102 protein-coding genes and 3 pseudogenes (1 of these 105 running past the window's edge) are annotated in these 115,343 nt (G+C 60.7%); 42 read left to right on the forward strand and 63 right to left on the reverse strand.

Annotated features, from left to right (window positions below):
• Positions 1 to 115: 115 nt before the first annotated feature.
• The 4 genes from HX899_RS16215 (at position 116) to fba (ending at position 4,435) form a co-directional block, all read left to right on the forward strand.
• Positions 116 to 1,144: an ABC transporter permease gene (locus HX899_RS16215; RefSeq protein WP_181292832.1), complete on the forward strand. Its 1,029-nt coding sequence runs from the start codon at positions 116 to 118 to the stop codon at positions 1,142 to 1,144.
• On the forward strand, positions 1,144 to 2,130 hold the full coding sequence (locus HX899_RS16220) for an ABC transporter permease (protein ID WP_180195449.1): 987 nt from the start codon (positions 1,144 to 1,146) through the stop codon (positions 2,128 to 2,130). The genes HX899_RS16215 and HX899_RS16220 overlap by 1 nt, the downstream gene beginning before the upstream one ends.
• Positions 2,131 to 2,141: 11 nt before the next feature.
• Complete coding sequence (locus tag HX899_RS16225) at positions 2,142 to 2,990, forward strand: sugar phosphate isomerase/epimerase (protein WP_180195448.1); 849 nt, start codon at positions 2,142 to 2,144, stop codon at positions 2,988 to 2,990.
• Between the two features lie 380 nt (positions 2,991 to 3,370).
• Positions 3,371 to 4,435, forward strand: coding sequence for a class II fructose-bisphosphate aldolase (gene fba, locus HX899_RS16230; protein WP_018245682.1), 1,065 nt, complete (start codon positions 3,371 to 3,373; stop codon positions 4,433 to 4,435).
• A gap of 6 nt (positions 4,436 to 4,441) precedes the next feature.
• Here the strand turns inward: fba and HX899_RS16235 are convergent, their stop codons facing one another.
• The 7 genes from HX899_RS16235 to HX899_RS16265 all read right to left on the reverse strand — a co-directional run bounded on the left by HX899_RS16235 (position 4,442) and on the right by HX899_RS16265 (position 13,122).
• On the reverse strand, positions 4,442 to 6,187 hold the full coding sequence (locus HX899_RS16235) for a glycerol-3-phosphate dehydrogenase/oxidase (RefSeq protein WP_181292833.1): 1,746 nt from the start codon (positions 6,185 to 6,187) through the stop codon (positions 4,442 to 4,444).
• A 43-nt stretch (positions 6,188 to 6,230) separates the two neighbouring features.
• Positions 6,231 to 7,760, reverse strand: a complete 1,530-nt coding sequence (locus HX899_RS16240) for an FGGY-family carbohydrate kinase (protein ID WP_171597945.1) — start codon at positions 7,758 to 7,760, stop codon at positions 6,231 to 6,233.
• 38 nt (positions 7,761 to 7,798) lie between these two features.
• Positions 7,799 to 8,641, reverse strand: a complete 843-nt coding sequence (locus HX899_RS16245) for a DeoR/GlpR family DNA-binding transcription regulator (protein ID WP_138332981.1) — start codon at positions 8,639 to 8,641, stop codon at positions 7,799 to 7,801.
• 148 nt (positions 8,642 to 8,789) lie between these two features.
• Positions 8,790 to 9,737, reverse strand: coding sequence for a D-ribose ABC transporter substrate-binding protein (locus HX899_RS16250; RefSeq protein WP_003550839.1), 948 nt, complete (start codon positions 9,735 to 9,737; stop codon positions 8,790 to 8,792).
• A 112-nt stretch (positions 9,738 to 9,849) separates the two neighbouring features.
• Positions 9,850 to 10,902, reverse strand: coding sequence for an ABC transporter permease (locus HX899_RS16255; protein WP_138388934.1), 1,053 nt, complete (start codon positions 10,900 to 10,902; stop codon positions 9,850 to 9,852).
• Positions 10,903 to 10,924: 22 nt separating this feature from the next.
• The gene (locus tag HX899_RS16260; protein ID WP_171597944.1) at positions 10,925 to 12,469 is read right to left on the reverse strand and encodes a sugar ABC transporter ATP-binding protein; all 1,545 of its coding nucleotides are present in this window, start codon (positions 12,467 to 12,469) and stop codon (positions 10,925 to 10,927) included.
• Complete coding sequence (locus HX899_RS16265; RefSeq protein WP_138332986.1) at positions 12,466 to 13,122, reverse strand: DUF2291 domain-containing protein; 657 nt, start codon at positions 13,120 to 13,122, stop codon at positions 12,466 to 12,468. The genes HX899_RS16260 and HX899_RS16265 overlap by 4 nt, the downstream gene beginning before the upstream one ends.
• A gap of 756 nt (positions 13,123 to 13,878) precedes the next feature.
• Between HX899_RS16265 and HX899_RS16270 the strand changes: the two genes are divergently transcribed.
• The 8 genes from HX899_RS16270 to ligD (HX899_RS16305) all read left to right on the forward strand — a co-directional run bounded on the left by HX899_RS16270 (position 13,879) and on the right by ligD (HX899_RS16305) (position 22,471).
• Positions 13,879 to 15,453 (forward strand): FGGY-family carbohydrate kinase, encoded by a 1,575-nt coding sequence (locus HX899_RS16270; RefSeq protein ID WP_246413284.1) that lies wholly within the window; start codon positions 13,879 to 13,881, stop codon positions 15,451 to 15,453.
• Positions 15,454 to 15,485: 32 nt separating this feature from the next.
• Positions 15,486 to 16,997 carry a glycerol-3-phosphate dehydrogenase gene (locus tag HX899_RS16275; RefSeq protein ID WP_181292834.1) on the forward strand — a complete coding sequence of 504 codons (1,512 nt, stop codon included), beginning with the start codon at positions 15,486 to 15,488 and terminating at the stop codon, positions 16,995 to 16,997.
• 11 nt (positions 16,998 to 17,008) lie between these two features.
• Positions 17,009 to 17,941, forward strand: coding sequence for a sugar phosphate isomerase/epimerase (locus HX899_RS16280; protein ID WP_138332991.1), 933 nt, complete (start codon positions 17,009 to 17,011; stop codon positions 17,939 to 17,941).
• A gap of 69 nt (positions 17,942 to 18,010) precedes the next feature.
• Positions 18,011 to 18,946 (forward strand): sugar-binding transcriptional regulator, encoded by a 936-nt coding sequence (locus HX899_RS16285; protein WP_018480514.1) that lies wholly within the window; start codon positions 18,011 to 18,013, stop codon positions 18,944 to 18,946.
• 99 nt (positions 18,947 to 19,045) lie between these two features.
• A complete protein-coding gene (locus HX899_RS16290; RefSeq protein WP_017991649.1) occupies positions 19,046 to 19,822 on the forward strand; it encodes a DeoR/GlpR family DNA-binding transcription regulator in 777 nt (258 codons plus the stop codon).
• Complete coding sequence (locus HX899_RS16295; protein WP_181292835.1) at positions 19,819 to 20,589, forward strand: triose-phosphate isomerase; 771 nt, start codon at positions 19,819 to 19,821, stop codon at positions 20,587 to 20,589. Before HX899_RS16290 ends, HX899_RS16295 begins: the two co-directional genes overlap by 4 nt.
• 11 nt (positions 20,590 to 20,600) lie before the next feature.
• The gene (locus HX899_RS16300; RefSeq protein ID WP_017996196.1) at positions 20,601 to 21,056 is read left to right on the forward strand and encodes an RpiB/LacA/LacB family sugar-phosphate isomerase; all 456 of its coding nucleotides are present in this window, start codon (positions 20,601 to 20,603) and stop codon (positions 21,054 to 21,056) included.
• Positions 21,057 to 21,424: 368 nt separating this feature from the next.
• A complete protein-coding gene (gene ligD / locus HX899_RS16305) occupies positions 21,425 to 22,471 on the forward strand; it encodes a non-homologous end-joining DNA ligase (protein ID WP_181292836.1) in 1,047 nt (348 codons plus the stop codon).
• Between the two features lie 26 nt (positions 22,472 to 22,497).
• Here ligD (HX899_RS16305) and HX899_RS16310 read toward each other — a convergent pair whose 3' ends face one another.
• The 6 genes from HX899_RS16310 to HX899_RS16335 are packed head-to-tail and all read right to left on the reverse strand — an operon-like array spanning position 22,498 to position 27,529.
• On the reverse strand, positions 22,498 to 22,794 hold the full coding sequence (locus HX899_RS16310; protein WP_181292837.1) for a YciI family protein: 297 nt from the start codon (positions 22,792 to 22,794) through the stop codon (positions 22,498 to 22,500).
• Positions 22,791 to 23,639: an intradiol ring-cleavage dioxygenase gene (locus HX899_RS16315; RefSeq protein ID WP_181292838.1), complete on the reverse strand. Its 849-nt coding sequence runs from the start codon at positions 23,637 to 23,639 to the stop codon at positions 22,791 to 22,793. Before HX899_RS16315 ends, HX899_RS16310 begins: the two co-directional genes overlap by 4 nt.
• Positions 23,640 to 23,658: 19 nt before the next feature.
• Positions 23,659 to 24,717, reverse strand: coding sequence for a maleylacetate reductase (locus HX899_RS16320; RefSeq protein WP_181292839.1), 1,059 nt, complete (start codon positions 24,715 to 24,717; stop codon positions 23,659 to 23,661).
• A 1-nt stretch (position 24,718) separates the two neighbouring features.
• Entirely contained in the window at positions 24,719 to 25,699 is a 981-nt protein-coding gene (gene tsdA / locus HX899_RS16325) for a gamma-resorcylate decarboxylase (protein ID WP_181292840.1), read from the reverse strand.
• A gap of 47 nt (positions 25,700 to 25,746) precedes the next feature.
• The gene (locus HX899_RS16330) at positions 25,747 to 26,979 is read right to left on the reverse strand and encodes a flavin-dependent monooxygenase (protein ID WP_181292841.1); all 1,233 of its coding nucleotides are present in this window, start codon (positions 26,977 to 26,979) and stop codon (positions 25,747 to 25,749) included.
• Positions 26,980 to 26,989: 10 nt separating this feature from the next.
• Positions 26,990 to 27,529, reverse strand: coding sequence for a flavin reductase family protein (locus HX899_RS16335; protein WP_138333008.1), 540 nt, complete (start codon positions 27,527 to 27,529; stop codon positions 26,990 to 26,992).
• A gap of 201 nt (positions 27,530 to 27,730) precedes the next feature.
• On the opposite strand from HX899_RS16335, the gene HX899_RS16340 reads away from it, so the two are divergent.
• From HX899_RS16340 to HX899_RS16355, 4 genes are all read left to right on the forward strand, one after another.
• On the forward strand, positions 27,731 to 28,183 hold the full coding sequence (locus HX899_RS16340) for a MarR family winged helix-turn-helix transcriptional regulator (RefSeq protein ID WP_003562469.1): 453 nt from the start codon (positions 27,731 to 27,733) through the stop codon (positions 28,181 to 28,183).
• 182 nt (positions 28,184 to 28,365) lie between these two features.
• Positions 28,366 to 29,667 (forward strand): aromatic acid/H+ symport family MFS transporter, encoded by a 1,302-nt coding sequence (locus HX899_RS16345; protein ID WP_171597935.1) that lies wholly within the window; start codon positions 28,366 to 28,368, stop codon positions 29,665 to 29,667.
• A 268-nt stretch (positions 29,668 to 29,935) separates the two neighbouring features.
• Complete coding sequence (locus HX899_RS16350; protein ID WP_029871604.1) at positions 29,936 to 30,169, forward strand: BrnA antitoxin family protein; 234 nt, start codon at positions 29,936 to 29,938, stop codon at positions 30,167 to 30,169.
• A 27-nt stretch (positions 30,170 to 30,196) separates the two neighbouring features.
• A complete protein-coding gene (locus tag HX899_RS16355; protein ID WP_171597933.1) occupies positions 30,197 to 30,604 on the forward strand; it encodes a hypothetical protein in 408 nt (135 codons plus the stop codon).
• A gap of 102 nt (positions 30,605 to 30,706) precedes the next feature.
• Here the strand turns inward: HX899_RS16355 and HX899_RS16360 are convergent, their stop codons facing one another.
• The 6 genes from HX899_RS16360 to HX899_RS16385 form a co-directional block, all read right to left on the reverse strand.
• On the reverse strand, positions 30,707 to 31,606 hold the full coding sequence (locus HX899_RS16360; RefSeq protein ID WP_003550790.1) for a carbohydrate ABC transporter permease: 900 nt from the start codon (positions 31,604 to 31,606) through the stop codon (positions 30,707 to 30,709).
• Between the two features lie 40 nt (positions 31,607 to 31,646).
• On the reverse strand, positions 31,647 to 32,579 hold the full coding sequence (locus HX899_RS16365) for a carbohydrate ABC transporter permease (protein WP_003550789.1): 933 nt from the start codon (positions 32,577 to 32,579) through the stop codon (positions 31,647 to 31,649).
• Between the two features lie 83 nt (positions 32,580 to 32,662).
• A complete protein-coding gene (locus HX899_RS16370; protein WP_138333012.1) occupies positions 32,663 to 33,967 on the reverse strand; it encodes an ABC transporter substrate-binding protein in 1,305 nt (434 codons plus the stop codon).
• Positions 33,968 to 34,115: 148 nt separating this feature from the next.
• Positions 34,116 to 35,183: an ABC transporter ATP-binding protein gene (locus HX899_RS16375; protein WP_138333013.1), complete on the reverse strand. Its 1,068-nt coding sequence runs from the start codon at positions 35,181 to 35,183 to the stop codon at positions 34,116 to 34,118.
• A gap of 166 nt (positions 35,184 to 35,349) precedes the next feature.
• On the reverse strand, positions 35,350 to 36,336 hold the full coding sequence (gene denD / locus HX899_RS16380) for a D-erythronate dehydrogenase (protein WP_138388947.1): 987 nt from the start codon (positions 36,334 to 36,336) through the stop codon (positions 35,350 to 35,352).
• Positions 36,337 to 36,357: 21 nt separating this feature from the next.
• Complete coding sequence (locus HX899_RS16385) at positions 36,358 to 37,086, reverse strand: FadR/GntR family transcriptional regulator (protein ID WP_138333017.1); 729 nt, start codon at positions 37,084 to 37,086, stop codon at positions 36,358 to 36,360.
• A gap of 309 nt (positions 37,087 to 37,395) precedes the next feature.
• On the opposite strand from HX899_RS16385, the pseudogene HX899_RS35110 reads away from it, so the two are divergent.
• Both HX899_RS35110 and HX899_RS16390 read left to right on the forward strand, forming a co-directional pair.
• Positions 37,396 to 37,569 (forward strand): annotated as a pseudogene (locus HX899_RS35110) (PRC-barrel domain containing protein); the annotation flags it as partial.
• Between the two features lie 73 nt (positions 37,570 to 37,642).
• Positions 37,643 to 38,278: a hypothetical protein gene (locus HX899_RS16390; RefSeq protein WP_138389001.1), complete on the forward strand. Its 636-nt coding sequence runs from the start codon at positions 37,643 to 37,645 to the stop codon at positions 38,276 to 38,278.
• A 183-nt stretch (positions 38,279 to 38,461) separates the two neighbouring features.
• On the opposite strand, the gene HX899_RS16395 is transcribed toward HX899_RS16390, so the two are convergent.
• Both HX899_RS16395 and HX899_RS16400 read right to left on the reverse strand, forming a co-directional pair.
• Positions 38,462 to 38,941, reverse strand: a complete 480-nt coding sequence (locus tag HX899_RS16395) for a hypothetical protein (RefSeq protein ID WP_181292842.1) — start codon at positions 38,939 to 38,941, stop codon at positions 38,462 to 38,464.
• A gap of 321 nt (positions 38,942 to 39,262) precedes the next feature.
• Positions 39,263 to 40,141: an alpha/beta fold hydrolase gene (locus HX899_RS16400; RefSeq protein WP_181292843.1), complete on the reverse strand. Its 879-nt coding sequence runs from the start codon at positions 40,139 to 40,141 to the stop codon at positions 39,263 to 39,265.
• 213 nt (positions 40,142 to 40,354) lie between these two features.
• Between HX899_RS16400 and HX899_RS16405 the strand changes: the two genes are divergently transcribed.
• The gene (locus tag HX899_RS16405) at positions 40,355 to 40,909 is read left to right on the forward strand and encodes an isoprenylcysteine carboxylmethyltransferase family protein (RefSeq protein ID WP_138333022.1); all 555 of its coding nucleotides are present in this window, start codon (positions 40,355 to 40,357) and stop codon (positions 40,907 to 40,909) included.
• Positions 40,910 to 41,254: 345 nt separating this feature from the next.
• Here the strand turns inward: HX899_RS16405 and ligD (HX899_RS16410) are convergent, their stop codons facing one another.
• Positions 41,255 to 43,900 (reverse strand): DNA ligase D, encoded by a 2,646-nt coding sequence (gene ligD / locus HX899_RS16410; RefSeq protein ID WP_181292844.1) that lies wholly within the window; start codon positions 43,898 to 43,900, stop codon positions 41,255 to 41,257.
• Positions 43,901 to 44,077: 177 nt separating this feature from the next.
• Between ligD (HX899_RS16410) and HX899_RS16415 the strand changes: the two genes are divergently transcribed.
• Positions 44,078 to 45,844: an SLC13 family permease gene (locus HX899_RS16415; protein ID WP_028742472.1), complete on the forward strand. Its 1,767-nt coding sequence runs from the start codon at positions 44,078 to 44,080 to the stop codon at positions 45,842 to 45,844.
• Between the two features lie 59 nt (positions 45,845 to 45,903).
• On the opposite strand, the gene HX899_RS16420 is transcribed toward HX899_RS16415, so the two are convergent.
• The 7 genes from HX899_RS16420 to araD all read right to left on the reverse strand — a co-directional run bounded on the left by HX899_RS16420 (position 45,904) and on the right by araD (position 54,911).
• Positions 45,904 to 46,965: an Ldh family oxidoreductase gene (locus tag HX899_RS16420; protein WP_138333027.1), complete on the reverse strand. Its 1,062-nt coding sequence runs from the start codon at positions 46,963 to 46,965 to the stop codon at positions 45,904 to 45,906.
• A gap of 70 nt (positions 46,966 to 47,035) precedes the next feature.
• A complete protein-coding gene (locus HX899_RS16425) occupies positions 47,036 to 48,556 on the reverse strand; it encodes an ABC transporter substrate-binding protein (RefSeq protein ID WP_012755645.1) in 1,521 nt (506 codons plus the stop codon).
• A 186-nt stretch (positions 48,557 to 48,742) separates the two neighbouring features.
• Positions 48,743 to 49,648, reverse strand: a complete 906-nt coding sequence (locus HX899_RS16430; RefSeq protein ID WP_024321445.1) for a 5-dehydro-4-deoxyglucarate dehydratase — start codon at positions 49,646 to 49,648, stop codon at positions 48,743 to 48,745.
• Positions 49,649 to 49,665: 17 nt separating this feature from the next.
• On the reverse strand, positions 49,666 to 51,183 hold the full coding sequence (locus tag HX899_RS16435; RefSeq protein ID WP_181292845.1) for an aldehyde dehydrogenase (NADP(+)): 1,518 nt from the start codon (positions 51,181 to 51,183) through the stop codon (positions 49,666 to 49,668).
• 60 nt (positions 51,184 to 51,243) lie between these two features.
• Entirely contained in the window at positions 51,244 to 51,954 is a 711-nt protein-coding gene (locus tag HX899_RS16440) for a ribonuclease activity regulator RraA (protein ID WP_138333031.1), read from the reverse strand.
• Between the two features lie 20 nt (positions 51,955 to 51,974).
• The gene (locus tag HX899_RS16445; RefSeq protein ID WP_138388953.1) at positions 51,975 to 53,165 is read right to left on the reverse strand and encodes an L-talarate/galactarate dehydratase; all 1,191 of its coding nucleotides are present in this window, start codon (positions 53,163 to 53,165) and stop codon (positions 51,975 to 51,977) included.
• 9 nt (positions 53,166 to 53,174) lie between these two features.
• On the reverse strand, positions 53,175 to 54,911 hold the full coding sequence (araD, locus tag HX899_RS16450) for an L-arabinonate dehydratase (RefSeq protein WP_138333034.1): 1,737 nt from the start codon (positions 54,909 to 54,911) through the stop codon (positions 53,175 to 53,177).
• Positions 54,912 to 55,054: 143 nt separating this feature from the next.
• Here araD and HX899_RS16455 point away from each other — a divergent pair, with 143 nt between their 5' ends.
• Positions 55,055 to 55,774 (forward strand): GntR family transcriptional regulator, encoded by a 720-nt coding sequence (locus HX899_RS16455; protein WP_138388954.1) that lies wholly within the window; start codon positions 55,055 to 55,057, stop codon positions 55,772 to 55,774.
• 29 nt (positions 55,775 to 55,803) lie between these two features.
• Here HX899_RS16455 and HX899_RS16460 read toward each other — a convergent pair whose 3' ends face one another.
• The 8 genes from HX899_RS16460 to HX899_RS16495 form a co-directional block, all read right to left on the reverse strand.
• Positions 55,804 to 56,751: a 2-hydroxyacid dehydrogenase gene (locus HX899_RS16460; RefSeq protein WP_181292846.1), complete on the reverse strand. Its 948-nt coding sequence runs from the start codon at positions 56,749 to 56,751 to the stop codon at positions 55,804 to 55,806.
• Positions 56,748 to 58,382 carry an ABC transporter ATP-binding protein gene (locus HX899_RS16465; protein WP_181292847.1) on the reverse strand — a complete coding sequence of 545 codons (1,635 nt, stop codon included), beginning with the start codon at positions 58,380 to 58,382 and terminating at the stop codon, positions 56,748 to 56,750. The genes HX899_RS16460 and HX899_RS16465 overlap by 4 nt, the downstream gene beginning before the upstream one ends.
• Positions 58,375 to 59,301 (reverse strand): ABC transporter permease, encoded by a 927-nt coding sequence (locus tag HX899_RS16470; RefSeq protein WP_171597921.1) that lies wholly within the window; start codon positions 59,299 to 59,301, stop codon positions 58,375 to 58,377. The genes HX899_RS16465 and HX899_RS16470 overlap by 8 nt, the downstream gene beginning before the upstream one ends.
• Positions 59,302 to 59,304: 3 nt before the next feature.
• On the reverse strand, positions 59,305 to 60,219 hold the full coding sequence (locus HX899_RS16475) for an ABC transporter permease (protein ID WP_129417459.1): 915 nt from the start codon (positions 60,217 to 60,219) through the stop codon (positions 59,305 to 59,307).
• Between the two features lie 159 nt (positions 60,220 to 60,378).
• On the reverse strand, positions 60,379 to 61,254 hold the full coding sequence (locus tag HX899_RS16480) for a DMT family transporter (protein WP_181292952.1): 876 nt from the start codon (positions 61,252 to 61,254) through the stop codon (positions 60,379 to 60,381).
• A 271-nt stretch (positions 61,255 to 61,525) separates the two neighbouring features.
• Positions 61,526 to 61,807, reverse strand: coding sequence for a hypothetical protein (locus HX899_RS35670; RefSeq protein WP_020487077.1), 282 nt, complete (start codon positions 61,805 to 61,807; stop codon positions 61,526 to 61,528).
• A 173-nt stretch (positions 61,808 to 61,980) separates the two neighbouring features.
• Complete coding sequence (locus HX899_RS16490; protein WP_180195431.1) at positions 61,981 to 62,445, reverse strand: NUDIX domain-containing protein; 465 nt, start codon at positions 62,443 to 62,445, stop codon at positions 61,981 to 61,983.
• 24 nt (positions 62,446 to 62,469) lie between these two features.
• A complete protein-coding gene (locus HX899_RS16495) occupies positions 62,470 to 62,637 on the reverse strand; it encodes a hypothetical protein (RefSeq protein ID WP_171597916.1) in 168 nt (55 codons plus the stop codon).
• A gap of 199 nt (positions 62,638 to 62,836) precedes the next feature.
• On the opposite strand from HX899_RS16495, the gene HX899_RS16500 reads away from it, so the two are divergent.
• Positions 62,837 to 63,517 (forward strand): redoxin domain-containing protein, encoded by a 681-nt coding sequence (locus HX899_RS16500; protein WP_138333046.1) that lies wholly within the window; start codon positions 62,837 to 62,839, stop codon positions 63,515 to 63,517.
• Positions 63,518 to 63,570: 53 nt separating this feature from the next.
• Here HX899_RS16500 and HX899_RS16505 read toward each other — a convergent pair whose 3' ends face one another.
• From HX899_RS16505 to HX899_RS16545, 9 genes are all read right to left on the reverse strand, one after another.
• Positions 63,571 to 64,641 carry an ABC transporter ATP-binding protein gene (locus HX899_RS16505; protein ID WP_138333125.1) on the reverse strand — a complete coding sequence of 357 codons (1,071 nt, stop codon included), beginning with the start codon at positions 64,639 to 64,641 and terminating at the stop codon, positions 63,571 to 63,573.
• A gap of 67 nt (positions 64,642 to 64,708) precedes the next feature.
• The gene (locus HX899_RS16510; protein ID WP_180195430.1) at positions 64,709 to 66,007 is read right to left on the reverse strand and encodes a D-tagatose-bisphosphate aldolase, class II, non-catalytic subunit; all 1,299 of its coding nucleotides are present in this window, start codon (positions 66,005 to 66,007) and stop codon (positions 64,709 to 64,711) included.
• Entirely contained in the window at positions 66,004 to 66,957 is a 954-nt protein-coding gene (locus tag HX899_RS16515) for an SIS domain-containing protein (protein ID WP_138333050.1), read from the reverse strand. The genes HX899_RS16510 and HX899_RS16515 overlap by 4 nt, the downstream gene beginning before the upstream one ends.
• Before the next feature lie 11 nt (positions 66,958 to 66,968).
• Positions 66,969 to 67,802, reverse strand: coding sequence for a carbohydrate ABC transporter permease (locus HX899_RS16520; RefSeq protein ID WP_020486869.1), 834 nt, complete (start codon positions 67,800 to 67,802; stop codon positions 66,969 to 66,971).
• 23 nt (positions 67,803 to 67,825) lie between these two features.
• Positions 67,826 to 68,743: a carbohydrate ABC transporter permease gene (locus tag HX899_RS16525; RefSeq protein ID WP_180195429.1), complete on the reverse strand. Its 918-nt coding sequence runs from the start codon at positions 68,741 to 68,743 to the stop codon at positions 67,826 to 67,828.
• Positions 68,740 to 69,996, reverse strand: a complete 1,257-nt coding sequence (locus tag HX899_RS16530) for a sugar ABC transporter substrate-binding protein (RefSeq protein WP_128459253.1) — start codon at positions 69,994 to 69,996, stop codon at positions 68,740 to 68,742. The genes HX899_RS16525 and HX899_RS16530 overlap by 4 nt, the downstream gene beginning before the upstream one ends.
• A 31-nt stretch (positions 69,997 to 70,027) precedes the next feature.
• Entirely contained in the window at positions 70,028 to 70,987 is a 960-nt protein-coding gene (locus tag HX899_RS16535) for an N-acetylglucosamine kinase (RefSeq protein ID WP_138388962.1), read from the reverse strand.
• Positions 70,984 to 71,778 (reverse strand): DeoR/GlpR family DNA-binding transcription regulator, encoded by a 795-nt coding sequence (locus tag HX899_RS16540; RefSeq protein WP_138388963.1) that lies wholly within the window; start codon positions 71,776 to 71,778, stop codon positions 70,984 to 70,986. The genes HX899_RS16535 and HX899_RS16540 overlap by 4 nt, the downstream gene beginning before the upstream one ends.
• A 200-nt stretch (positions 71,779 to 71,978) precedes the next feature.
• Complete coding sequence (locus tag HX899_RS16545; RefSeq protein ID WP_181292848.1) at positions 71,979 to 73,295, reverse strand: alpha-glucosidase/alpha-galactosidase; 1,317 nt, start codon at positions 73,293 to 73,295, stop codon at positions 71,979 to 71,981.
• 99 nt (positions 73,296 to 73,394) lie between these two features.
• On the opposite strand from HX899_RS16545, the gene HX899_RS16550 reads away from it, so the two are divergent.
• Entirely contained in the window at positions 73,395 to 74,261 is an 867-nt protein-coding gene (locus HX899_RS16550) for a helix-turn-helix domain-containing protein (protein ID WP_181292849.1), read from the forward strand.
• Positions 74,262 to 74,399: 138 nt separating this feature from the next.
• On the opposite strand, the gene HX899_RS16555 is transcribed toward HX899_RS16550, so the two are convergent.
• The 9 genes from HX899_RS16555 to HX899_RS16595 form a co-directional block, all read right to left on the reverse strand.
• Entirely contained in the window at positions 74,400 to 75,410 is a 1,011-nt protein-coding gene (locus tag HX899_RS16555) for a DUF4105 domain-containing protein (RefSeq protein ID WP_181292953.1), read from the reverse strand.
• Positions 75,411 to 75,808: 398 nt separating this feature from the next.
• The gene (locus tag HX899_RS16560) at positions 75,809 to 76,855 is read right to left on the reverse strand and encodes an ABC transporter ATP-binding protein (protein WP_181292850.1); all 1,047 of its coding nucleotides are present in this window, start codon (positions 76,853 to 76,855) and stop codon (positions 75,809 to 75,811) included.
• A 13-nt stretch (positions 76,856 to 76,868) separates the two neighbouring features.
• Positions 76,869 to 78,569 carry a glycoside hydrolase family 32 protein gene (locus tag HX899_RS16565; RefSeq protein ID WP_171597911.1) on the reverse strand — a complete coding sequence of 567 codons (1,701 nt, stop codon included), beginning with the start codon at positions 78,567 to 78,569 and terminating at the stop codon, positions 76,869 to 76,871.
• 2 nt (positions 78,570 to 78,571) lie between these two features.
• Positions 78,572 to 79,465, reverse strand: a complete 894-nt coding sequence (locus tag HX899_RS16570; protein WP_138333065.1) for a carbohydrate ABC transporter permease — start codon at positions 79,463 to 79,465, stop codon at positions 78,572 to 78,574.
• Positions 79,458 to 80,390, reverse strand: a complete 933-nt coding sequence (locus HX899_RS16575; RefSeq protein WP_180195408.1) for a carbohydrate ABC transporter permease — start codon at positions 80,388 to 80,390, stop codon at positions 79,458 to 79,460. The genes HX899_RS16570 and HX899_RS16575 overlap by 8 nt, the downstream gene beginning before the upstream one ends.
• A 71-nt stretch (positions 80,391 to 80,461) precedes the next feature.
• Entirely contained in the window at positions 80,462 to 81,751 is a 1,290-nt protein-coding gene (locus tag HX899_RS16580) for a sugar ABC transporter substrate-binding protein (protein WP_181292851.1), read from the reverse strand.
• 47 nt (positions 81,752 to 81,798) lie between these two features.
• Positions 81,799 to 82,809: a LacI family DNA-binding transcriptional regulator gene (locus HX899_RS16585; protein WP_138388968.1), complete on the reverse strand. Its 1,011-nt coding sequence runs from the start codon at positions 82,807 to 82,809 to the stop codon at positions 81,799 to 81,801.
• Between the two features lie 273 nt (positions 82,810 to 83,082).
• Entirely contained in the window at positions 83,083 to 84,042 is a 960-nt protein-coding gene (locus tag HX899_RS16590) for an HD-GYP domain-containing protein (protein ID WP_171597976.1), read from the reverse strand.
• Between the two features lie 84 nt (positions 84,043 to 84,126).
• Positions 84,127 to 85,941 (reverse strand): bifunctional diguanylate cyclase/phosphodiesterase, encoded by a 1,815-nt coding sequence (locus HX899_RS16595; RefSeq protein WP_138388969.1) that lies wholly within the window; start codon positions 85,939 to 85,941, stop codon positions 84,127 to 84,129.
• Between the two features lie 366 nt (positions 85,942 to 86,307).
• Here HX899_RS16595 and HX899_RS16600 point away from each other — a divergent pair, with 366 nt between their 5' ends.
• From HX899_RS16600 to HX899_RS16640, 9 genes are all read left to right on the forward strand, one after another.
• Positions 86,308 to 86,631 (forward strand): antibiotic biosynthesis monooxygenase, encoded by a 324-nt coding sequence (locus HX899_RS16600; RefSeq protein WP_138333073.1) that lies wholly within the window; start codon positions 86,308 to 86,310, stop codon positions 86,629 to 86,631.
• A gap of 146 nt (positions 86,632 to 86,777) precedes the next feature.
• The gene (locus HX899_RS16605) at positions 86,778 to 87,788 is read left to right on the forward strand and encodes a LacI family DNA-binding transcriptional regulator (protein ID WP_181292852.1); all 1,011 of its coding nucleotides are present in this window, start codon (positions 86,778 to 86,780) and stop codon (positions 87,786 to 87,788) included.
• A gap of 42 nt (positions 87,789 to 87,830) precedes the next feature.
• Positions 87,831 to 89,105 (forward strand): ABC transporter substrate-binding protein, encoded by a 1,275-nt coding sequence (locus HX899_RS16610; RefSeq protein ID WP_181292853.1) that lies wholly within the window; start codon positions 87,831 to 87,833, stop codon positions 89,103 to 89,105.
• A gap of 72 nt (positions 89,106 to 89,177) precedes the next feature.
• Positions 89,178 to 90,029 (forward strand): carbohydrate ABC transporter permease, encoded by an 852-nt coding sequence (locus tag HX899_RS16615; RefSeq protein ID WP_138333078.1) that lies wholly within the window; start codon positions 89,178 to 89,180, stop codon positions 90,027 to 90,029.
• Positions 90,026 to 90,883 (forward strand): carbohydrate ABC transporter permease, encoded by an 858-nt coding sequence (locus HX899_RS16620; RefSeq protein ID WP_138333080.1) that lies wholly within the window; start codon positions 90,026 to 90,028, stop codon positions 90,881 to 90,883. The genes HX899_RS16615 and HX899_RS16620 overlap by 4 nt, the downstream gene beginning before the upstream one ends.
• Before the next feature lie 13 nt (positions 90,884 to 90,896).
• On the forward strand, positions 90,897 to 91,955 hold the full coding sequence (locus HX899_RS16625) for an ABC transporter ATP-binding protein (RefSeq protein WP_181292854.1): 1,059 nt from the start codon (positions 90,897 to 90,899) through the stop codon (positions 91,953 to 91,955).
• Positions 91,956 to 91,974: 19 nt separating this feature from the next.
• Positions 91,975 to 93,243, forward strand: coding sequence for an MGH1-like glycoside hydrolase domain-containing protein (locus HX899_RS16630; protein WP_181292855.1), 1,269 nt, complete (start codon positions 91,975 to 91,977; stop codon positions 93,241 to 93,243).
• Positions 93,244 to 93,360: 117 nt separating this feature from the next.
• Positions 93,361 to 93,636: a type II toxin-antitoxin system ParD family antitoxin gene (locus HX899_RS16635; RefSeq protein ID WP_138333086.1), complete on the forward strand. Its 276-nt coding sequence runs from the start codon at positions 93,361 to 93,363 to the stop codon at positions 93,634 to 93,636.
• A gap of 60 nt (positions 93,637 to 93,696) precedes the next feature.
• Entirely contained in the window at positions 93,697 to 93,939 is a 243-nt protein-coding gene (locus HX899_RS16640; RefSeq protein WP_348647916.1) for a type II toxin-antitoxin system RelE/ParE family toxin, read from the forward strand.
• A 39-nt stretch (positions 93,940 to 93,978) separates the two neighbouring features.
• On the opposite strand, the gene HX899_RS16645 is transcribed toward HX899_RS16640, so the two are convergent.
• The 5 genes from HX899_RS16645 to dctA form a co-directional block, all read right to left on the reverse strand.
• The gene (locus HX899_RS16645) at positions 93,979 to 96,606 is read right to left on the reverse strand and encodes an AAA family ATPase (protein ID WP_181292856.1); all 2,628 of its coding nucleotides are present in this window, start codon (positions 96,604 to 96,606) and stop codon (positions 93,979 to 93,981) included.
• Entirely contained in the window at positions 96,603 to 97,727 is a 1,125-nt protein-coding gene (locus tag HX899_RS16650; protein WP_181292857.1) for a DNA repair exonuclease, read from the reverse strand. The genes HX899_RS16645 and HX899_RS16650 overlap by 4 nt, the downstream gene beginning before the upstream one ends.
• A 300-nt stretch (positions 97,728 to 98,027) precedes the next feature.
• Complete coding sequence (locus tag HX899_RS16655) at positions 98,028 to 99,674, reverse strand: acetolactate synthase large subunit (protein ID WP_181292858.1); 1,647 nt, start codon at positions 99,672 to 99,674, stop codon at positions 98,028 to 98,030.
• A 115-nt stretch (positions 99,675 to 99,789) separates the two neighbouring features.
• Entirely contained in the window at positions 99,790 to 100,668 is an 879-nt protein-coding gene (locus HX899_RS16660) for a DUF6030 family protein (RefSeq protein ID WP_181292859.1), read from the reverse strand.
• A 476-nt stretch (positions 100,669 to 101,144) separates the two neighbouring features.
• On the reverse strand, positions 101,145 to 102,470 hold the full coding sequence (gene dctA / locus HX899_RS16665; RefSeq protein WP_138388979.1) for a C4-dicarboxylate transporter DctA: 1,326 nt from the start codon (positions 102,468 to 102,470) through the stop codon (positions 101,145 to 101,147).
• 25 nt (positions 102,471 to 102,495) lie between these two features.
• Here dctA and HX899_RS16670 point away from each other — a divergent pair, with 25 nt between their 5' ends.
• The 5 genes and pseudogenes from HX899_RS16670 (at position 102,496) to HX899_RS16690 (ending at position 107,428) form a co-directional block, all read left to right on the forward strand.
• Positions 102,496 to 102,870 carry a hypothetical protein gene (locus HX899_RS16670; RefSeq protein WP_181292860.1) on the forward strand — a complete coding sequence of 125 codons (375 nt, stop codon included), beginning with the start codon at positions 102,496 to 102,498 and terminating at the stop codon, positions 102,868 to 102,870.
• A gap of 2 nt (positions 102,871 to 102,872) precedes the next feature.
• Positions 102,873 to 104,123 (forward strand): LysR family transcriptional regulator, encoded by a 1,251-nt coding sequence (locus HX899_RS16675; protein ID WP_181292861.1) that lies wholly within the window; start codon positions 102,873 to 102,875, stop codon positions 104,121 to 104,123.
• A gap of 242 nt (positions 104,124 to 104,365) precedes the next feature.
• Complete coding sequence (locus tag HX899_RS16680) at positions 104,366 to 105,388, forward strand: amidohydrolase family protein (RefSeq protein ID WP_138333097.1); 1,023 nt, start codon at positions 104,366 to 104,368, stop codon at positions 105,386 to 105,388.
• Positions 105,388 to 106,275 (forward strand): amidohydrolase family protein, encoded by an 888-nt coding sequence (locus HX899_RS16685; RefSeq protein WP_181292862.1) that lies wholly within the window; start codon positions 105,388 to 105,390, stop codon positions 106,273 to 106,275. Before HX899_RS16680 ends, HX899_RS16685 begins: the two co-directional genes overlap by 1 nt.
• Positions 106,276 to 106,502: 227 nt before the next feature.
• Positions 106,503 to 107,428: pseudogene (locus tag HX899_RS16690) on the forward strand (Bug family tripartite tricarboxylate transporter substrate binding protein).
• A gap of 172 nt (positions 107,429 to 107,600) precedes the next feature.
• Here the strand turns inward: HX899_RS16690 and HX899_RS16695 are convergent.
• Both HX899_RS16695 and HX899_RS16700 read right to left on the reverse strand, forming a co-directional pair.
• Positions 107,601 to 108,338, reverse strand: coding sequence for a ribonuclease activity regulator RraA (locus HX899_RS16695; protein WP_181292863.1), 738 nt, complete (start codon positions 108,336 to 108,338; stop codon positions 107,601 to 107,603).
• 70 nt (positions 108,339 to 108,408) lie between these two features.
• The gene (locus tag HX899_RS16700; RefSeq protein WP_181292864.1) at positions 108,409 to 109,194 is read right to left on the reverse strand and encodes an IclR family transcriptional regulator; all 786 of its coding nucleotides are present in this window, start codon (positions 109,192 to 109,194) and stop codon (positions 108,409 to 108,411) included.
• A gap of 215 nt (positions 109,195 to 109,409) precedes the next feature.
• On the opposite strand from HX899_RS16700, the gene HX899_RS16705 reads away from it, so the two are divergent.
• The 5 genes and pseudogenes from HX899_RS16705 to HX899_RS16725 all read left to right on the forward strand — a co-directional run bounded on the left by HX899_RS16705 (position 109,410) and on the right by HX899_RS16725 (position 114,767).
• Positions 109,410 to 110,930, forward strand: a complete 1,521-nt coding sequence (locus tag HX899_RS16705) for an ABC transporter substrate-binding protein (RefSeq protein ID WP_181292865.1) — start codon at positions 109,410 to 109,412, stop codon at positions 110,928 to 110,930.
• A 40-nt stretch (positions 110,931 to 110,970) separates the two neighbouring features.
• A pseudogene (locus tag HX899_RS16710) lies at positions 110,971 to 111,884 on the forward strand (ABC transporter permease).
• Positions 111,881 to 112,798, forward strand: a complete 918-nt coding sequence (locus HX899_RS16715; RefSeq protein WP_181292866.1) for an ABC transporter permease — start codon at positions 111,881 to 111,883, stop codon at positions 112,796 to 112,798. Before HX899_RS16710 ends, HX899_RS16715 begins: the two are co-directional and overlap by 4 nt.
• A complete protein-coding gene (locus HX899_RS16720; protein WP_181292867.1) occupies positions 112,798 to 113,769 on the forward strand; it encodes an ABC transporter ATP-binding protein in 972 nt (323 codons plus the stop codon). Before HX899_RS16715 ends, HX899_RS16720 begins: the two co-directional genes overlap by 1 nt.
• Positions 113,766 to 114,767, forward strand: coding sequence for an ABC transporter ATP-binding protein (locus HX899_RS16725; RefSeq protein ID WP_181292868.1), 1,002 nt, complete (start codon positions 113,766 to 113,768; stop codon positions 114,765 to 114,767). Before HX899_RS16720 ends, HX899_RS16725 begins: the two co-directional genes overlap by 4 nt.
• 64 nt (positions 114,768 to 114,831) lie before the next feature.
• On the opposite strand, the gene HX899_RS16730 is transcribed toward HX899_RS16725, so the two are convergent.
• Positions 114,832 to 115,343, reverse strand: partial view of a carboxy terminal-processing peptidase gene (locus HX899_RS16730; protein WP_181292869.1) — the final stretch only. Its footprint extends 1,603 nt past the window's final position; only the last 512 of its 2,115 coding nucleotides appear in the window; the start codon falls outside the window, past its right edge; it ends in the stop codon at positions 114,832 to 114,834.

Consider the following 115,343-nt stretch of genomic DNA (forward strand, 5'->3'; position numbering starts at 1 on the left):
GAGGTGCCGGAGATCTATTTCAACGCCGACCGGATCATCCATATGGAAAAGGGCCGCATCGCCGGCTGGCACGATCCCCGCGCGACCACACTGAAGGACCTGGAGGCGGCGGTCTATGCGTAAGCTGTTCCTGTCCCATACGACGGAATTTGTGCTGTTTGCCGTCATCATCACGATGAGTATTGTCCTGGCTTTTACGACCGACCGTTTCTTCACACTCGGCAATGGGTTCGACCTGCTCAATATCAGCGCGGTCAACATCATCTTTGCCGTCGGCCTGCTCGTGGTGCTGATATCAGGCGGGATCGACATCTCCTTCGCCGTCGCAGCCTCGATCGTGCAATATGTCACTGCAATTGCGCTCGAGAGGATCGGCGGCGGCGGATGGGTATCCGGTCTCCTGATTGCGGCCTGCATCGGCATCGTGCTCGGCATGATCAACGCCTTCCTGATCCACCGCTTCCGCATCATCTCGATCGTCGCGACGATCGCGACCTTCAACGTCTATTTCGGCCTGCTGATGTTCTTCACCAAGGGCGTGTCGATTTACAATCTGCCCGACTGGCTGACGAGCCGTGTCATCATCTACGAGCGCGAAATGGCCGATGGGAGCTGGGCTGAGATCACGTTGCCGGTTGTCGTCATGGTCGTCTGCACGCTCGCTACCTGGCTCTTCATTACCCGCACGACGACCGGCCGGCAGCTCTATGCCTTCGGCGACAATCCGGAAGGCGCGCGCCGCTTCGGCATCAATATCGGCGCCATGCAGTTCATCGCCTTCGGCTGGCTTGGACTGATGGCAGGCATCGCCGGTCTCATGCAGGCGCATTATGCGCAGGAGGTCGTGCCGAACGCACTCTATGGCCGCGAGCTCGATGTCCTGGCCGCCGTAGTGCTCGGCGGCGCGCGGCTGGGCGGCGGCAAGGGCTCCGTGCTCGGTTGCGTGCTGGGCGTGCTGCTCGTCTCGATCACCCAGAACGGCCTCAACCTGATGGGCGTCTCGCCCTTCGCCTTCAAGATGATCGTCGGCGCAATCATCCTCGTTGCGATCACCTTGTCGAGCGCCCGCATCGGCAATCTGGTGCCGGTGTTTGCGACCCGCAAATCGACCGATGCCAGGCCTGCAGACAGGGGAGAGAGCTGATGAACGCGCTCGCCGCCCGCTTCAACGCCATCTTCGGGGCTGACATGGCCGGTCCCCTCGCCGCGCTGGCGGCCGTGCTTGTCGTCTTCGGTTTCGCCTCGCCGCATTTCCTGACGAGCGCGACCTTCGGATCGGTTGCCTTTCAGCTTCCCGAGCTTGGCGTCCTGACGCTTGCCATGCTGATGCCGATCCTCACCGGCGGCCTCAACCTTGCGATCACCTTCACCGCCAACATCGCCGGCCTGACGCTCGCCTGGACGCTGCAGGCCAATGGCGGCATCGATGCCGGCCCGGGTGCCTTCCTGCTCGGCTCGGCTCTGGCGCTTGCCGTCGGCGCGGCAAGCGGCCTGGTCATGGGCCTCGTCATCGCCTTTACCCGCGCCCATCCGATCCTCGTTTCGCTGTCGATGATGATCTTCCTGCGCGGCCTCGGCGAATTCCTGACACGCGGCGGCGATATCTCGGGCTTCCCCACCTTCATCGCGCCGATCGGCCACGGCAGCATCCTCGGTATCCCGGTCCCGTTGCTGATCCTGATCGCCTGTGTGATCGCCAGCCACATTCTGCTCTCGCGCTCCAAGCTCGGTTTTTCCACCTATATGATCGGCTCCAATATCGAGTCTGCCCACTATTCCGGCATCAACACCCGCAAGGTCCTGGTGCTGGTCTACATGCTCTCCGGCGTGATGGCTGCGGTTGCCGGCATCATCATGCTTGCGCGTTTCAATTCGGTGCGCGTCGGCCACGGCGAATCCTATCTGCTGATCACCGTGCTCGCCTGCTTCCTCGGCGGCATCAATCCCTTCGGCGGCTTCGGCCGCGTCCTGCCCGTCTTCGTGGCGCTGATCGTGCTGCAGCTTCTCTCTTCGGGGCTCAACCTGCTCGGCGCCAACCAGCATCTCACCACTGCCGTCTGGGGCATCCTGCTCATCGTCGTGATGGCGCTGCGGTGGCTCTCGGCCAAGTTCATCAGAATCGTGAAATAGGAGATACGACCATGGAAGGTTTCGGCGTTCACACCAGCATGTGGACCATGAACTGGGATCGCGCAGGCGCCGACAAGGCGATTGCCGGAGCCGTGCACTACAAGATGGATTTCATCGAGATCGCGCTGCTCAATGCGCCGGCCGTCGATGCCAAACACACCCGCGACCTGCTTGAAAAGCACAGGCTGCGTGCTGTCTGCTCGCTCGGCTTGCCGGAACATGCCTGGGCTTCCGTCCGCCCGGATGCGGCGATCGAGCACCTGAAGGTTGCGATCGAAAAGACTGCGGAAATGAACGCCGAGGCGCTCTCCGGAGTCATCTTCGGCGGCATTGGCGAGCGCACCGGCCTGCCACCGACGCAAGGCGAATACGACAACATCGCCAAGGTGCTCGACGCAGCAGCAAAACATGCTAGGAAGTACAGCATCCAACTCGGCGTCGAGGCCGTGAACCGCTATGAGAACCACCTCATCAACTCGGCGCAGCAGGCCGTCGACATGGTGGAGCGTGTCGGCGCGGAAAACGTCTTCGTTCACCTCGACACCTACCATATGAATATCGAGGAGAAGGGTGCGGCAAACGGCATCCTGATCGCCCGCGACCACCTCAAATACATCCATCTTTCCGAAAGCGACCGCGGCACGCCGGGCTACGGCAATATTCCATGGGATGCGATCTACGCCGCCCTCGCCGCAATCGGCTTCAAGGGCGGACTTGCGATGGAGAGCTTCATCAATATGCCGCCCGAGGTCGCCTATGGCCTGGCCGTGTGGCGCCCCGTCGCACGCGATATGGAAGAGGTCATGGACAAGGGCCTGCCATTCCTGCGCAACAAGGCGGAACAATACGGTCTCATCTGACCCCAGTTGCCGGATGTCGCCCATTCGGTTGCATCAGCTTTAGATCGAGGCTGATGCTGGCCGTCTGCCATTGGTCACAAGCCGCAACCGTAGCGTCCACATGGGGTGTTTGGCTGAAGAGATCTCGCCATCGCTGGCAGAGGACCGTGTCGGCGGTCCGCCTCTTCAGCACATCCCCTGAATATCATTTGGCCTCGGGCAGGCGAAATGACTGTCAGGAAATATCACACTCGTTGTGATATTGTTATTATTGCTTGTTACATTCCTCCTCCTATGCCATTTTGCCTATTAAAATAAGAGGCTTGAACGGCTCGCGCCCGGGCTCTAGTTTCGAGGAGATGGCGGCATTTCGTTCGACCATCGATATGGGGGAATCTTGGATGGCACGCATTACGCTGAGGCAACTGCTCGACCATGCTGCGGAGGAAGGCTACGGCGTTCCAGCTTTCAACATCAACAACATGGAGCAGGCGCTCGCCATCATGGAGGCCGCCGACGCGTGTCAGGCGCCGGTTATCATGCAGGCGTCGCGCGGAGCCCGCGCCTATGCCAATGACATCATGCTGAAGCACATGATGGATGCCGTCGTTGAAATCTATCCGCATATTCCGGTCTGCGTGCATCTCGATCACGGCAACGATCCCTCAAACTGCATGACGGCGATCCAGGCGGGCTTCACCTCGGTGATGATGGACGGTTCATTGAAGGCGGATGCCAAGACGCCCGCCGACTGGGCCTATAATGTCGGCGTCACCAAAATGGTGACTGATATGGCGCATTTCGGCGGCATCTCGGTGGAAGGCGAACTCGGCGTTCTCGGTTCTCTTGAGACCGGCATGGGCGAGGCCGAGGACGGCCACGGCGCCGAGGGCAAGCTTTCGCATGACCAGTTGCTGACCGATCCGGACGAGGCCGTGAAGTTCGTGCGCGAAACCAAGGTCGATGCGCTCGCCATCGCGATGGGCACATCGCATGGCGCCTACAAGTTCACCCGCAAGCCGGACGGTTCGGTGCTGGCGATGAATGTCATCGAAGAAATTCACCGTAAGCTCCCGAACACGCATCTCGTCATGCATGGCTCGTCCTCGGTCCCGATCGAGCTGCAGGAGATCATCAACAAATATGGCGGCCAGATGAAGCCGACATGGGGAGTGCCGGTCGAGGAAATCCAGCGCGGCATCAAGAACGGCGTGCGTAAGGTCAACATCGACACCGATGGCAGAATGGCGATGACCGGTCAGATCCGCCGCGTGCTGCAGGAGGACCCAAGCGAGTTCGACCCGCGCAAATATCTGAAGCCGGCAATGACGGCGCTGACCAAGCTCTGCAAGGAGCGCTTCGAACAGTTCGGCACTGCCGGCATGGCCGGCCGCATCACGCCCCTTCCCGTTTCGGAAATGGCGAAGCGTTACAAGTCCGGTTCCCTCGATCCGGCTTTCTCCTGAAACGCTCTAGCCCAACGCCGGGCGGGGTGCCTTTTCCGGCTCGGCGGCGGCAGGCTTGCCCGTCAGCGTTTGGCCGTGGAAACGGCTCAGCTGGCTGACAACCCCCTGGATTTCGCTGGTCGTTCGTTCGCCACTCCAGCCGAGCGCCGCCTCGGCAACGCCGGCGATTTCCCGCAAGCCTGCGAGCGTCAACCGACCCTCGATCGCAAGCGTCGTGCGACGCATCACGATGTCCGACAGGTGGACGACGAGCTCGTTCCGGGCGATCCAGTCGATCTCCCGGAGACTGTAACGTGCAGCACCCGTCAGGCGCTGTTCGTCGGAATAGCTTGAAGGGGAGGAAAGCAGGGCCACAGCCGTCGTGCCGTATCGGCCGAGCAGTTCGTCGGCACGTTCGGCGGCAACGCCGCTGCGCGCCGCGGCATCGCTGATCCAGGCGTTACGCTGCTTAGCATCCGCCGGAAAGGCCTTGCCGCCGCCGATCGCCAGATAGCGTGTCGACTGGCTGCGGCGGCGTTGCAGCCGGGAGAGAACGGTGTCGGCGACCTCTTCCGCAAAGCCGCGGAACGTCGTCCACTTGCCTCCGACCAGCGAAATGACCGGAAAAGGTCTGCCGTCCTCGGGTTCCTTCACCGGCGCGGAGTGGTCGCGGCTGATCAGCCCCGGCGCGGTCGCATCCGATGCCGGCAGCGGGCGGATGCCGCTATAGCTGTAAACGATCTGATCACGATCGAAGCGAAGCGTCGGCAGCAGCGAGCGGATGCTTTCGAGGAAATACTCCGTTTCCGGCTCCTCGCACAAGACATTGTCCGGATTACCTGCCGGAATGTCGGTCGACCCGACCAGTGCCAGCCCGAGATAGTCGTAGACCAGGCAGATGCGGCCGTCGTCGGCCTCGAAATAGATCATGTGGCCGTTGAGGCTTCGCACCAATTCGGGATGGTCGAGCAGGATATGGGAACCCTTGGTGCCGCCGATCAGGTGCGATGGAGCGCCGAGCAAAGTGTTGACCTGATCGATCCAAGGACCTGTCGCATTGACGACCAGCTTGGGAGCAACGGTGACATCGTGGCCATCGGGCTGGCGGAAGGTCAAACGCCCGTCTGAAACGGCAGCCAGTGTCGCGAAATTTGCCGCGAGGCTCCCCGCATTCGCATCGAGACCATCGCTCACGAGCTCATAGACGAGCCGCTCCGGCCTGCTGATCTTGGCATCGTAATAGATGCCGCCGGCGACGATGGCGGGGGTAATATGCGGCATCTCCTTGCGCGCCTGTTTCTTCAGAATCAGCCGGTGGCGCGGCATGACCTGGTCGCGCGAACCGAAAAAGTCGTAGAGCCGAAGCCCGATCTTGATGAGAACCGCGCCACGGCTGCGTGGCGCCGTCTTCGACCCGAAGAGCGTCCGGATCGCTGCCCAGATGCCGCGCGTCCAGGAAAAGACCGGAATGAAGGTCGGCAGCGGTTCGACGCAATGCGGCGCATTCTTGAGCAGGAGGTTGCGCTCAAGCGTCGACTGCGCAACCAGTCCGAACTCGCCCGTTTCCAGATATTTCAGGCCGCCGTGAATGAGCCGCGATGGTGCGGCGCTCGTGCCGGAGCCAAAGTCGGCCTTGTCGACGATCAGGCAGTTGACACCCTGTAGCGAGAGGTCGCGGAACAGGCCGGCGCCGTTGATGCCCGCCCCGATGATCAAAACGTCGATATCGTTCTCGCCGAGGTTCGAGAAGCGCTGCTGCAAATCGGGGGTCATGCTCGTCGTCCTAAATCGCCCGCCGCAGCAGGCATCTGTCTTTTCAGTTTGCCGGTTGCTCCGGCGCAAGCGCGGAAATCTTCGGCCAAAGGGGGATCATCACGTCGGCAATGTCGCGGAACACCTGGTAACGCTTTTCATAATCCGTGCTGCGCGCCGCATCCGGCCGGAAAGTCTTCGCGATGGAAGCGGTGTCGCGCGGATCGCTCTGCGGATCGGCGAAGATACCGGCGCCCGACCCGGCACAAAGCGCAGCACCCCAGGCGGCCGCCTCATCCGTCTCTGTTACCGTGACCGGCATGCCAAGCACATCGGCAAACATCTGCACGACGGCAGGATTGCGCGAGACGCCACCGGCGAGCCGCGCCTGATCGAAGGCAAAGCCGTCGCGAAGCGCGTCGACATGGATGCGATGATTGAAAGCGATACCCTCTAGCACGGCGCGCAGCATGTCACCGCGGTCGTGCCATCCACCGAGCCCGAAGAAGCCGGCGCTCGCCGTCGCGCCATAAGGCGAGCCGAACAGATAGGGATGGAAGAGCGCGGTCGAGGGGCGCTCGAAGGCGGCCGCGATCTCGGGCGCCAGCAGGGCGTGGATCGAGTTACCTTGCACGTCGCCATTCTTCCGTTCGGCAGCGCAGAGCGTGTCCAGAAACCAGTCATAATTCGCTGTCGATGCCGGGGAGATCGACATGCTGTTCCAGATGCCGGGTGCGATCCCGTTGCGGCAGAACCAGCGCCGGTCGACACGCGGTTCCGACGAAAGCGTCTCGTTGATCGAATAGGTCCCGGCAATGACCGCGACAACGCCTTTGGCATAACCCCCTGCCCCGAGCGCCGAGGCCGTGACGTCGTGCAGACCGGCAACGACAGGCGTTCCTTCGGTAAGGCCCGTCAGCTGCGCGGCTTCACGAGTCACGCGTCCGACGATCTGGTCGGAGCGCGAGGCCGGCGGCAGGGCGTGGACGAGATCCTGCAAGCCAAATAGCTGCAGGGCATCCTCACTGTAGTTCTGCGTTTTGACATTGGTGAAGGAGGTGCTGGCTTCGGTGTGGTCCGTACCGATGATCCCGGTCAGGCAGAACCGCAGCCAGTCCTTGCAGCTGCAGAAATGGCCAATGCGCTTGTAGCGCTCAGGCTCCACTTCGCGGATCCAGGCAAGCAATGCCGATGGCGCGGAGACGTGCGGGATCTGCCCCGTCAGTTCGATCGCCAGGTCGGCGACATCGCTCTCCATCCACCGGTCGACGATTGCCCCTGCCCGGCTGTCCAGCGAGAGAATGGCCCGGCCGAGCGGCTTTTGGGTGTGATCGAGCAGGTAGATGCCGTCTCCATGCGCGGTAGCGGCAATGCCCTCTATGTCGCTTGCCGGCCGTCCGCTGAGTGAAATCGCTTCGCGGATGGCATCGGCCGTCGCGTTCCACAATTCATCCATGTCGCGCTCGATATGGCGGGCCTTCGGAATGAACTGCGTGACACGGCGACGCGCGGCTGCAAGCGGCGTGCCGTCGATATCGAAGATGACCGCCTTGGTGACTGTCAAACCACTATCGATCCCGAGCAGTGTCGGCATTTTAAATTTACCTCACGAGGAGCAACGGGCCGGCGCCGTCAGGAGCGCCCTCCGGCGCCCTTGGCGATGACCACGTTGATATCTCTGGACCGCATGCGGTCGATGTGCACCGGCTGGGTCTTGTCGTCGACGATGACGACGTCGAACTCATCCAGTGCTGCGAAACTGTGGAGCGCACGCCGTTCGAACTTGGTATGATCGGCAAGCAGGATGCGTTTTACGGAACAATCGAACATGGCGCGCTTGGTATCGACTGTCTCAGGAGACTGGTGCAGCACCGTGCCCTCGCTGATCGCCGACATCGAGATGAACGCGACATCGGCCCTGAGAGCCTTGATCTCGTTGATGGTCATGCGACCCATGAAGGCATTGCACCAATTGTAATACTGGCCGCCGAGGGCGAGTAGCGTCACGTCGTGCAGGCCCGTCAGCGCATTCATCAGGGTCAGGGAATTGGTAATTGCGGTGACCGGCGCCTTCGAAGGCAGATGTGCCGCCATCTGAAGGACCGTGGTCGAGTCGTCGAAAAAAATTGCCTGCCCCGGTTCGACGAATTGCATTGCCGCCTCGGCGATCAGCTTCTTTTCGGTTGACTGACGGTTCGAGCGGTAGACGTCGCTGGATTCGATGAGATTGGTCGCCGCCGCAGTGACGATACCGCGCGTCTTCCTGAAGAGGCCGCGGCTGACGAGTTCATCGACATCGCGGTGAGCCGTCATCAGGCTGATCCCAAAGCGGTCCGTCAGGTCTTCAATCCGCATCGAGCCTTCACCCATCACGGCCTCTGCAATCATGCGGCGGCGCGCGATCTGGCGCGTCTGCCGGCTGTCGCTGGTGAGCTGGTCCAACAGATCGTCGTCCCGGCTGGTCTTCTGTGTCACGGGTCACCCCTGTCGCTGAATTATGGATCCCAGCTTCGTACAGTGATTGCCGCGCCAAGGCAAAAAGGGGAGGCGCAACCGGCGGTTGATCGTCGGCCATCGCTTCCAGCATGAAAATGAGGGCGCTCTTGCGAGCGCCCTTTACCGTTTACTGCGCCAGAACGAACGGGCCGGTGTACTTGTCGATGTTGTCCTTGGTGATCAACAGGCAATCGAAGAGCTGTTTTTCGCTCTTGGCGCCTGTGTTACCCGTCTTGATCAGGTTGTCGGCCTGCTTGACGGCTTCTTCGGAGAAGACGGCAACCGGTTGGAGGACGGTGTATTGGAGTTCGCCCGCCTTGATGGCGGCAACGGCATCCGGCGAACCGTCGAAGCCGCCGACCTTCACATTGGCGAGCTTGCCGGCTTCCTTGAGCGCGGCGATCGCACCGAGCGCCATTTCGTCATTGCCCGAGATGACGCCGACGATATCCGGGTTGGCCTGCAGCATGGACTGCATCTTGTTGTGGCCCTGGGTGCGGTCCCAGTTGGCAACTTCCTTGGCGACCTTCTTCAGATCCGGATACTGCGAAAGGACAGTCTCGTAGCCATTCGACCGCGTTGCCGCGTTGTTGTCGGACGGAGCGCCGAAGAGTTCGGCATAGTTGCCCTTGTCGCCGATCGCTTCGACCCATTGTTGCGCGCCGAGGGCGGCACCCTGTGCGTTGTTGGAAACAAGCTGCGCCTTGGCCAGGCCTTCCTGGTTGATTTCGGCATTGACGAGGATGACCGGGATGCCGGCAGCAACGGCCTTCTTGACCGCACCGACGGAACCGTCGGCGTTTGCCGGGTCGAGGATGATCGCCACCGACTTGTTGGTGATCGCCGTGTCGATCAGGTTGCTTTCGGTATTGGTGTCACCCTTGTGGGCGTTGACCGAGGCCGTGTAGCCCAGCTTTTCGGCGGTTGCCTTTGCGACATTGCCTTCCGTCAGCCAGTATGGATTCGACGGATCGTTGACGATGATCGTCATCATGCCCGCTGCCCAAGCCGAGCTTGCAAGAAGCGGTGCTACGGCCGCGGCGGCCAGAAGTATGCGCATGCCTTTCTTAAACATAGTCTCTCTCCCATTCGTGAGCTCAGTTATTGCCGGTGATCCGGCGTTGCTTTCCCCAATCGGCTTTCCTGGAGTCCAGCCTGCCGTCGTGGATAAGTTTCGGTCGTAGCCGTCAGGACGATTTGACCCGGCGGCCGTATTGGATGCTGTTCATGAGGACGGCGAGAACGATCACAGCGCCGGTGAATACGGTCTGCCAGTAGGCCGAGACGCCGATGATCACGAGGCCGTCCGAAAGGAAGCCGATAACGAAGGCGCCGAGCATGGTGCCGCGGACCGTCCCGCGGCCGCCGGTCAGCGCCGCACCGCCGATGACCACGGCTGCGATCGCCGTCAGTTCGTAGGTTGTGCCTGCCGTCGGACCGGCTGAGGTCAGCTGCGAGGAGAGGACCAGGCCGGCAATCGCAGCGCAGACGCCCGAAAGCACATAGACGATGATCTTCACGCGCTTGACCGGGACGCCGGAGAGGTCGGCAGCTCGCTCGTTACCGCCTGAGGCGTAGAGCCAGCGGCCGAAGGCGGTGCGGCTCAGCACGATGCCGCAAATGATCGCGAGAACCGCAAGCACGATGACGCCGATCGGAATGCCTGCGAGCCGGTTGAAGCCGAGCCAGTCGAAGCCGGTATTGCCGAGTTCCGGACGGCCACCAAGATTGTTGTAGGTCAGGCCGTTGGTCATCAAGAGCGCGATACCGCGGGCCACGTAGAGCACGCCGAGCGAGGCGACGAAGGCCGGCACCTTGAGATAGGCGATCAGCACGCCATTGACCGCACCGACCAGCGCACCGAGCGCACATGTGATGACGACGACGGCCCAGACCGGCGGATAGAGGATGACGCCGAAATAAGTGAGCGTGACGCCCTGCATCAGGAAACCGGCGATGCAGCCTGCAAGCCCAAGCGTCGAGCCGACCGACAGATCGATGCCGCCATTCAGGATGACGAGCAGCATGCCGATCGCCAGAATGCCGAAGATCGCGACGTGCGACGCCATGATCAGGAAGTTGTTCAGGGTGAAGTAATAGGGCGACAGGAACGAGAAGACCGCGATGATGACGATCAGCGCGAAGAAGGCCCGGCCCTCCAGAATGAGACGCACGATATTGGTATTGCGCTTCTGCCCACTGGAAACTGATTTCTTTTCGGTGATGTTCGTGACTGACATAATCAGTGCTCCATAATCCAGGCTAGTGCGCGACCACGGCTTCGCCGGAGGCGGCCATGATCTTTTCCTTGGTGACATCCGAGCCGAACTCGGCCGATATCCTGCCGCGATGCATGACGATGATGCGGTGCGCGATGCTCAGGCATTCATTGACTTCGGACGTCGAATAGATGACCGCCAATCCCTGCTTGGCGCGCTCCGCGAGCAATTTGAAAACTTCCGCCTTGGCGCCGATGTCGATGCCGCGGCTTGGCTCATCGAGCAGGATGACCTTCGGCTGGGTTGCCAGCATCTTGCCGATGACGACCTTCTGCTGGTTGCCGCCGGAGAGCGAGCCGATCGAAGCTGCACCGCCATCGGTTTTCACATGCACCCGCCGGATCGCGTCATTGACGAGATCGCGCTCGCGATGGCCGGAGGTGAAAAGCCCTTTGGTGAAGGCGCGGATACTCGCAAGCGACAGATTGGAGCCGACCGTCATCGTCTGGACGAGACCGTCGCGCTGGCGATCTTCGGGCACGAGCACGAGACCGCTGGCAATGCGCCCGGCGATGCTGAGCCCACTGACGTCCTGTCCTTCGAGCAGAACCTGTCCGCCACTTGCGCGCAGACGTCCGGCAATACACTCGAGCAGTTCCGTGCGCCCGGCGCCCATCAGACCGTAGATGCAGACGATCTCGCCGGCACGCACCTTGAGAGACAGACGATCGACTGCATTATAGGCAGCGCCGGAGGGACCCGGGACACTGAGATTTTCGATGGAAAGCGAGACGTTTCCGAACTGGTGAGCTTGCGGCGGGCTGCCGAGGTCGAAATTCTCGCCGACCATGTTGCGGACGATCCACTCGAGATCGATATCCTTGCGCTCGGCATAGGCTGTCATGTTTCCGTCGCGCAGAACGACGGCGTGATTGGTGATCTGCAGCGCCTCTTCCAGATGATGCGAGATGTAGACGATCGACACGCCGCGACTCGTCAGATCGTGGATGACCTTGAAGAGCACTTCCACCTCGGTCGCGCTCAGCGCCGAGGTCGGCTCGTCCATGATCAGGATGCGCGAATTGACGGAGAGCGCCCGGGCAATTTCGACGATCTGCTGCTGGCCGAGGCGAAGATCCTCGACGCGCGTCAGTGGATCGATGTCTTCCTCGAGCTCCTCCATCAGCGCGCGGGTCTGACGCGCCTCTTCCGCGAAATCGACAACACCGCCCTTGATGATCTCCCGGCCCATGAAAATATTGTCGCGCACACTGAGATTGGGCGCGAGGCTGAGCTCCTGGTGAATGATGGAGATCCCGCACTCGCGGGCATGGGTCGACGAGGTAAAGCTGATCGGCGAGCCATCGAGAATGATCTCGCCGGAGCTTGGCTGCGCGACACCGGAAAGGATCTTCATCAAGGTCGACTTGCCCGCGCCATTCTCCCCGAATAGCGTTGTGACTTGGCCCCGATGGATGTCGAAGTTCACTCCCTTGAGGGCGTGAACGCTGCCGTAGGATTTTGCGATATTGCGGGCAGCGAGGACGACCTCGCCTATCGCCCCGTTGCTGCGTTGCGGCTGGTTCATTTGAGCTCGACCTTCACCGGCGTGACCAGCCAGTTCTTCGGGTTGATGAGCTTGAAAACGCCGACGACGGTCGCCTGCTTTCCGTCCAGGGCATCAGCATCCAGGCCCGCGAAAACCGCCTTCTTCATCTCGTTATTGATGGCCGAGCCGGCATCCTGATACTGGATCTGGTTGGTAAACTGGCCGAATTCGATGGTGCCGGTTGCATCGCGGAGGTCCGTGCCGTTGACCGCAGGGCCGGTCTGGACACGGACCACCGTCTCGGGAGGCAACCCATCGATCTTCATTTCGTTGGTGTTCGACTTGCGGGCGCCGAAAACGCCGGTCAGCGTGACGGGAATAACCGGGCCGGTGCTCGTTGCGGTGCCGTATTTCTCGGCCGCCGCCTTCTTATCGGCGGCAATGGCGGCCGCGAGATCGGCGGCCGCAACGGCCCGCTCTTCGACATTCGCCTTGATCTTCGGGAACTGCTCGGCGCCGAAGGTTTCCGGAGAGAATACCTGCTGCCGGACATCGTTTTCGGAGCCGATCCTGACGACCGTCGTATCGAACGCGATCGCTGCAACGACGATGACCGCCAACGCCGCGCTGACAAGGAGCGTGCGATTGCCGCTGCTCGGCTTTGATGCTGGATAATCGGGCGAAGTACTCATGTCCGGACGGCCTTGGCTTGGAATGGCGAGATGGAGAGGGTTAGCGCGATGATGATCGCTGGTGTGCTGAAGCATTGCGTCGCACCGGAACAGATGCCGGCGGGCCGCCCGCAAGAGCGCAACTCTGGACGAAAATTCGCATCGGAAGCCTCCTCAACAAGACCGGCGCTTGTCTCCTCCAACCGCCTGGATCTGTAAATTCTCCATCAGGAAGAGCGCTTCCGTGATAGAAGTATGTTATTTATGCCGCAAATGATGTTATAAATTTTATGAGCTGTCAACGGCGCTTCCGCGGTATCTCGATTAAAATGCACGATCTCACATCTTGTTTATCATGCTGCGCTGCAGCAGAAAGGGGCGGCAAATGCTAACATCTTCACGCACGTCATTCGATTGCGTTACGGCTGTATATAGCTGATTTTAAATCAATAGTTTGCACGTTGAGCATCGCGGGCGCTGCCGTTTCCAATGCCGCACGGCAATCGCTGGGCGGCACAAGCTTAACTTCCGTACCCTTCTATTTTAGATGAAAAAAATTACATCGCTAGAAAAATCTTACTGGCATTATGGTATCTTTATGTTATATTTTCAAGCGAGCTTAGGAGGTTCGGCTGCGCGCTCGATCTGGGTTAAAAACCGAAGTTGGCAGCCGGATGCGTCATGCCAGACGAGTTGAGGGATCGGGAGGACTGCAGATGAATTTGATGCGCGTATTGCCCGCCGTGACACTTGCTAGGATGGCGAGATAAGCCTGCAATGACATCGACCGAGAAGATCATCATTGGGATAGATGCCGGCACCTCGGTCATCAAGGCGGTCGCCTTCGATCTGTCCGGCCGCCAGCTCGCCACGGCCTCCGTTCGCAACCGATACGCGACCGGAGACGATGGTTCGGCAACGCAGTCGCTGGATCGGACCTGGCTCGATTGCGCCAGCGCGTTGCGTGGCCTTGGCGAAAAAGTCCCCGACCTCGCATCACGCACCGCAGCCATCGCCGTCACCGGACAGGGCGACGGCACATGGCTCGTCGGCCGCGGCAACAGGCCGGTTGCCGATGCTTGGCTGTGGCTCGACGCGCGCGCCGCGCCGACAGTGACGTCGCTGGCCGGCGGGGCGCAGAACCGTGCCCGCTTCGAGGCAACGGGCACCGGCCTCAACACGTGCCAGCAGGGCGCGCAACTCGCCCATATGGACCGCTTCACGCCGGACCTTCTCGATCGAGCGGAGACGGCGCTGCACTGCAAGGACTGGCTCTATCTCAACCTCACAGGCGTGCGGGCAACCGATCCATCGGAGGCGAGTTTCACCTTCGGCAATTTCAGAACGCGCCAGTATGATGCGGTCGTGATCGACGCGCTCGGCCTTGACCACCGACGGGGGCTTCTGCCCGAAATCATCGACGGCAGCGAGATCAGCCACCCGCTGACATCGGAGGCGGCGAAGGCCTGCGGGCTTCTTGCCGGAACGCCGGTCTGCCTCGGCTATGTCGACATGGTGATGACGGCGCTTGGTGCAGGCGTGCGCAGCGGCGCTCGCAACGCCGCCTGCTCGACGATCGGCTCGACCGGCGTGCATTTGCGCGCCAAGTCCGTTGCCGACGTTCAGCTCAATCGGGAGGGCACCGGCTATGTGATCGCCCTGCCCATTCCCGGCATCGTCACTCAGGTCCAGACGAATATGGGCGCCACGATCAACATCGACTGGATCCTCGATGTCGCCGCCTATCTCATGGCCGAGGCGGGCAAGCCTGCTTCGCATGCAGACCTCATTGCGCGCATCGACGGCTGGTTTGCAGAAAGCCGACCGGGGTCGGTGCTTTACCATCCCTACATTTCCGAAGCGGGCGAACGTGGTCCTTTCGTCAACGCCAATGCGCGCGCGGGCTTCACCGGGCTTTCGATGCGTCACGGCTTCCCCGACCTGCTGCGCAGCGTGATCGAAGGGTTGGGGCTTGCCACCCGCGACTGCTACTCGGCGATGGGCGCGATGCCCGAAGAGCTGCGGGTCACCGGCGGGGCAACACGCTCCGTCGCCCTTCGCCACTCACTTTCGGCCGCCGTCAACGCACCGATCCGCCAGTCGCGCCGCGAGGAGACAGGGGCGGCCGGCGTGGCGATGATGGCCGCGGTGGCTGTCGGCGTCTATTCCAGCATGGACGATTGCATTGACGACTGGGTGACGCCGCTGCTCGGCGATCCGGAGATACCGGATGCCAGCGAGGCCCACCGGTTCGACCGGCTTTTTTCTGCCTACACCGATGTACGCCAGGCAATGGCGCCCGCCTGGGACAAGCTTGCCGAAGCCGCAACGACGTCGCCGGTGGGCGCGTAATTCTGATGCAGCAGGCATCGAAGGAGCATGACATGACCGAACCCGAACTCCTGGATCTCTTCGTCATCGGCGGAGGCATCAACGGCGCGGGGATAGCACGCGATGCTGCCGGCCGCGGCCTGAAGGTCGTGCTGTGCGAAAAGGACGACCTGGCCCAGGGAACCTCGTCGCGCTCGGGCAAGCTGGTGCATGGAGGTCTGCGTTACCTCGAATATTACGAATTCCGCCTGGTGCGTGAGGCGCTGATCGAGCGTGAAGTGCTGCTCAACGCCGCGCCGCATATCATCTGGCCGATGCGCTTCGTCCTGCCGCACAGCCCTGAGGATCGCCCCGCATGGCTCGTGCGGCTCGGCCTCTTCCTCTACGATCATCTCGGCGGCCGCAAGAAGCTGCCCGGGACCCGAACGCTCAATCTGCTCCGCGACCCGGAAGGCACGCCGATCCTCGATCAATACACACGCGGCTTTGAATATTCCGATTGCTGGGTCGACGACGCCCGCCTCGTGACCTTGAATGCGGTCAGCGCAGCGGAAAACGGCGCTCTGGTGCTGACCCGCTCGCCGGCCGTGTCGGCCCGTCGCGAGAACGGCGGTTGGACCGTAGTCACGAAAAGCAACACCACGGGAGAGACGCGAACCTTCCGCGCCAAATGTCTGGTGAACTGCGCCGGCCCCTGGGTGATGGACATCATCAATCGCGTCGCCGGATCGAACTCCGGCCGCAACGTCCGCCTCGTCAAGGGCAGCCACATCATCGTGCCGAAGTTCTGGGCAGGCGCCAATGCCTATCTGGTGCAGAACCACGACAAACGCGTCATTTTCATCAATCCCTACGAGGGCGACAAGGCGCTGATCGGGACGACCGATATCGCTTACGAAGGCCGGGCCGAGGATGTTGCCGCCGACGAGACGGAGATCGAGTATCTGCTCCAGGCGGTCAATCGCTATTTCAAGGAAAAGCTGCGTCGCCACGACGTGCTGCACAGCTTCTCCGGCGTGCGCCCGCTGTTTGACGATGGAAAGGGCAACCCGTCCGCCGTTACCCGCGACTATGTCTTCGATCTCGACGAGACAGGCGGCGCTCCGCTGCTCAACGTCTTCGGCGGCAAGATCACCACATTCCGCGAGCTCGCCGAACGCGGCATGCAGCGCCTGAAGCATATCTTCCCGAACATGGGAGGCGACTGGACGGAGAAGGCGCCACTGCCCGGCGGCGAAATTCCGAATGCCGATTACGAGACCTTCGCCAACAGCCTGCGCGATATCTATCCCTGGATGCCGTGCAAACTCGTGCATCACTACGGCCGTCTCTATGGCGCCCGCGCCAGGAACGTGGTTGCCGGCGCGACAGGTATGGAAGGGCTTGGGCGGCATTTCGGCGGTCAGCTCTATGAGGCCGAGGCCCGCTATCTCGTCGCCACGGAATGGGCCGAAACGGCCGAGGACATCCTCTATCGCCGCACCAAACACTACCTCCATCTGAACGAAGCGGAGCGCGCGGCCTTTGGCGAGTGGTTTGCTTCCACCCGCCTTGCCGCCGCCTGAAGGATGCCGCCATGCCGCTGACCCTTTCGCTCAATACCAATCCGCTGGTGAACCGCTTCGCCGACCCAGACGATCTGATCGACACGGTTGCGCATGACTTGCGGATCCGCGACCTCCAACTGACCCACGAGTTCATCAATCCGAGCTGGCAAGCGCCGGTGATCCGCCGCCTGACGCGCACGATGAGCGCTGCGCTGAAGCGCACGGGGGTGCGGGTTACCTCGGGAATGACGGGCCCCTATGGGCGCCTCAACCATTTCGGACATCCGGATGCCGATGTGCGCCGCTACTACGTCGACTGGTTCAAGACCTTTGCCGACATCACCGCCGATCTCGGCGGCCATTCGGTCGGCACGCAATTTGCGATCTTCACCTATAAGGACTTCGACGATCCGGCCAGACGCGAGGAACTGATCAAGACCGCCATCGATTGTTGGGCCGATGTCGCCGAGCATGCGCGCGCCGCAGGCCTCTCCTACATGTTCTGGGAGCCGATGAGCATCGGCCGCGAGTTCGGCGAGACGATCGGCGCCTGCCTGTCGCTGCAGGAGCGGCTGACAGCCGCCGGAATGGCCATCCCGATGTGGATGATGGCCGACATCGATCATGGCGATATCACCTCTGCCAACCCCGACGACTACGACCCCTATGCCTGGGCGCGCGCCGTCCCACCGGTATCGCCGATCATCCACATCAAACAGAGCCTGATGGACAAGGGCGGGCACCGGCCCTTTACCGCCGAATTCAACGCCAAGGGCCGCATCCAGCCGGCACCTCTGCTCCAGGCGCTGGCCGAAGGTGGGGCGAAGGACAATGAAATCTGCCTGGAACTCTCCTTCAAGGAACGCGAGCCGAATGATCGCCAGGTCATTCCGCAGATTGCCGAAAGCGTCGCCTTCTGGGCGCCGCATATCGACACCGGCGCCGCCGACTTGAACATCTGAGGCGGAGATCTTTAAAAGGCAGCACTGCATACGGCGGAATCGCCGCATGACCTTCGAAAAGGAGCCGTGATGACGGACGCCGATGATACGCTTGCCGTGCGTGCTGCCTGGCTTCATTATGCCGGTGGCCTGACGCAGTCCGACGTTGCGCGCCGCCTCGGCGTGCCGTCGGTAAAGGCCCATCGCCTGATCGCCAGAGCGGTTGCCGATGGCGTCGTCAAAGTTACCATCGACGGGGATATCGTCGAATGCGTCGAACTGGAGATGCGGCTTTCGGAACGGTTCGGGCTTCAATATTGCGAGGTCGCCCCCGATCTCGGCGAGGAAGGCTTGCCGCTCCGCGCACTCGGCCATGCCGGCGCCGGCTATCTCAAGCGCGAGATCGAGCGCGGCGACAATACGGTCATCGGCCTTGGTCATGGCCGCACGCTTTCCGCTGCCGTGCAATATATGCCGAGGGTGAGTGCGAAGAACCTGCGCTTCGTCTCTTTGCTTGGCGGGCTGACACGAAACTACGGCGCCAATCCCTATGACGTGATGCATCGCATTGCCGAAAAGACCGGCGCCCATGCCTATGTCATGCCGGTTCCCTTTTTCGCCAATACCGGCGAGGATCGCGAAGTGCTGAAGGCGCAGCGTGCCGTCAAGGAAGTCTTCGATCTTGCCAATAATGCCGATCTGAAGCTCGTCGGCCTGGGAACTGTCGATGCCGAGGCGCAGCTGGTTTTGTCCGGCATGGTCGAACCCGGTGAAATCGACGACATCGCTGCCGCGGGCGGCGTCGGCGAAATCCTCGGTCATTTTTTCGACGCCGACGGCCATATCCTCGACACCGCGCTGACGGCGCGCACGCTCTCCGCGTCTTTTCCCAAGACCAAGAAAGAGCGGCTCGTGGCGCTGGCGGGCGGACAGTCGAAAGTGGCGGCCATCCGGGCAATTCTGAATAGCCGCCGTCTTTTCGGGCTGATCACCGACGAACGAACCGCGCAGGCGCTGCTGAAGTAGCTATGGAAACACAACAATATTTTATCGCAAAATAACATAATAAATGTTGATTATCACGCATACTCCGTTATCTTAACATCAAATGAGGTGGAGACCGGGATGAGGCGGGAAGAGCGGCAGCAGTTGATCGTCAACCTGCTCGTCGAAAACAAGACCGTCGATCTCGACGATCTTGCCGATCGCTTCACCGTGTCAAAGATGACGATCCATCGCGATCTCGACGATCTCGAGCAGGCGGGCGTCCTGCGCAAGGTTCGCGGTGGCGCGACCATTGATGCCGGAACGCAGTTCGAAAGCGACTTCCGCATTCGCGAGCGCCAAGGCAGCGAGGCAAAGCTGGCAATGGCTGAGACCGCGCTGGAACTGGTCGAGCCGGGAATGACGGTGATGGTAAACGACGGCTCGATGGCCGCCGTGCTCGGCGAAATGCTGCTGCAGAAGCGGCCGCTGACGTTGATCACCAACAATGCGGCGATCATGGAGCGGCTGAAAGGCGAAACAGGCATCACGCTGATCGCGCTCGGCGGCATCTACTCGGCCAAATTCAACGCCTATCTCGGGGTTGTTACCGAGGAGGCACTGTCGCGGCTGAGAGCCGACATCGCCTTCATTTCGACGCCGGCCGTCAGCGGCGGGCGCGCCTATCACATGGACGATAACGTCGTGCGCGCCAAACGGGCGATGATCGCGTCATCGACCAGGACTTGCCTTCTGGTCAACCATCAGCGCATCGGCCACACCGCCTTGCATGTCATGGCGGATCTAGCCGACTTCGACGCGATTATCACCGACAGCGCACCGGATGCCGCTGTCCTGGAGGAATTCGAGCAGGCGGGCATTACGCTCACCATTGCATCAACGCAGGATCCGACATGACCGAAAAGCCGCGCTTCTGGATTGGCACCAGCTGGAAGATGAACAAGACGCTTGCTGAAGCCGAGCATTTCGCCCGCGGTCTCGAAGCTGCCGATGCCGCGTGCGACCCGCGTATTCAGCGCTTCGTCATTCCGTCTTTTACGGCGGTGCGCGAGGTCAAGGCGATGCTTGCCAAGACCTCGGTGAAGGTCGGCGCGCAGAACATGCATTGGGCCGACCAGGGTGCCTGGACCGGCGAAGTCTCACCGGTGATGCTGAAGGACTGCAATCTCGATCTCGTCGAGCTCGGTCATTCCGAACGGCGCGAACACTTTGGAGAGACCGACGAGACTGTGGGTCTGAAGACCGAAGCGGCCGTTCGCCACGGTCTTATTCCATTGATCTGCATTGGCGAGACGCTTTCCGACCGCGAAAGTGGAAAGGCCGCCGACATCCTCGCAACCCAGGTGCGCGGCGCGCTTTCGAAACTTTCTGGCGCCCAGAAAAGCGCCGAAATCCTGCTTGCTTACGAGCCCGTCTGGGCGATCGGCGAGAAAGGCATCCCGGCGACTGCGGATTATGCGGATGCCCGCCAGTCTGAAATCATCGCCGTTGCCGAAACTGTGCTGGGCCGGAAGATCCCCTGCCTCTACGGCGGGTCGGTCAACCCGCAGAACTGCGAAGAACTGATTTCGAGCCCGCATATCGACGGGCTCTTCATCGGCCGTTCGGCCTGGAATGTCGAAGGCTACCTCGACATCCTGGCCAGATGCGCCGCCAAACTCTGAGGAGAAAGACAATGAAGCTTGCCATTGCAGGAGACAGCGCCGGCGAAGGCCTCGCCAAGATCCTGGCCGACCATCTGAAGGAGCGCTTTGACGTCTACGAAGTCTCGCGCACCAGCGCCGGTGCCGATCCTTTCTACGCCAACCTCTCGGACCGCGTTGCCTCAGGCGTCATCGACGGCACCTACGACAAGGCGATCCTCGTTTGCGGCACCGGCATCGGCGTCTGCATCTCAGCCAACAAGGTTCCGGGCATCCGCGCAGCCTTGACGCACGACACCTATTCCGCCGAGCGTGCCGCGCTGTCCAACAATGCGCAGATCATCACCATGGGAGCCCGCGTCATCGGAACGGAGCTTGCAAAGTCGATCGCTGACGCGTTTCTTGCCCAGACCTTCGACGAGAACGGCCGCTCTGCCGGTAACGTCAAGGCCATGGATGATCTTGACGCAAAGTACAGCGCCCGTTGAAGAATGCTGATGACAATGCCGGGCCGGAGTGTGTTCGATGTCACTTAGGCCGCACCGGGACGACCAACGCGACGACTGCTCGGCCCGATCCAAATCCGGCGGCGAATTCGGGACTAGGAATGCGGGAGGCATCTCCGCGTTAAGTCGTTGAATTGAGATTCGTTTCGACTCGGAACAATCGGCCGGGTGATTCGGTTGAGTCGCGTTGTTGCCATCGACGCGAAGAAGAAGCAGATGAAGCTGAGCAGGGCAGAGTCCAAGGCTAGGGAAAAGCAAGAGCCGGCACCGGGCAATGTCATCAGAATCATGAGTGCTCGGCGCAAGCCGGTCGAAGTGGAAAACCGCTCAGGGAGGCGTTAGACTTAATCATGAAACGCCCGCGCCGCCCACAGCCCTTGCTCGACGAATCTCACTCAACGCTGCAGTCTCGTCCGATCCGCAAGCGCGATCCTGACCAGCCCAGTCTGCCCTTCGATCCAATGCCGTCGCGCGTCGAGCCCTGCCTCGCCCTGCTGAAGCCGACCGTGCCAGTCGGGCCGGATTGGCTCTATGAGGTGAAGTTGGATGGCTATCGATTGGCAATCCACATCGAGCCGAAGGGTGTGCGAGTCATCACCCGCGGCGGCCATGACTGGACACATCGCTTCCCCAGCATCGCCGCGGCAGCGAAAGAGCTTGGCGTAACGACCGCTATTCTCGATGGCGAGGCCGTTGTGCTCGATGATCATGGCCGATCGGATTTTGGCGCCCTGCAACGTTCGCTCGGCGGGCGGGGCGGTAAGCGAGTATCGACCGAGTCGATCCTCGTCGCCTTCGACCTTCTCTATCTTGATGGACACGATCTGACCGGCACCGAGCTTGACGTACGCCGGCACCTGCTTGAAGACCTGATACCGGAAGGCGACGATCAGACGATCCGCATCTCCGAGGAGATAGAGCTGCCGGCCGAAGAACTCCTCGAGCACGCCTGCCATCATCATCTGGAAGGCATCATCGCCAAGCATCGCGACCGGCCCTACGGCAGTGGGCGCACGGGCGACTGGCTGAAGATCAAATGTGTCCAGAGCGAGAGCTTCATGATCGTTGGTTATGAGCAATCCGCATCCGCCCGCGGTGGCATCGGCAGGCTGCTGCTGGCCGGGAGACAAGGGCTCGACTGGATTTACGTTGGCTCCGTCGGAACCGGTTTCGGTGCCAGCGATGCTGAATACCTGAGAAAGACGCTGGACCGATTGAAGACGAGCCGGCCGGTTGTTCCCCTGAAGGGCAAGCGCCTCGTCCTCGTGCAGCCGACGCTGATCGCCGAGATCGAGTTTCGCGGCTGGACGGATGACGGCAATCTCCGCCATGCCTCGTACAAGGGGCTGCGCGAGGTTCAAGACAACGCCGCTGTCTTCGATATGACCTACATCTGATCGCGTTCAGCAGGCCAAAATGCCGATCAGAGACTTTCCAGAAGAAGCCCAAAACTGGGCCGCCATTCGAATATATCGACGCTCCCGTAAACACCGGAGCGGACGAAGGGATCTCCTGCGCTGAACGCCTCGAACTCGGCGAGCGTTTCGACTTGCGCCATCACGATTGCGGTGGAACCCTTGCCCTCCGCCGGCGGTGCGGAAGGTCCGGACAGCAGGATGCGTATCGCCCCGCCATGCAGATAGGCTTTGTGTTCATCGAGCAATCGGGCGCGTTCGGCAGCCTTGCCGGGGTCGGATACTGCATAGCGGGCAACGATCATCGTCTATTCTCCACCGGCGTCAGCACGAAATCGAAATCGGAGCGCCAGATCGTCCGACGATCGACACGCTCGAAAGGCGCGACCAGGCTGTTTTTGACGCCAAACACGGTATCGGATTCCAGATAAGGATCGTCGCCGACAAAAGTGTGGGTTACCAGCTTCTGATAACCTGAAGCGGTGATCAGGTAATGGGTATGGGCAGGACGGTAGGGATGGCGGCCGAGGGACGTCAACATCTGGCCGACCGGGCCATCATCGGGGATCGGATAGGAAACCGGCTTTATGCCGGCGAAGCTATAGGCTCCATCTGCGCCGGTGACGAAAATGCCCCGGTTGTTCCACTTCGGCTGGATATCCGGCTGCTGGACGTCATAGAAGCCATCGGAATTATCCGACCATACATCGATCCGAGCTCCCTCGATCGGATTGCCGTCAAGATCCAGCACTCGCCCGATGAAGAGACAGCTCTCTCCCTTGCCGTCGAGCGAGATGTTTTCACCCATCTGCCGGATGGGCGCCCCTTCGACATGGAATGGTCCAAACACGGTATTTTCCGTGGCGCCTGGCGGACGCCGGTTGTTGATTGCATCCACCAGCATCGACAGACCCAGCGTATCGCTGAGCAGGATGAACTCCTGCCGCTCGTCATGACAGAGATGGCCGGTGCGGGTCAGGAAGCCGATGGCCAGCTCCCATTCCTCCTGGGTCAGGCTGATGTCCTTGGCAAAGGCATGCAGGTGCTTGACCAGCGACGCCATGACTTCGGCAAGGCGCGGATCAACGCCCCGCCCCATCCGCGAGTTGACGGCTTCCACGGATCTCTCTTCGGTGAAATATTCAGGCACGTGGCCATCCTCCTAAACATTAACGCGGCCGCGAGCCTTCCCAGGCGCTCTGCAACAAAGCCCGGATCGCTTCCCGTTCGATCGGGCGCGGGTTCCAGTAGGGGTTCTGGGCGGCGAGTTCCGCCGCACGGTCCAGATCGGCTTCCTTCATACCCAGATCGCGCAGCGCCAAGGGCGCGCCGATCGAAGCGGCAAAATCATAAAGACCGCTGCCCAGCGAGCCGCCGAAAAGATCGGCAGCCGGTTTTAGCGCATCCGCTGCGGCTACGGCGTTATAGGCAGCAGAATGGGGAAGAATGACAGCATGGGTTTCCGCATGCGGCAGATCGAAGCTACCGCCCAGCGTATGGCAGAGCTTGTGATGCAGCGCCATGCCAACTGCTCCGAGCACCGTGCCGCACAGCCAGGAACCGTAAAGCGCTTCGCTTCGTGATTCGATGTCCCCAGGTCCATTGACAATTTGAGGTAAAGCCTGCTTCAGCGCGCGCAGGCCCTCGACCGCCATCATTGATGAAATGGGATTGCGATCCTGCGCATAGAGACCTTCGAGCGCATGCGCCATTGCATTGAGCCCGCTGCTGACGCTGATGTTGACCGGCAATCCCAATGTCAATTCAGGGTCGTAGATCACCACTTCGGGCAGGATGCCGGGTCCGCGGACCGTCGTCTTCTGCCCATTTTCTGTCTGGCCGAGGATCGGTGTAACCTCCGATCCCGCATAGGTCGTCGCCACCACAATTTGTGGCGCGTCGTTGCGATAGGCGATCGCCTTGCCGAGACCGATCGTCGATCCACCGCCGATGGCGACGACGCAATCGGCGCCGGCTGCGTTGTATGCCGCCATCGCGCGCTCGGTCACATCGACCGGCGTATGCATCGTCGCATCGTGGAATAGTCCCGCCGCAAGCGGACCGAGGGAAGCAGCGATCCGTTCCACCTCCGCTTTCTGGTGCGGGGTCGAAAGGATCAGGGCGCGTTTGCCGCCCTGTCCTGCAATCGCCTCGGCGAGACGGTTCAACGAGCCACTCCCGAAGAAGACCTGGGCCGCGCTGGCCGTGTATCTGAAAGGTGTAACCATGCTATCGATCGAGTTTGAAGAGTGAAACCGCGTTGGTGCGACCGATCTTCAGACGGTCGGCTTCGGAGATGGTCGTGCTGTCGAACCAGTTTGCAGCATGATCGATGTTCTCGAATGGCCAGTCCGTCGAGAACAGAATTCGGTCCGCGCCGATTTCCAGCATAGCATCGATAAGCGATTGCGTGCGGAAGTTCCCCGACGTCGTGATGTAGAAATTCTCGTTGAAATAATCGGCAATCGGGCGTTTGGCCGGATAGCTCTTTTCCACCTTGACCCACGCATTCCGGTTGTCGATGCGCCACATCATGTATGGCAGTCCCTCGCCCATGTGGCCAACGATGATCCGCAAGGCCGGATGTTCGTCAAACAGGCCGGATCCCATCAAGCGTAGCGCATGAACGGCGGTCTCCTGCGCGAACGCCCATGTCGGACCCATCAGCCAGGAATGGCCAGCATAGATCCGGCTGTCCTGCGGCAGCGGGTTGCGCGGATGCAGATAGAAGGGAACGTTGAGTTTTTCGACTTCGGCCCAGAACGGACGGTATTGCGGCAGGTCGTAGTAGAGCGGCGTCGTTCCGTCGCCTTCCTGCGAGAAACCATTAACCAGTGCGCCGACGAAACCCAGCGTCGTCACGCAGCGCTGCAATTCCTGTGTTGCGGCATCCGGATCCTGTAGCGGCAATGCTGCAAATCCCAGGAAGCGGTTCGGGTTCTTAACGCATTGCTCCGCCAGAAAGTCGTTGGCGCGTCGGGAAATCTCCAGGGCCTTTGCCTTATCCGGGATCGCCTGCACGGCCGGAGCGTTGAGCGACAGGATCATTTTCTCGATGCCGTGGGCATCCATCAGCCGCAAACGCTTGTCCTGGATATCCAGAAGACGGGCGGACAGTTCCGTCCAGTAGTCGCCCGGCACGAATCCAGCCGAATCCTGCAGCGTCTCGGGAATGGCGAAATGTTCTTCAAGCGCGATCTTGCCTTGCACGATATGCTCTCTTTCCTGTCTTGAATCGAAATGCTGAGGATGGCGGATCAGAATTGTCCCTTGGGCGGAAGACCGAGCAGTTGCTGGCCGGCCATGGTGCCGACTGCATCCCAGTTCATGGAAATGTGGCGTCCGACGGCATTTGCATCGCGCCAAGCCCGCTGGACGGGGTTGGACATCTGGAGGCCGAGGCCGCCTGTCGATGCATTGAGTGCTTCGACGGCCCGAAGCGCCAGGCTGACCGCAAAGGACTGGCTCCGACGGGCGAGAATCCGATCGTCCTCGGTGATCTCGCCGGTGCCATCCTCGCGGGCCTGGGCCAGTTGCTGTGCCCGGGCAATATCGCGCAGAATGATTTCGCGGGCGGCATCCACGGATGCGGAGGCTTCCGCCACGCGAAGCTGGATCGTCGGAAACTCCGCGATCTTGTTGTTGCCACCGGCAACTGCACCACGTGTCACACGTGTCCCGATCTGGTCGATATAGCTATCCAGTGCGCCCTTCGCCGCACCGACGGCTGCGCTGCCGAGGCAGAACGGAACGCCCATGAGAAGCGGAATGTTGAAAAGCCCGATACCCTTGTAGCCACGTCCCCCCGGCGTTCTGCCGGAGGTCGCATCCGGAAAGCTCAACATGCGGTATTCCGGAACGAAGACATCCTCGAGGATCAGGCTTTTTGAGCCGGTGCCCGCGAGGCCGACCACGTCCCAGGTCTCGGCAATGGCATAATCGCTGGCGGGAACCAGAAGGAACGCCGGCACAGGACGCTCCCCCTCGCCGTTTGGCGGAATGATCGCCGCACAGAGCGCCCATTGGGCATTTTCGCATCCGCTCGCAAAGGCCCAATCGCCGGATAGCCGGAAGCCACCCTCGACGCGTTCCGCCATGCGGACCGGCGCATAGGAACCGCAGAGCAGCGCATCCGGATTGCTGCCCCACACCTCCTGCTGAACCCTTTCATCGAACATGGCAAGGAGCCATTGATGCGCGGAAAGGAGGCCGGCAACCCAGCCGGTGGAGGCGCAGGCCGACGACAGCTCGATATTTGCATCGACAAGCTCGGCAAAGGATCCTTCGTCGCCGCCAAAGCGGGCCGGCTTGACGATATCGAAATAGCCGGCGGAGCGCAGCAGATCGATAGAGCGCGCCGGCACACGGCCGGATTTTTCGGTGTCGCGCGCGCCGGCACGGACTTCGTCCAGCACCGGGGCGATGCGATCTGCAAGACATGCGGTCTTGACCCGCGCCGAGGCGGGAAACAGGGCGGCTGTATTGTTCATGGAACTACCTTCAGTTCTGGGATGCAGGAAGCGCGTGCTGTGGCGCGCAATATTTCGAATTCTCGTACATCAGCGCGATCGTGTCGTCGGAATGGCGTGTATCCACCACCTGCCCGATGAAGATCGTGTGCGTACCATAGGGAACTGCGCCCATGCGGCGGCAGACAACCGAGGCATGAGCGGAATTCAGCACCATCATGCCGCGCTCATGGCGAACCCAATCGGCAGCGTCGAACCGACGCTCAGGCGCAATCTTGCCGCTGAAACCTTCCGATACGGCTGCCTGCCTGTCGGTCAGAATGCTGACTGCGAATTCCGGCACCTCAAGCAGCATGTCATGCAGGTAGGTGCGATTGTTCAGGCAGATGATAAGAGATGGCGGATCCATCGAAAGTGATGTGACGGCGGTGGCCGTCATTCCATGATCCGAACCGTTGCGACAAGCAGAAATGACCGTCACCGTCGCCGGGAAACGGCGCATGGTCGATCGAAACGCATCGCTGATGGGTGCGGGGGCCGGCGCTATATCGAGGGCAGCAGTGGCAGACATGATTTCCTCCCGTGTCTCCTTGGCATCTAGATTATTGCATTTGCAACTATTGTCAATGCAAGTTTATAAATTGGGCGGGAAAATGCTTGCCTTACTCAGCCTTTCTCGACGGCTGAAAGCCAATCGTGTTGTCATTCCGGTAATTTAGGTGCATGTCGGAGAGAGCCCTCAGCAAGCGAAATCCCGCCAGCAGACAGAGACATGTACAAACTTACCGATTCCGTTCCGTATCTTCTCAATCGCGCCGGCGTGCGGATAGCCGAGGTATTCGCGCAGAGAATCGCTGAAGACAATCTCAGCGTGGCGATGTACCGGGTTCTGGCCATGCTCAAGGAGCGCCGGGAAAGCACCCTTGGAGATCTCGCCGACGTTGTCTCTGTCGAGATTTCGACGCTTTCGCGCCTCGTCGGCACACTGGCCAAGCGCAAGCTGGTGTCGAGAACACGTCCGGAAGATAATGGCCGTATCGTCATCGTAAGGCTGACCCCGCAGGGAGAGGCGCTGACGGAAAGGCTCATGCCGCTTGCCGTCGAGCTTGAACGCACCGCGGTTCAGGACATGTCGGACGAGGAGGTCGCAGCACTGAAGAAGGCGCTGCGCCGCATGCACAGCAACCTGCCGGCAATGTCCGGAAAGGGAAAAGTTGCGAGCTGAAAAGTTTGCAGTTGCAAATATTTTATTCGCAAGTATTTAATAGCGTGTCATCGTTGTCTTGACATAGCCCGTTTGCGGGTGAGTCTGGCGCTGGGAGGAACCACGCCGGCAACGATCCAGGAGGGTTTGTACACGGATCGACGCGGACCTGCCGCTGGCAGGAGCGTACTTCCTGTACGCAAATGTATGGGGAGGGAAAATTGGCCATACAAGATCTCGCTATTATCAACGAACGCGTTCGCAGCCCGAATATCATCATCGCCCTTTGCGGTCTGCTGATCCTGTTCGACGGCTACGACCTGATCGTTTACGGCGCAGTCGCGCCGGCGTTGCTCGGTGAAGCCAGTTGGGGCCTGACTCCGGGCATGGTCGGACGGGCTGCCTCCATCACCCTGTTCGGTATGCTGCTGGGCGCTCTCGTTGCCGGAACACTTGCTGACAGGATAGGTCGTCGCAAGGTCATCATCGGCAGTCTGCTGAGCTTTTCCGTGATGATGATCGGCAGCGGTCTTGCGCCGAACTTTCTCGCTTTCGAGGGAACACGCTTTCTCGCCGGCCTGGGGCTTGGAGCTCTTTTTCCGACGGTAACCGCTTTGATCATCGAGTTTTCTCCGCCGAAGCGGAAGGCAATGGCCTATTCGATTGCTCTTCTCGGTTACCTGGCCGGCGGCATCATCTCGGGTATCCTCGGAATGCTGCTGATACAGAAATACGGATGGCGCCCACTGATGATTATTGGCGGTGCACCGATCCTGCTTCTGCCTTTCTTCATCCGCCTCATCCCCGAGTCTCCCGAATGGCTGGCAACAAAGAACCGCCAGACCGAAGCCAACCAGATCGCAAACCAGTACGGGCTGCCCAATCCCGTAGCCAGGCCCGTTGCGTCACGCCAGGTGGGCATCCGCTCGCTGTTTTCCGAAGGTCGCCTGCTGCCGACGTTGAACGCATGGGGCATTCACTTCTGTTCGCTTCTGCTCACATTCGGCATGGTCAATTGGCTTCCGACCATCATGAACAAGATGGGCTATGACCTCGGTTCTGCCCTCCTTTTCTCCGTAACGCTCAATCTCGGAGCGGCCGTCGGCCTCCTGATCGGCGCAAGGATTGCCGACCGCGGAAACGTCAAAATAGTCGTGGCAGGCATGTTTCTTCTCGGAGCCTGCTCGATCTGGTTGCTGACGCAAGTGGATCAGGGCCTCCAGGTTTATGGTCTCGTCGCACTTGCCGGTACGGGAACGATCGGCACGCAGATCCTCGCCAACGTTCTCGTTGGAAACCTCTATCCGGTCGAAATCCGTGGAACCGGCCTTGGCTTCTCGCTCGGCATCGGCCGTATCGGCGGCATGATAGGACCGGCCATCGGCGGTGCGGTTCTGGGTGCGGGCCTGGCTCCGCAGTGGAACTTCTACATCTTCGCATCGGTCGGAGTCTTGGGATGTGTCCTCGCGCTCATGACGTTGCTGTATCGCAAAAAGGCTGATTGACGGCCAGATTGTCGGCAGGTCTTACATCCAGAACCTGCCGGCAATGCAAACCTTGTGAAGCTGATTCCCGATCATAGCCGACGGCTTTACGCGGTCACCGAGGCGAAAGACCGGAAGCGCAAGGACAAGTGGTTTCTGCCGCCGGCACGCTGGCGATCGAGCAGGTCGGCTAAATCGCCTTGGAAAACAAGCTAAATAGTCGACGAAGCAGCCGAGATCCCGTATGCCGCTCATATGTCGATCCGACAGGCAATAGAAAGTCATAACGATGGCAAACTCGCCCCGCAGACCTGTCAATCCAATGGATGCTGCCGAAGCGTTGTTCAAACCCGCGAAGAAGAAGGCGGAGCCAGCGGTTGAGCGGCCGACGCTGCCGAATACAAAGGAGCTTGTTTCGCTCAAGATCGACAGCGATGTCCTTTCCTTTTTCCAGGAAGATGGCCCCGGCTGGCAGGATCGGATCAACGATATATTGCGCGCCGCGATGAAGAACAGGCTCTGACCTGTTGCACCATCTTGTCCGCTACGGGTGGTTGTTGTGATACCGAATGCACTGCAGCGGCTTCTCCGCAGCGGCGTTGTCCATGTTCTCTTCGCCTTTTTGGCAATGGGCAGCTGGGCGGTTTTCGCCAATCGCGCGCACGCCATGCCATTGCCGCTCTATGCCGGCCTTGTGCAGGGTACGATATCCGCCTGCCTGACGCTTTTCCTGAAATCTGTGATCGACTGGCTTTCGAAGCGCTTCGTCGGATCTGCGCGATTTTGGGCGCCGCCTCTCATTGCTTGTCTCGGCTCAGCCAGCATTCTCGTGGCAATTCATGCGGTGACCGGCACACCGGAAATACTCAAGACCATCGCACTTCCGCTGCTCGTATCGACGAGCTACGCGGCAATTTACAATTATTCGATCTCGGCACGACGAGGTTTCGATACATGATGGGAAGGCAGCTGATCCCATTTTGCGGACACTCCTCCTCCGGTGCGCGGTAACAAGCAGTCGCAACTGCTGCAGAAGCAGGGGCGTGTCCGCGCTAGACTGTCACTCCTTCACCGCCCCGGTCATCGATGAGACGTAGTAGTCCACGAAGAACGAGTAGAGGATCACCACCGGGAGCGAGCCGAACAATGCGCCCGCCATCAGTGCTCCCCATTCGAAGACGTCGCCGCGCACCAGTTCGGTCAGCACGCCGACCGGGATGGTTTTGTTTTCCGAGGACTGGATGAAAGTCAGCGCATAGATGAATTCGTTCCAGGACAGTGTGAAGGCGAAGATGCCAGCCGAAATCAGCCCTGGTACTGCGAGCGGCAGAATGATCTTGGTGAGAATCTGCCATCTGTTGGCGCCGTCCACCAGCGCGCTTTCCTCCAGCTCGAATGGGATCGAGCGGAAATAGCCCATCAGCAGCCAGGTGCAGAAGGGAATGAGGAAGGTCGGATAGGTGAAGATCAGCGCCAGCCGCGAGTCGTAGATCCCGAGCTTGAAGACGATGAAGGCAAGCGGGATGAAAAGGATCGACGGTGGCACGAGATAGGCGAGGAAGATGACGAGGCCGACCGAACGGGACCCTGTAAAGCGGACCCGCTCGATGGCATAGGCGCCGAAGACTGACGCCACCAACGAGAGGAAGGTGGAGCAGACCGCGACCAGCATCGTGTTCCACAGCCAGCCCGGATAGGATGTCTCAAGGAACAGGTATTTGATGTGATCGAGCGTTGCTCCCACCACCCAGAAGGGGCTGTAGTTGCTGTAGTCGGTCAGCTGATCGTTCGGCTTCACCGCGGTGATCGCCATCCAGTAGAACGGGAAGAGCAGCACGACGACGAAGACGGCCATCGGCAGGTAGAGCATTACGATCCGCCGCGGCAGGCGGTTCAGATAGCTCATGCCTTCGGCATTGTCGGTCACGACCTGATCGGCGGCGTTTGAATTTATCGACATCATCACTCTCCCTAACCCCAATTTGGCTCTAACCCTGGCCTTAATCCTGGCCGCCCTGTTGCCATTTGCGCCGTTGCAGCCCGAAGAAGCTGAACATGATGGCGCCGAGCAGGAAGGGCACCATGGCGACTGCGATCGCCGCACCTTCACCGAGCTGACCGCCTGGAATGCCGCGCTGGAACGATAGCGTCGCCATCAGATGTGTCGCATTGACGGGTCCGCCCTTGGTCAGCACGTAGATGAGCTGGAAGTCCGTGAAGGTGAAGAGCACCGAGAAGGTCATCACCACGGCGATGATCGGCGTCAGCATCGGCAGCGTCACGTAGCGGAAACGCTGCCAGCTCGTGGCGCCGTCGAGCGAAGCGGCCTCCTGCAGCGACGCCGGAATCGTCTGCAGCCCCGCAAGCAGCGAGATCGCCACGAAGGGAATGCCGCGCCAGACATTGGCGACGATGACGGATATGCGCGCATTGATCGGGTCGCCGAGGAAGTTGATCGGTCCGCTGATCAGCCCGAGCTGCATCAGCGACCAGGAGATGATCGAAAATTGGGAATCGTAGATCCACCAGAAGGCCAGCGCCGAAAGCACCGTCGGCACCACCCAGGGAAGCAGCACGATGGCCCGGAAGAAGGACTTGAACGGCAGGTGCTGATTGAGCAGCATCGCCAGCCAGAGGCCGAGCGCGAATTTCAGCACCGAGGCAACGGAGGTATAGAGAATGGTGTTGAAGACCGACAGCCAGAAGACGCTGTCGTCCATCAGGAACTGGTAGTTCTCCAGCCCGATGAAGATGCCGTCGCGGCCGATCCTCGTATCGGTGAAGCCGAGCCAGACGCCGAGCCCCAGCGGATAGGTGAGAAAGCAGACGAGGAACACCGCCGCCGGCAACATGAACAGGAAGCCCAGCACATTGTTGTTCTGCAGGAGCGAAGAGATCGGCCCGCGTCTATCCTCCGAATTCACCATCGACATTGCTATCTCCCAGATTGCACTTGAACTCCCAGAGGACTTTGCGGCATGCCGAAGCCGGCATGCCGCTTGTTTTGAAGCGCGGCTCAGACGCGATAGTAGCGGTTTGCCCGCCGTTCAGCTTCCTTCATCGCATCCTCGGGCGACATCTGGCCGGTGACGGCGGCCGCATACATGTCGACCAGAACGTAATCGGCCATGGTCGCTGCCGAGGCATAACCGAGTGGGCCGGCATAGCCGTTCGGACGCAGCTTTTCCGAAGCACGTGCATAAGGCGCGTGGATCGGATCGGATGTCCAGATCGGGTTCTTGGCGAAAGCCTTGAGCGGCTGGCAGCAATAGGCGCTTGAGCCCTGGATCCAGGCATTCATCTGGTCGGCTTCCATCATGAACTTGATGTAGGCCTTCGCCGCCTCCGGATACTTCGTATGCTTGAAGAGAAGCAGTGAGCTCGTCTGGAAAAGCTCGACGCTCTGGCCAACCGGGCCGACGGGGAAATTCGTCGTGCGGATGTCCTTGGCGATCTCGGCGAGCTTCGGGTCGTTCTTGGCCGTGTAATAGACCGAGACGCCGTTGGCGATCAGCGACACCTGGCCCGCGAGGAAGGCGCGGTTGTTGTTGACGTCCTGCCAGCTTTCCGTGCCTGGAATGAAGGTCGCATAGAGCTCCTTGGCGTAGTTGATCGACGCCAGCGTTTCCGGGCTGTTGATCGTCACCTTGCCGCCTTCGTCGACCATCTTGCCGCCATGGCTCCAAAGCAGCCAATGGGCGTAGTTGTTGCCGTCGCCGACGGCCTTGCCGTGCGGGAAGCCGGCCGGCGTGCCCTTGGCTTTCATCGCCTTGCAAAGCTCGAGGAAGCCTGCCGTGTCTTTGGGGAACTCGCTGAAGCCGGCTGCTTTCACGTGAGTGTCGCGATAGACCACCGCATTGCCGATTGCCGCCAGCGGCATGGCGATGAAGGTGTCGCCGCGCGCGGCATAGCCCTTCACACCGTCATACCAGCCGCCATATTTGTTGCCGAGATAGTTGGCGAGTTCGGTCAGGTCGACCAGCTTGTCGGGATACTGGTGAGCGTCATCGAACCAGCACATGATGAGGTCCGGGCCGGAGCCGACATTGGCCGCGACGGCAGCCTTCGGGCGGATATCTTCCCAGCTTTCCTTGTCGATGCGCACCTCGACGCCGGTCGCTTCGGTGAACTTCTTTGTGTTGGCAAGCCATGCCTCCTCGTCGCCCTTGACGAAAGGTGTCCAGCGCAGCAGCCGCAGGCTGGCGCCGCTTTCCGGCGTGTAGGTCGGTTCAGCCTGCGCGAGGGATGGCCGAATGCCGAGGCCAGCGGCGCCGGCAACGGCAGCCGAGGCGGCAAGAAAGTCACGTCTCTTAAACCTCATGATATTCCTCCTCTTCAAAAAAGCGGGCGCGAACTCCCCGCCATTCACCTCCCGCTTGGTGAACGACGGTCCTTGCATCCCCGAAACGGGGTGCTGCCGGCCTGCGGGCGACGGGGGCTCCTCCGCCCCGCGCAGCCGCCGGACGGCGTCAGTCGGTCAATCTCCGGCCGCTCTCGGCATCGAAGAGATGAACATGCGCGGCGTCGATCGCAACGCGCAGGGTCTCGCCCGGCCGCGCGCTGACGCGTTCGCGGAAGACGCAGCTGAGATCGCTGCCGCCGAGCCTGAGAATAAGATGCGTCTCGTAGCCGGTCGGCTCGATCACCACGATTTCACCGGGCAGGCCATTGGCATCGAGCAGGATGTATTCCGGGCGAAGCCCGTAGACGAGGTCGCGCCCCAGGGCGTCGGCAGGCGGATTGGCAACCGGCAGCGCCGTGCCGTCCGGCGCCTTGAAACTTGTCGGGTTTTCGGGGTCGAGCCTGCCCTTGATCATGTTCATCGCCGGCGAGCCGATGAACCCGCCAACGAAGAGATTGGCCGGCTTATCGTAAAGCTCGAGCGGCGTGCCGATCTGCTCGACAACGCCGTCATGCATGACCACGATCTTGTCGGCCATGGTCATGGCCTCGATCTGGTCATGGGTGACGTAGACCGTCGTCGTTTTCAGCCGCTGGTGCAGTTCCTTGATTTCGGCGCGCATGGCGACGCGCAGCTTCGCATCGAGGTTGGATAGCGGTTCGTCGAACAGGAAGACTTCCGGATCGCGGACGATCGCCCGCCCCATGGCGACACGCTGGCGCTGGCCGCCGGAAAGCTGGCGCGGATAGCGGTCGAGCAATTTGTCGAGACCGAGGATGCCGGCGGCATATTTCACCCGCTTCTCGGCTTCCGCCTTCGGCGCCTTGTTCAGCATCAGCGAGAAACCCATGTTCTCCTGTACCGTCATATGCGGATAGAGCGCATAGTTCTGGAACACCATGGCGATGTCGCGGTCCTTGGGCGGCAGCGTGTTGACCACGCGCCCGCCGATCTTGATCTCGCCGCCGGAAATATTCTCAAGTCCCGCCAGCATCCGCAGAAGAGTGGATTTTCCACAACCCGACGGGCCGACCAGGATCACGAACTCCCCGTCGGCAATGTCGATATCCACGCCTTTGATCACCGGAAATGCTCCGAATGATTTCCGCACATCCGCGAATTGAACGCCTGCCATACCCACTCCTCCCAGAAATCGAGCGCTACATGCTATGTATTCGTATTTTCGTATATCTTGCCGGCGGCCCTATCTTCTCAAGTCCTTCTGCCGCCGCAATCCCGCATATGCGGGTGTGCCCGGGCGGTACTCTCCTCCTATGGGGCGGTTTCAGCCCAGCTCAACCTCATCCGGACGCACCCGGAGCGTCTTCGGCGAGGTAGACCTCGATCAACTCGTCCACCGTGGTTTCGGCGACGAAACCCAGTTGCGTCGCGCGTTCGGGCGTAAAGGACTTCGGCCATCCGGCGACGATCCCCTCAATGACCTCGTCGCGGCGACGATCGATCAACTCCGCCGCCTCGGAACCGGCAGCACGCCGCAAGGCGGCAATCTGGTCGGCAACGGTAGCGGCGACGCCCGGCATGGTGAGCGTGCGCCGGACACCCAGCGCCGCCGTGTCGAGCGTCGCAGCATGGATCAGGAACTTGATGGCGGAACGCGGGCTTGCCAACCAGTGCTTGACCGTTTCTTCGACCGGAAGAACGGCCCGCTGGCCTGCAAGCGGTTCACGCAGGATTCCGGAAAAGAATCCCGATGCGGCGGCATTCGGCGCACCCGGCCGGATCACGATGGTCGGCAACCGAATTCCGACGCCGTCGATAAAACCGCGCCGCGAATAGTCGGCAAGCAGAAGCTCGGAAATCGCCTTCTGGACTCCGTAGCTGGTGAGAGGTGCGAGCACATAATCATCGGGAATCGGATCGGGAAACGGCGAGCCATAGACCGCGATCGACGAGGAGAATACGAACCGGGGAACATAGGCTTGGCGGCTTCCTTCCCGGCGGATCGCTTCCAACAGCAATCGCGTGCCGTCGAGATTGACCTTGTAGCCGAGGTCGAAATTGCGCTCGGCTTCACCGGAAACGATCGCGGCGAGATGGAAGATCACGTCGGCCCGGCGAGCCGCCAGGGCTTCCGCTGCGCCGCTTTCGGAAATATCGGCAGCCAGCGCTTCCGCCGGCACGGAGACGTCGGCGGGCACAGGCGGAGGCGTTACATCCACAAGCGTCATGCGCGTGATTGTATCGCCGCCGAGTGACCCGCTGCGCCCCAGTGTGGCGGCGAGCTTCCGGCCGATCATTCCTCCCGCCCCGATAATGAGAATATGCATCGTGTTTCGCCTCCCTGCGAACTACGAGAAGAGTAACTTGGTCGTCGTATAAATACGGGTTTCGTGGATTGCGAAGGCCGCGGCCGCGGCATCCGGGTCCCGCGTCTCCAAACCAGCGAGGATCAACCGGTGATCGGCGATGCTCGTGGCGATACTCCCGGGCTGCGATACGACGCGCCTTCGGTGGCTCAGAAGATAGGAATAGAGGTCGGCGGCCATATCAGCCAGCACCGCGTTGCCGCTGGAACGGTAGATAGCGGTGTGAAATTCCCGGTCACATATCAAAAAACGAACAGGATCGTCACAGGCGGCCTCCTGCGCTGCGATCGACTTGCGGAGATAATCAAAAGTTGAAGGCTCCATCTTGAGCGCGGCAGCCCTGACGACCTGTGCTTCGATAAGAAGCCGGGCCTCATGAACATTGTCGAGACTGTAGGCCGCGATGTCGCGATACCGCGCAGCCTGGACGGCCAATTCGCCGACGTCCTCCGATGCCACCACTGTGCGCGTTCCGTGCACAACCGAGAGAATCCCATGGGTGGAAAGGATCAGGATCGCCCCACGGACGGTCTCGCGGCTGACCGAGAGTGCGGAGGCGAGCTCCCGTTCGCTGGGCAGCGGGTCGCCGGCTTTGAGGATGCCGGTGGCGATGAAGGTCGCAATCTTCTGGACGACGAAGTCTTTTATCGACTTCTTCGGCGCTCCACCGAGCGCCGCAACGTCGTCTTCGAGCATCGCTCGAACGTCCATTGCTTTTTCCTCCCCACGCTCAGGTCTACTGGTCCGGTAAGTGGACCAGTAGACCTGAGCAAAAGAGGATTGTCAACGCATGATGGCACGCGATCTACCCAACCGTTATTTGGAGCAGTTTTGTGAATGGCAATATCAGCACGCCGAGAAAACCAGCTGATCACAGTGCCGGACGGACTGTAGTCCGATAACGCTCAAGCCACTTTGGAGACTTTCCCGAGGAGCTTGATCGCCTGTTCCAGCGGACGCTTGCCGTCACTGTAATCTTCCCAGGCGGAAGATTTTGACAGCAGGCCGGAACGGTGCGCGGGCGCCGGCGGCTCCGCGGTCATCGACGTCGGAGGCTTTCTGGGTATCGGCGCGAAGCCTGTTGCAGTTCCGATCTTGGATCTTGAGTTCATGCGCGATGAAGACGGCGACGTTCATGCCTTTACGAGCTGGACCAAGGACGAGCTCAAGCAGATGCCCGTGTACCGCGACTGAGCGTAATCATATGATGCCTTCCGTCCTGGCGTAGTCGTTGACGCTGCAGAGCGGAAGGTCCATCTACTCGTACATGGCAAAACCCAAGACCACCGACGATGCGGAGCTGATCAAGGAGTGGCCCCTATCGACCGCAGCCACGCTCGGATCATCCGTTCGCGCGAAGGGGATTCTGCTGGAAATTCGCGCACGTCTGCCTTTGGCGGTGAGAAAGTCGCTCGAAATCGAGGCGGGTGCTCTGACATTGGCGATGGCTGAAACGGCGAAGAGTGCGTTCCGTGCTGCTTCGTCAGTCGTTTCCAACGCGCTCGAAGACATCGAAAGCCTGCCTGTGATCCCCCGTGAAATCCAGGATATCCTGACGATCTCTACTACCGAGAGACATCGCTGGCTCAGCGACGGGCGATTGCCCAGTGCAGGAACCCGCACGGTGAAGCTGCGTGGGCGGGCGAGGAAAATTACCTTCCACGTATTCGACCCGCGCGTGGTGGAGGACATCCTCGACCAAGACCTGGTGACAGTCTGGCGCGAAGAGGATGCTGAAGCTACGGCCGAGAAACGACGACGGGCAGCCTTGAAAGCGAAGTTGACGCGTTCGCTGAAGACCAAGGCCAAGACCCCTTCCAAGCCTGATGCCGCCCCCGACGATGCGTCACGTTCGAAACCTCTCGGCTGGGAAGAGTTCAGTCGCGATGGGTTGCTCCGCTAAGGCGGCGGAACCTCTGCAACGCAGTCTTCGATCCCTTCCCAATAGTCGCCGAAGGCATTTCGGCGACCGGGCACACAATGCGTGACTCCATCCCTCGTCTCACCGATGTCCTTCGTTCTAAGGCTGGAGACACTTTTCGGCGGCTTCAATCCGCAACTCTGTCTAACGGTGTCGATCCGCTGATCACTTCTCGCAAAGCTTGGCCAAGTTCTTCTCCAGACTTCGCCGGAGGGCGCCAGAGATTTCAGTCTCAAGTCCTTTGACGATGTCGCCGAACCTGCCACCGGTCTTCACGATCTCGATGGAGGTCTCGGTCATCTTGCAGGTCGTAAGGTCGACCTTCAGCCGAACCTCAGCGGTCGCTGAAAACCCTCCTTCTACCAGCGCTTCGTCCGAGGTCTTGCAAGCAAGCGTGCCGCGGGCGCTCGCCTCCGCGGTGCTGCCATTCACCGACAATTGCAGGTTTTCGATCTTCACGGAATCGAGCTTGTCGACGCCTACCTCCACACCGATGCCGAAGCTCGATACCTTGGTCTTCAACGACCTGCATGGCTGCGCATCTCCGATGGCCCTCTCCAGGGCATTCGGTGCCTGTGCGTTGGCGAAGGAGCATAGCTGGAGGAGAGAGACTCCTGCAGCTAGCAGGCCTAAACAATTCCGCATCGCTCTCCCATCTCCCTGGATTTCATGCAGGTGCCTCTGAATGATAGGGCGGGATCGGTCTGCGGGAAAGGCAATGACGGTTGCCCGACCATGACCGTCGCACAATGAACTTAGACGTCAAATATTGTCTAACGACCGATGGAAACTACGTCGTTTGCAGTACGAGCTCGTGGCCGCGGCGAATGGCGAGCCACATCCCTCGCATTGAGATCCGATTATCTGCCCTGAAAGATCCTGTGTCGTCTTTCGAGCCACTCGTCGATCTTCCCGCGACTGTTTCGGAAACTGTAAGCACAGGAACCGCATCTCTGCGGATCGCTCTTAGAACACTGATCTGTTCGAAAGAAAGTGATGGTCTTTCAGACCGGTATTGGCTTCATGAGCGGCGACTGTGTTCAGGAACCGGTCGAGCATCGAGTTGAAGCTCTCCGGCCTTTCCCAGAAAGGCGCGTGGCCAGCACCTTCCACTACATGCGCTTTGCCTTCGAAGAGCAACTGGATGTTCAGGCCCGAAAAATAGCTGAGTTTGACAAAGGGGTCATAAAATCCATTCACAAAAGCAATGGGTATATCTGCCTGTTCGACGGTGCGGCGCTGATCCACCCCCTGCCCCCGCAACATTGCGCGAGAAAAAACGCTCCTTAGTCTCCCGTCTGCGCGCGCTATAGCATCGCGAAAGGAGGGGTTGCTCGTGTCTCCAAAGCAAAGAGACTGAAACCGCTCCACGTCACGCGACGTAAAGTTCTCTTTTGATGCCAGAAGAACATCAAATGATGGATGGAATCCCCGCAGCATTCCGAGGAGACCGCTGGGGACCGGTGGCGTGCCGCACAACATCAGGCCCGAAATGCCGTTGCCGCTGCCCGCCATCTCAATCGCGACGTGACCGCCAAGCGACCATCCGAGCACGGGAAAGCGATGAAGCCCCAGGCGGGCTGCCACCTCTCCTATGCAGTCGGCAAGACCGGTGACAGTGTAAGTTGACTGCGGATCTCGAGCGTCGCTCGATTCGCCATGTCCCGGAAGATCGAGCGCAATCAGACGCCAATTCCGGGACAAATGGCTGTGTAGTTGCCGTGAAAAGACCGTCCGTGAGCTGCCGGAACCGTGTATCATAACCAGTGGTGCAGCGCCATCGATAGTGTCACTGATGCGTACAGCGCCGTGGCTGGTGTCGATTGTACAGTGAAATACGTCCATAAGCTGCGACCCCTAAAGCGCAGCCAAAATCTTGCACAAAAATATCTACGGCAGGTGCATGATCATCGTAAACCAGATCTAAACCAGGCCGTGCAATCACGACACGTTTCGGTGCGGTTACGTATCATACATCAATCATTTGCCTTGGCGTTTTATACGGGTTAGGTCTGTCGCAGCAGCAATTGTAACCAACCTTTCAAGCTGGGTATCGAGATGCAATTTCTTCTGGACTTCATTATTTCGATCACCAGCCTGACTATCGTCGGGTCCTACGCGTGGTCGTTGCGAGGCCACTTCAACTCACCGAAGATGGAAGCCGGAGCAAAGCTGATCACCGTCGGCGTCATCGCGACGACGGCGTTTTTCCTGTACCTGGTTTGGTCCGAGACGCAGATGCTGTGGGTACAGGTAGTAGGACTGGGATTTGAAATCGGGTCGGCGGGCTTGTTCTGGTGGGCGGTGTCGGCGTCGCGAGAGGCCAGGTTGCGCTTTGTGTTCACCCTCGATCATCCAGATAGTCTTGTCACCGACGGTCCCTATCGCTACCTGCGGCACCCTTTTTACACGTCCTACCTGCTCTTCTGGTCGGGGTGGGCGCTGGCATCTTGGTCGATATGGTCGATCCTGCCGGTCTTATTTTTTACGGTTGTCTACGTGATTGCAGCCCGCAATGAGGAGAGGAAGTTCTCCCTATCACCGCTGGCATCCGAATATGAAGCCTATCGGCGCAAGACGGGCTTGCTGACACCGTGGTTCGATTGGCGGTAAACCCGCCTCCGAGGGAGGGTACGCATGGTGGAACCGCGTCAGACGCGATGAAGTAGTACCACGAGGCAGCGGCCCGATAGGCGACTGACCTCTCGACGATGCGATACAGCAATCAGCGTCGAAAGCCTCCGACCGATGGACTTTTCGGACTGCTCCACGGAAACTGTCGATCGTGGCCAGGCGAGTGTCGTTGCCTGCAACAAATCCAACTTCAACACCACGGCATTAATCCGACGCCTGGCCCGGCTGTCCCCACGGTGGATCGCCGGGCGGGACCCGAACTCCCAAAGCAATTCCGGTTTGGGCTAACTATCACCTCGAACCGGTCCGCGGTAAGCCCCTCAATCAAGCCGTGACCCGAGCCTTGGCAAGGCGCTTGATCGCCTGTTCCAGTGGCCGTTGGCCGTCGCAATAGTCTTCCCAGGCCGACGATTTCGCCAGAAGCGCAGGAACGGTGCGGATGGTGAAGCGCTTGGGGTCCAGATCTGATTTGACCTGCGTCCAGCTGAGCGGCATTGAGACGGTGGCTCCCGATCGGGCGCGCGGCGACAAAGGTGCAACCGCCGTCGCCATGCGGTCATTGCGCAGATAGTCGAGGAAGATCCGGCCGTTCCGCAGGCTCTTCGTCATCTTGATGAGATAGAGATCGGGATTGTCGCGCGCCATCTGCTGGCAGACATCGTGCGCAAAACCCTTCGCTTCAGCCCACGAAAGCGGCTTGCGCTTGTTGACCGCAAGCGGAGTGACGACGTGCAGACCCTTGCCGCCGGTCGTCTTGCAAAAGCTGATCAGACCCAGCGCGTCGAGACGGTCCCGCATTTCGCGGGCTGCCGAAACGACCGCGGAGAATGGCACGTCCGGACCTGGATCAAGGTCGAAGACGAGCCGGCCGGGCACCTCAGGCTGACGCGGTTCGCAATTCCAGGGATGCAGCTCGACGGCGCCGATCTGCGCGACGGCAGCCAAGCCTTCGACCCGGTCGATTTGCAGGTAGGGCTTTTTATCGCCGAAGACCTTGACCAGTTCGAGAAGGTTCGAGGTGCCGGGCATCGCATGACGCTGAAAAAACTGCTCGCCGCCGATCCCGTCGGGCGTACGGATGATCGAACATGGCCGTCCCTTGATGTGCTCGATCAGCCAGGAGCCGACGGCTTCGTAATAGCGGGCCAGTTCCTCCTTGGTGACGGGTTTGCGGTCATTGGCATCCGGCCATAGCGGCTTGTCCGGGTTGGAGATCAGCACCCCCATGACCTCGGCCTTGGCGCTTTTTCGGCGGACGGGTTTGGCCTTCGCCTCCACCGCCGGCTGCGGCACGTCAGTTTGCGAGGGCTTTGCTGGCCGTTCGGCCTTGACCTCTTTGGCCGGCTTGTCTTCCCGCAGTCCCTTGAAGGCCGCCTGCCGGACAATGCCGTCGGCGGTCCAGCCCGCGAATTCGATTTCCGCCACGAGCTCGGGCTTCAGCCAGGTGACCTCGGCCTCCTTCTTCGGCGCACCAATGCCGGTGAATGGTGATTTTGCCGTCTCGAGCGCTTTCAACTTCGGCAGCAGCGTTTCCACTTTCTTTACGCCATATCCCGTACCGACGCGGCCGACATAGACGAAGTGGTCACCGTGATAGACGCCGACCAGCAGGGATCGGAACTTCCCGTTGGTTTTGGCATAAGCGCCGATCACCACCTCGTGGCCGGCGCGGCATTTCGACTTCGCCCAGCTTTCGGTACGGCCGGATTGATAGGGTGCATCCGCCTCTTTCGAGACGATGCCTTCCAGTGAGAGTTTGCAGGCAGACCGGAGAACTGCATCACCGCCGGTGTCGAAATGCTCGACGAAGCGGATGCGCGGATCATTGCCGGCGTCGGAGAGTAGGCTTTGAAGCCGCGTCTTGCGCTCGATGAGCGGCAGAGATCGCAAGTCCTCGCCACCCTCATAGAGAAGATCGAAGGCGAAATAGACGAGCTCGCCGGTCTTGCCTTCCGAAAGGGCCGCCTGCAGGGCAGCGAAATCAGGAACGCCATTATCGTCCAGGGCGCAGATCTCGCCGTCGATGATCGCATCGGGCAGCGTCGATGCCGCCTCGGCGATCTCGGGATATTTTGCCGTCCAGTCGAGCCCTTTCCTGGTCTTCAGCGTCGCCTCGCTATCCAGCACTCGCATCTGGATCCGGTAACCGTCGAACTTGATCTCGTGAAGCCAGCCGGTGCCGGCCGGAGGGCGTTCCAGTGTCCGGCAGAGCTGCGGCGCAATGAAATCCGGCAGATCGACCTTTGTGACTGGTTTCGATTTCCGACCGCCTCCGACGTTCTCTTTTCGCTCTTCGGCAGCCAGTCCGTGGTTGCTGTCCCAGACGGCATCAGCCTGAACGTCGCCATCCTGAATCATGAAAGGCTTGGGCTTTCGTCCCTTGCCGGCGGCAATCATCTCCATGGTTCGGCCGGAGGCGACAGAGGTGTTGTTCTCCTCGAGGATCGCTTCGCCATTGTTTTCGACGGAGAACTCATCATGGTGTTTGATGAGCAGCCAATTTGTCCGGTTGCCGCCGTTGCGATCATTGCGCATGCGCACCAGCACGAAGCTGCCGTGCAGGCGTTTGCCTTCCAAGGTGAACTTGAAGTCACCCTTGGCGAGTGCCTGCTCGGGGCTCTTATTTCCTTCCGGTTCCCAATAGCCCCGATCCCAGAGCATGACCGTCCCGCCGCCATACTGACCTTTAGGAATAGTGCCTTCGAAGTCGCCATAGTCGAGCGGATGATCCTCGACCTCAACTGCCAGCCGCTTGTCGTGCGGGTCGTGAGACGGGCCTTTGGTGACCGCCCAGGATTTGAAGACGCCATCCAACTCGAGCCGCAGATCGTAGTGCAGCCGGGTGGCATCATGTTTCTGGATCACGAAGCGACGGCGATTGCTGCGCGCGAGGCGTTTTTCGCCGCTTGGCTCATCCGTTTTTTTAAAGTCGCGCTTCGACCGATAGGTCGATAGTTTGTCACTGGCCATGGTCGTTCCCGAAAGCAACCCCGACAGCGAAATGCCGCCTGGCGGCTGGAAGTTCCATCAGAGTACTCCTCCAGCCGTCAGCGGACAAAACGGCTGGGATAGACGAGAAAAAATTTCACCACCTTGTCGCATCGTTCTCTTGTTTGAAACGTTAATTGCCACCACCGGGATGCAAACATGCGCGCTGATCAATGGCTTTCTCTTCTCATCATCGCGCTGATGATGGGCGCGTTCCTGTGGGGGCGTTATCGATACGATATAGTCGCCGTAAGCTCCCTTCTCGCTGCAATCATTGTCGGCATCGTCCCTGCCAAAAATGCTTTTTCCGGCTTTTCCGATGACATTGTTATCATCGTTGGCAGCGCGCTCATCGTCAGTGCGGCGATATCCAGATCGGGGATTATGGATGTCGCCTTGCGCAGATTTTCTCCCGAACGACGCGGGCCACGGATGCAGCTGATCATTCTGGTTGCCATTGTCGCAGCCCTGTCGGCTTTCATTAAAAACATTGGTGCGCTGGCGATCATGATCCCGGTCGCTGTGCAAATGGCCCGGAAATCACGCGTATCACCGTCGATGTTCCTGATGCCGATGTCTTTCGCCTCTCTGCTCGGAGGGCTTATGACGCAGATCGGCACATCGCCAAACATCATCGTTTCCCGGGTGCGCGAGGAGATCACCGGGCAGCCGTTCATGATGTTTGACTATACGCCTGTCGGCCTGGCGCTCTCGGTCGCCGGCGTTGTCTTTCTGGCGCTGTTCTACAAGCTGCTGCCTGAAAGATCACGGGTCGAAACGTCGATGGATGAGGCGGTGGCGATCAAAAACTACACGACCGAGGCCAAGGTCACCACGCCATCAGGGGCAATCGGGCGGTCCGTCAGCTGGCTACAGAAGCCGGCGGGCGGCGATGCGATGGTGACTGCGATTATCGGTGGCAACGGCCAAAGACGAACGCCCCTTCCCGACACGGTGCTTAAGGATGGCGACCTTCTTATTATAGAGGGGGAGCAGAGCGCCCTCGACAAGATCGTCAGTGAAGCCAAGCTTCAACTGTCCGACCGTAAACACGAGCCTGAGACACGCCAAGACATCAGTTCTGTTGAAGCTATCGTTGGCGAACATTCCCGATTGATCGGCGTCAGCGCAAAAGACGTTTCTCTCTTCCACAATACCGGGCTCAACCTTCTTGCCGTCAGCCGCCGCGACAGGCGCTTCACCGAGCGCCTGGGCGAGATCAAGATCCGCAATGGCGACGTCGTGGTCTTACAGGGCGACTTGCAGAAACTACCGGATCTTCTACGCGAATGGGGATGTTTGCCGCTGGTCGAACGAGATATGAAGCTCGGCAACGCCCGCAATGGCATGATCCCCGTCATTATCCTGATGGCAACGATGGGGGCGACAGCTTTCGGGGGCATTCCCGTCGCGACAGCGTTTTTCGCCGCCGCTTTTCTGATGGTGGTCACCGGATCCGTTCCTTTGCGGGAAGTTTATCAGCATCTCGATGCGCCCATTCTGATCATGCTGGCCGCTCTCATTCCGATCAGCGACTCGCTCAGGACCACAGGAACCACCGACATCATCGCGGACCTCCTCTCGCGAACCGCCGAAATGCTCCCGCCCTTCGGTGCCTTGGCTCTGATCCTGGTTGCGGCCATGGCCGTAACCCCGTTTTTGAACAACGCAGCGACGGTTCTGGTCATGGCCCCGATCGCCGCGACCTTTGCCGAGAAGCTGGGCTTCAGGCCCGATGCCTTTCTGATGGCGGTGGCAATTGGAGCCGGCTGCGACTTCCTCACGCCCATCGGACACCAATGCAACACGCTCGTGATGGGACCGGGCGGATATCGATTTGGTGACTACGCCCGACTGGGTCTGCCGCTCTCGCTCATTGTGGTGATCGTCAGTGTGCCGATCCTATTGCTGGTTTGGCCGATTTGATTACAACTGACACCGGGCATTGCGGCGACCGACAAGAAGGTTTGAAGCAGATGTGTTCCTCACGCGGCGACGTCGGGAATAGGCAAGCCTAGGATCTCGGCATGTTTGCAAAGCTTCGCCCAAGTTGCATCGCCGACCGGCACGCCCTCTTCCAACGCCGCGCGGCGCCTTCGCGCCGCATTGTCGCCCGGCATGCGAACGGGGCCATTGTTCCAGGGCGCCGGAGGATTGCTGCGGCATGCAGCGGCGAGAAAATCAGACTGCGCCGTAAAGGCGTCCAGCCCGGCGAAAAAGGCGGGATCGATGACCTGAAGGAAAGCGCTTTGCGAAAACACACCGGACGGCGTGTTGGCCCGTCCTTTGCCGGAAAGCCCCTGCCCCAGCAATTCGACGATCAGCCCGAGCCCAAAACCCTTGTGTCCCTTCAGCTGACCGCCAAGAGGCATCATTGTCCCGCCCCGTTCCGTCACCTCGCGCGGATCATCGGTCGGCTCGCCTGCGGCGGTGAAAGCCCAGGCCTCAGGAAATTTCTTGCCGGCCTTCGCCAAGTTTTGCGTCATGGTCGTGGTGGTGATCGAGGCCGAGACGTCGATCAGGATCGGATCCTTAGACGTCGGGAAGCCGGCAGCCATCGGATTGGGTGTCAGGAGCGGCTTCGTGCCGCCATAGGGCGCAACGCGGCTCGCCGCGGGATGCGAGACCGACAGCTGTACGATGAGGCCCCGTTCGGTCACCTGCCGCATGAAGGCTGAAAGCGCGCAGGTATGGTGGCAGTTGCGGATCGCGGCGGTGACGACGCCATGATCGCCGACCCGTTCGCAGGCCTGCTCGATCGCCTTTGTCAGCAGCCATGCGCCCGGCAGGGATTTGCCGTCCCAAACAAAGGCTGCGCCGCGGTCATTGACGACCTCATAGCTGCCGGACTTTGCCAGCGAGCCGTCTTCCAACGCCTCGACATACCAGTTCAAAAGACTGACGCCATGGGTTTCGTGGCCGATCATGTCGCCTTCCACCAGGACGGTGGCAGTCGTTTCGGCCTTGTCGGCCTCCATGCCGGCGCGGGTCAATATCTGCTTTGCGAATTGAGTCAGGGCAATGCGGTCAATCAGGGGCATCGGCATTTCTCCCTCACGTCATGGAAAACACGGGCCGCTGTTCGCGGCGGCCCGTGGTTAAGTGCAGCATACCGGCTTACTTGAAGCGGATCTGCGACAGCTGCAGTTCGGAATTCGTCGCGATCGTCGGCTTGAAGTCGAGACGCGGCGAGACGCGGGTGAAACCGACCATGTGAAACATCGGGATGTCGGCGATGATTTCGGTGTTCACCTTGGCGAACAGCTCCTTCCAGAGTTTTGTGCGCTCGTCGCCGGTGGCAGACGTCGCCTTGGCGATCAGCGCGTCGACGGCGGGATCGCGAACCATGGAGTGGGAACCGTCGGTCGCGTATTTCACGAATGCGGTGAAGACGGGGTCGCCGGTCGCGTTGTCGTGCTGCGATTGGGTCAGCGTCGGACCAGAATCGGCGACAAAGGGTGCAACGAAGTAGCCGTTCCACACGGACACGTCATACATGTCGAGCTTTACGTTCAAGCCGACTTCCTGAAGCATCGCCATCATCGCTTCCATCGCTTCGGTGGCATTGGGATATTGCCCATTGCGACCGATGATGCGGATCTCACGATCGACCGGGACGCCGTCCGCTTTCGCTGCTGCGACCAGTTCCTTTGCTTTTTCGGGATCATAGGGCCAAGCGGGGATATCGGCATTGTAGCCGATCGTGGTCGGCACGACGAGCTGTGTCGCGATCTTCGCCTGTTCGGGGAACAACGTTCCGAGCATCGCCTGACGATCGATAGCGAGGTTCATCGCTTCGCGGATGCGCCGGTCGTTAAGGGGTGCTGCGCGCGTATCGATGCGCAGCGATGTCGTCTCCGAATTCGGGTAGGCGAAATCGGTTTCCTTGTTGGTGGCATCCTGTACGGATACCGCCGGAACGATATCGGCTTCGCCGGCATCGACCATGGCGGCAGCAACGGCGCTGTCGGAGCGGAACAGATAGGTCGCCTGTTCCACCTGGGGTTTCTCCCCCCAATATTCCGGATTGCGTTTCAGCACGATTGACTGGCCGATTTCCCATTTGTCAAACGTATAAGGGCCGGTGCCAATCGGCTTGCGGGTGAATTCGTCGGCTGGTGTCGCCTCGGCCGATTCCACAGCCATCACCGTCATCAGAAGCGGAAGAATCGGCTGCGCCGGTTTTGTCGTAATCCGGATCGTGTTGGCATCGGGCGTTTCGAAGCTGAACTCCGTGCCGCCGAAATATTTGCCGCCGGTCTCACAGCTGAGCTTCTTATTCTTGTTGCGCTCGATGGTGAATTGGACATCCTTGGCGGTGAACGGCTTGCCATCGTGCCATTTGACATTCGGACGCAGCTTAAACTCCCAGGTGTCGTCATCGATCTTCGACCATTCCGTCGCCAGGCGGGGCTTGAGGCCGCCATTGACGTAGTCGAATTCCACCAGCATCTCGTTGACGTTTTCGGAAATGACCCGGCCGACGTCCTGGCGCGCTGCCATACAGGGTTCGACGACATCGACGGTTTCGGCAAGCACAACAGTGACGTTGCTCTTGGCATCCTGAGCGTGCGCCGTACCGCCGCTCAGCGCGAGCACCGTTGTTGAAAAGCAGGCAGCTAACAAATGCAGTTTCATTTCGTTCTCCTCCCATGCGCCTTTGGCGCTCCTCACAGTGAATCTGCGTCCCGTTTCCGGTGCTCCGGCATCCATCTCCTCATCGTTTTACAAAGAACAAGTGCACTAATATACTAGTTAACGACGGCCTTCAACTCAGGCGCTCCGAAGCACGGAGCCCTCAACCGTGTCTGGAACCCTTCATTTTTACCGGGCCGAGGCAATCAGTTCGCGCATCATCTCGACTTCCTCGTCAGTGAGATCCGTCAGCGGCGCCCGCACCGGTCCCGCCTCAAAGCCGCGCAAGCGCACGCCTGCCTTGACCGCGGATACCGCATAACCGGCTTTGCGATCGCGAATACGGGCAAAGGGATAGTAGAAATCGCGCAGCATCTGTTCACAGGCTGCGTCGTCACCGGCAAGGAATGCCTTGTGGAATTTCAATGCCGTTTCAGGCACGAAATTGAAGACTGCGGAGGAATAGGTCGGCATGCCGGCTCCGCGATAGGCCTGGGCAAACAGTTCGTGTGTCGGCATGCCGCCGATATAGGAAAGGCGGTCGCCGAGCGCGATCGTGACACGGCGCACCGTATCGATGTCACCGGTTCCATCCTTGAAGCCGATCAGATTCGGGCATTCGTCGGCAAGCTGAGCAAGCTGCTCGGCCGAAACCCGCGCCTGGCCACGATTATAAACGATAACGCCCATATTGGTGGCCTTGCAAACGGCCCGTACACGCGCGGCAATGCCATCTGCCGGCGCCTCGGTCAGGTAATGCGGCAGCAGAAGAATGCCGTCGCCACCGGCCGCCTCGATCTCGCGCGCCATGTCGCAGGCAATACGCGTGCCGTAGCCGCATCCGGCAATAACAGGTGCATCGCCGGACACGGCGCGGGCGGCCTTTACCACCTCAACCACCTCACCCGGCGTCAGCGAGAACAGCTCACCGGTGCCGCCGGCAACGATCAGGCCGGCAACGGGGTAGGATGACAGCCATTCCAGATGCGCTGAAAACGGCTTGGCGGCAAACCGGTCCTCGGCATCGAAAGGAGTGACGGGAAAAGACAGCAGGCCGTTGCGAATGATCTCGCGAAGTTCCGTCGGGGCAATCAATTTGGCACTCCTCGGTTTCAGTTGCGCAGGTCTTGCGGCAACAGGTCGGCGGGGAAATTCTGGTAGGCAACGGGGCGCAAAAACCTGCGGATCGACATGGTCCCGACGCTGGTCGCGCCGAAGTTGGTCGAGGCCGGGTAGGGTCCGCCATGCACCATGGAATCGACAACCTCGACGCCGGTTGGGAAGCCATTGACCAGCACTCTGCCCGCCTTCCGTTCGAGGATTGGCAGCAGGTCGCGGGCAAGGCCCAGATCGGCGTCGTCCATATGGATCGTTGCAGTCAGCTGTCCCTGAAAGCTTTCGGCAAGGGTGAGCAACTTTTCAGGTGAGCCGACGCGCACGACGAGGCCGAGAGGACCGAATACTTCTTCGCTGAGCGAGTGATCGGCAAGCCAGGCCGAGCCGTTGGTCTCGAACAGGTTTGGCGTTGCTTCGCGGCCGTCGCTCTGTGCCGCGAGAACCGGCGCGACGGCATTGCTTGCCCGCATGCGCTCGACACCTTCGTGATAGGCCGTGGCGATGCCTTTGGTCAGCATCGTCTGCGGCGCCACCTTTTCAAGAGCCGCCTTGGCGGCACTGGTGAACTTGTCTGCCTCCGGCCCGTCGACGACGACGGCGATACCGGGTTTGGTGCAGAACTGGCCGGCACCAAGCGTCAGGGAACCGGCCCAGCCTGAACCGATCGCCTCTGCCCGGGCAGCGGTGGCGGCCGGCAGCAGGAACATCGGATTAACGCTGCCGAGTTCCCCGAAAAAGGGGATCGGCTCAGGGCGCTGGGCGCAAAGGTCGAAGAGCGCCCTTCCGCCGGCAAGCGAGCCGGTAAAGCCAACGGCTTTGATGGCCGGATGCGTCACCAGCGCCGTTCCGACATCACGACGGCCACCCTGGATCAGGCTGAAGACGCCGGCCGGCATTCCGGTGCGCTCGATAGCGGCTGCAATCGCCTCGGCAATGATCTCACCTGTGCCGGGATGGGCTGAATGTCCCTTCACCACGACCGGGCAGCCCGCGGCAAGCGCGGCTGCCGTATCGCCGCCGGCCGTCGAGAATGCCAGCGGAAAATTCGAAGCGCCGAAGACGGCGACCGGGCCGATCGGCCGCTGCACCAGACGGATCTCGGGCCGCGGCGCCGGCTGCCGATCGGGTTGGGCCGCATCGATCCGAGCGTCGAGATGCGCGCCCTTGCGGATATGGTCGGCAAACAGTTTGAGTTGGCCGGTGGTGCGAGCGCGTTCGCCGTTGAGCCGGCCCTCCGGAAGCCCGGTTTCCTGCGTTCCGATGAGGGTGACGGCCTCGCCGCGCTTGTCGATCTCCTCGGCGATTGCCTCGAGGAAAGTGGCGCGCTCCTCGCGTGTCGTTGCCGAAAATGCTGCAAAAGCAGCTTCGGCGGCGCGGCTGGCGCGGTCGACCAGTTCCGTTGTGCCGACAGCGAAGTCACGTGCCTGCCCATGCGCCGGCTCTGACCGAAATGTCGTCGTTCCGGCAATCCATTCGCCGGCGATGAAATGCTTGCCTGAAGGGGTCCAGCTCATTGTTATTCTCCTCGGCGGAGCCTTGCTCCGTCCTGATTCCGTTGTTCAAGATGCGCCGCCTTAGCGGCCATTCACCTTCCGCCATTCGGCAAAAAGCGTCAGATTGCTTTCGTCGGTGGCCGGGTAGAGGCCAATGATCGTGTGACCTTGCTTGACGCGTTCCGTCACGAAATCCTCGTAAGCGGTCATCTCCACCGCTTCATCGGCGATCTCGTCGGCAATCTCCGCAGGGATGACGATCACGCTGTCATCGTCGCCAACCATGATGTCGCCCGGGAAGACCGCCACATCGCCACAGCCTATCGGCACATTGATGTCGATTGCCTCATGCAGCGTCAGGTTCGTCGGGCTGGAGGGACGATGGTGATAGGCGGGGATATCGAGGCCGCCGATCGTCATGGCGTCCCGGAAGCCGCCATCGGTGACGACGCCGGCGCCGCCGCGCATCATCAGGCGGGTAATCAGGATGTCGCCGGCAGAGGCTGCACGCGGATCCTTGCGGCTGTCCATCACCATAACAGAGCCTTCCGGGCACGTCTCGATAGCAAGCCGTTGCGGATGTTTCGGGTTCCGAAAGACGTTCATTGCATTGCGGTCCTCGCGCGCCGGCATGTAGCGCAGCGTAAAGGCCGGTCCGACCATATTGCGGCCCTTCGGCTGCACCGGCCGAACATCCTGGACCGTCTGGTTTCTCAGGCCACGCTTGAACAGCGCTGAACAGAGCGTCGCGACGGAGACACCCATCAGCTTTTCACGGGTTGCGGGGTTCATGTTTCTCTCCTCGTTCTCATTCAGACGCCGAAACTGCGGGTTTCCACGGTCCAGTCGCGGGCTTTGCCCGCCAGGCTGCAACCAAGCCCCGGACGAGCCGGCACGATCATCCGGCCGTCCTTGATTTCGAGTTGTTCGTTGAACAGCGGCGCCAGCCAATCGAAATGCTCTACCCACGGCTCATGCGCATAGGCAGCCGCCAGGTGCAGATGGATTTCCATGGCGAAATGCGGCGCCAGGCGCATGCGTTTCGCCTCGGCGTGTGTGCAGATGCGCAAAAAGGGTGTGATGCCGCCGACACGCGGCGCATCCGGCTGAATGAAGTCGACCGCATCGGCCCGGATCAGCGCCATGTGCTCGTCGGCGCTTGCCAGCATTTCGCCGGTGGCGATCGGCGTGGCAAGTTCGCGCGCCAGCGCCGCATGGCCCTCGGCGTCATAGGCATCGAGCGGCTCTTCGATCCATTCGAGGTTGAGCGGTTCGACCAGCCGGCCGAAACGCAAGGCCGTGGTGCGGTCCCATTGCTGGTTTGCATCGACCATCAGCGGGACACGGCCATCGATATGGCTGGTCACCGCATCGAGCCGGCGAAGGTCGATCATCGGGTCCGGCTGCCCGACCTTGATCTTGATGCCGCCGATACCGGAGGCGATCGAGTGATCGATGGCATCGCGGATTTCCTCGACAGTCGATGACAGGAAGCCGCCGGAGGTGTTGTAGCAGGCGACACTGTCGCGATGGGCGCCAAGCAGTTTTGCGAGCGGCAGGCCGGCGCGTTTCGCCTTCAGGTCCCAGAGGCAGATGTCGATGGCGGCGATTGCCTGGGTTGCAATGCCGGAGCGGCCGACCGAGGCCCCGGCCCAGCAGAGCTTGTCCCAAATGCGCGCGGTATCGTTGGGATCTTCGCCAATCAGGTTGTCGGCAAGCTCGCAGGCATGTGCATAAAGGGCAGGTCCGCCTGCCCGCTTCGAGTAACTGAAACCGAGCCCATTATGGCCAGCCTCGGAGACGATCTCGCAAAACAGAAAGGCCACCTGCGTCAGCGGCTTCTGCCGGCCCGTCAACACCTTGGCATCGCTGATCGGCCGCGCCAACGGCAGGTAAACGAGCGACAGGGTGACCGATCGGATAGCGTCCAGCTTGGACGGACCGGCAGCGAAGCCAGCCTTCGGAGGCTGTGCGGGAATCGTACGTCGATCGGGATCAAACATCGTGGTGCCTCAGTTGATTGCCGGTTCCGGCGTCTTGCCACCGAATTCCGTGGTCAGGAAATCAAAGTCGCAGCCTTTGTCGGCCTGCTCGATATGGCCGGAGAACATGAAGCCGTAACCGCGCTCGTAATGCCGCGTCGGCGCCACCCAGGCGGCCCGCCGCGCTGTGATCTCTTCTTCGGAAACCAGCATATTGAGGCTGCGTGCCGGAATATCAAGCTCGACCATGTCCCCTGTTCTCAGCAGCGCCAGAGGCCCGCCAACATAAGATTCCGGTGCGACATGCAGCACGCAGGCACCGAAACTGGTTCCGGACATGCGGGCGTCCGAGATGCGTACCATGTCGCGCAAGCCGAGCTTCAACAGCGCCTTCGGCATCGGGATCATGCCCCATTCCGGCATGCCCGGCCCACCCTGGGGGCCGGCGTTGCGGAGCACGAGAACCGTGTCCGGCGTTAATGGATAGTCGGGATCATCGATGATCTTCTTCATCTCCGCATAACTGTCGGCGACCAGCGCCGGGCCGCAATGGCGATGGAATTTCGGGTCGCAGGCCGCTGGTTTGATAACCGCGCCATCGGGACAGAGGTTCCCCTTGAGCACGGCCAGCGAACCTTCGTGATAGACCGGGTTCGACAATGGCCGGATAACGTCGTCATTGTAGATCTTCACCTGGTCGAGACCATCCAACAAGGGTTTTCCCGTCACGGTAATCGCGGTGGGATCCAGTTTGTCGCCGAGCTGCTTCATCAGGGCGCGCAGGCCCCCTGCATAAAAGAAATCCTCCATCAGATAGGTCGAACCAGAAGGCCGGATGTTGGCGAGAACCGGCGTCGTGCGACCGATGCGATCGAGATCATCGAGCTCCAACGGGACACCGGCGCGGCGGGCCATGGCAATCAGGTGAATGATGGCATTGGTGGAGCAGCCGGTCGCCATGGCGACCGTGACTGCGTTGTCGACGGCCGCCGGAGTGATGATCTGATCCGGCGTCAGATCCTCCCACACCATGTCGACGATGCGGCGGCCACAGGCCGCCGACATGCGCTGATGGTTGGCGTCGGCCGCGGGGATCGAGGATGCGCCCGGCAGCGTCAACCCCATAGCCTCGGCGATCGCCGTCATCGTCGACGCCGTGCCCATGGTCATGCAATGGCCGTAACTGCGGGCGATCCCGCCTTCTATGCCCTGCCACTCCTCCTGGGTGATCGTGCCGGCACGCCGCTCGTCCCAGTATTTGAAGCCGTCGGTACCGGAGCCCAGCGTCTTGCCGGCATAGTTGCCGCGCAGCATCGGGCCGGCAGGGAGATAGACGAAGGGAATGCCCATGCTGACTGCGCCCATGACCAGGCCCGGTGTCGTCTTGTCGCAGCCACCCATCAGAACGGCGCCATCGACAGGATGGCTCCGCAGCAGTTCCTCGGTCTCCATCGCCAGCATATTGCGATAGAGCATCGTGGTCGGCTTGACGAAGTTTTCGGAAAGGGAAAGAGCGGGCAGTTCCATGGGGAACCCGCCCGACTGAAGAATTCCGCGCTTCACCCATTCGGCGCGTTCGCGGAAATGCATGTGGCACGGCTGCGCATCGGACCAGGTGTTGATCACGGCAATGATCGGCTTCCCCTGCCAATCCTCCGGCGCGTAACCCATCTGCATGGTCCGCGACCGGTGGCCGAACGAGCGCTGATCATCCGGCAGCATCCATCGGGCGGACCGCAATTGCTCGTAGGTTTTCTTCGCGGTCACGGCTTTCTCCCACCTTTTCGCTTGCTTATCTCAGCGTTTGCACCAACTGATATTTTAGTTTGACATATATATCAATGGAAAGTTTGCATTCTTGTGCATTAGGTCGTGCAAAGCTATGAATGGAATCGAAAAGGACGCCTCACATGAATTCCCAGTTCGCCTCCACATTCGGCCTGACTGCGCCCGGCTTTCCGGTCGTCGCCGGCAGTACGGTCCAGCGGGTCTATGATGATCTGCGAAAGCGCATCATCACCATTCAGCTGCCGCCAGACACCACGCTGTCGCGCACCGAGCTCACCGAGACTTATGAAGTCAGCCAGACTCCCATTCGTGACGCATTGCAGCTTCTCAAACAGGAGGGTCTGGTTCGCATTTATCCGCAGTCCCGCACTGTGGTGACCAGGATCGACGTGCTGCAAATTTACGAGGCGCATTTCCTTCGCGTCGCGCTGGAATCGGAAGTCTGCCGCCGCCTCGCGACCGATCCGGATCCGGATCCAAGCGTCATCACCCGCGCCCGCTCGATCATCAAAATGCAGTCGGCGGTCGCCGACGACGCCGATCAGATCGCGATCTTCCAGGAGCTCGACGAGCTCTTTCACCAGACATTGTTCGCAGGCGCCAAGCGCAGCAGCCTGCATCAGCTGGTTCGCGAGCGGTCCGGCCATCTCGAGCGCATTCGTCGTCTGCATCTGCCCGAAAAGGGCAAGATCATGAGCATCCTCGAGGGTCACCACGCCATCATCGACGCAATTGCCGCCCGCGACGAACAGGGTGCCGTCGACGCGATCCGTGAGCATCTCAGCCAGACCGTCGCAAAAGTCGAAGAGCTCAGGAAGGAGTTCCCGGATTACTTCGTCTGAACCGGCCGCGTCGCGGGTTTCAGTCGGGGTCAATTGACCGGCGTCAGCAGCGGCCTGCCTGCGAAGAAGGCGGCAAGGTTGTCGACCGTCAATTGCGCCATCCTGTCGCGCGTTTCCTCGGTACCGCTGGCATGATGGGGATAGAGCACGACGTTGTCGAGCGCTGCGAAGCGCGGATCGGGATTGGGTTCGTTGAGGTAGACATCGATGCCGGCCGAGGCGATCCGCCTTTCCTGCAAGGCCTTGATCAAGGCCGGCTCGTCGACCACGGTGCCGCGGGCAATGTTGATGAAGCTGCCCGTCGGTCCGAGCGCATTCAGCACGTCTGCCGAAATCAACCCTTCGGTCGAGGGCCCGCCAGGGGTCGCGACGATCAGGATATCGGCCCAGTCCGCCAGTTTGACCGGCGTGTCGAAATAGGTAAAATCGTTGCCGGCTTTCTTCGTCCTTCCATAATAGCCGACCGTCAGCCCGACAGCTTCGCATCGCTTGGCAATCGCCATCCCTATGCGGCCGAGGCCGACGATCCCAGCCTTCTTGCCCGACGTCGATGTCGTCAGCGGCATCATGCCCTTCCGCCCCCAATCGCCGGAGCGCACATAGCGATCGCCTTCCGGCAGGCGCCGGCGTGCCGCCAACATCAGAAGCAGTGCCATGTCGGCAACGTCGTCGCACAGCACCTCCGATGTGTTGGTGAGCTTGATGCCGCGCCGTGTCATCGCCTCGACATCCATCTGGTCGTAGCCAGCCGAGGAACAGGCGGCGAGCTTTAATGCCGGCAATTTTGAAAGCAGGGCTTCGTCGATCGTCACATGGCCGTTGCAGACCAGTGCGGAAGAGATCGGGCCGGCTTGCTGCAAAAGAGCATCCCGCTCTTCGCCTTTGACAAGATCAAGGCGGTGAAGCGTGTAGGTCTCCTCCAGCATTGCCATTTGATGGGGCCGGAGCGGATAGGCGACGATGACATCGGGCTTCATGCGGAAACGAGTCCTTCCTGTAGTTGGCGGGCGGCGCGTCGGGTGGCCTGGATTTCCGGATCGGGATCGAGGCTCGCGGCAAGAAGCGCCTGCGTGTAGGGGTGGGAGGGCGCGTTGAAGATCTGTTCCACCGGCCCCTCCTCGACAATCTCGCCGGCCTTCATGACGATGACGCGATCGGCGAAATCGCGAACCACCGGCAGGTCGTGTGCGATGAAGAGGTAGGACAGGCCGAATTCGCGACGCAGGCCCTCAAGCAAGGCGATCACCTGTGCCTGGATCGACACGTCGAGTGCGGAAACCGCCTCGTCGCAGATGATCAGTTTCGGCTCCATCGCCAGCGCCCGGGCAATCGCGATGCGCTGGCGCTGGCCGCCGGAAAACTGATGTGGATACCGATCGGCCATATCCGGTTTCAGGCCGACCTTGACCAGCAACTCGGCCACTCTCTCCTTCCATCTCGCTTTCGGCAGGATATCCGGGTGGATGACCCAGGCCTCGGAAATCAACCGGAACACGCTCATCCGCGGGTTCAGTGACTGGGTCGGATCCTGAAAAACCATCTGTAAATCGCGACGCAGCCCGAATATTTCTCTCGGGGTCATCGCAAGCAGATCGCTGCCGCGATAGAGAACCTGGCCCTCCTGCGGATCATCGAGCCGAACGATCGCCCGGGCAAGGGTTGACTTACCAGAACCGCTCTCGCCGACAACGGCAACCGTCTCGCCGGGCATGATGACGAAATCCACGCCCTTCAACGCCTGAAATGCGCCAAAACTCTTTTTCAAGCCGATGGCGCGCAGCAGCGGTTCGCCCTGCCGGTCACGCTCTTGCGCCATCGCACCCTTCCCGGGTGCGGCGGCTATCAGCTTTTTCGTATAGGCGTTCTGCGGGTTGCGATAGACTTCGGCCGCATTGCCGGTTTCGACGACGCAGCCGGAATTCATCACCACGACCCGGTCGGCGATCTCGGCAACGACGCCCAAATCATGGGTGATCAGCAACAGGCCCATGCCGGTTTCCTGCTGCAACTCCTGCAGAAGTTCGAGCACCTGCGCCTGCACGGTAACATCAAGCGCGGTGGTGGGTTCATCCGCGATCAGGATATCGGGCTTGCAGGCGATCGCCATGGCGATCATCAGGCGCTGCCGCTGGCCGCCGGAGAACTGGAACGGATATTTTCGCATCGCCGCCTGCGGATCGCTTATGCCGACGCGCCCGATCAATTCGAGCGCCCTCGCGCCGGCGCGTTCCGCCGACTGGCCGTGCGTCGTCATCATCTCGGTGATTTGCCAGCCGACCGGATAGACCGGATTGAGGTGGGCGAGCGGGTCCTGAAAGATCATGGCGATCTTGGCGCCGTTGATCGCGCGCCGCTCCTCGGTCGTCATTTTCAGCATGTCGCGGCCGTTGAGGAGAATGGTGCCGCGGGTGATCTTGCCGGGTGGCATGTCGATCAGGTTCATGATCGCCGAGGCCGACACGGACTTGCCCGAACCGCTTTCCCCAAGGATCGCCAGCGTCTCGCCGCGATCGAGATGCCAGCTGACATCCTGCACCGCCTTGACGGTCCCGCTGGCGGTGTGGAACTCGACCGAGAGGTCACGCACTTCCAAAAGATGTTCAGCCATTTTTCCTGCCCCTCATTTCAAGGCGCCAGCGTTGCGTCGGATCGAGTGCGATACGCAGCCAATTCGACAGAAGGTTCAGCGACAGCGTCGTTAGAATGATTGCAAGGCCCGGCCAGAAGGAAAGCCACCAGGCATTGGTGAGATAGGGTCGTCCTTGAGCAACCATAAGACCCCAGGTGATCTCAGGCGCCTGAATGCCGATCCCAAGGAATGACAGGGAGGATTCCGCCAGCATGACGAAGGCGAAATCCAGCGTCGCGATGGTCACCAGCGTGGGGAAGATCACCGGCAGGATGTGATGGAAGATAATGCGCCAGTACGATGCTCCCATGACCTTCGCCGCCTGCACGAACATCCGCTCGCGCACTTCCAGCACTTCGGCGCGCGTGGTGCGCAGATAGATGGGAATGCGGGTGATCGCCAGGACGAGGACGATATTGGTGACCGAGGGCTCGAGCATGTAGAGCACGATCACCGCCAGAAGCAGCGACGGAAAGGACATGATGACGTCGCCGAGGCGCATGATCCATTGAGCCGCGGAGGAGCGGCTGTAACCCGCCACCAGACCGAGCGCCGTACCGACGACGGATGATGCGAGCACGGCTGCCGCGGCAACCAGGATGGTATTTTGCGCCGCCACGATGACGCGGGCAAGAAGCGGCCTGCCCAGCGCATCGGCGCCGAGGACATAGAGCAATCCGCGGGTGATATCGAACGGCGGCGCGTTCCGGCCCCGCAGGTTCTGCTTGGTGGCGATGGCCTCCAGCAGGAACGGGCCAAACAGCGCGCAGAGCAGAACGATCAAAAGGAACAGAGCCGCGAAAAAAGCGAGCTTGTCCGCCCACAGCATCGTCAGCCAGCGCCCGATCGGGCTGTTTGGTTTTTTCTCGGCGAGGATTTGTGTGTCGGCCATCGTCATCGCTCAATACCGGATGCGCGGATCGAGCAGCGCATAGGCGATGTCGATCAACAGGTTCATGATGAAGATCGCGAGTGCCGAGACCATGATGACGGCCAGCACGACGGCGAAATCGCGAAGCAAAATGGAATCGATCATCAGCTTGCCGATGCCCGGAAAACCAAACACCGTCTCGACGACAACGGCGCCGTTCAAGATGGCTGCCGCCTGGTCGCCGATGACTGTGATCACCGGCAGCATGGCGTTGCGCAGTCCATGAATGAAGATGATCGAGTTCGAGCGGACCCCCTTGGCGCGGGCCGTCTTCACATAGGCGGAAGACAGAACACTGATCATCGAGCCGCGGACCACCTGCAGGATCAGGCCGAAAGGCCGGATGAACAGCACGCTGACCGGCAGGACCCAGTGCCAGAAAGTTCCCGTTCCCGATGTCGGCAGGACATGCAGTTTGACGGCGAAAATGACGATCGCCACGATGGCCAGCCAGAAATCCGGCGCCGCAGCGCCGATCAGCGAGAAGAAAGTGGCAAGACGGTCGAAGACGCCGCCGACACGAAAGGCCGCCAGAGAACCGATGACGATCGCGGCGACCGTGACCAGCGCCATGGTGATGGCAGCCAGCCAGAAGGTCCAGACGAAGGCCTCCAGCACGACATTCATGGCCGGACGGGCCTGTCGCAGTGACTGACCGAAATTGCCTTGGGCAAGATCCGAGACATAACGGCCGAACTGGATGATCAACGGATCGTTGAAACCGTTCATCTCACGGAATTGCTGGCGCATTTCCGTGGTCGCATCGATCGGCAGATAGAGGTCGGTCGGATCGCCCGTCAGCCGGGAAAGGAAGAACACGATGACGATAAGCACCACGAGTGATACGCCACTGGCGATCGCGCGCTTGCCGATGAAACTCTTCATGCCACTCCTCCCGAGTGAACCCCATAGGGGCCGTGATGTCCGGTTTCGTCTTCGTCTACGCTGCCTGTCATACCCCTCCGGCAATAGGCACGGCTCGACGACCAGTCGCTACAACTGAAATATTAGTGCATCTAAAATTTTTGTGAACCCCAAAAATGATCAGGGCTTATCAACCGGCGGCTTGCGTCGCCATGTCATGCCGCGGGTTCCAATAATGGCCGCGCCGATAATCACCGCCGCGCCGATCCAAGTCTGTGCGGCCGGAACTTCCGCGAAAAATGAGAAGGCCATGAGGGCCACGACGGGCAGTCGGAGAAAGTCGAGCGGTGCCAGAACGCTTGCGGCCGCCATACCGAAGGCGCGTGTGATCAGCGTCATGTTGAGTGCGCCGAGTGCCCCTTGCATGGCAAGCAGTCCGAGTTGGCTCCAGGTCGGCATTGACCAGACCGGCAGCATGACGATCAGGCCAAGCGGCACCGTCGCTATCAGATTCCATGCAACCAGCCGGTCGGCGCTATCCCTCAATGCCATGCGCCGCAGCATCAATTGGCTGGCTGCCGTCAAGACCGCTCCTGCCAGCGCAAAAAGCAGCCATTGGTCGAAACCGGACGCTCCAGGGCGAATGATGATCATGACGCCGATAAAACCTGCGACAATGCCGGCCAAGCTGGAGATGCCGACATGTTCCTTGAGCACCAGCCACGCACCGAGAACGAGAAACATGGGCATGGTGAAATTGATCGCCGTCGCATCGGCGAGTGGCGCGTGCGCAAAGGCGACGAACAAAGCAACCAGTGAGGCAAGCTTCAGACCCGCACGCACGACATGCAGGACACGATAGGGAGAGGCTTTCAGGTCGACCCGTGACACGATCCAGGGCGTGACGACAAGAAGTCCGAAAAACGACCGGAAAAAGCCGATCATCAATGGATGCACGTCACCGGCCAGCAAACGCACAATGACTGCGTCGAGACTATTTAAAAAAGCGGCGGCCACCATTAAGCAGACGGCAAGGCCTGTGCGACCAGGCTGCATCACACTTCTCCTGATCGAACAAGGGTGAACCCTGCTATATCGACCATTCGATACAGCTGCGCGTTGAACCGGCAATCCATTGGAAATAAAGCCTTCCTGGCGTGTCTGCTTATCTCCCGCTCCCACGGTTTGCCGCGGCTGAGACCACTCGTTCTCACCAGGGGCCGGCAGCATCCGTTATCTCCGGCGCGGATTAACGGCTTTATCTCAATCCATCAGCCGCCGTCCACACGGACAGAGCGCATTGCCTACAGGGCCGCCCTCGCCCCCGCTAGTGGATCACTCCGTTCGTTTTCGCCCGGTTCGAGAACTGGTGGACGAGCATGATCCCCTGCTCAAGGAGCAACTCGGCCGCCTGCAGATCGCGTGGCGTCAGGTCTCCGGATAGACCGCGAATCGTATTGGCGACGCAGATGGAGTTGGCGACGAAGCGGGCGTCGCCCTCACCTTCAGCCTCCTCGGCCGTTGCTTCCAAGGCGTCGGCGACGGTGTCGAGCAGGCTCGAGCGTTCGACGAGCGTCATGTCGTTCAGGGTTTTGGAAATGCCGTTCATAATTGTCTCCTCGCGTGTGCTCAAGGCGGATCGCAGCTCCGTTTTCTCGATTTCAGTGACGTGGCGGTGACTGTCAGATAGGATGGCTGTTTTCAGAAGCAACTCATGGCTGCCGCGCACCTGACGCATGAGTGAAGCGAGATCGGACGGCTCAATCAATAATTTCGGGCCGATCATTCCAGATGCGTCAGGAGGTCGGCAATCATCGGCCGCTGCCCTTTCAACAGCTTTATGGCTGCGTTGGGCGGGGAAAACCACCCCGCGCGATCGACTTCCGGAAAGCTCTTTACCTGGCCCGACCGTGGTGGCCATTCCATTTCAAATTCGGAACTCTGTATCGAATTCACGTCCAGTACCGGATCGGCTTCGATCGACCACGCAACAACCATCTTTCCGCCAGGTTGTCGGTATTCGCCCAACGGCGTGAACCTGCCATCGACTGCTACACCCAGCTCTTCGGCAGTTTCCCTTATTGCCGCCGCGAGCTCATCTTCTCCAGGTTCGATCAACCCCTTCGGGATCGACCACGCAGCCTCGTCTTTCCTGGCCCAGAAAGGGCCGCCCGGATGGACGAGAAGCACTTCGATGTCCCTGGAAACACGCCGGTATAGCAGAAGTCCGGCGCTACGGATTGCCATCGCCTTGTGCCCTTGTTGTGTCGATCACGAGGCCAGGCATTCCTCACAGATGCCGCAGCCGTCATCGTCCATCCACTGACGCCGGCGCTTACAGCAAAGGCAAGCACGACTATCGGGTTGTTCCTTCGTGTCTTCCGGTGGAATGATCTCGATCGTCGTGTCGATTAGAGTGTCGGCCACAAGTTCCGCCATCTCGTTGCTCCATCAGTCTATTCTAAATAAGATAGGAGCGGCGATCGATACCGGCAAGCTCTCGACGCCGGTCGGAGCGGCAAATGGCATTCCGAACCACATTTGGCGATCTCAACATCGAACGCTGGGCCTTCTTGCGACAAGTGGTATAGTTAAATTTCGGTCGTCTACCTAGACGATACGACAAAGGAATTGTTCCATGGGAGACCAGAAGCGCCCGCTGCAACCAGGAGAAACCGCCCCGGCCTTCGCACTGGCCACGGCCAACTTCGACGGAACGGTCTCTTTCGCCGACTTGAGCGGTCGCCCGTTCGTGATCGGGTTCTTTCGCGGGCTGCACTGCCCGTTCTGCCGGCGCCAGCTAGAGCAGCTTGCCGGCGTACAGCCGACCCTGCGCTCCGCCGGGGTGGAGACTGTTGCCGTGATCAACACGCCGGTGGAACGTGCCCGCCTGTATTTCCGCCACCGGCCGACGCCGATAACGCTTCTGTGTGACCCGGATTGCCGCACGCACCGGGCCTACGGTGTGCCGCATGGCGAGTTCCTGCCCGAAGGAAGCTGCGAGCAGCCCGAATGGCCCTATGGCGCAACGATGGCGCAATTCCAGGCGGCACGCATCAACCCCACGGGCGAGCTGCCGGAACCGCTGCACCCGATGGAAGCCAACACCGTACTCAACGCCAAGGACGGCTTCGAGCTTGACGAAGTCGATAATGCGATCTTCGCGAACCACGCTACCCAGCTCGTCGGGCACTTCCTGGTCAATGCGAACGGCACCATCGGCTGGGCACAAATCGAGGCGCTCGACGGACCGAACAGCCTCTCCATCTTCCCGACCGCGGCGGAGATCATCGCCGCCGCTGGCAGCCTTGGACGCTGACCTGCAGCGAACCATCTGCCAGCGTTGGCGAACTGTCCGGAAAAATTGGCACGTTACACGGACCTTAACCGTTTTTCGGTTTTTGCGTCGAACAGATGCAGTTTACTGAGATCCGGGGTAATGACGATCTGGTCGCCGGCGCGGAGATCAAGGCGCTCTCTTACCGTTGCAACGAGGTGATCGGCGCCAAACTTCGTGGTTATCTGGATCTCAGCACCGGTAGGCTCGACGAGAACGACCTCAGCGGCAACAGGGCCTTGTCCGATTGCGAGATGTTCAGGGCGAATGCCGTAGATAAGCTGCGCGCCGCGTTCCAGTGACGCTGCTTCCGGCAGCGGCAACCTGCCTCCGCCGTCCGCGATCAACTCCAGCGGCCCCGAAGTGCTGACCTGGCCTCGAATAAGGTTCATCGCCGGCGAACCGATGAAGCCCGCCACGAAAAGGTTTGCCGGCCGGTCGTAGAGATCGAGCGGCGAGCCTATCTGCTCGACGAAGCCGTCCCGCATCACAACAATCCGATCGGCCATCGTCATGGCCTCGATCTGGTCGTGGGTGACGTAAATGGTCGTTGTCTTCAGTCGCTGATGCAGTTGCTTGATTTCCGAACGCATCTGGACACGCAGCTTTGCGTCTAGGTTCGACAATGGTTCGTCAAACAGGAAGACCTGCGGATTTCTGACGATGGCACGGCCCATCGCCACACGTTGGCGTTGGCCACCCGACAGATTTTTCGGATATCTATCGAGCAGATGCTCGAGCCCCAGAATTTCAGCGGCCTCTCGAACACGTTGCCTGGTCTGTTCCTTGGGTGCTTTCGCCAGCTTGAGCGAAAAACCCATATTCGCCTCGACTGTCAGATGGGGGTAGAGCGCATAGGACTGGAAAACCATCGCAATATCGCGTTCTTTTGGCGCGACATTGTTCACGACCTTGCTGCCGATCGATATCCGGCCAGCTGAAATCTCTTCGAGGCCGGCGATCATTCGCAACAATGTCGACTTCCCGCACCCGGACGGACCGACCAGGATCACGAATTCGCCATCTTGGATATCAATATCCACCCCATGCAGAACTTCGAAGTGACCGTAGCTCTTGCGGGCATTCGCCACACTTACTGACGCCATAACTTTCTCCGGCTGAATGTTGATATCTTCGGGACGCAGCCGCTCGTCTGACACGGCTGTCGATTGCTTATCGGATTGCCGTGGCGGCTGAATAAGGCGCCAATGCCGCGTCGATCGCAGCAAGGCAGAGTTCGCGGGCCTTCGGAGCGACCCGCTTTGACACCACGTCGGAATATAGTCGGCCGAGATATTGGCTGATCAGAGTTTCGGGGATTTCATCGGGGAGCCGGCTGAACAATTCGCCGACCGCGGCGGATGCGCGAGGATCCGGCCAGTAATAGCGAATTCGATCACTATAGCTGAAATGCCGTTGCAGTCGCTCCTCATCGGGACTGCCGCCATAGTGGCCCGCCCAGCTTGCCGGTTGTTCGACCATGATTTTTTCCATGGTCGCCACCAGTCCGGTTCGTGGCGTCTTCCCGGCAAGCACGTCAGCGATCGCATCGAGACCGTACAGCGCTTCGCGCAGCGCGAAAGTCAGCCCTGGTCCGACCTTGAGGATTGCAAAGCCGCCGTCAACGAGAGCAGACAAGGCTTCGGCCGGTTGGTAGTCGGTGGAATGTGCTTCGAAAACCAAGCCGGGCATGTCGTCCAGCGAACGAATGAGGCTCTTGGCCCGTTCAGGCTTGTAGAGCGCCACGTCCGTGTTACCAAATTCCACGCCCGGCTGAACCACGATCCCAATGACCCGCTCCATTGCCGACGCCAAACCTGCTTCGGCAAACGACGCCCGGTGAACCGCCAGCGTTTTCATCGCCGCATCGGCCCGGGTAATTTCGATTTCTTCGAGTGCGTGCGTTGCACCACCTGGAGGCGGCACCTCGGTTCCGATGATATAGACCGGCGGACGGCGGCCTGAACGAAGAGCGGCCTCTTCAGCGGCCTTTGCCAATCGAGCGGCCCGCGCCGCGGTCAATTCGTCATCGAGCGCCGTGGGTTCACCGGCACAGCCCATCGACGTGTCCAGGTGAATCTTTTCAAACCCTGCCTCGACATAGGCCGTCACCATAGCCGCGGCGCGCAGCATTGCCTCCTCGGCCGCCAACTTTCTCCAGGGGTTGGGACCGAGGTGATCGCCTCCGAGGATGATGCGTTCGGCTGGAAAGTCAGTCGCTGCGGCGATGTCCTCGATGAACCTGCGAAAGTCCGCCGGCGTCATCGCGGTATAGCCGCCCTCCTGATTGACCTGATTGCAGGTGGCTTCGATGAGGACCGCCCGGTGCTCCATGCCGGCACGCCGAAGCGCTGCCTCGATGACCAGCGGATGCGCCGAGCAGACCGAAGTGACGCCATGGGGAAAAGGCAGGCTTCGGGCACCGAAAAGCTTTCGCAGCGCGATCTGCCGGTTCTCTTCGATCGACGTCATGCGAGCGTTACAACCTTCGTCAGGTGACGGGGAGAGACCGTGTCGATTTGCCGAGCCTGCGCGGCGCGTTCGCCGAGGACCTGCAGCGCCGGAAGGACAACGAGACCCGCAAGCGACAGATCGACATCGACGGCCAGTTCCAGATCGCCTGGACCACCCACACCGATGACGACCGCGCCTTTTTCTCTCAGTTCTCCCACCAGTTTCGTCTCCGCCTCCCGTTGGTCGGAGCTGTACAGCATGACCGCAACCGTCTTCCCGTCAACGAGGCTGATCGGCCCATGCCGGTATTCCAGCGGATGGAAAGCCTGGGTCATGATCTGGCTCATTTCCATGAGCTTGAGCGCTCCCTCCAGGGCGACACCGAAGAGGGGGCCTCCACCGAGAAAGACGAAGTGCGACCGGTCGGCGATAATTCCAGGAAGTGCGGCATCGAGAGCGCTCGCCAGCTGGCGGGCGGAATTCACGACAGAGGCGGGAACCTTCTGCCCGATCATCTGCAAACCGAGAAGGACCATGAGACTCGCGGATACCGTCATGACGATCCCTTCGTCCGGATGGGTTTCGGCCGCGACCATCCGATCGCAATTTTTCGCCAGAGAGCTTTCCGGTTCGACGGTTATCGCCGTCACGAAGGCGCCGGCGGCGCGGCTTGCCTTTGCTGCGGCGACTGTCTCTGTCGTCTCACCGCTCCGGGAAAGTGCGACGACGTGCGTGTTGCGCCACTCCGGCCAGAAGGCCGAGGGGCGGTTTTGCCATTCGGCACCGGGCACCGCGATTGCCTTGCGTCCGGCCATATTGGCATAGGCTGCTAGCGCAAGCGCCAGATTGAAGGACGTGCCGCAGCCGACGAAGACGAGCAGCTCCGCCCTATCGGCAGCTGAATTCGAGCCGATCGCCTTCTCCCAGTAGGGAAATTGCTCGAAAATGACTTTTTCGGTCGTGTTCATGAAGTCTCCGATTATTTGACTGAACCAGCCAACAGGCCGCTGACGAGGTAACGGTTGAGGAAAATGACGACGAGGGCGGGGATGACGATGGCGATCGAGCCGCTCGCTGTGATGAGCCCGTAGTCGATGAAGTTCTTCGTTACGAATTCCGGGATCAGAACCGTTAGCGGCTTCGTTGCCTGCGGCGAAAAAATGAGCGGCACGAGATACTGTCCCCAGGCACCAAGAAAGGTGAGGATCGCCGCGGCCGTCAGACCCGGTCCGGCCAGCGGCAGGACGATATTGAAGAAGATGTAGAGCCGGCCGGCTCCGTCGAGTTGTGCCGCCTCTTCCAGTGCGATCGGAAGAGCTTCGAACACGCTCCGCAGCAGCCATAACGACAGGGGCAGGAAGGCCGAGACATAGATCAGCGAGACGCCCAGATAGGTATCGACGAGATGCAGCTTGATCATGATCTGATAGAGCGGGATCAAGACAGCGTAGGCAGGAATGGCCAGGGTCGCGACGACAGCGACAAAAAGCGCTTTGCGGCCGGGAAACTGGAGCCTGGTGAATGCGTAAGCCCCAAGAGAGGATATCGCGACGCAAAGCAGCGTAGCGGCGATTGATGTCACCACGCTATTGAGCAATGCGGCACGGAACTGTTTGAACACCTCCACACCCCCGATCCGGGCGATATTGATGCCGAGCAGCCGGGAGTAGTGATCGAGCGTAAAGTGCTGCGGAAAGAAGTTGATCGGTCGGGTCGAAAAGTCTTCGCTTGGAGTAACCGAACTCGCGATGGTCCAGTAGATTGGCCCCAGAGACCAGATCAACAGGACGACGACACCGGTCCAAATCATCATTCGATAGGCAATAGTGGATCTCATCAGTCGAACCGTGTGTTGCGATAGACACGAAGGACGTAGACGAGCGAAATCAGCAGAGACACGAGAGTGATCACGACCGATAGCGCCATGCCATACGAGAAGCGGAGGTTCTGGAAGGTTTCGAGGTAGATCTGGACGAGCACCGGTCGGGTCTCGAGGCTGGCACCCGCCAGAACCCAGGCCTCGTCGAAGAGATTGAAAGCGTTCACGGTTGCGTTGGTCATGGCGACAGCGATCGCACTGCGAACCAGCGGCAGGGTTACCCATCCGAACATCTGAATGCGCGTGGCTCCATCGATCCGCGCAGCCTCGTAGAGATGCGCAGGGATGCTCTGCATCGCGGCAAGGACGATAACGATCGTCAAAGGCATCATGCGCCAGACGTGGACCACCGTTACGGCGACGATGGCGCTGGCGCGATCGTTGAACCAGACGTGATTTTCGAAAGGGAGCCCGAGCGCCGAAAGAATGCCGTTCAACAGACCCGCGCCCGGTTGATAAATCCAAAGCCATATGACCGAGTTCACAACGCCGGGCAGCGCCCAGGGCAAGATCACTGCTGCGAGCACCCATTGCCGCCCGACCTTGATCTGATTGATGAGAGCGGCGGCAAGAACGCCGAACACGGTTTCGGCGGTGACGGCCAGAACAACGTACATGAGCGTGTTGCTCCAGGTCGTCGCGAGCTGGCCATCCGACAGCATTCGGCTGTAGTTTTCCAGGCCGATGAATGGCGTGCCGGCCTGCATGGGGTTGACCCTGTGCAGGCTGTCCCAGACGGTTCTTCCCATCGGGTAGAAGACCAAAGCTGCCATCGTGAGAACGATGGGCGACACCAACAGCAAGCCGAGTGTGGCGTCGGCGTTGAAGCCGACCCCACGCTTGCTCGTGGCCTCTTCGGACGCCAAAGCTGTCATTGCGCCATTGCCTGCTTGGCGGCGGAAGCAATAGCCTCCATCGCCTGGTCGACGCTCATCTGTCCCTTGGCAGCGCTATTGATTGCCGTGTTTACACCGCTGGAAAATTGCGGATACCAAGGCGGCGTGCCCTGCGGGAACAGCGGCTCAACCGTCTTCGACTGCGCCACGAGAGCGTCGCCGCTGTTCAGCTTTCCGGACTCGTTCAGTTCGGAAAGCGCCGACGTGCGTGTCGGCAGGAAGCCGTTCACGGCATTCTTCTTCTGGAAGTCCTTGCTGGTAAACCATTTGACGAAGGCGATCGCCGCCTCCTTGTTGGGAGAGACATTTGGAATAGCCAGCGCTTCTGGAAGGCCGAAACTGCGCGTTTCACCGCTTGCCGTCGGTACCAGGATCGCCTCTACCTGGCCGGCGACTTTCGACTGCTTGGGATCGTTCATCTGGCCAAGACGACCAGGCTCACCGGAGATCATGATGCTGGTGATGCCCTGCGCGAACATGCTCTCATTGATCTGGCTGTCCTTCAGGCCGGTAGACGCCGGATCGACCAGCCCTTCCTTGAGGAGCATCAGCTCGAAAGCAAGCGCCTTGTAACCAGCCGAATCCGGCGAGGTGAACAGCGGATTGAAGTCCTTGTCGAAGAGTTCGCCGCCGAAGGCCTTGGTCAGCAAGTACCAGCTCGTTGACGCGCCTTCCGTCGCTGAAACCGGCAGGCCGATCGGATACTCGACAATGCCCTTTTCCTTGATCTTCTTGGCTGCAGCGACCAGGGCGTCCAATGTTTTCGGCATCTCGGTGATACCTGCATCCGCGAAATGCTTCTTGTTGACGAGCATCACCCGGAAGTCGTTGGTGTAGGGAATTCCCAATAACTTGCCGTCAACCGTGAAGATCTTGGCAACGCCGATATCCTTCACCGTGTCGGCGTCGATCACGTCGTTGAGCGGCATATACCAACCGGCCGCGCTGAACTGACCGGTCCAGGACCAATCGAATTCGGTCACATCCGCTGGCGCTGTACCGGCAACCAAGGCTGTCACCAGCTTCGGGCGGATGTCGTCCCACGACAGGGTCTGCAGGTCGACGTGAATGCCGGTTTCGGCTTCGAAGTCAGAGGCGATGTTCGGTCCCTGCGGCGATGGCATGAGCACCGTGATCGACTGACCGGCAAGCGGCTTGGCGTCCTGGCCAAGAGCCGGTGCGGCGATTGCCAAGGCCGCCGATGCAAGTAGAGGCAAGATCAATTTATGCATGTTCCCATCCTTCATTATTCTTGAGCTCAATTCACTGGGATGTGCGGTCACCGCCTTCGGCCGTGGCCACGATTTGCCCGAACCAGCCGTCGTCCAACGGCCAGTCGAGAAGTTGGGCGGCAGCCAGGAGCGCGCCGCCAATCGGGGGAAGTTTCGGCAAAACCGTAGGCCTGCCGATTCGCCGTTCAAGCGCCTCCAAAAGAAGCCGGCTCGAAAAAGTACCGCCGGCATAGGTCCAGTCGGCATCCGGATCACAGTGGCCGGCAATTGCCTTATGATGCTTCGCGAGTTCATCGGCGGCCTGCTCGATCAAGCCGACCGCTCCTTTGTCGCCGCCAAGTGCGATCTGATCGACGAGGGTCGAAATTGCTGCAATGTCCGCCCGTGCATTCGCCAGGGAGCTGGCCCAATCGCCGAGCCCATTCATGGGATTGCTCAAGTCGATGCCAAGGTGGTCAAACAGAGCCGTTGCGAGAGCTGTTGCCGGAGCGCGCCCGTCCAAGCTTTGGCTGACGAGATTGAGCGCCCTCTGCCCGATCCAATGGCTGCTGCCCTCGTCACCGACGAGATCTCCCCAGCCGCCGGTCCGCGCCGACTGGCCTTTGGAATTGCGCGCCCATGCCATTGAACCCGTGCCGGAAAGAATGAGGATACCCGGCTCGCCCGCAAAAGCACCGAGGTGCGCCGCGTCGACGTCGTTGAGGACGCGCCGGTGGACGTTTGGGAATAGGCGCTCGATCGCATCCCGCTGTAGAGCCGAAAGGCGTTCGACCTCCCCGTAGGCGGGCAGTGCTGCGGCGACGGCCGCCAGATTTCCTTCATCGCGAAAGGGAAGGAGATGCTGCTCCAGCTCCTGGAGCCAATTCGGATTGTCCATGGGATTGACCCCATGGCCGCGGGAACGCCGCAATATCCGCCCACGCTTGTCCGCGAGGGCAACCAGCACCTTGCTTCCGCCACCGTCGATGCCGAGGATCAGCGCGTCGCTCACTCTTTCGCCCTCAGATCCGCGATTGTTGCGTCGACGCCGAAGTTGACGAGTTCCTCGCGCCAATGCCGCGAAAGCCCGGAATCGGTAATGACTTTCGCAGTGTCCAGCGGCGCGACCTTGTAAGTCGCCATGGTTCCGAATTTCGAGGAATCGGCCAGGACGAAACGATTGGCCGACCGAGCCAGCATGCGCCGGTTGAGGCTCGCTTCCGCACTGTCCACGCTGTAGATCGCACCGTCGGAGCTGATGGCGCTGGCGCCAAGAAAGAGCTGGTCGAACCATAATGTTTCCAGCATTGCCTCCGCCTGAGGTCCGACAAGCGACGCATTCTCGCTGCGCAGCTGACCGCCGAGAAGCACCACTTCCAAATTCGGAATATTCAGGAATTCCTGCGCTACCGTTAGGCCGTTGGTGAATATCCTGAGCGGCATGGGGTTGATGCGAACGAGGCGCGCAAGCTGCAGGACGGTGGTTCCCGCGTCGAGAAAGATTGCCGTACGCGGATGAAGCAGGTCGTAGGCCGCGGTGGCAATCGCCCGTTTGGCCGATAGATGGCGCTTTTCGCGCTCCTGAAATGCGACCTCAACCGACGATCCTTCGGCAATGCGCGCTCCACCATGCACACGATCAATGGCGCCCTCCTGCTCAAGGATCTGCAGGTCTCTACGAACCGTGGCAAGCGATGCTCCGATCGCATCGGCAAGCGCCTGGATGGTCGAAAAGCCGTTCGCGTAGAGGTGGCTGCGAATGGCATCCAGCCGATCGACCTTCACTCCGACTGCCTGGCTCAACGAAAACCTCCCTCGCGATCGATCTCAATTTCGGTCACTTTTTCATTTCAAATGATCAGTGTCAATCAATTTTCTGACGTTTTTTGATTTATTGGATGAAATCTGGAAATGAAAAAAGACGCGCCGTGAATTCACCGCGCGTCCAAAACGAATGAACTGCCATCGGCACTAGTGCTTGTGGCTGGCTTACCCGCGGAATCTCACTGATATCTCGGCAACAAATCGCCGTGCGCGTCGATCAGGTCGTCGACAAGGTTCCAGATTTGGTCTGGAGACAATTCCGCAGACGTGTGCGGATCGAGCAGAGCGGCCTGGTAGATGCGCTCGCGGTTTCTTGTAAGAGCCGCCTCGACCGTCAACTGCTGAACGGAAACGCTCAAGTTCATGACGGCGGAAAGCTGAGAGGGGATCCGACCAACCCGGACCGGTTGAATTCCGTTTCTGTCGACATGGCAAGGCACTTCCACAATACATTCATCGGGCAGATTCTCGATCAGGCCGTTGTTTGGGACATTGCCGTATATCAGCGCCGGATTGCCAGTGACCGCGGCATGAATGATGCCGGCCGCATATTCATTGCTGCGGCACACCTCGATCGGTTTGTCGCCTTCCAGTTCTTTGCGCAGGGCATGCCACTCTTCGATCTGCACTTCGCAGCGCCGGATGTATTCGTCCAGCGGAATATTGAGCTGATCGATCAGATCCCCTCGTCCCTCCTTGAGGTACCAGGAGGTATATTCGGAGAAATGCTCGCTGGATTCGGTGACGAAGTGGCCGAGCCGTTTGAGCACATCGAACCGCACCCGATCGTCCGGCGGAACGCGGCCATCGGCGGCGAGAGCGTTCAGTCTCGGATAAAGGTCTTCCCGCCGTCCATCGCTATGAACTTTCTCATATTTCAGGAAGAAGGCGACGTGATTGATGCCAGCCGAAACGTAGTTCACGTCGGCAATGTCCTCTCCGAGGCATTGCGCGAGATGCCCGGCTGTATGCTGCACACTGTGACACAGGCCGACGGTGCGGATTTCCGGGGCCAGATCCTTGATCGCCCAGCAGTTGATGGCCATCGGGTTGACGTACTGCATCAAAAGAGCCTGCGGGCAAACCTCCTGCATGTCTCGGCAGATCGCCTCAAGGACTGGTATCGTCCGCAAACCGCGGAAAATGCCGCCGATGCCAAGGGTGTCGGCGATCGTCTGACGCAAGCCGTATTTTTTTGGAATGTCGAAGTCCGTGACGGTAGCCGGTTTGTAGCCACCGACCTGCATCATGAGGATGACGAAATCAGACCCGCGCAGCGCCTCTCGCCGGTCGAGCGTGGCGTCGATCCTGACGTTTGAAAGCTTAAGCGACTCGCAGATCCGGCGAGCGACGATCTCTGACGTCTTCAGTCGCTCTGGATCAATATCGAAGAGACTGATGACGTAGTCGCCGCCTCTCTGCGAGGATAGGACATCTCCCAGAATGTTCTGTGCAAAAACGGTGCTACCAGCGCCTACCAGGCAAATCTTCGGCATTGCAATCTCCCTATCGGTTGTGATTGCTTACTGCTCCTTCTAGATCAGAATTTCTTCCTGACATCGGCCTATTAATTCCGGAATTCGAGTCTCAGACACATGAAACATCTCCAAAGCCGCGGCGAATGGATTGGATCCCGAGGGGAGTTCCTGATCGAGCGTCACATCGCTGATGCGATGGCCGCACCGCATTGGCACGACCACGTTGAAATAAACCTGCTCATGGCAGGCCGGATGACCTACCTTTTTAATGGAAGGCAGGAACAGGTGGAGGCCGGTCGCCTGGTTTTATTCTGGGCCGCAATTCCGCATCAGACGATCGCTGTTAGCGAAAACGCGCCGCTGGTATGCGTCTATCTTCCCCTTATCGATTTCCTGGGTCTGCCGGTGGACAGGAAAGCAAGGCAGTCGATCATGCAGGGGAGATTTCTGGCGCAGGCAAATCAGGAAACGATGGATGCGTTGACCCTCCCACGATGGGAAAAGGAATGGCAGTGCGGCAGTGTGGCAAGACGGAAATTGGTCGTGGAGGAAGCACGACTGCGAATAAGACGCCTGATCCTGGACAATGCTGAAAGCGACAATTCGCCAACCCATGTCTCTCCGACATCGTTGGCCGGCCAGGCAGTGCGACACGTCGAGCTGCTGATCGACCTCATCAATTCCCGCTACGCAGATCTGGTGAGTGTAGCCGATCTCGCAAAACTCGCTGGCATGCATCCAAGCACCGCCAACAGCGCTTTCCGAAAGGTTTTGGGAATATCAGTCAACGAATACCTGACCCGACATCGGATTGCCCGGGCGATGCAGCGACTGACGGATACGGACGATCCGGTCCTCCAGATCGGTTTTGAATGCGGGTTTGGTTCCAGCAGTCGCTTCTACGAGATTTTCAAGGAGCGCACGGGGACGACCCCCCGTCATTTCCGAGAAGCGGTGAACTCCAAGAACACTCCGGCGCCTTGACGAATGGTCCGCCGGAAAAACTATTTGATCTGTTCGACTAGCGTGCGTCTACCAGGCAACGTTCTCTTCGCCGTCATGATCGCCTGGTCGGCACGTGTTACGGCTTCGGCCTCAGCCTGTTTCCCAGATCATCCCCGGTCACAACGCGCCCTGCGGCGACGGGACGCCGACGCGAATGGCCTGCGAAAAAATCGGCGAAAGACCGTCGTCGTGCGCCCTTGCAGCGATGTGTGCGGCCGACCGAAGTTGCGACAAGGGAACCGAGGTGTCCAGCGCGCGCCGGTCATAGGCGTATTCCGGCAGGTATCCGTTGACGACGAGGCGCCAGTCCATCGGCACGGCGTCGCCTGCGACGCGCATCATCTTGACGATGGTCGTCGTGCAGTTGGTCGTCAGCGAATTGTAGAAGGCGGGCGTGGCCGCAAGGGCGTTTGCGTCGGAGACGTACTCGCGCAGAAGAAGCCTCGCAGCTGCAGGCGACGCCCTCAGGCGGTAGATCTGGACGTCCTCACCGCGAAAATTGGAGCGGAGGCCGATCACATCTCTTTCGTCTGCGGCGAGGATGACTAGAGGGCTGTTTTTGAAGAGGTCCGCCAGCGGCGAGAACGTGCCTCCAGAAAGGCGACGCACTTCGATAGACCACGCCAGATAGCGGCCGTCGTCGAAGCCGAAGCTCATGATGACATGCGCGATGGTCGGACCTGACCAGTACGACATGAACATGTCGACGGTCTTCAACTTGTTCAGGTCATAACTGCGCTTCGTCCATCGTTCCGTGAAGTCGGTGGCGCTGCGCCACTCGAAATCGCGGACATTTGTCAGCGTCAACAGATCACCGTCGAATTCGCCCGTGACCTGACGAGCGACGTCCGGAGCCCACGCTCCATTTGCCTGCGGCTCGATAGTGCTCCACCAGACGAGGACAAGGACGAACGCGGCCCCAAACGCGAGGACCGCACGAAAGCGCCTTCTGCCAAAGAGCGCCACGACGACGGCGGCGCCAAAAAGCCCGAACAAGATGGCGCTGGCTTGCCTGCCGACCTCGGGCAACGGCAAGCGGTACCAAAGCGCCAGCGACGACCAAGCCGATGCAAAGACGACAAGCAAGACGAGCACTGCAATGACGATCGCACGGGCCGGTCGAATCATTTTGCTTTTCCAAACGAGTTTGAAGCGTTCGTCCTGATCGTTGGACCCTATCGGTTTCCGGACACGAAGCCCAGAACCTATCCGAAGCGACAGGCCGCCGGATCCTCCATTTTGGTATGGCTTGAATTCCGCTGGCGTGACCGACGGTGCCAGCAGGTATGACAAAACCAAGATATTCTTCATGGAAACCGCCAGCGCAGATGAAGTCACTTGACCTCCCGATCGCATGCGGCTCCTGAAGAGATTCGAACCGCGGCAACAGATTGCCGCGCAATTGGCCAATTCGATCAACTGAAGGGGCGAACACTCAAAACTAAGACGTCGCAAGGCTGGATGGCACCGGCACCGAACCACGCCCGTCAAATGACGGACGCGGCTCAGCGGGAGGCGCCGAGGGATCAGCCTATCCGACTGCCTTCGGCGGAGAAGAGGTGGATTTTCTCGGATTTGGGCGCGACGTGGATTTGCTGGTCGGGTTTTATATCCAGCCGCCGGTGCAGCACGATGGTTGCCGTCTGCGTGCCGACACGCACCGAAAGATGGGTCTCCGCACCGGTCGGCTCGACAGTCAGCACGGTGGCCGGAATGCCCGTCTCCGCAATGTCGAGGTCTTCCGGGCGGATGCCGTAGGTGCGCGCCGCGCTTTGGCTCAATTGTGGCGGAAGCGGAAGGGACACACCGCCTTCGATACGGAAGCCGCCGTCGCTGACGCTACCCTCGAAGAGGTTCATCGACGGCGAGCCGATGAAGGCGGCGACGAAGGTGTTATCCGGGCGGTCGTAGAGATCGAGCGGCTTGCCGATCTGCTCGATGCGGCCGGCGCGCATGACGACGATCTTGTCGGCCATGGTCATCGCCTCGATCTGGTCGTGGGTGACGTAAACGATGGTAGTGCCAAGGCGCTGATGCAGCTCCTTGATTTCGCTGCGCATGGTCACCCGCAGCTTGGCGTCGAGGTTGGACAGCGGCTCGTCAAAGAGGAACACTTTCGGATGGCGTACGATGGCGCGGCCCATGGCGACGCGCTGGCGCTGGCCGCCGGAAAGCTGCTTTGGCAAGCGCTCCAGCAGGGGTTCAAGTGCGAGAATGCCGGCGGCTTCTCTCACCAGCTTGTCGATGGTCGCCTTATCGCGCCCCTGCAGCTTCAGGGCAAAGCCCATATTTTCGCGCACCGTCATGTGCGGATAGAGCGCGTAGGACTGGAACACCATCGCGATATCGCGCTCCTTCGGCGCGACGTCGTTGACGACGCGGCCGTCGATGCGGATTTCACCGCCGCTGATATCCTCTAGCCCCGCCAGCATGCGCAGAAGCGTGGACTTGCCGCAGCCGGACGGCCCGACGAGCGTGACGAACTCAACGTCCTCGATATCCGCGGAAACCCCGTGGATAACGGAGGCCGCGCCGTATTGCTTCAGAACCCGGTCGATTGCTACCGATGCCATTGTCTGTCCGCCCTCACAGTTTCAATTGCCAGACGCCGGCCTCGGCGACGGCGCCGGTGAGCGTTGCCGAACGTGCGGCGGCAAAGCCCGGAATGCGTTTGGACCCCGTCCAGCGGCCGTTGTCAGCGAAGACCTCGATGGAGCCGGCATCGAGGAAGATGCGCAGGCTGGACGGTTTCGCGCCGGCGGCGACGTAACGTGGCGGCGTCACACCGGTGCGAGCGTCGAAGACAATCGCCAGACCATCGGCATCGAGTTTCACGCCTAGATCGACATCCGGATGATCGAAGGTGAGATCGAAGGCGGCGCCCGGCTCGGTGAGATCAAGTACGATCTCGACGGCGCCGGTGCCGAGCGGCACGGTCTTGCCAGCGGCAAGCGCGGTGTCATCAAGCAACTGATGGCGCAGGCTTTCGACGGCTGCGACCGGCGGGGTCAGCACGGTGTCGCCGTCGAGAAGCACGCGGCGCGGCAGGGTCATGGTCGTCGGGAAGTCGTCCTTCTTGGAAAAATCCGTCCAGTTGGCGAGCCAGGCGATGCCGACCGGCTCGTCGCCATCGACGAAAGCCTGGAAGGCATAGGCATCCGAACCGAAATCCAACTCCTGCACGAACTCCGCGGTGAAGGTGCGGCCATCAAAACCGCCGACGGTGACGGAGGTGAGGTTGCGGCGGCCGGTGGCCGGGTCGCGGCTGGTGAGCAGACCGAAGATCAGCGCCCAGCGGGTTTCTGCGTTTTTGCCGGAAAGCGGCACCATGCAGGGGCATTCCGCCGCCGTCATGCCGAAACCGTCCTCACGATGGAGGATACCGAGGAAGGTCCAGCCATCGGCGCCTTGCGCGTCTGCGGTTTCATAGAGCAGTACGACGCCGCCCTGCCTGTCGCGGCTGCCGAGCAGCATCTTCCAGCGCCCGTCCGGGCCTTTGAAGACATAGGGGTCGCGGAAATCGGTGGTGAGGTTCAAGCCTTCCGGGCGCAGCGGCATCACGATTTCCGACGGCCCGGCGACGATGCCGTCGCGGCTGACCGCGGAAAGCTGGATTTGCTCTTCCGGTTGCCGGTCACGAACATGCTCGGTGTAGAAGACGCGGATCTCCTCGCCTTCCGGGCCGGCGCCGGGGATCGCCGAGCCGGAGAAGGCACCGCCGCGGCCATCGTCCTTTTCCGATAGATGCGCCGCCGGGAAGAGGAACATGGGCAGATGCCTCCAGCGGACGAAATCCTTCGAGACGGCATGCCCCCAGTGCATAGTGTTCCAGCGCGGCTCATGAGGATAGTGCTGGTAGAAGAGGTGAGCGTTTCCGCCGAACCGTCCAAACCCGTTCGGATCGTTCATCCAGCCGAAGGGCGGGCGGAAATGGTAGCTGTCGGGCACGTCGGGGGCGGCGGTGCGGGCATCGCTGTGCAGGACGCGGATGCCCTCCTTCATCACGGTTTCCGGCCGGAAGGCGTAAGCGACTGAGAGCGCTGTGGTTGTCGCATCATAGGACAGCGTGGCACGACCGCCTTTCGCGAGCGTCACAGCGAAGAACTCAAATTCCCCCGTGCGGCGGGTCGAGGGCTCGCCGATGTCGTTGCCATCAACGGCGACGAAGAGCTTCGCCTCGCCGCCGGCATGGCGCGCCTTCAGCCAGAGATGCAGCACCGTGCCTTCGGGCAGCTCCGCTTCAATGGTTTCAGGTGCTGACGTTTCGGATTTTGCCTGCAGAGACATGATCAACCTTTCACGGCGGAGCCGACGAATGAACTGACGAACCAGCGCTGGAAAGCCAGATAGAGAATGAGGACCGGGATCATCATCAGCACCGAGGCGGCCATGGCGCGGTCCCAGTAGATGCTGTCCTGTCCGAAGAAGGTGGCGATGGCGACGGCAATCGGCCGAGCATAGTCGGTCTGAGTGACCAGCGTCGGCCACAGATACTGGTTCCAGCTTTCGATGCCCATGAGGATCGAGACCGTGGCGAGCGCCGGCAGGCTGAGCGGCATGTAGATCGACCGGTAGATGCGGAAGGCCGATGCGCCGTCCATTTCCGCCGCTTCATAGAGTTCTTTCGGCAGCTGCGCGAAGAACTGGTAGAAGAGGAAGACATAGAGCGGGCTTGCCACCCAGGGCAGGATCTGCACCGCGAAGGTATCCGTCAGCCCCGCCCGCGACATCATGACGACGAGCGGCATGATGATGCTTTCCTGCGGGATGACATAGAGCGCGACGATCAGCGCCAAGAGCGCCGCCTTGCCGCGCAGCGAGCCCCAGGCGAGAACGAAGCCCGCCATGGAATTGACGACCAGTCCCGAGACGACTGTGGCGACGAGGATCACCAGCGAATTGAAGAGATATCGGCCATAGGCCAGCTCGCCGGAGAAATGGGCGATCTCCTTGTAGTTCGACAGCGTCGGGTCGCTGACCCAGAAGGCGCGGAAGCTGCCCATGTCGGCGAGAATGCGGAAGCGGTCGTCCTTCAGGCTGGCGATCAGCAGCATGAACAGCGGCGAGATCATCACCAGCGCGATGACCAGGATGCAGAGGCTCTGCACGATGCGCAGGCTTCTCTTGCCGTTGCCCCTTGCGATTGCCAGCGGGACGGGCTGGGTCAAAGCGAGATCAGACATCGAAGCGCCTCAGGAGTTTGCGTTGCAGGAGCGCGATCAGAAGAACGATGACGAAGAGGATGACGGACACGGCCGATGCGTAGCCGAGTTTCTGCTCCTCGAAGCCGGCGCGCACCATATAGTGGACAACGGTTTCGGTGCTTTCGTTCGGGCCGCCCTGGGTGAGGATCGCCACCTGCGTATAGAGCTTGAAGGCCTGGATCGTGGTGATGACCAGCACGAAGACATGGGTCGGGCGAAGGCCGGGCATGGTGACGTGCCAGAAGCGGCGCAGCGCGCTTGCCCCGTCGATGCGGGCGGCATCGTATAGTTCTTCGGGAATGCCCTGCAGGCCGGCGAGATAGATGATCATCTGAAAGCCATAGGCCTGCCAGGCTGAAAGCAACACGATGGAGAACATCGCCCAGTTGGGGTCGCCGAGCCAGTCGATCGGCTGAATCGTGCCGCCGGAAAGGAAACCGACGATCTGGTTGAGCGGGCCGCTCGGGTACTGGAAAAGCGTGCCCCAGATGACGCAGACCACCACCATGGAGGTGATCGCCGGCAGGAAGAACAGGCCGCGCAGCAGGTTTTGCATCGGCAGCTTCTGATGCAAGAGTAGCGCGGTCAGGAAGGCGAGGCCGCACTGCAGCGGCAGCACCCAGACGGTGAAGCGCGTGACGTTCCACAGCGAGGTCCAGAACAGCGGATCGGTGAAGACGCGCTCGAAATTCAGGAGGCCGACGAAGCGTACCGGCGTCGGGCGCGGCACGAGCGGCTGGTTGGTCATCGCCGTCCAGAAGGACAAGAGGAACGGCGTGATCAGGAATATCGCCATAAGCAGAAAGGCAGGCGCGATCATCGCCATTTCCTGCCAGAGCCGCTGGTTGTCGCGGCGTTTCGCCGGACGTCGCAAAGCGGGCGTGGAGGTCTGTTGCAAAGTCATTGTTTCCTCCTCATCGGTCATCCTCCCGAGATAGTCCAGGCCCGGCCGGAGAGCCGGCCCCGTCAAACCCCTTACTGCTGCTCGAAGGGCGGGTAGCCGGCGTTGTCCTCGATATCCTCGTCGATCTTCTTGGCGGCGGCCGTCAGCGCTTCCTGCGCGTCACCACCGTTGAAGATCTTGTCGACGGCCTGCATGAAGGCCGAGGTGATCGTCGGATAGGCCGGGTGCGGCGGACGGGCGATCGCGGTCTTGGAAGCCTGCTCAAAGGCGACGGCGAGCGGACCGCCTTCCGCATAGAGCGGGGATTCGGCGGCGAAGCTCTTCAGGCCCGGATAGGCGGACTGGGTCTCGGCGTACTCTCTGTATTCCTTGTCCTTCAGCAGGAAGCTCAGGAACTTGCCGGCGATCTCAGGGTTTTCCGAGGTCGCGGAAATGCCCCAGATCCAGGTTCCGTTCGGGCTCACGCCCTTGTCGCCGATCTTCGGCAGCGGCATGACGACGATATTGTCCTTCATCGCTGCCGATGCCTCCGCGTAGAACCAGTGGCCGCCCATGGCGAGCGCGGCCGGCTGTCCTTCGGCGTAGAACTGGTTGGTGCCCGACGAAGTCGGTACGACCCAGCCCTTCTTCACCCAGTCCTGCATCATCGTCAGCGCCTTGACGCAGGCCTCGCCATCGAGCGTGCCGCTGGCCTTCCAAGTCTTGCGGTCGATCAGGTCGCAGCCGGCGCTTTCGAGCAGGGGGCCGTAGGCATAGGTGATCCACTCGGTCTTGATGCCGTAACCTCGGAAGGTGTCGATCGGCCACTTCACGCCTTCGAGCTTGGAAAGCTTTTCGAGATAGCCTTCGAATTCCTCGCGGGTCCAGGCATCATCGACCGATTTCGGAATGCGGGCGCCAATGGCTTCAAGATATTTCTTATTGCCGTAGAGCACGACCGAGGAGTCGGTGAGGCCGATCGCGTAGAGGTCCTTGTCGATCGGATAGGTGCCCTGGGCGATATTCGAATCCGTCATGTCATCGAGCAGGTCCTTGTCAATGAGCGGCTTGACGGGCTGTAGATAGCCGGACCAGACATAATTGGCGAGGAACGGAGCATCGAGTTCCATGATATCGGGCAGCTGCTTGGCCATGACGGCGGCGCTGAACTTTTCGTTATAGGCATCGTGCGGCGCGTAGATCATCTCGATGTCGACATCGGGATTGGCGGCCTCGAAGCGGGTGGCAACGTCGCCATAGGCCTTCACCCAGCCGGGATCGCCCTGGTGCATGACGTGGATGACGGTCTTCGCCTCGGCGAAACCGGCGGTCGCGACCAGGGCAGCGGACGCTAGGAGTGCGGAAAGTAAACGATTACCCATTAAAATCCTCATTTCGTATTCTCCTCCTGTTTGGCACTATTCGATGTTCAGACGGATGCCCGTTCGACCAGATGGAACGGCAGTTTATGCAGATGCGGCGGTTCGGGCTGCTCGGCCAGGAGGATCTCCATGGCAAGGCGGCCCATGGCGCGGTGCGGCAGGGCCATCGTCGTCAATGGCGGGTCCAGCCGCGAGGCCAGCTCGACCTGGTTGTCGAAGCTTGCCACCGCGATATCATCCGGAATGCGAAGGCCGGCACGGGCAAGCGCCGCATAGACTTCCATCGCCACGCGGTCATTGCCGCACAAGATGGCGTCAGGCCGCTGACCGGATTTCAGAAGCGCCTCCACATGAGAGGCAACAAGGCTTGGCGCGCGGTCGCTATAGACGCTGCGGCGCACCGCCGGCAGAACGCCGATGGGGTCGATGCCCCCCTCCTCAAGCGCCGCACGAAACCCCGTCTCGCGTAGTGTGCCGGCGAGAATGCCCGGCAGGTTGATGAAGGCGATGCGGCGGCGGCCGGCGACGAGGAGATAACGCACGATCTCCCGCGCGCCGCCCTCTTCGTCCGGCACCAGCGCGGTGACGCGGCCGGCAGCCTCGCGGCAGTTGATCATGACGCCGACGGCGCCCGCCAACCTGTCCGGCAGGGCGACATCCTTGTGGTACATGGCGGCATAAGCAACGGCGCGCGGCCGGAACTGCTGCACCTCGTCGAGCACCGAGCCGATAGACTGGCCGCTGCGGTGGTTGACCGCAAAGACCGCCATGCCGGCGCTGCGGGCCGCCCCGTCGAGGCCACGCACGATCTCGGTGGCGAAGGGCGAAGTGATTAGGCCGTCGGAGACGACTCCGACCAGCGGCAGCCAGCCCTGACGCACGCCACGCGCCGCAAGGTTGGTCACGTAGCCGAGTTCTTCCGCAATGGCTTTGACCTTCTGGCGCGTATCGTCCGACATGCGGGCGGAGCCGCCGTGCAATGCGCCGGAAACCGTCTTTACCGAGACGCCCGCACGTTCCGCGATGTCAGAAAGAGATGCTGCCACGATCCTCACCATCCTCCTTGGGTGATCGATTACCCAATAGTCGTGGCGGACGCGTTTTGTCAAGCGGCTTTTTACGCGCACTGCTCAGCGTTCCGAACACCTATCTGTCAATCGGCGCACAAACTGCCCCCTATCGGCGCGCAATCTTTACCCCCTGTAGACGATCAGCGCTTGGCCTGCCCGGCGCTGGTCGGGGTTGCCTCTGCTGCCGAAATGACCGCCGATCCGAGCGGAGTTACAAGTGACGTTTGGCCGGTACGACGCGCCGTCCGGTAAATGATGGCTCTAGTGGAGCGTGCCGCTGATCACCATTTTTGACACGAATGCGGAAAGAAGCTGGCTATCGAAATGGCCCGGCGAATTCATCATCATGTTGATCGCCTCCGCTTGCGAGAAGGCGCGCTTATACGGCCTGATTGTGGTCAGCGCTTCGTAAACGTCACAAATCGCCGCAAGCCGGGCGACGTAAGGGATCTTCTTTCCTGCGAGCCGGCCAGGATAGCCCGAGCCATCGAACTTTTCATGGTGGTAGCGACAAATGTCGAGCACCGGCTTCGGGACATGCGCGACATGGGAAACCAGCTCATATCCCCGCTGAGGATGCCCGCGGACAAGATCCATTTCCTCGGCCGTCAGTTTACCGGGTTTCGTCAAAATTTCGTCCGGGAGCGCCATTTTTCCAAGATCGTGAACCAGTCCGCCGAGTCCCAATACCCGCACATCCTCTTCTCCATGACCGAGGCTGCGCCCTAGGGTGATCATCAACGCGCTTACCGCCAGCGAGTGGAGGAACGTCAGCTCATCTTTTTCCTTCAGCTTTGCGACTGCGATCAGCGCGCCGGCGTTGTCGAAGGCTGCCGACATGATCCGCTCCACAGCTGCGCTTGCCGCATCACTGGCGAAAGAAGCTTTGATCCTGGCGTGGGCAAGCATTTGGCGGATCTGCGGTCTTGTATCCTCGACGCATTCCCTCGCCTGCTTGATATCCTTCGCCGAAAACACGGCACGAAGCTGGGTGTCAAACGCAGCCCGGTCGATGTCCTGTGCCCCGCCCGGATCGACATCCGCGCCTTTTCCGACGTCGATAACAACAGTCATCAGGCGGTTTGCCATCAAACTCTCGACCTGACCGGCGGCCGAGATCAGGAACGGCTTGAACCGGCGTGTCCTGTCTTCTCCCTCAATCTCGACGTCCTCGACATACATTCCTACCCGCAATTGGCTGACATGTATCCGTTTTCGCATCTCTGATCCGTTCAAAATAATCTTGGTACTCAAGCGTTGTCTCAGGTATCCGGGGCTGGCCCGAGCGCGAAAACCTCGCTCAGGCTATAGGGCTCCGGCACGGGTCTTGTCTTGGTTGAGCCGTTGTCCATGCTGCTCTAAAATGGCCGCGGCAACCGTTCGATCGACTGCTTTCGAAAACAGATAGCCCTGTCCGAGCTTGCAGCCGAGCTGGCTCAATTGAACAGCTTGGGGTTCTGTTTCAATCCCTTCTGCGACGACCCGGATCCCCAGCTTGTCAGCTATTCCGATCAGGCCCTCAACGATGAAGGTCCCAGCGTCGCCCGGCACCATGCGGTCGATGAAGGACTTGTCGATCTTGATGATGTCGACCGGCACCGTCAGCAGATGGGTCAAAGACGCGTAGCCCGTGCCGAAGTCGTCGAGGGCAACCCGCAAGCCCTTGGACCGAAGAGCCTTTATCTCGTCCGCTACGACATAGTCCCGTTGTCCGAGATAAACCGATTCCGTCACTTCGAGGATGATGTGCTTGAGAGGAACCTCCGCGTCCCCGAAAATTCGGCACAGCCTGTCTTGCAGATTGCCGCCACGAAAATCTGCGGCGGACAGGTTGATGCCGACATGTTGGAGAGGAAGGCCTCGGGCGAGCCAGCTGCGGATGTCTTTCGCAACCCTCAGCAACATCCGTTGGGTCAGCTCAGCAGCAATATGCGCGTCTTTCGTCGCCTCATGGAAATGCGCTGCTGCTATGATTTGGCCGGAAGGCGTGGTCATTCGACACAAGGCTTCGAAACCAACAATTTCCCGCGTATCCAGGCGCAAGATCGGTTGGTAATGCGCGTCGATCCGATCGTCTTTTAGGGCGATGCCCACGTCCCGAACCGCCCTGAAGCGTCTGGTGAGGGCGGTGCCCAGGCCGGGATAGTGTTGCACGTACCGGCCACGGTTGTGTTCCTTCGCATGATAGAGCGCCACATCGGCGTTCTGGCGGGTCTGATCGGGGTTTGTTTCGGTCTCTGCCAACGCGCCGCCAATCGTCGCGGCGGGAAAGACGACATGGCCGTCGCACGTTGAAGGAGAGGACAGTGCTTCGAGGATGGCGGATGCCCTCGCATTCAGATCAAGGTCTTTGTCGTCCGATACAATGACAGCAAACTCATCTCCACCAAGCCTGAACGTGTTTTTGGCGCCTGCTGTCGCGGAGATCCGGTCTGCAACCACTTGAATCAATGCGTCGCCGGCTGCGTGCCCGAACGTGTCGTTCACCAGTTTCAAGTTGTCGATGTCAACAAGCAAGATGCCCCAGGCGCGCCGGGATCGAGGCAGATCTTCGGCGAGAAGCTGGTTGAAACGAGCACGATTCGACAGTCCCGTCATAGCGTCGCTGTATGTCAGTCGCTGACGTTCCATCACCCGTTCTTCGCGATCGATGGCGATTGTGCAAAGATGGACACAAGCCTCGACGAGGTCCCGTTCGACGGCCTTCGGAGCGCCGTGTTCTCGATAATAGAAGGCGAAGGTGCCGATCACCCGCTCGCCGCTCTTGATCGGGCTGGACCAGCAAGCCCGCAACCCTAGCGGAAGAACCAGAGACTTGAAGTCCTGCCAACGAGGATCGGTCTCGATATCGGTGACAACGACCGCTTCTCCAGAATAGGCAGCGGCACCACAGGAGCCCGCAAGAGGTCCGGCTTCAAGATTGTCGACAGCCGCTGAATAGTCAGGCGGAAGGGAGGGTCCAGCAAGTGTGTGAAGACGGCTCCCGTCGAACGTCAGCACCGAAGCGGTGATCCCAGGAACGACGGCCTCGACCCTGAGGCAAAGTTGCTCGATCGTTGTTGCCAGCGGTTCCCCTTTGGCAATCATTTCCAGAATGGCATTCTGCAACTCAAGGATCATGACGTCACTTCCCGGAAGGAGACCCTCCGTACCAAACCGACTTTCAAATCAGGTTACGCCGTTGATTAGATTTTGATCGAATGAACGCACTCGCGAGCCATCAGCGACCCAGCCCCCAAGCGGGGTAGAAGGTCCAGACCGGTCGATCGGCTCACGGAGGCCTTGAACGATCGATCGTGGGACTCATCTCCTTTGCTCGTGGAACAGACGTTCCGGGCTGTGAACGGGTGTGATGCCCGAGTGGGCGCATGCCCGGGGCGCCTCTGATCGGCGGGCTTGGCGCCCTGTTCGACGGTGCCCATGCCGTTTGAGGCAGACGCCCTCGACCGTCGGCTTGCTTCATTCAGATGTCACGGAGAGCAGAACATGACGAAAGTTCCAACTATCGCCCGTATCTGGCGCGGCCGCACGAAGCCGGAATTTGCTGATGAATACGAAGCTTACAATCGCGCTGAGGGAGTTCCGCCACTGCTAAAGACGGCGATCGGCGTCCAATTGCTGCGCGAAGATCGGAAGGATGAAACATGGTTCACGACGATCTCCTACTGGGCCGACATGCAATCGATGACGGCGTTTACGAAAGGTGATCCGGAGCAGGTTCATCATCTGGCGCGAGATGCAGAACTACTTTGCGAACTTCCCGAGCGTATCCAGATACATAAGATAGTGGTCCCGCCTAGGCTGCGCTGAGAACCCCCGCCCTTTCGCATATCTCTGTGACGTCTCTGCTCCGTCTTGAAAGATCAATGCGCGCGACATCGGCACGAATCCAAAACGTTTTGGCTTGACTCCCAAAACGTTTTGGAGAATCTTTTTCTCACCTCGGGAGGAAGATCTTGGCGAATCTCAAACAGCTCGCGCAATCGCTGGGACTGTCGATCACCACGGTGTCGCGTGCGCTCGACGGTTATGCCGATGTGTCGGCCGCCACGCGCGAACGGGTTCGAGAGGCTGCCGACAAGGTCGGCTACCGACCGAATGCTTCGGCCCGCCGCCTCCGCAGGCAGCGCGCCGAACTGGTTGCCGTCACGCTGCCGAGCGATCCCGGCCATATCGGTCCTCCGCATTTCCTCGATATGTTGTCCGGCTGTGCCGAACACCTTGCCGCCGCCGGCCTCAATCTGGTGATTGCGCCGGTGCCGCGCGGCGAGAGCGAGCTCGACATCTGCCGCCGCTTCGTCGATGGCCGCCGCGTCGACGCCATGCTTCTCGTCCGCACCAAGCGGAAAGACGAGCGCGTCGAATTCCTGCAGTCGCGCGGCATTCCCTTCGTCACCAATGGCCGCACCGAAAGCCTGCTGCCCCATCCCTATATCGACGGCGACGGTTTTGCCGGATTCCGGGCCGCGACGCTGCGCTTCCATGCCGCCGGCCACCGCCGCATCGGCCACATCGCCGGCCCGCAGGAATATTACTTTGCACATGACCGCTGCCGCGGCTGGCGGGCGGCGATGGAGGAATGCGGCCTTGCCACCGACCTTTGTGCCGAAGGCGCGCCGCTGGAACAGGGCGGTTATCTCGCAGCACTCGAACTTCTGCGCCAACCCTCGCGTCCGACCGCACTCGTTTGCGCCACCGACGAAATGGCGATCGGGGCACTCCGGGCGCTACGCGAGCTCGATGGCGGCAACCAGATCAGCATTGTCGGCCATGACGACCTGGCGATGGGCGCCTTCACCAGCCCCCCGCTCTCGACCATGCGCATGACCGGTGAAAACCTCGGCGCGAGCTTCGCCTCGCTGCTGCTGCGCGCCATTGCAGGCGAGCCTGCCGAAGAACTCCAGGAGCTTCACGCGATCGAATTCGTCGATCGCGACAGCCACCGCCGTCCGCTTAGGGCGGCATAGACAGCAGTGCATCTCAAACAAAGAACAATGAAGGAGGAGAAGATGAAACATATCATGTCATTTGGAATTCTGGCTTCCACCGTGCTGGCCTTCGCCTCGCCTGTGCTTGCCCAGACGGTTTTCGTGTCCACCCAGCTTCGTCCGATCGAGGAGGCGACCGTCGTGCGCGAGGAGCTGCTGAAGGACGTCGGCTCGGTTGATTACGTGGTCGAGGAGCCGCCGCAGTTTGCCGTCCGCATGGAGGCCGAACGTCAGGCCGGCAAACACACCGTTAGCCTCGTCGGTGCGCTGCATGGCGAGCTCTCGCCGCTTGCCGACAAGGACACGCTCGAGCCGCTCGACGATCTCGCCAACAAGCTGGCCGCGAGCGGCATGCCACAGTCGCTGCTCGACCTTGGCAAGCTCGGCAAGTCGACCCAGCAGTACATCCCCTGGATGCAGGCGACCTATGTGATGGCTGCCAAGAAGGAAGCGCTGCAATACCTGCCTGCCGGCGCCGACGTGAACGCGCTGAACTACGATCAACTGATCGAGTGGGGCAAGAATATGCAGGAGGCGACGGGCCAGCCGCAGATCGGTTTCCCGGCCGGCCCGAAGGGGCTGATGGCGCGTTATTTCCAGGGCTATTTCTACCCGTCCTTCACCGGCGGTGTCGTGCGCACCTTCCAGAGTGCCGATGCTGCCGCCGGCTGGGAAAAGCTGAAGGCGCTGTGGGGCCATGTGACACCGAACTCGACCAATTACGACTTCATGCAGGAGCCGCTCGCTGCCGGCGAAGTCATGGTCGCCTGGGATCATATCGCCCGTCTGAAGAATGCCATTTCCGCTGCACCGGATGATTATGTCGTCTTCCCCGCCCCCGCGGGTCCCAAAGGTCGCGGCTACATGCCTGTCGTCGCGGGTCTCGCCATTCCGAAGGGCGCGCCTGACAAAGCCGGCGCAGAAAAGATCATCGAACACCTGTCCATGCCGGACACGCAGCTCCTGACCGCCTCCAAGGTCGGCTTCTTCCCGACCCTCAACGTCAAGCTGCCGCCGGATCTCGATGCCGGCGTCGCCCTGCTTGCCGGTGCGGTCACGGCCACCCAGGCTTCCAAGGACGCGGTCATCTCGCTGCTCCCAGTCGGTCTCGGCGACAAGGGCGGCGAGTTCAACAAGGTCTACATGGACAGTTTCCAGCGCATCGTGCTGCAGAACGAGCCCGTTGCAGACGTGCTGAAGACCCAGGGCGCGACGATGGCCAAGCTGATGGCCGATACGAAGGCTGCCTGCTGGGCGCCCGATGCCAAGAGCGACGGCCCCTGCCCGGTCGAATAAATCTACCTGAGAAGCGTCCGGGCGGAATGCCCGGGCGCTCTTCCGACACTCTGCTCGTCAAGGCCGGAGCCGATGACCAATAGCCGACCCTGGATCCCCTATCTGCTGATCCTGCCATCCGTCGCCTTTCTGGCGCTGCTCTTCGTCGTGCCGCTGGTGCAGACGATCTGGCTGGCGGTTTCGGACAATGGCGCGCTGTCGCTCGCGAATGCCGAGCGCATGGTAACCGACATCAATTTCACCCGCTCGGTGAAGAATACCTTCCTGCTGACGATCGCGGTCGTGCCGGTGCAGATCGCCATTGCGCTTGCCATGGGCACGATGGTCGCCAAGGTCGGCCGCGGGCGCGAGACGATCCTGTGGATCTGGACGATCCCGCTCGGCATTTCCGACCTCGCCGCCGGTCTCGTCTGGCTGTCGATCCTGCAGAATACCGGCTATCTGAATTCGCTGCTCTTCGGTCTCGGCATCATCGGCAGGCAGGCAAGCTGGCTCTCCTACCAGACGCCGGTCGCGCTCTTCATCGCCATTGCGGTTGCCGAAATCTGGCGCGGCACGGCCATCGTCATGGTCATCATCGTCGCCGGTCTCAACCAGGTGCCGAAGGAGTTCAGGGAGGCCGCCGAAATTTTCGGCGCAGGCCCGTGGACGCGCTTCTGGCGCATCACCCTGCCGCTGATCCGCCCCGCCCTGCAATCGGCTCTCATCCTGCGCACCGTGCTCGCCTTCGAAGTCTTCGCGGTGGTCTATGCGCTCGGCGGGCGCAATTTTCCGGTTCTCGTCGGCGAGGCCTACAACTGGCAGAACCAGAACCAGAACTACAGCGTCGCTGCCGCCTATGCGGTGCTGATCATGATCATCTCGCTTGCCGCCACGCTCATCTATCTGAAAGTCTTGAAGGTCGATCCGGAGCGCCTGCCATGACCACGGATACCATCAGCACGGCCGCAGACACACCCAAAGCCGCCGGCTTCGTCTCCTCGCGGCGCTGGCTGCTGTGGAGCGGCATCGCCGCACTCTGCGCCTGGGTGCTGGTGCCGATCTATCTGGTCGCGCTCGGCGCGCTTGGCGGTCGGCAGGGCGTCTACATCTGGCCGAAGACCGGGCTTCCCACGGGCATATCGCTGGAGCCCTTCATTCTCTTCCTGAAGACCGAGGGCGTCGTCCAGTCCTTCCTCAATTCGCTGGGGGCAGCCAGCATCACTGTGGCGCTTTCAATCTTGCTCGGCGCGCCGGCAGGTTACGCGCTCGCCCGCTACGATTTCCGCGGCAAGGACAGCTACCGCCTTCTGGTTCTACTGACCCGCGCCTTTCCGCTGGCAATCCTGGCGCTGCCGCTGACGGTCTCCTTCATCCGGCTCGGCCTCTACGATACGATCGTCGGCGTCGGCCTCATCCATACGGTCCTGGCGCTGCCCTTCGCGGCACTCGTCACGCAAGGGATTTTCCTCGGCGTGCCGAAGGAGTTGGAGGAAGCCGCCTGGGTGTTCGGCTGCACCCGCATCCAGGCCTTCTTCAAGGTGGTGGCACCCTTGGCGCTTCCCGGCATCGTCGCAACCGCGGTCTTTGCCTTCGTCATCTCGTGGAACGAGGTCTTTGCCGCCTCGGTGCTGACGGTGCGCAACCGCACGCTGACCGCCTACCTGCTCACCGTGCTTTCGGAAAGCCCGATGCATTACCGTTTTGCCGGGGGCCTGATGCTCATCCTTCCCTCGGTTGTCTTCATCTTCGCGGTCAGGCGCTACCTCTTCGCGATCTGGGGCATTTCCTCCAAATAACGGGACCAGAGATATGGCCAATATTGTCATCGACCGCATTCGCAAGAGCTTCGGAGCCTTCCAGGCGCTGAAAGAGGTCTCGCTGACGATCAACGACGGCGAATTCGTCTCGCTGCTCGGCCCGTCCGGCTGCGGCAAGACCACGCTGCTGCGCATCATCGCCGGCCTCGAGACGGCGACATCGGGAGATATTCGTATCGGCGACAAGTCGGTGATCGGCCTTGCGCCCAGAGATCGCGGCCTTGCGATGGTCTTCCAGAACTATGCCGTCTTTCCGCATATGACGGTCTACGAAAACGTCGCCTTCGGGCTGCGGATGCAGAAGGCCGACGACGCACGCGTGAAGGCGCAGGTCGAGAAGGCCGCCGGCCTGTTGCATATCGAGCAATATCTCGACCGCTACCCGAACAAGCTTTCCGGCGGCCAGCGCCAGCGCGTCGCCGTCGCTCGCGCCCTTGCCGTCGAACCGAAGGTTCTCCTGATGGATGAGCCGCTTTCGAACCTCGACGCGCTGCTCCGCCTCGAAATGCGCACCGAACTCAAGACGGTGCTGCAATCGGCAGGGACCACGACGATCTACGTCACCCACGATCAGACGGAAGCGATGGGCCTTTCCGACCGCATCGCCGTCATGCATGGCGGCGTGGTCGAGCAGGTCGGCCATCCGGTCGAGATCTACAATCACCCGGCGACACGTTTCGTCGGCGGCTTCATCGGCAACCCGCCGATGAACTTCATCAAGGTGCCGGTCACGAACAGCCAGGTTGCAGCCGGCGCCGAGCGGCTTGCCGCGCCGCAGGGCTCCGGCAATGAGGTGATTCTCGGCCTGCGCGGCGAGGCAGTCGAACTCGCGCCGCTGCCACAGGGCCTCGAAATGCGGGTGCGCGTTGCCGAGCCGATGGGCTCGCACCTGCTTTTGACCGGCTCGATCCACGACCAGCCGGTCCGTGTCATCCTGCCGGCCTCGGAAACCGTGAAGAGCGGCGACACGATCGGCCTGAAGCTCGACCAGAAACGCATTACCTGGCTTTCGCCCGAAAGCGGCAAGTCCTTTCCGGCCGTCCTGGCCTAAGAATACCGGAGCATCCAGAATGAACACGCATATCGACCAGGCGAAGCGCATCCTCGCCGTGAACGATCGCGGCGGCTATACCGTGCCGACCGACCGGCTCTATCCCTTCCAGTGGAACTGGGATTCCGCCTTCGTCGCCATGGGCTTTGCGCTCTACGATACCGATCGCGCCTATCGGGAGCTGGAGCGGCTGGTCGAGGGCCAGTGGGCGGACGGGATGATCCCGCATATCGTCTTCCACGCGCCCAGCGATACCTATTTCCCGGGGCCGAACGTCTGGCGTACGAAGCATACGACCCCGACTTCTGGCATAACCCAGCCGCCGGTCTTCGCGATCGCACTGCGCAAGCTGTATGAGGCCGCCGGCAAGGATGCCGAGGCGCGCACTCTCCCCCTCTACGAAGCGGCGCTGAAATGGCATCGCTGGTGGTACTCGGCGCGCGACCCCGAAGGCACCGGCCTCGTCGCACTCCTGCATCCCTGGGAAAGCGGCAGCGACAATTCTCCCGCCTGGGACATCGCGCTCGCTCGTGTACCCACCACCACCGATACCCCCGTCGTGCGCAAGGATACCGGCCATGTCGATGCCGACATGCGTCCGCGCGACGAGGATTACCACCGCTTCATCCATCTCGTCGATACTTATGCCGCTTGCGGCTGGGATCCGGCGAAACAATGGGAAAAGGCACCGTTCAAGGTCGCGGAGATCCAGACGACCGCCATCCTGCTCAAGGCCGGCGAAGATTTGGAAGCCCTCGCCCGCGAGTTTGGCCGGATGGACGATGTCGCCGAGATCGCCGCGTTGAATGCGCTGACCCGCAAGGCTATCCTCGCCCAGTGGCGCCCCGCCCTGTCACGCTTCGTCTCGCGCGATCTCGTCTCCGGCGAGGATATAGAGGCCGCGACTCAAGCCGGCTTCATCCCCCTACTCTCACTAGACCTCGAAAAGCCGATCGCGGATGCGTTGGTTGACGAGATGAGGGCCTGGTCCAAGAGCCTCAAGGTCGCCTTCCCCACAACCAAGCCCGGCAGCGCAAGCTGGGAACCGAAGCGTTACTGGCGCGGCCCCGCCTGGGCGATCATAAACTGGCTTCTGATCAACGGCCTCAAACGCAATGGCCATGCGGATGCCTCCGAAGAGCTGCGAAAATCCACTGTCACGGCGATCGAAACGGAAGGTTTCGCCGAATATTTCGACCCCGTCACCGGCGAAGGCTGCGGCGGCCTCGGCTTTTCCTGGACGGCTGCTGCGTATCTGTGGCTTGAGCGAGGCGTAGACCCTGCCTGAGCGTGGTGTCGCGCCTAACAAGCAATTTTCGCGATCAGCGCTCCAAGGATCGCTTATATGTAAAGCGTATGATTTAATCATACGGCATGCTATAAGGAGATAACGAGGATACACACCATGCGCACAACCCAACCTCTCACCATCACCCTCCCGCTGGAAATGGCGCAAATGGTGAAGGCCAAAGTCAGCTCCGGCGAATATGCGACCGAGAGCGAAGTTATCCGCGACGGCCTACGCACCTTGGCCGCCCGCGACGCCGCCGTTGAAAAATGGCTACGCGATGAGGTCCTGCCTACCTATGACGAAATGAAAGCCCACCCCGAGCGCGCCCTTTCCGCCGAGGAAGTTCGCCAGCGGCTCGATGCCCGTATAGCCGCTCACGCCAAGAAATAACGCAGGGCATGAACCGTTATTTTTGCGCCCGAGGCGAGCGACGACCTCGAAACCCTGCTGGTGTATCTGATAGACGAGGCCGGGCCGGAGACGGCTCGCAACTACGTCAGTAAGATTGTGGATTACTGCCTCAGCTTTGAGACGTTTCCCGAGCGGGGCGCCGCGCGTGACGACCTGCGGCCGGGACTGCGCGTCGTTGGGTATCGCGGCAAGGCAAGCATCGCGTTTGTGGTGGCAGAGAACATCGTATCTATCCTGCGTGTCTTCCATCGCGGCCAGGACGTCAGCTTCGACGACAATTAGCAAACGGTTCAAACCAGACGACAGGATCGACCGCTCGCCCTAATCCGGCTGCCATGGCTGCATGGTGAGCACATTGCCGCCCAGCTTGGCGAAGGCGCGCTGGCGGCAGGAGAAGACGAGGATCTGCTGGTCGCGTGACTGGCGGTGCAGCGCATCGAACATCCGCTCGATCCGGTCGTCGTCGGAATAAACAAGCGCATCATCGAGGATGACGGGCGCCGGCCGGCCGTCGCGGGCGAGCAGCCGGGCGAACGCAAGGCGGGTCAGCACCGAGAGCTGCTCCCGCATGCCGCCGCTCAGCCGATCGACATCCTCGTCCAGGCCGTTGCGGCGCACGATCTGCGGCAGCAAGGTGTCGCCGTCGAAGGTAATCGAGATGTCGTCGAACAGCAGGCCGACCAGCGGGGCGAGTTCGCTCATGACAGGCTTGAGATAGAGGTCGCGCGCGGCTGCTCGCGTCGCCGTCAGCGCCTTGCGCAGGCGATCCAGGACGGCGACCTCCGCCTCGAACCGCTTTACCTGTTCCCGCGCAGCGTCAAGCAAACCGCGAGTTTCCAACCAGTTTTCTTCCACCGCACTGTCTGAGCGGGTACGAATTTGACCGCCGAGGTCGGCAAGCTCTTCGCGTAACCTGGCAATTTCACGTGCTGCGGCGTCGGCGACCGAACGTGCCCTGGCAAGAGCGGCTTCCGCGCCGGCGAGGTCCCGCCCGGCCCTGCGCAAAGGCCCGGCCCGGAGCTCAACCGCGTCGCATTGTTCTTTGGCGCTGGAAAGCTTTGCCGCAAGGTCCCGTTGCAATTCCGTTCGGCTGCCTTCGGGACCGATGATCGCGACGATGGCCTCGAGGTCCTGACCAAGTTTGGCGTGCTCCGTCTGCGCACGCAATATTGCCTCGCCGGCCTCCATGCGCATCATCGACGCTTCCCGGGCCCGGTTTCGCGCCAGGTCGATACGCTGCGTCGCATCCGCGAGACGGGCGCGCACCTCCTCCGGGTCGGTGTCGAGTTCGACTGGGCCCTGGCTGAGTACCGCAAAGCGTGCGGCATCGAGGTGAAGCTGGTCGATACCATTCGGAGCCACGTCGGCGAACCGCTGCCGTGCCCGCACCAGTTCCTCGTGCTTGTTCCGGGCGGCAATATCGCGCTGTCGCGCCGCCCGCAAACTCTCGACACCGAGCCTGGCAAGCAATGTTTGGCGCGTGGCTTCCGCGGTCTCGAGCGCCCCGTCCTGTTCTGCCTGCCGGCTGGAATGGATCGTCAGCGTACCGACGCCTGCTATGTCGAGTTTCGCCACCCCGGCAAAGCTCTTGTCCTCGCCCCCCGGCAAAGGTTGGCGATCCATGCTCACCGAGCCGGAGGCGTCTTTCAGGTAGTCGATCCTGAGCCTGGGAAGACCGACTTCGGCTGCTGCACGCAAGCCAACGATCTTGAGATCCAACGCTTCGAGCCGTTCGATCGCATCGGCTGGAATGGCGAGCAATGCATGTGCAGCCTCCGCGTCCTCGATCTGCCGCCGCGCCGCTTCCGCCTGGTCGAGATGCAGACGAACCTCCGCCAGCCGCTCTGCGGCATGGCGCGAACGCAGTGCTGCCTCCAGCCGGGCCAGCCATTCGCGGTTTACCCGCTCATCCTCTTCGGCTGCCTGAACCTCCGCCGTTGCTGCCTCGCTTTCGGCCAGCGATGCCGCGCGTCGCTCGGCTGCATTTGAAAACTCTTTTTCCGTCACGGCGAAACGCCGCGCGAGTTCGTCACTGCGGTTCAATGCCGCGTGGAAGCGGTCGAATGCCTGCTGCGCCTCATCGCGACGGCTGGCGGCCAGGGCAGCTTCGGCATCGAGTGCCTTGAGTTCCCTGTCGTGCAGTTTAGCGGCCTCGAGCACCGACTCGGCATTGGCAATCGCCGCCTTCCGGCCCGCCTCTTCGTCCGAATTTTCCAGTTCGCTGAGTCTCGCCTGCACAGAGCGGCGGCGGTCGAGTGCGCCATGCAGCATCTCCACCTCCTTGGCCAGCCGCGCCTCCTCCGCCTGCAGCCGGTCACGATCGTCGAGCGCGGCGACAAAGCGGCCTCCGGTCTTTGGCCGGAGCGTCGCGGTGACCAGGCGATTGAGTTCATCCTCGCAGGCTTCGAGCACCGCCGACATGCGCCGTCCGCCCGTCAGTGCCTCCACCTCGCCCTGCACCGAAGACAACAGGCTTTCGCGCACCCGCTTGTCGTTTTCTTCCTCGCTCTTGCTACGATTTTCGATGCCGGTGACGCCCTGGCGCACCCAGAGCAGGCCTGCCGGGCCGGCAGTTCCGCCGGAAATGAGATCGCCGATGAAAGCCTCGGCCTCGTCGGCCTGGGCGACGAGCCGGCCGCTGCCGAGATCGGTGACGCTGGCGCGCCGTCCGCCATAGAACTGCTTGGTCAGGCGGTAGCGGCCGGCTTCGATCGTGATATCGGCCTCGACGATCGGGTTGCCGCCGCTATAGGGACGCAGCATCTGCACGCTCTTTGGCGTGCCGCCGTGCGGCTGGAAGAACAGCGCATGCAGCGCCTCGAAACAAGTCGATTTGCCGTGCTCGTTGGCGGCGCTCAGCACATTGACGCCGTCGGCGATTCCTTCGACGGATATGCCGCGGCCGGCGAAGCGTTTCACATTGTGAAGGCGAAGAGCGTTGAGTTTCATCGATCGATCGCCTCGCAATAGGAAAACAGGCGGATCAACGCCTCGCGCGCCACGCCCCTGTCGTCGCCCGAGCGGGATTGGTCTAGGCTTTCGGCAAGCAGCAACTCCGCTGTATCGCGCAGCGCACCGGCTCGGTCGATGATCTCGAGATCATCGCTCTCGCAATCGGTCCCCAGCAGTTCCGTATCGATCTCCAGATGCGCAAATTCCGGCGCGACCTGTTGCAGCAGGCTGGTCATTGCTGTGCGCCCGGTCAATCGGGCACGGCCCGACAGCGCGACGCGCAACAGGGTTTGTCGCCGCGCGAACGGTTCCGGCAGTGCCGCCTTCAGCGCTTCAACACCGTCTTCCGATGCCAGCAGCGGAAGCTGCAATGTCTGCCAGGAAAAGCCGGCGGTCGCCACAGCCGTCGTCGTCGGCATCGCTCCCTGCCCGGCAATCGAAACGATCATCGCCTGCCCCGGCCGGTCATGCTTGAAACGGTCCGGCTCGGGCGCGCCGCTATAATATGTTCTGGCGTCCACCGCCACCGATCCGTGCCAATCGCCGAGCGCCATATAATCGAGGCCGGCCAGCGCCGCGCGGTTCGGCGCAATCACGTTGGTGGCCGTGGCATCCTCCGAAAATTCCTGGATCGGGCCATGGGCGAGGCCGATGCGGATAGCGCCGTCCGGCGTGGCCGCACCCGTCATCCATTCGGTCAGGTCGCGGCCCGGCCGTCTGGTCGTGCAAGGCGCCGGCAGCAGCACGACACGAGGTCCAAGCGGAAGGGGCGCCGCTTCCGTCGCCAGTATGACATTGTCGGGCACCACGCCGCGCGCAGCACTCCAGAGCTGGTCCGCCAGCAGTGAATCGTGATTGCCCGGAAGCAGAACCCAGCGCAGCGGCGTATTCCGAGCCATCTCGCCAAGCGCTTGGCGAAGCACGGCCGGCGTCGGCGTCTCGGTATCGAAGGTGTCGCCCGCGAGCAGGATGACACCAGCCCCATGCTCTCGTGCCGCACTGGCGAGTCTCCCGATCACGCCATGCCGCGCCTCGCGCAGGCGCCCTCTCAAATCCTCCGGAAGATTGCCAAACCGCTTGCCAATATGAAGGTCCGAACTGTGCAGGAAGGAAAACATCAATCAGCCATGTTTGCGCTGCGCTGCGAGCTTTCGAGCATGGTCAAGGACCTCTCGTCCGTAGTTTCGTGATTCCGTTGTTCCGTGACAGACCATGCCTCCCGACAACAGGCGAGGCAAGTCGATCCTGGCTGAACAAGCTGTTATCCAATGCTTGTCTAATTTTGAGTGATGCTCGACATCATATTCCCCAGTCGCCGTTCAAGGAGGTAGGTATCTGTTCCATCGTGCCGCGTCGTCTGCCGGCAATTCCGCGGCTCGCGGTCGAACACCTGATAGACCTTCATGGTAAGCGGCATTTCAGGCCTCCAATATCGCGGGGAGCCGTTCACGAAGCTCCTTCACCAGCACGCGTTCATTTTCCGAATAGTCGACCGGGACGTTCACCAGATGGACGCCTCCTCCGGAGAATGCCTCTTCGAGAACCTGTTTGAACTGGCCGATATCGTCGACCCGGGTACCCTTGGCGCCGTAGGATTCGGCATATTTCACGAAGTCGGGATTGCCGAAGGTCATCCCGAAATCCGGGAACTCGTCCACCGCCTGCTTCCAACGGATCATCCCGTAGGCATTGTCCTCGATGACTAGAACGACGAGGTTGAGTTTCAGCCGGACGGCGGTTTCGAGTTCCTGGGAGTTCATCATGAAGCCGCCGTCACCACAGATCGCCATGACCCGCCGCTCCGGGTAGAGCATCGAGGCAACCATGGCCGACGGCAGCCCCGCTCCCATTGTCGCAAGAGCATTGTCGAGCAGCAGCGTGTTCGCCATCCGCGTCCGGTAGTTTCGGGCGAACCAGATCTTGTACATGCCGTTGTCGAGGGCGAGGATGCCGTCATGCGGCATCACCTCTCTTATGTCGTGGACCAGCCGCTGTGGCGTGAAGCGATCCTCCGTCGCCCGCGCGGCGATGCGCTCGAGAATGCGCTCGCGGAGATGGAGAAGCGCCTGCGCGTTTGGCAGCTTGCCCTCGAGGCGATCCGCCAGCGCCTTCAGCGAAGGGCCGATGTCGCCGATGACCTCGGATTGCGGAAAATAGACCTGCTCGACGGTCGCCGGCTGATATCCGACATGGACGACCTTCGGGCCGCCCTTGCCCATGATGAACGGTGGCTTCTCGATCGTGTCATGGCCGATCGTGACGATAAGGTCGGCTTGTTCGATGGCCTCGTGGACATAATCCCGCTCCGACAGCGCGGCGGTGCCCATGTAAAGTTCGGTTCCGCCTGGAACCGTTCCCTTCCCCATCTGGGTCGTGAAGAACGGGATGCGCGTGCGGATCACGAATTGCGCGATGTCGGAGGTCGAGCGGGGACGGGAGGCGGCGGCCCCGAACATCAGAAGCGGACGTTTGGCTGCGGCGATGAGGGCGGCGGCACGGTCGAGGGCCGCGTCGCTTGCCGTCGGCAGTTCGAGCTGGTGCGGTGCAATCAGCGCCACCTCCTGGCATTCCTCGGCTGCGATATCTTCCGGAAGCTCCAGATGCACCGGCCCCGGCCTTTCCTCTTGGGCGATGCGGAACGCCTCCCTGACCGTCGTCGGGATCATCTGCGGCGACACGATCTGCCTTGCGAGCTTGGTCAGCGGCTTCATTGACGCGACGACGTCTACCACCTGGAAACGCGCCTGGCGGGACGAGAGGATCCCTTTCTGACCAGTGATCATCACCATCGGCATCGCACCGAGCAAGGCATAGGCGGCACCCGTCGAGAGGTTGAGAGCACCCGGCCCGAGCGTCGTCAGACAGACGCCGGGCTTACCAGTCAGGCGGCCATAGGTCGCGGCCATGAACGCCGCCGCCTGCTCGTGCCGGGTGAGCACGAGCTCAATCGACGACATTCGGATGGATTCGACGACGTCGAGATTCTCTTCGCCTGGGATGCCGAAAATGCGGTCGACACGTTCGTTCTCAAGCGCTGCCACTAGAAGATCGGAGCCTTTGGTCATGGATCGTTGCCCGTGCTGTTCGGTTCGAGGCTTCCAGAAAGGAAGGCCCCTCGAAGATAAGTTCTTTTCCGGGCCTGTCCATGCGTTCGGCGGCATCGGCGGTTATCTTCGATGTTCAGCCACAGTTCCAGCTTGATCTCGGATCGTGACGGGTGCTTGCGCCGTCATTGAGCGCTGGCTGATATGGACGTTTCCGAGCGCTCCCTGAGGATGAAGCTCGCTGGAGCACGACCGGCATTTGGAGCCAGCGCTCAGTTGAAAAATACGACTTGGTCTTCACCTGCGAATTTGAAGTCGCCTTAAGACCAAGAACAAAATTGAAGATATTTGCGCCGCCGGCTTCGCGCGTGAAGCTGAGATAGGAGCCGAATCGTTCGTATTCAACGTTTTGAAGCTTTCGGATCGAGGCAAGAGTATCCTCGAAATCACGCCAGCACGCCTGCTTCACGATGAGCTCGAAAATGCGAAGGACGGCCGGGGAGAGACGTCCCTGGGCGTCGGTCGCCGGCCCGATGATCTTGGCGCGGATCTCAAGAATATCGCCCATTTCATCTCCACGAACCTTAAGGAAGGTCGAGCTGAGTGGACGCACCTCGTCCCGTTCGTAGATCCGCTGAAAATAACATTCATAGCTGCGATTGCGCATCGATGCGGCTTTCCATTCGCTCATATCGATGCCGGCTTCTCGAAGAGCGCCACAAAAGTTCGACCCCGAGACGCGCCACATCCGCAGAAACTGACTTGCCAACTCCAGCTTCGGGGCCTCGATCAGCTGCAGCGGTATCGACGTCGGCGGGAGGGGAGAAGGAGCCCCCGGATCAGGGCGGGCGGCGATGCGAGATGATCGGGCAGCCTTATTGAGAGCTCGATTTTCGAAGGGGCCGACCGGATCTTCGAGGTGATGGATTTCATGGAAAAAAACGACGATGCCTGCAAGAAGCAAAATCGATATCAAAAGCCCTGGCCAAAGCAGGGACCAGCGGTTCCTCAGCAAATGGAAATTTCGGTGCCGACGTGGACTTTCGCGAGGAGGATCGACTGGTGATAACACTTTATCCACGGCGCGACCTCACAAGCAGATAGGAGCGGCTGCGAGTTCGAGCTTAATCAATCTCGATCCTATTTGCGACCAACCGGTGTCGGTCGGCGATTGGATCAATCAGCCCCTGCTGGCGACTCCTTCTAAGGTGAGCAACGGATGCGAAAAACGGTACAGTCTGTCCGACTCACCTTCGACACTGCAAGTGTGAAGTCGCGTGTGTGCAGCGTCAAGCAGGCGGCGCGATCGATCAGGCTGCGCGTCGCAGGGTTGATGGCATATTCAGCAGCACGCTTGCCTCGGGACAAGCGGCGTCGAGATTTTGTCGTTAGATGGTGGCGTCCCGTAATTTTGTCACAGGACCTGAACCTATGCGACAACCCGGTTTCCGATAGGATAGATCGCAAACCAGAGCTGAGTCTTTCACCATGTCACAACGCAGCGGCGGGGATTTGGTGCCTGGCGCGCAAGCGGCCGTTGCCGATAGTGGTGGCCAGTAGCTGCTCGTCAAGCTTGCCCTCCCATTTGGCGACCACGACGGTGGCAAGCGCATTGCCGATCAGATTAACAAAAGTCAGCCCCTCGGCGAGGATACGGTGAATTCCGAGGATCAGCGCGATGCTGGCGACCGGGATGGTTCCGGTGGTGTTAAGGGTTGCCGCCAGTACAACGAAGGCCGCTCCGGCGATGCCCGCCGCTCCCTTCGAGGTGAGCAATAGCACCGCGATCAGGCCGAGTTCGTGCCAGAAGGTCAGATGTGTGTTCGTCGCCTGTGCCAGGAACACCGCGACGGTGGTCAGATAGAGGCATGTGCCGTCGAGATTGAACGAATAGCCGGCCGGGATGACGAAGCCGACCACACTTTCCTCACAGCCGGCCTTGCGCATCTTCTGGATGAGGCGCGGCAGCACCGTTTCGGTCGAGGTGGTCGCAGCGACGATGACGATTTCATCCCAGAGATAGCCTAGCAGCCGCCACAGGCTGACACCGCACCAATGGGCGACGCTGCCGAGGACGATTGTTGTGAACAATGCGCAGACGACGAAGAACTCGATGATTAACTCGCCCAGTGACCAGAGCGAGGCGGTGCCGAACTGACCGACGGTAAAGGCAATTGCGCCGAAGGCGCCGAGCGGCGCGAAGTACATGATGTAGCCGATGATTTTGAAGAACCCTTGCGAGGCGCTTTCGATCACCTGGAACACCGGGCGTCCGCGCTCTCCGATGGCGGCGATGGCGATACCGAACAGGACAGAGATAAACAGCACCTGCAGAACGTGTCCTTCCGTCAGCGCGCTGGCGAAGGTGTCCGGGATGATGTCAAGGAAATAGCTTGAAATGGACTGGTCGTGCGCCGTCGCGAGATAGGTCTTGATCGATGCGGTATCGATTGCGGCAGCGTCGATGTTCATGCCCTCGCCCGGACGCCACAGATCGACTGCGATCAGTCCAAAGATCAGCGCCAAGATCGTGATCGCCTCGAAATAGATGATGGATTTCAGCGCGACACGCCCGACGCTCTTCATGTCGTTCATGCCGGCGATACCATGCACAACGGTGACGAAGATGATCGGCCCGATCATCATGCGGATCATTTTGATGAAGGCATCGCCGAAAGGTTTCATCGCCACCGCAGTGGCGGGCGCGAAATGACCGAGGAGGATGCCGAGCAGCGTCCCTGCCAGCACCTGAAACCACAACTGGCCAAGGAGGCTGAAGCGGCCCGCCGGTTTTTGCGTCTCACCTTCAGGTGTCATCGTTTTACTCGCCTCCAAATACGTCATGTTTTATTTCCTCCCAAGCTGCCGCCTGGCCATGATGTCCCATCTTTCAATTGTTCAATGGCAACTGTACCGTTCAATTGGCGCGCCCGGCGGCCCCGAAACGGTGACTGCGGAAGCAGCGATGCGGGCACCCGCAAAGATCGGCCGGCAACTAACCGGCCAGCGGTCCCGTGCGTCCCTGCACATCGTGGACGATGGCCGCTCCGGCGTCTGGCGGGCCGTGAATGATGGCGGTATCGGCGCGTTCGATCTGGTCATCACATCGGGCATGCTCGATCCTCCCTCCTGTCTTGGCTGGGAATTAAGGGAGGGAATATTGAGCGGCAAAGCAAACTTGATTTGCGCACCGGTCATAAGCTGTGCTGAAGTGTGACGATGATTGCACACCGCGAACTCAACCTTCGCCACCTTGAGGCCGTCGCTGCCGCCGCGCGGCTGGGCAGCATCAGCCGCGCGTCTCAAACCATGAATTTGTCGCAGCCAGCTCTGACCCAGGCCGTTGCCAAGGTCGAGGCGCAGCTTGGCCATGTGCTATTCGATCGCCAGCCGAGCGGCGTTACCAGCACCGAGGCGGGGCGCTTGATCACGGCCCGCATCGAACGCGCGCTCGCCTATGTGGCGCGCGGCGGCCAAAGCGTGCGACGTGGCGCCCGCTTGCCGCCGCTGCCCCATATCGAGCGGCGCATCACTTTTGGACAATTGCGCGCGCTGATCGCGGTCGATCAAGCGGGGAGCTTTGCGCTGGCATCGAAGCGAATTGGCCTGTCTGAACCGGCATTGCATCGGGCGAGCCGCGATCTGGAGCAGTTGCTGGGCGTGCCGCTTCTCGTCCGGCAGGGGCGTACCGTTCAGCCGACGGCGACGGCCGCCGTGTTGCTGCGGTTCGCCCGTCTGGCGCAATCGGAGCTGGAGGCTGGGTTCGACGAATTGGAGGCACTGCGGTCGGAGGGCGCCGGACGTGTCACTGTCGGCACCATGCCGCTGGCGCGCGCAATCCTGTTGCCGCAAGCATTGGCTCGTTTCGCTCGCGCCTATCCAATGGCGTCGGTGAACGTGGTGGAGGGGCCATATGTGGAACTGTTGGCCAGACTTCGCGAAGGCGAGATGGATCTGCTGATCGGGGCAATGCGCGACCCCCCGCCGGTCAAGGACATCGCTCAGGAACCGCTGTTCATCGATGATCCGGTGATCGTCGGTCGCGCCGGACATCCCCTGCTGTCCAAGCCGGGATTTGCCTTCTCGAGGCTATTGGATTTCCCATGGGTTATCGCCGCAACGGGCGCGCCGGTGCGTCATCGGTGGGAGGAGATGTTCACAGAGCACGGCCTTGAGCCGCCACGGCTACGCATCGAATGCGGTTCGGTTCTGGTGGTCCGCGGGCTGATGCTGGAGGACGATTGGTTGACGCTGATGTCGCGCGACCAGTTCCTGTTCGAGCGGCGTGCTGGCCTGCTCAGCGAAATCGCCGGCGCTGGGCTGTCGTTGCGTCGCCAGATCGGCCTCACGGTGCGCGATGACTGGCGTCCGACACAGCTGCAAACGGCATTCACGGATATCTTCCGCACGGTTTGTGCGCAGTGGACTTCAGGAAAAGCAATGGAGCGTGAACCCTTCCGATATGCCTGATCATCGTCCGGTTCGTTAGAACGGGGCATGAGCAAACACCAAACGATCGCATTCACCGGTTTTGGAAAGCCTTCGGAGGCTTTCCGTAGGGGCTGGCGCCCGCGCCGGCTGCGACCTCGAGCGAATGCTGGTCCAGGAGCCAAGCCGCGCCACCGCCGGCTGGCTGCCCATGCCTTCCCCTTCGACGGCTGGATTCGCTGCCGAGGCGAACGCATCTTTGCCGCTACAGGAACCTCAAAGCTATGATCATCGACTGCCACGGTCACTACACCACCGCTCCGGCGCTCCATGGCGAATGGCGAGCACGACAGGAGGCTGCCATCAAATCGGGCGGCGATATCGATCCCGCCTATCCAGACATTTCCGACGATGAGATCCGCGAGACCATCGAGGCCAACCAGCTGCGCCTGCTGCGCGAGCGCGGCGCCGACATGACTATTTTCTCGCCTCGGGCTTCGGCGATGGCGCCGCATATCGGCGGAGAATTGGTGGCAAAGGTCTGGGCGCGCCGTTCCAACGATTTGATCAAGCGCGTGATCGATCTCTATCCCGAGACTTTCGTGGGCGTTTGCCAGCTGCCGCAATCCCCTGGGGTCTCGATCGCCAACGCGATCGATGAGTTGGAGCGCTGCGTCAACGAGCTCGGCTTCGTCGGCTGCAATCTCAATCCCGATCCCTCCGGCGGCAAGTTCGATTCGCCGCCGCTCACCGATCGCGCCTGGTACCCCTTCTTCGAAAAGATGGTGGAACTCGATGTTCCCGCGATGATCCACGTTTCCGGCAGTTGCAATTGTGCGATGCATGCGACCGGCGCCTATTACATTGCCGCAGACACCATTGCCTTCATGCAGTTCGTCGAGGGCGACCTGTTTGGGGATTTCCCCTCGCTGCGGTTCATCATTCCGCATGGCGGCGGAGCCGTTCCCTATCACTGGGGCCGTTATCGTGGCCTCTCCGACATGCTGAAGCGGCCGCCGCTGGTCGAGCACGTGATGAAGAACGTCTATTTCGATACCTGCGTCTATCATCAGCCGGGCATCGACCTGTTGTTCGAGGTGATCGATGTGGAAAACATCCTGTTCGGATCGGAAATGGTTGGCGCAGTGCGCGGGATCGACCCGCAGACGGGTCACTATTTCGACGACACCAAGCGCTATATCGAAGCTTTGACGATATCCGATGAGGACAAGCGGAAGGTGTTCGAACTCAACGCGCGCCGCGTCTATCCGCGTCTCGATGCACAGCTCAAGGCACGGGGGCTGTGATGGCAAATTTCCAGATGGATCCCGATTGGCTCCGCTATCATCCCGACCCGAGCAAGCCGCGCTACATTCCGCCGCCGGGTGCAGTGGATGCGCATTGCCATGTCTTCGGGCCTGGGGATGTGTTTCCCTATGCGCCCGAGAGGAAATACACACCCTGCGATGCCGGCAAAGAGCAACTGTTCTCCCTGCGTGATTTTCTCGGGTTCGAGCGCAACGTCATCGTCCAGGCGACATGCCACGGCGCCGACAATCGTGCCCTGGTCGATGCGCTGCATGCGGCTGGCGATCGTGCTCGCGGGATAGCGACGGTGCGCGACACGGTGACGAACGAGGAGCTCGCCGAACTGCATGACGCAGGGGTGCGCGGCGTGCGCTTCAACTTCGTTCGCCGCCTGGTCGACCCGAAACCGGATGCCTATTATCGTGCGATCATCGACCGTATCGCACCGCTTGGCTGGCAGGTGGTGATCTATTTCGAGGCGGCCGATCTCGAGGAGCGCTGGGACTTCTTCACCTCGCTGCCGACGACCGTCGTCGTCGACCACATGGGCCGGCCGGATGTCTCCCAGCCTGTCGATGGCCCGCAGTTCGGCCGCTTTATCCGCTTCATGACCGAGCATGAAAATGTCGTCGGCAAGGTGAGCTGCCCGGAGCGACTGTCGCGATCAGGTCCACCGAACTACGACGACGTCGTTCCGTTTGCGCGGACGCTGGTCGAGCGCTTCCCGGAGCGTGTCCTGTGGGGCACCGATTGGCCGCATCCGAACATGAAGGACCACATGCCCGACGACGGCGCGCTGGTGGACATCATCCCGCGCATCGCGCCGTCCGAGGAGCTTCAGCGCAAGCTGCTGGTTGAAAATCCCATGCGGCTCTATTGGCGGTAACCCGCCTTCGGGAATGGCCGGGCGACGCATCCCACGCAGGTGGTGGGCGGCAATCTGGATGCGCAACGCATTCATGCATCGGTTGTACGGACATCGCTGCGTGCATCGACATCTATCAAGAGGAGGAGATTAGGAACATGAGCATAGGACAACAAGTGAGCACGCCATCCCGGCGGATCGTAACATTGATGAAATCGATAATCCCGGCGATCGTTCTAATACTCGCGATGGCGGTGGAAGCACCGGCGCAGGAGAACGACTATCCGAGCCGCGAGATCAGTCTTGTCATTCCGTTCGGCCCTGGTGGAATTGCCGACATCACTGCGCGCATCGTCGCGGATTCTCTCGGCAAAAAGCTTGGGAAACAGATCGTCATCCTGAATCAGCCTGGCGCCGGAGGATCGGTCGCCGCACGGGTGGCGCTGAATGGGGAGCCAGACGGATATACGCTCGCTCTGCTGTCGAACGGAACCGCAATCAGCGTTCCGTTGTTCAAAAACCTGCAGTTCGATCCCGTCGCCGATTTCGTTCCGGTATCCAGCCTCGCCTACTTCGACTTCGTATTCGTGACCAAGGCGGATGGCAAATTCAAGTCCCTCAAGGATATTCTCGAAGCGGCCCGCGCAAACCCGGGCGCGCTCAATGTCGGGACGATTAATGTCGGGAGCAGCCAGAACCTTGCGGCCGAACTCTTCAAATCGACGGCCGGAGTGGACCTCACGATCGTTCCCTACAAGGGCACGCCGGATCTTCAAGTTGCCCTTCTCGGTGGGAGCTTGACCTGATCATCGATAGCCAGACGGCGCTAAAGGCGGCACTCCAGCAGAACCAGGCTGCTGCGATTGCATCATCTGGCTCCACCCGTTCTATCCTCTTGCCGGACGTTCCGACGGCCCAGGAAGAAGGCGTAAAAGGGTTCGATGTCACGTCCTGGAACGGTATCTTCGCTCCCGCCGGCACACCGCAGGCCGTCGTGAACAAACTGAACACGGCGCTCGTCGAGGTTCTTGGCGACCCTGACGTCAAGAAGCGGTTTGCGGATCTCGGCGTCGAGGCCCGTTCCAGCACGCCGCAAGAAATCGGCGATCGTCTGAAGGCTGATATCGACAAGTGGTCAAAGGTCATAAAGGATGCGGGCATCGCGCGGCAATAGACGGAACGCGTCCGCCAGCCTTCCCGTGCCTCACCGGCTGGGTCGCTTCTCAAGCCGATCCGGCATGTCCACCCATTCACTTCGCGATCATCCCGTCGCTGCGGCTGACGATCCTTTCGGTCGCCGTCTTCAGCGACGGGTTCGGGCTACCGTTAGAGCGTTTCATTCTATTCTAGGAGGCGGTGATGGAACTTTTCAGCAATCTCGCTTGGCGCCAGGCCTCATAACGCTCGAGGGTCTCCTGGTTTGGCGGGTAAACGCCCAAGGTCGATTTGCCTGACTCGATTTCCAGCTTGAGAAACTCTTCCTGCTCCTCCATCGCGACAGCTTCTTCGGCAATGTCATCGACATATTCCCGCGGAATAACGATCACCGCTTCGCTGTCGCCAAAGATGATGTCATCGGGGTAAACGGCGACGCCGCCGCAGGCGATTGGCTGGTTCATGTCTGAGGCATGGTGGGCAACCAGGTTCGCCGGCGCTGCCGGTCCCATGCAGTAGGTCGGAAGACCCAGCTGCGCGATATCGGCCGTATCGCGGACGCCGCCGTCGAGCACGAGACCGGCGGCGCCACGATAGACGAGGCGACGGGCAAGCATGGCGCCAATGCCGGCGACTTCCGCCAAGGAGCGGCAATCGAAGACGAGAACATGGCCGTCGGGGATCGTATCGATGGCCTTGCGCTGTTGATTGGATGGATCCGAACTGTAAGTCGAACCGTCGATATCCTCCCGTGCGGGAATGTATCGTACGGTGACGGCTGGACCGATCATCGGCCTGCCGGCGCTGGCCAGCGGCCGCACGCCGCGAACCGCGGTGTTCTTGATGCCACGCTTCAGCAACAGAGTGCTGAGACTTGCAGAATTCGTCCGCAAAAGCTTTGCGTAAACTGATGGGTCCAAAGCCGTCATGAGATCCTCCCTTGTCCGGTGGAAGCTCTAGCATAAGGAATGTATAGTTCAATAGAGAATTTAATATTTCCTATTTGGATAATGGCTGCTTGCCATTGATCGCCTTTGTCAAGATGGCGGCACCCTCCACAACCTCGCGCTTGATTGCGCGCGCCCTGTCCGGCGTCGCTTCACCAATAAACGGGACGCTGATCGTCGCGACGAGTCGACCTTCGGAATCGAAGACGGGTGCGGCAAAGGCCCGGAGGCCGAGGTTGGATTCCTGATTGTCCTCGGCGCATCCATTGCGCCGAATTTCAACAAGCGCTTCTTTCAGCGCCTCCGGATCGGTAATGGTATATGGTGTCTTCGCCTCCAGTCCGCTGCCGCAATAGGCCTCGATGTCACCGTAGTCCGAATAGGCAAGGGCGAGCTTGCCGGCGGCGCCGACATGTTTACGCGACCGGCTGCCGACCTTGATGAAAAGCGAATAATCGCCGGGACTGGAGGCTGCAAATATCGTCGTCATCTCATTGCCTTCTGGGGTGGCCAGTCTGAAGGATTCGAAAATGCGGTCAGCCGCAGCTGTCAGGATCGGCCTCGCCGCCTCGATCACCGTTGCCCTGTCGGCGCCGGGCGAGATGCGCCGCGCAAGCTCGACGAATTTTGGCCCCAACTCGTAGGACGCTCCACCATTCACCCGCGCTACAAGCCCATGCGCGGCCAATGAATTGAGGATCCGATAAACGGTCGAGCGTGGAACTCCAAGCTGATCAACCAGCGCGGCCAAGGAAATTCCCGTCTTCGCATCGGCAACGGCCTCAAGCAGGTGGGCGGTCTTTTCAACGACGGGTGATCCATGCTTTGGTTCAATCATGAACTTTGAATTCCATATGAGAATTATAATATTGACTTCGCCGGACTTGGCGAGCATGCTCAGTGGTGTGAGTGTCACATTTGACACTACGCGCTTGGTGGAGGAAGTAAAGCCATTTGGATAGCCGCCGAGGCGGTGCGCAACCGGATGGGTTTTCGCAAGACGGCACTGCGATGGACGGGATGCCGTTCGTTTGGATCTGGAGGAGGGATTTCATGAAGAAGATGAAGGCAATTGGTGCGCTGAGCATCGGACTGGCATTTCTGCTGGCTCCGGGCAGCGCAATTCGCGCCGACGCTGCCTCGGATAAGCTGACGGTCGTGGTGACCGACGAACCGAAGTCGCTCGATCCCTGTGACACCGACCTTTCGGGCAATTCCCGCATTCTGCACAACAACATCACGGAAGCGCTCGTCAATCTGAGCCCAGCCGACGGATCGGTCGTCCCGAGCCTTGCCACCAGCTGGCGGCAAGTGGACAAGCTGACCTGGGAATTCAAGCTCCGCGACGACGTCACCTTTCACGACGGCAAGGCCTTCGACGCCAATGCAGTCGTTGCCGCTCTCAAGCGGGCGCAGGATCCGGCACTGGCCTGCGAAGTCGGACTTGCGACGTTGAAGGGCGTCAAGTTCAATGCAGAAGCGGTGAACCCGACGACCCTCCTCATCAAAACCGATATCGTCGAGCCGATCCTGCCGAACAAGATGTCCGCCGTGGACATCGGTTCGCCGGCGACCCCGAACGACGGCAAGTCGCGCTCCCCGGCCGGAACCGGACCTTACAAGCTTGCAGCGTGGACGCCCGGGCAATCGGTCGACCTCGTGGCCTATGACGGCTATTGGGGCGACAAGCCGGCGATCAAGAACGCGACCATCATCTGGCGCGCCGAATCCGCTGTTCGTGCGGCGATGGTCGCCACCGGCGAAGCACAGATCGCATATGAAATAGCGCCCCAGGACGGCACCACGGAACAGGATCATGCCTTCCCGAACGCCGAAACCTCGCTGCTGAGGATCGACGCAGAAATTCCGCCGCTCAACGACAAACGCGTGCGTGAAGCCCTTAATCTTGCGATCGACCGGGACGGCCTTGTCGGCACCATCTTCCACCAGGATGCCCAAAAGGCGATGCAGGCGGTGCCGCCGTCCGTCTTCGGGTTCAATCCGGACATCCCCGTCTGGACGTATGATCCAGAAAAAGCGAAATCCCTGCTCGCCGCGGCGAAGGCCGATGGCGTGCCGGTCGACAAGGAAATCGTTATCTACGGCCGCATCGGCATCTATCCCAATTCGTCCGAAAGCCTGGAAGCCATTCAGGCGATGCTCGCGGATGCCGGCTTCAATGCCCGGCTCGAAATGCTTGAAACAAGCCCGTGGCTGAAGAAGCTTCTTAAGCCTTGGGACAAGGAACGTCAGCCGTCGATCCTGCAGACGCAGATCGACAACACCGAAGGCGACGCCGTATTCACGCTGCCGAACCGTTTTACCACCGACGGCAACCAGTCGACCATTGCCGATGCCAAGCTCGACACATTGATTGCCGACGCGTCGAAGGCAACCGGCGACGACCGCAAGCAACTGTTCGAGGAGGCGTTCAGCTACATCGCCGTCGATGCGGTCAATATCGTCCCGCTGTTCCACATGGTCACGATTGCCCGCGTCGCCGAGAACGTCACCTATACGCCCGATGTGCAGGCCGGCAACGAGATCAAGCTTAAATCGATCAGCTACCGCTGACGGCGCAGACTGGTTGCCGAACGTCCCTTGAGGAGAGCGGATGTCCTTCACCTACTTCCTGAAACGAGCGGCCTTTGCGGCACTCGCACTTGCCGCGCTGATGACATCCGCCTTCTTCCTCGTGCGGTTGACGGGCGATCCCGTCAATCTCTACCTGCCGGTCGATGCCTCGGATGCGGCCCGCGAAGCCATGCGTGTCCGCTCGATCGCTCCCTCCCGTGGCAATTCCTCGATTGGGCCGGGGACATGCTGAGCCTCAATTTCGGCACGTCGCTTTGGCACAACCGCCCGGCCATGGACGTTGTCTTGGAGGCGTTGCCGAACACGCTGGCGCTCGGTGCCATCGCCTTGACCCTGGCCTTCGTCGCTGCCGTCGTCATTGGATCGATTGCCGCTGTGAATGCCGGCGGCTGGATCGACCGGGCTATCAACGTGCTGTCGCAGGCAGCGGCCAGCGTGCCGGATTTCTGGCTCGGCCTGATGGGCGTCCTGCTGTTTGCCGTCACCTTGCGTATTCTGCCGACATCGGGTTTCGGCGGTCCGATCTATTGGATCCTGCCGGTTGCCTGTCTTTTTGCCAGACCGTTCGGGACGCTGGTGCAGATCGTCCGCGGCTCGATGATCGAAGCACTGAACGCGACATTTGTCCGGACTGCGCGGGCCAAGGGCGCGCGCGGCGGCCGGGTTACCTTCGTGCATGCGCTGCGCAATGCCCTCCTGCCCGCGGTGACCGTGACCGGTGACCTCGCCGCCCAGTTCGCCGGTGGCGGTGGCGTCGTCGAGGTTGTTTTCGGGTTTCCCGGCATCGGCAAGCTGCTGATCGACGGCATCCTGAAGCGCGATTTCGCGATCGTCCAGGCATCGATCTTCGCGGTCGCCGTCGTCATCTTCTTCATCAATATCCTGGTTGATATGCTCTATGCATCGATCGATCCGCGCGTGAGGGTCGAATGACCAGCACGTCCGCCGACTTCCTCCCTGCCCGCGAGCGCCGAAGCCGCCGCATCTTGTGGTTCATGCGCGCGCTCGCGGGTGACCCGATGGCGGTCGCTGCGACAATCTGGCTGCTGATCGTCGTCCTTGCCATTCTTGCGGATGCATCGTCGCTGCTCGGCGAAAATCGCATTTCGCTGAAGGCGCGCAACCTGCCGCCCTTCGACTTCGGCCAATCCTGGACGTTGTGGCTGGGCGCCGACGCCCTCGGGCGCCCGCTCCTCATTCGCCTCATCCAGGCGGCATCGACGACGATCGGCATAGCGCTGGTGACTGTTCTGACGAGCCTGATCGGCGGAACGCTGCTCGGCGTGATCGCCGGTTACTTCGGTGGCATCATCGGCAACCTTATCATGCGGGTGTGCGACATCATCCTGGGTTTCCCGACGCTGCTGGTGGCGCTCTTCGGGCTCTACCTGTTCGGCCCGAGCGTCGGCAACCTCATCATCGTGCTCGCCGTTACCCGCATGCCTGCCTATATCCGCGTCGCAAGAGCCGAAACTCTGGAAGTCCGGGAGAGGCTTTTCGTCGATGCGGCGCGCGTCTTCGGCGGCGGGCCTGTCTGGATATTGCGCAATCACATTCTCCCAAGCGTCGCTCCCACGATGCTGACGCTCGCCTCGGTCAATCTCGCCATGGTGATGCTGTTCGAATCCGGGCTGAGCTATCTCGGCCTCGGCATCCAGCCGCCTGCCGTGAGCTGGGGCCTGATGGTGGCGCAGGGCCAGGGATATCTGTCATCCGCCTGGTGGCTGGGCTTTTTCCCCGGCCTGGCTGTGATGCTCACCACCATGTCCTTCAATCTCCTCGCCAACTGGTTCCGGATCGTCAATGACCCGTCGCAGCACTGGCGTCTTGTCAGCCGGAGGCGCTGATGGCTCTTCTCGAAGTCAAGGACTTGCAGGTCAGTTTCGATACGGCAGCCGGCCGCATCCTGGCGCTCAACGGCGTTTCCTTCTCGCTCGAGCGTGGAGAGGTTCTGGCACTTCTCGGCGAAAGCGGCTCCGGCAAGTCGGTGACCGCATCGGCCATCATGGATCTCGTTCCCAACCCGCCGGGCGAAATCAATCAAGGATCGATCCGCTTCGACGGTGTCGAGCTGTTGCAGCTCTCGCGAAACGAGCGGCGTGATCTTTGCGGCGATCGGATCGCCCTGATCTTTCAGGATGCGCTCGCAGCGCTCAACCCAGTCTATTCCGTGGGCTGGCAGATCGCTGAAATGTTCCGCATCCACCGCCGTACTCCGGAAGGCGGTGTCGAAAAAGCCGTGATCGACCTTTTGACGGCCATCGGCATTCCCGACCCTGAAAGCCGTGCCAGGCAGTATCCGCATGAGTTTTCGGGTGGCATGCGCCAACGCATCATGATCGCCATGGCCGTCGCACTGGAACCGGATGTCATCATCGCAGACGAGCCGACGACAGCGCTCGACGTCACGATCCAGGCGCAGGTGGTCGATCTTCTGGAGACGATCCGCAAACGCAGCGATGCCGGCATGATCTTCATCACCCATGATCTCGGCGTCGTCGCCGAACTCGCCGATCGCGTTGCCGTCATGTATGCCGGCCGCGTCGTCGAGACAGCGAGCGTCTTCGAACTGTTCGAAGATGCACGCCATCCCTACAGCGTCGGATTGCTTGCCTCGCAGACGCGCATGGACACGGATGAAGACGAATTGGTGCCGATCCCCGGCTCAGCACCCAATCCTGTCGCCCTGCCTTCCGGCTGCGCATTCAGAACGCGCTGTCCACGCGCCGAAGGGCTCTGTGCAGAGGTCGTCCCCACTCTTGAAACCGTAGGGCCGGGCCGCCAGGCCGCCTGCCACTTCCCGGTATCACCAGTATGATCGAACCTCTGCTCAAGGTCCAAAACCTTTCCCGGCACTTCGGCAGCGCCTCGGCGCCAGTGCGTGCCGTCGACGATGTCAGCTTCGAGATTGCCAGTGGAGAGACGCTCGGCCTCGTCGGCGAAAGCGGTTGCGGCAAAACCTCGCTGGTTCGGACGCTCTTGAAGCTCGGACCGGCGACAAGCGGCAGCGCTTTGCTCGACGGTGTGGACATTACGTCAGCCAGCGGCCGGCGGCTGCATGAATTGCGCCGCAAGATGCAGGTCGTTTTCCAGGATCCTTACCAATCGCTCAATCCCCGCATGCGGGTCGACCGGCTGATTTCCGAACCCTGGGCATTGCACCCGGGGGTCGTGCCCAAGAGCAGCTGGCGTGAGGAGACGGTCAAGCTGCTCGAATCCGTCGGGCTGCGCGCCGAGCATGCGGACCGTTATCCCTCGGAATTTTCAGGCGGCCAGCGGCAGCGCCTTGGCATTGCCCGCGCTCTCGCGCTTAATCCGACACTTCTTGTCTGCGACGAGCCTGTCTCGGCCCTCGACGTCTCGGTCCAGGCGCAAGTGATCAACCTGCTCGCCGGACTGAGGCGCGAGCGCAATCTGGCGATGCTGTTCGTCGCGCATGATCTCGCCGTCGTGCGGCATGTCTCCGACCGCGTCATGGTCATGTATCTCGGCAAGATCATCGAAACGGGGCCGAAGCAATCGATCTTCAGCGCGGCGGCCCATCCCTACACGCAGGCCCTGATGTCGGCGGTCCCGACACCGGATCCGAGGCGTCGCGCGCAGCGCAAGCGAATCGTTCTGCAGGGCGATCTGCCGAGCCCCGCAAATCCGCCCAGCGGATGCCGTTTTCGAACGCGTTGCTGGAAAGCGACGTCGATCTGCGCAGAACAGGAGCCCGCCCTGACCGCGCGAACGGCGGCCCCTGGTCTTCTGACCGCCTGTCATCACGCCGATCCGGAAATCGCCAACGAGATCCCTCGCCTTGAAAGGAGCTGAACCCAGGCCCATCATGCCAAGGTGATCGCAAAGCTGCGCACACCGTTGCGCCGGTCATCGACGACTACTTTCCGTTCGTGTTTCCTGATTGTTTGGTGGCTGCCTTCAGCACGCCTTGCTGCAGATCCGCCTCGTCGGCAAGAATGGCGGCTGCCTCGTCGAGCAGGACGTCTTTTGCGTTCTTGCGGGCATTCTCGATGGCAATATCAGCGCTCAGGCTGCGCTCGCCTGCCTCCAGGCCGTCATCTCCAAGATCCTCGCCACCGCTTGCTTGCGCTCGATCCTTGAACCGTTTCTCGCGCGCCGTCGCTTCTTTGCGACGTTCGGCTTCATTGAGGGAAACAATTCCTTTTTCACGCTGCGCCTTGAGGTCGGCAATGTCTTTTATCAGGCGTTGGAAGTCCGGATCGCTCTCAATCCGCGCATCATGGCGGCTTTGCAATGTCGGCAGCAACGTCGTGACAGTGTCGGCGGCCGTGTACTTCGCAGGTTTGATCTGAGCCCACGGCAGGGCATTGTCATAACTGGTCTCGCCGAAGCTCGTCGGATCGGAAAGTCCTGGCAAGCCGATATCGG

This window comes from Rhizobium sp. WYCCWR 11146, assembly GCF_013591995.1.
In the GTDB taxonomy this organism is placed as follows: domain Bacteria; phylum Pseudomonadota; class Alphaproteobacteria; order Rhizobiales; family Rhizobiaceae; genus Rhizobium; species Rhizobium indicum.

Bases quoted from the DNA above. Each gene is read 5' to 3' on its own strand.
- HX899_RS16505 (WP_138333125.1), bottom strand. From the start codon at position 64,641: ATGGCGTCAGTAAGTGTGGCGAATGCCCGCAAGAGCTACGGTCACTTC.
- HX899_RS16495 (WP_171597916.1), bottom strand. From the start codon at position 62,637: ATGGCGGAACTTGTGGCCGACACTCTAATCGACACGACGATCGAGATC.
- fba (WP_018245682.1), top strand. From the start codon at position 3,371: ATGGCACGCATTACGCTGAGGCAACTGCTCGACCATGCTGCGGAGGAA.
- HX899_RS16295 (WP_181292835.1), top strand. From the start codon at position 19,819: ATGACCGAAAAGCCGCGCTTCTGGATTGGCACCAGCTGGAAGATGAAC.
- HX899_RS16425 (WP_012755645.1), bottom strand. From the start codon at position 48,556: ATGAAACTGCATTTGTTAGCTGCCTGCTTTTCAACAACGGTGCTCGCG.
- HX899_RS16390 (WP_138389001.1), top strand. From the start codon at position 37,643: ATGGCAAAACCCAAGACCACCGACGATGCGGAGCTGATCAAGGAGTGG.
- HX899_RS16600 (WP_138333073.1), top strand. From the start codon at position 86,308: ATGACGAAAGTTCCAACTATCGCCCGTATCTGGCGCGGCCGCACGAAG.
- HX899_RS16455 (WP_138388954.1), top strand. From the start codon at position 55,055: ATGAATTCCCAGTTCGCCTCCACATTCGGCCTGACTGCGCCCGGCTTT.
- HX899_RS16695 (WP_181292863.1), bottom strand. From the start codon at position 108,338: ATGACGGCTTTGGACCCATCAGTTTACGCAAAGCTTTTGCGGACGAAT.
- HX899_RS16575 (WP_180195408.1), bottom strand. From the start codon at position 80,390: ATGACTTTGCAACAGACCTCCACGCCCGCTTTGCGACGTCCGGCGAAA.
- HX899_RS16320 (WP_181292839.1), bottom strand. From the start codon at position 24,717: ATGGTTACACCTTTCAGATACACGGCCAGCGCGGCCCAGGTCTTCTTC.
- HX899_RS16250 (WP_003550839.1), bottom strand. From the start codon at position 9,737: ATGTTTAAGAAAGGCATGCGCATACTTCTGGCCGCCGCGGCCGTAGCA.
- HX899_RS16565 (WP_171597911.1), bottom strand. From the start codon at position 78,569: ATGTCTCTGCAGGCAAAATCCGAAACGTCAGCACCTGAAACCATTGAA.
- HX899_RS16675 (WP_181292861.1), top strand. From the start codon at position 102,873: ATGATTGCACACCGCGAACTCAACCTTCGCCACCTTGAGGCCGTCGCT.
- HX899_RS16625 (WP_181292854.1), top strand. From the start codon at position 90,897: ATGGCCAATATTGTCATCGACCGCATTCGCAAGAGCTTCGGAGCCTTC.
- HX899_RS16685 (WP_181292862.1), top strand. From the start codon at position 105,388: ATGGCAAATTTCCAGATGGATCCCGATTGGCTCCGCTATCATCCCGAC.
- HX899_RS16510 (WP_180195430.1), bottom strand. From the start codon at position 66,007: ATGACGTCGATCGAAGAGAACCGGCAGATCGCGCTGCGAAAGCTTTTC.
- HX899_RS16290 (WP_017991649.1), top strand. From the start codon at position 19,046: ATGAGGCGGGAAGAGCGGCAGCAGTTGATCGTCAACCTGCTCGTCGAA.
- HX899_RS16465 (WP_181292847.1), bottom strand. From the start codon at position 58,382: ATGGCTGAACATCTTTTGGAAGTGCGTGACCTCTCGGTCGAGTTCCAC.
- HX899_RS16440 (WP_138333031.1), bottom strand. From the start codon at position 51,954: ATGAACCCCGCAACCCGTGAAAAGCTGATGGGTGTCTCCGTCGCGACG.
- ligD (WP_181292836.1), top strand. From the start codon at position 21,425: ATGAAACGCCCGCGCCGCCCACAGCCCTTGCTCGACGAATCTCACTCA.
- HX899_RS16670 (WP_181292860.1), top strand. From the start codon at position 102,496: ATGTTTTATTTCCTCCCAAGCTGCCGCCTGGCCATGATGTCCCATCTT.
- HX899_RS16420 (WP_138333027.1), bottom strand. From the start codon at position 46,965: ATGCCGATGCCCCTGATTGACCGCATTGCCCTGACTCAATTCGCAAAG.
- HX899_RS16435 (WP_181292845.1), bottom strand. From the start codon at position 51,183: ATGAGCTGGACCCCTTCAGGCAAGCATTTCATCGCCGGCGAATGGATT.
- HX899_RS16520 (WP_020486869.1), bottom strand. From the start codon at position 67,802: ATGATGATTTGGACCGGTGTCGTCGTCCTGTTGATCTGGTCTCTGGGG.
- HX899_RS16705 (WP_181292865.1), top strand. From the start codon at position 109,410: ATGAAGAAGATGAAGGCAATTGGTGCGCTGAGCATCGGACTGGCATTT.
- HX899_RS16585 (WP_138388968.1), bottom strand. From the start codon at position 82,809: ATGGTGAGGATCGTGGCAGCATCTCTTTCTGACATCGCGGAACGTGCG.
- HX899_RS16720 (WP_181292867.1), top strand. From the start codon at position 112,798: ATGGCTCTTCTCGAAGTCAAGGACTTGCAGGTCAGTTTCGATACGGCA.
- HX899_RS16445 (WP_138388953.1), bottom strand. From the start codon at position 53,165: ATGTTTGATCCCGATCGACGTACGATTCCCGCACAGCCTCCGAAGGCT.
- HX899_RS16635 (WP_138333086.1), top strand. From the start codon at position 93,361: ATGCGCACAACCCAACCTCTCACCATCACCCTCCCGCTGGAAATGGCG.
- HX899_RS16680 (WP_138333097.1), top strand. From the start codon at position 104,366: ATGATCATCGACTGCCACGGTCACTACACCACCGCTCCGGCGCTCCAT.
- HX899_RS16220 (WP_180195449.1), top strand. From the start codon at position 1,144: ATGAACGCGCTCGCCGCCCGCTTCAACGCCATCTTCGGGGCTGACATG.
- HX899_RS16515 (WP_138333050.1), bottom strand. From the start codon at position 66,957: ATGAACACGACCGAAAAAGTCATTTTCGAGCAATTTCCCTACTGGGAG.
- HX899_RS16215 (WP_181292832.1), top strand. From the start codon at position 116: ATGCGTAAGCTGTTCCTGTCCCATACGACGGAATTTGTGCTGTTTGCC.
- HX899_RS16610 (WP_181292853.1), top strand. From the start codon at position 87,831: ATGAAACATATCATGTCATTTGGAATTCTGGCTTCCACCGTGCTGGCC.
- HX899_RS16370 (WP_138333012.1), bottom strand. From the start codon at position 33,967: ATGAGGTTTAAGAGACGTGACTTTCTTGCCGCCTCGGCTGCCGTTGCC.
- HX899_RS16385 (WP_138333017.1), bottom strand. From the start codon at position 37,086: ATGGACGTTCGAGCGATGCTCGAAGACGACGTTGCGGCGCTCGGTGGA.
- HX899_RS16365 (WP_003550789.1), bottom strand. From the start codon at position 32,579: ATGTCGATGGTGAATTCGGAGGATAGACGCGGGCCGATCTCTTCGCTC.
- HX899_RS16615 (WP_138333078.1), top strand. From the start codon at position 89,178: ATGACCAATAGCCGACCCTGGATCCCCTATCTGCTGATCCTGCCATCC.
- HX899_RS16240 (WP_171597945.1), bottom strand. From the start codon at position 7,760: ATGCCGACACTGCTCGGGATCGATAGTGGTTTGACAGTCACCAAGGCG.
- HX899_RS16620 (WP_138333080.1), top strand. From the start codon at position 90,026: ATGACCACGGATACCATCAGCACGGCCGCAGACACACCCAAAGCCGCC.
- HX899_RS16310 (WP_181292837.1), bottom strand. From the start codon at position 22,794: ATGATCGTTGCCCGCTATGCAGTATCCGACCCCGGCAAGGCTGCCGAA.
- ligD (WP_181292844.1), bottom strand. From the start codon at position 43,900: ATGGCCAGTGACAAACTATCGACCTATCGGTCGAAGCGCGACTTTAAA.
- HX899_RS16400 (WP_181292843.1), bottom strand. From the start codon at position 40,141: ATGGACGTATTTCACTGTACAATCGACACCAGCCACGGCGCTGTACGC.
- HX899_RS16570 (WP_138333065.1), bottom strand. From the start codon at position 79,465: ATGTCTGATCTCGCTTTGACCCAGCCCGTCCCGCTGGCAATCGCAAGG.
- HX899_RS16235 (WP_181292833.1), bottom strand. From the start codon at position 6,187: ATGACCCCCGATTTGCAGCAGCGCTTCTCGAACCTCGGCGAGAACGAT.
- HX899_RS16590 (WP_171597976.1), bottom strand. From the start codon at position 84,042: ATGCGAAAACGGATACATGTCAGCCAATTGCGGGTAGGAATGTATGTC.
- HX899_RS16595 (WP_138388969.1), bottom strand. From the start codon at position 85,941: ATGATCCTTGAGTTGCAGAATGCCATTCTGGAAATGATTGCCAAAGGG.
- HX899_RS16655 (WP_181292858.1), bottom strand. From the start codon at position 99,674: ATGACCAAAGGCTCCGATCTTCTAGTGGCAGCGCTTGAGAACGAACGT.
- HX899_RS16490 (WP_180195431.1), bottom strand. From the start codon at position 62,445: ATGGCAATCCGTAGCGCCGGACTTCTGCTATACCGGCGTGTTTCCAGG.
- HX899_RS16460 (WP_181292846.1), bottom strand. From the start codon at position 56,751: ATGAAGCCCGATGTCATCGTCGCCTATCCGCTCCGGCCCCATCAAATG.
- HX899_RS16335 (WP_138333008.1), bottom strand. From the start codon at position 27,529: ATGTCTGCCACTGCTGCCCTCGATATAGCGCCGGCCCCCGCACCCATC.
- HX899_RS16560 (WP_181292850.1), bottom strand. From the start codon at position 76,855: ATGGCATCGGTAGCAATCGACCGGGTTCTGAAGCAATACGGCGCGGCC.
- HX899_RS16265 (WP_138332986.1), bottom strand. From the start codon at position 13,122: ATGAGTACTTCGCCCGATTATCCAGCATCAAAGCCGAGCAGCGGCAAT.
- dctA (WP_138388979.1), bottom strand. From the start codon at position 102,470: ATGACACCTGAAGGTGAGACGCAAAAACCGGCGGGCCGCTTCAGCCTC.
- HX899_RS16340 (WP_003562469.1), top strand. From the start codon at position 27,731: ATGTACAAACTTACCGATTCCGTTCCGTATCTTCTCAATCGCGCCGGC.
- HX899_RS16270 (WP_246413284.1), top strand. From the start codon at position 13,879: ATGACATCGACCGAGAAGATCATCATTGGGATAGATGCCGGCACCTCG.
- HX899_RS16350 (WP_029871604.1), top strand. From the start codon at position 29,936: ATGGCAAACTCGCCCCGCAGACCTGTCAATCCAATGGATGCTGCCGAA.
- HX899_RS16405 (WP_138333022.1), top strand. From the start codon at position 40,355: ATGCAATTTCTTCTGGACTTCATTATTTCGATCACCAGCCTGACTATC.
- HX899_RS16285 (WP_018480514.1), top strand. From the start codon at position 18,011: ATGACGGACGCCGATGATACGCTTGCCGTGCGTGCTGCCTGGCTTCAT.
- HX899_RS16480 (WP_181292952.1), bottom strand. From the start codon at position 61,254: ATGCAGCCTGGTCGCACAGGCCTTGCCGTCTGCTTAATGGTGGCCGCC.
- denD (WP_138388947.1), bottom strand. From the start codon at position 36,336: ATGCATATTCTCATTATCGGGGCGGGAGGAATGATCGGCCGGAAGCTC.
- HX899_RS16395 (WP_181292842.1), bottom strand. From the start codon at position 38,941: ATGCGGAATTGTTTAGGCCTGCTAGCTGCAGGAGTCTCTCTCCTCCAG.
- HX899_RS16360 (WP_003550790.1), bottom strand. From the start codon at position 31,606: ATGTCGATAAATTCAAACGCCGCCGATCAGGTCGTGACCGACAATGCC.
- HX899_RS16300 (WP_017996196.1), top strand. From the start codon at position 20,601: ATGAAGCTTGCCATTGCAGGAGACAGCGCCGGCGAAGGCCTCGCCAAG.
- HX899_RS16580 (WP_181292851.1), bottom strand. From the start codon at position 81,751: ATGGGTAATCGTTTACTTTCCGCACTCCTAGCGTCCGCTGCCCTGGTC.
- HX899_RS16330 (WP_181292841.1), bottom strand. From the start codon at position 26,979: ATGAACAATACAGCCGCCCTGTTTCCCGCCTCGGCGCGGGTCAAGACC.
- HX899_RS16525 (WP_180195429.1), bottom strand. From the start codon at position 68,743: ATGACAGCTTTGGCGTCCGAAGAGGCCACGAGCAAGCGTGGGGTCGGC.
- HX899_RS16225 (WP_180195448.1), top strand. From the start codon at position 2,142: ATGGAAGGTTTCGGCGTTCACACCAGCATGTGGACCATGAACTGGGAT.
- HX899_RS16545 (WP_181292848.1), bottom strand. From the start codon at position 73,295: ATGCCGAAGATTTGCCTGGTAGGCGCTGGTAGCACCGTTTTTGCACAG.
- HX899_RS16500 (WP_138333046.1), top strand. From the start codon at position 62,837: ATGGGAGACCAGAAGCGCCCGCTGCAACCAGGAGAAACCGCCCCGGCC.
- HX899_RS16280 (WP_138332991.1), top strand. From the start codon at position 17,009: ATGCCGCTGACCCTTTCGCTCAATACCAATCCGCTGGTGAACCGCTTC.
- HX899_RS16700 (WP_181292864.1), bottom strand. From the start codon at position 109,194: ATGATTGAACCAAAGCATGGATCACCCGTCGTTGAAAAGACCGCCCAC.
- HX899_RS16415 (WP_028742472.1), top strand. From the start codon at position 44,078: ATGCGCGCTGATCAATGGCTTTCTCTTCTCATCATCGCGCTGATGATG.
- HX899_RS16260 (WP_171597944.1), bottom strand. From the start codon at position 12,469: ATGAACCAGCCGCAACGCAGCAACGGGGCGATAGGCGAGGTCGTCCTC.
- HX899_RS16275 (WP_181292834.1), top strand. From the start codon at position 15,486: ATGACCGAACCCGAACTCCTGGATCTCTTCGTCATCGGCGGAGGCATC.
- HX899_RS16255 (WP_138388934.1), bottom strand. From the start codon at position 10,902: ATGTCAGTCACGAACATCACCGAAAAGAAATCAGTTTCCAGTGGGCAG.
- HX899_RS16645 (WP_181292856.1), bottom strand. From the start codon at position 96,606: ATGAAACTCAACGCTCTTCGCCTTCACAATGTGAAACGCTTCGCCGGC.
- HX899_RS16470 (WP_171597921.1), bottom strand. From the start codon at position 59,301: ATGACGATGGCCGACACACAAATCCTCGCCGAGAAAAAACCAAACAGC.
- HX899_RS16555 (WP_181292953.1), bottom strand. From the start codon at position 75,410: ATGATTCGACCGGCCCGTGCGATCGTCATTGCAGTGCTCGTCTTGCTT.
- HX899_RS16715 (WP_181292866.1), top strand. From the start codon at position 111,881: ATGACCAGCACGTCCGCCGACTTCCTCCCTGCCCGCGAGCGCCGAAGC.
- HX899_RS16530 (WP_128459253.1), bottom strand. From the start codon at position 69,996: ATGCATAAATTGATCTTGCCTCTACTTGCATCGGCGGCCTTGGCAATC.
- HX899_RS16475 (WP_129417459.1), bottom strand. From the start codon at position 60,219: ATGAAGAGTTTCATCGGCAAGCGCGCGATCGCCAGTGGCGTATCACTC.
- HX899_RS16630 (WP_181292855.1), top strand. From the start codon at position 91,975: ATGAACACGCATATCGACCAGGCGAAGCGCATCCTCGCCGTGAACGAT.
- HX899_RS16375 (WP_138333013.1), bottom strand. From the start codon at position 35,183: ATGGCAGGCGTTCAATTCGCGGATGTGCGGAAATCATTCGGAGCATTT.
- HX899_RS16345 (WP_171597935.1), top strand. From the start codon at position 28,366: ATGTATGGGGAGGGAAAATTGGCCATACAAGATCTCGCTATTATCAAC.
- HX899_RS16650 (WP_181292857.1), bottom strand. From the start codon at position 97,727: ATGTTTTCCTTCCTGCACAGTTCGGACCTTCATATTGGCAAGCGGTTT.
- HX899_RS35670 (WP_020487077.1), bottom strand. From the start codon at position 61,807: ATGAACGGCATTTCCAAAACCCTGAACGACATGACGCTCGTCGAACGC.
- HX899_RS16550 (WP_181292849.1), top strand. From the start codon at position 73,395: ATGAAACATCTCCAAAGCCGCGGCGAATGGATTGGATCCCGAGGGGAG.
- HX899_RS16725 (WP_181292868.1), top strand. From the start codon at position 113,766: ATGATCGAACCTCTGCTCAAGGTCCAAAACCTTTCCCGGCACTTCGGC.